This is a genomic window from Rossellomorea aquimaris (assembly GCF_020171925.1).
GTDB lineage: Bacteria > Bacillota > Bacilli > Bacillales > Bacillaceae_B > Rossellomorea > Rossellomorea aquimaris_F.
The window spans coordinates 1-91,054 of record NZ_JAIVAR010000008.1 but is presented as its reverse complement, the minus strand read 5'-3'; the positions used below and the strand labels follow the sequence as shown (position 1 = coordinate 91,054).

Sequence of the window (91,054 nt, the reverse complement as noted above, 5' to 3'; positions counted from 1 at the left end):
CCAGGATCAAACTCTCCGATAAAAGTTTGAATAGCTCTTTTTTGTAACGATATTCGTTACGGTAAATCTAGAATTAACGTTGACGTATTGTCTTGTTTTGTTCAGTTTTCAAGGTTCAATTTGTTAAGTGCTTCGTTTGAAGCGACCTAACCATCATAACAAGAAATGCAGTATGTTGTCAACAACTTTTTTAAAAGTTTTTTAATAGTTGTTTTCAATCTAATTCGTTACCGCGTCTCTCTTGCGACGGTTTTTAAAGTATATCAACCATTTAAACATCCGTCAACACTTTTCGTCAAATTTATTTAATGTTTTTAATAGAGTCTTTCTTACTCAACATAAAACATAACATAAACCCTTTACCAGAGGTTATACGGAACTAACCAAGCACAGGAACGGCCACCCTTCCTTACATCACTATTATTCATTAAAGAATCACGACCACCAAACTTCGCGCAAGACCTCCCTTTTGAGTCTTCATTTCGCCGTTGGCTAACAACATAATAAAAAAGACCCTGCACCGATTGTATCCCGGTGCAGGGTCTTCTCAACTATATTAGTCGATCTTGATGATGTTTTCGTCGTTACGATTTACTTTACCTGACTTCTCGATTGTTACTTGTTGACCTTCTTTAAGGTTTGTGAAGACGATCGGCGTCATGATAGAAGGCGCATTTTCTTTGATGTAGTCTAAGTCCACTTCAAGTAATGGTTGACCCGCTTCTACTTGATCTCCTTCTTTTACAAGAGCTTCGAAGCCTTTACCTTCTAATTTAACTGTATCGATACCGACGTGGATCAGTACCTCACGGCCGCCCTTGGACTCAAGTCCTAATGCGTGCTTTGTTGGGAATACGTTCACTACTTTACCATCTACAGGGGAAACGATTGTTCCTTCCGAAGGTACGATCGCGAACCCGTCACCCATCATTTTACCTGAGAATACTTGGTCCGGTACTTCTGTGATGTCTTTGATCTCACCAGTGATCGGTGCGACAAACTTTTCATTGTGGTGTTCAGTTTGAAGAGCATCCGGATTCACTTCTTCGATTTGCTGTTCTACTTCTTCGTTTGCATTTGTTTCTACTTTACGCGGAGCTTTTCCACGGATAATATCTTGCATTTGTGATTTGATCGTGTCTGATTTAGGTCCAAAGATTGCTTGAATGTTATCTCCCACTTCAAGAACACCTGAAGCACCCAATTTTTTCAGACGGTTTTTATCTACTTGTTTCACATCGTTGACAGATACACGCAGACGAGTGATACATGCGTCTAAGTGCGCGATGTTTTCTTGTCCACCCATTGCTTCAAGGATGTTGTACGGAAGATCACTTGCTGAGCTTGCAGGCGCGTCGTCATCTTCTTCCACATCTTCACGACCAGGAGTCATGAGGTTCCATTTGCGGATAGCGAAACGGAAACCGAAGTAGTAAATAACCGCGAATACAAGACCAACAGGAATGACGATCCAAGCGTTCGTTTGTGGGTTGATCAGTCCGAATAGGACATAGTCGATCAGACCACCGGAGAATGTCATACCGATCTTTACATCCAGCAGGTGCATTGTAAGGAATGATAAACCTGCAAAGATTGTGTGGATACCGAATAGTACAGGAGCTACGAATAAGAATGAGAATTCGATTGGCTCTGTGATACCTGTCAAGAATGAAGTCAAAGCAGCAGATGCCATGATTCCACCAACAACTGCTTTACGTTCTGGCTTCGCTTCATGGTAGATCGCTAATGCCGCTGCCGGAAGTCCGAACATCATGAACGGGAATTTACCAGTCATGAACGTACCTGCCGTCAGGTCTTGTACACCATCTTGAATTTGTTTCATAAAGATTGCCTGGTCCCCACGCACAACTTCACCAGCTGCTGATGTGTAAGAACCGAATTCGAACCAGAATGGAGCATAGAAAATGTGGTGTAATCCGAATGGAATAAGTGAACGTTCAATTACACCGAATACGAATGCTGCAAATGCTCTGTTTTCACCAAGCATAAAGTTTGAGAATGTGTTCAGACCATCTTGAATCGGTGGCCAGATCAGTAACATCAATAATCCTAGTACGACAGAAGATGCTGCTGTTGCAATCGGAACAAATCGTTTACCTGCGAAGAATCCTAAGTATGAAGGAAGTTCGATTTGGAAGAAACGATTGTACATTGACGCCGCCAGGATACCAACGATGATACCGCCGAATACACCTGTCTGTAAGGTTGGGATACCGAGAACCAGTGCGTATGCCGGATCGACACCGTCACCAGTAACATCAGGGATACCTAATCCTTCAACCGTACCCATTGTTACGTTCATGATCAAGAAACCAACGATAGCCGCTAAACCAGCTACCCCTTCCCCACCGGCAAGTCCGATGGCAACACCGACCGCGAAGAGCAGTGCCAGGTTTCCGAAGATAATTCCACCCGCTTGTTCCATTACACCAGCAACGGTTTCAACGCCGCCGTTATTAAGGAATGGGGCAATGTCTAGAAGCGTTGGATTTTGAAGAGCATTACCAAACGCTAGTAAAAGTCCGGCTGCTGGTAAGATCGCAACTGGAAGCATTAATGCTTTACCGACTTTTTGTAGTACACCAAAAGCCTTTTTAAACATGTGAGTTTCCTCCCTTTAATTTTTCTTTTTTCGACTAATTAGATGATTGCGCCAAACAAAAAAGGCATGAGAAAAGAGGATAATGAACGTATAAGGATAGACTACCCCAAATCATACGTTTCAATTATCTTCTTCACTCATGCCTGATCGAATCAGTAACACGTAAGAAAGATAAGTACATTAATTCACTTTATTTTGAATCCGTTGAAGATGCATCGTGAGGTATACTGCCTCGGCATCATACACGGGTTTCTGCAATGTTTGCTGCATCATCTTAATCAGCTTCCAAGATAGATTATAGCAGACAGGGTATTCCTCTTTCAATAGTTTTGCAATCTTTTCTGGCTCTTCGACGCGCTCTCCCCGGAGTACGCGTTCGATTGTATATCGAATATGCCGTACAAGCCTCATGTAGTCTACACTTTCTTTGTTGATTTTCACATCGAGCTGCTCTTCAATGGTAGAAGTCAGCTTTGAAATGAGCTGGGAGTGCTGATTCACTTCCGACAGGTCCTTGTTCATCATCGCGCTGTGGATATGGAGCGCAATGAACCCCACTTCCCCTTCCGGAAGGGTCACATCTGTCATCTCGTTGATCATTTCGACCACTTCCCGTGCGATCTCATACTCGAACGGGTAAAGCGTTCGGGTTTCTACCAGGAATGGGTTCCGGATTTCCATCCCCCTCATCAGTCGATTAATGGCGAAAAGGATGTGGTCGGTCAACGCTATATGGATATGTTCATTCAAAAAGGAGTTCGTACGTTCACGAATCAACTCGATTGCAGAGATAATCACATTGGAAATGTCCTCATTAAGGAATGGGAGCAGGTTTTTGTACTGTTCCTGTTCCTTCTCGCCTTTTAAAACGAACATTTTTTCTGCAATATCATTTTGGATCGGATCCCCTTTTTTACGATTAAATCCGATACCCTTCCCGATCAACACTACTTCACCGTAGCTTTCATGCTCGGCAATCAGGACATTGTTATTTAATACTTTTTTCACATCCAACGTAGACATAAGAATTTCTCCCCATTTATTCGACCATTTTCGACACAGCGTCTGATTTCCTGATTTTAACGAAAATGAGCAACGATTTCAATCAAATTCACTTTCCTTCTATTACTAAATTCTCTACAATGTTCAAACATCCTCTTTCTTTCATTGTAACCTTCCGAGAATCTCTTCTCAATGAATCTCCCCCCAACAACTGTATCTAATGAATCATTCTTCCCTACAAATAAAAAACCGACCCCTAAAGAGGGATCAGTTTTTTGTCTACTTTAAGCAATGAAAATGAAGTAAAGGACGAAAATGACGAACAGCATGTACATGATTGGATGGATCTCTTTAGCACGGCCCTTCATTGCCATGGTAATTGGATAGAAGATGAAGCCGATCGCGATACCTGTCGCAATACTGTAAGTCAATGGCATTGCAACGATTGTAAGGAATGCTGGAACCGCCACTTCGAATTTCTTCCAATCAATTTCCCCAAGGGATGATACCATCAATACCCCTACAATGATCAATGCCGGTGCCGTAACGGGTGCCGTGATAACATCGAGCAATGGGAAGAAGAAGATTGAAAGGACGAAGAGAACCGCCGTTACGACTGATGCGAATCCCGTTCTCGCTCCTGCCGCAACCCCAGCAGAAGACTCGATATAAGAAGTTGTTGTAGACGTACCAAGAATGGCACCTACAACAGTCGCACAAGAGTCAGCGAATAATGCTTTACCTGCGCGAGGAAGCTTATTATCCTTCATCAATCCTGCCTGATTGGCAACCGCTACAAGCGTACCCGCTGTATCAAAGAAGTCAACAAACAAGAATGTCAAAACGACGACGAGCATTTGAATTGTAAAGATACTACCTGCGTCATTGAAAAGTGGATCAAGTGCCGCTCCGAAAGTTGGCTCAAGGCTTGGTGCTGCATCCACCACTTTATGAGGGGTATCGATCAATCCTGTCATCATACCCACGATGGCTGTTGCCACCATACCAATGAAAATTCCACCTTTGACGCCCCTTGTCATCAAGATGACCGTCAGGACGATACCAAAGATCGCAAGTAACGTGTTACCGTGAGTCAAATCTCCAAGTCCGACTAGGACCGCATCATTATTTACAATGATTCCTGCATTTTGAAAACCGATGAACGTAATGAAAAGTCCGATACCCGCTCCAACGGCAAATTTCAATTCTGGCGGTATCGAGTTGATGATCTTTTCACGGATCCCCGTCAAGGTCAATCCGATGAAAATCAATCCTGAAATTAACACGCCTGTCAGAGCAGATTGCCAAGGAACACCCATTGTCAATACAACTGTATAAGCAAAGAATGCGTTAAGTCCCATTCCAGGTGCAAGTGCAATCGGATATTTGGCCAAGAGACCCATGATCAAGGAACCAATCGCCGCTGCTAGGGCAGTAGCCACGAATACGGCGCCGGAATCCATCCTCATGCTGTCCGGAAGATCGGGTACTGATTGAAGCGTTAGCGTCAACGGATTTACAACCAATATATAGGCCATCGAAAGGAATGTAGTCAGCCCCCCGATGATTTCTCTTCTGTAATTGGTTCCCAGTTGGTCAAACTGAAAGAAATTTTTCATAAGTGTAGTCCTCCCTCGTGCCGTCGCAGATTTCAAAATAAAAAGCTCTGAACCACCAGGGTCCAGAGCTTGACTGTAAGATAACAAACAGATAGGACGATAAAGAAAAAAAGAAGAAGTCCACCCATTCGATTACCTCGTAGTCAAGCCATTTACGGTAGCTTGGTAGAAACGCTCGGGCCTTATTCCCGAAATTATACGACGTAACAAACTATATGATTTATTAAGACATGACTATTGTATCAACGAAATTTGGGATGGTCAATAGAAAAACCGAACATTTTATAAAATTAATTATAAAATGTTCGGTTTGAGTTGCGGCTCTATTTATTTACCTTATTCCCACTCGATCGTAGCAGGTGGCTTACTTGTCACGTCATACACGACGCGGTTAATGTGATCGACTTCGTTTACGATGCGGGTAGAAATCTTTTCAAGAACATCCCAAGGGATACGCGCCCAGTCGGAAGTCATCCCGTCGATTGAAGTGACCGCACGGATACCGATTGTATAATCGTACGTTCTTGCATCCCCCATGACACCTACACTGCGGATATCAGGAAGGACGGTGAAGTACTGCCAGATATCGCGGTCAAGACCGGCTTTCTTGATTTCTTCACGAAGGATATAGTCGGATTCGCGCACGATTTCAAGCTTCTCTTCAGAGATTTCACCAAGTACACGGATACCAAGACCCGGACCTGGGAACGGCTGTCTCCATACGATGTCATCAGGAATACCCAATTCAGAGCCCAGCGCACGGACTTCGTCTTTAAATAAAGTATTCAAAGGTTCGATCAGCGTGAACTGCATGTCTTCCGGCAGTCCTCCTACGTTATGGTGAGACTTGATCGTTTGGGCAGTCGCTGTCCCACTCTCGATGATGTCTGTATAAAGCGTCCCTTGTGCAAGGTAATCAATTCCTTCAAGTTTTGCGGCTTCGTCATCGAATACGTAGATGAACTCGTTACCGATGATTTTACGTTTTTGTTCAGGGTCGGAAACGCCTTTAAGCTTTCCAAGGAAGCGATCTTGCGCATCCACTTTGATGACGTTCATGTTGAATCCTTCAGAGAAAGTCTTCATGACGCTGTCCGCTTCCCCTTTACGAAGGAGACCGTGATCGACGAAGATACAAGTCAATTGATCACCGATCGCTTTGTGAATAAGGACTGCAACGACAGAAGAGTCCACTCCGCCACTTAATGCACATAGCACTTTTTTATCTCCGACTACCTTACGGATTTTATCCATTTCCATATCGATGAAGCTTTCCATCGTCCAGTCGCCTTCACAACCACATACTTCGAATACGAAGTTCTTTAGCATTTCATTACCGTGAACTGAGTGGCGTACCTCAGGATGGAATTGAACGGCATAAAGACCTTTTTCCTCATTACTCATTGATGCAATCGGGCATGATGGGTTCGTCGCGTTCACATCAAATCCTTCAGGAGCTTCGACTACAAGATCTCCATGACTCATCCATACAACTTGTTCATCTTCTAGATTCGAGAAGAGCTTCGACGTTTTCTCGATGTTGATGGAAGCTTTCCCGTATTCGCGGTGCTTGGCACGTTCCACTTTACCGCCGAAATGCATAGTCATTAGCTGCATGCCGTAGCAGATACCAAGGATCGGGATATCAAGGTCGAAGATGCGTTCATCACAGCGGAATGAGTTTTCACCATATACGCTGTTCGGTCCACCGGAGAAGATGATCCCGGATGGGTTCATTTCTTGGATTTCTTCAAGTGTGATGGTATGCGGGTGAAGCTCACTGTACACACCGAACTCACGGATTCTTCGTGTGATTAATTGGTTATATTGACTTCCAAAGTCTAAAACGACGATCATTTCCTGATTATGCAATTCTTCTTTACCTAGCATTCAGTTCACCTCATCCATTTATTTATCTCTCTTTTGTGTATGATTCCCTTACCATCCACAAATACATCCTTTTTGTTAGCAATACTTTTTAAAGCAGTAGTCCTCTTAACACCGCTTTCGATTTCCGTGCAAGACTTCGCTTTCCGCGGGTGGCCCGTGAGCCTCCTCGTCGCTTTCGCTCCTGCGGGGTCTCACTTGTCGAGCTGCAGGGCTTAGAGGCACATGGCATAAGCCAAACCGCCTCTGAGCAAAGCCCTTCCGCTTTTCTAATTTGCCATTTCTCCCGCAGGAGTCTTCGTCTTGCACTCCAATCAAAAGCTGGATCCAGCAAAACCAATAAATCATCATAAATGATATACCGAAATCCTTTGTTTTACTGTACACCCAACCCATTTGGCCAGCAATAATAGCAAAAAAACTAGACTCCGCCTATAGTAAAGGCAGGATTCTAGTTTTTGGGCATGCGAGGATGTCTAAATAGAACACTGCCTTCATAGTCCAGTCATTTACGGTGACCGGGTAGAAACTTTCGAACCATATTATCGAGGATATACGAAGGATGCTAACGAACTCTATTATTAATTTGACATCATTTTAAACCTTGTTGATGAAGTGGTCAACCGGTTGTCCTTTTAATTAAATTTTCCCATAATTCTCTCATCTTCACCCAATCTTCCCGATCAGGCTTATGACCATAGAGGGTTCGTTCGTATCGGTTGGTCAGACTCGTCATTTCATACGTTCCGAAGAAGGAATCAACGTATCTGGAGTAGCCCCTGAGGGTTTGCCCGTCCTGCATTTTTAATCCATATCTTCCTAATTGTTTCACCAATGAGAGATAGGCTTCGGAATAGACATCACCCGACCTCTTTCTTCTGTAATAGAAGATGAGGAAATAGGGAAGCCAGCGCCTTCTGAAGATATAGGCCATGACCGCTGCGAACACAAGTAATATGAATCCGATCAGAAGTTTACCCCAATTATCCGCCAAGAAGGATGTAAAATCTTCCCACAGATCTTTGATAGAGAAGCCACCACCGCTGGATCCTTCATCAGAATCCGGTTGCAACGGTTTTTTAGGCGTTTCCTTCTCAGGGACCGGTGCCTGATCTTCTTCTTTATCTGAATCCTCGAGATCCAAATCGTATTCATATGCTACGTTATTATTGAAGCCTACCGTCGGCTCAAATGGGACCCAGCCGACTTCAGGGAAGAATACCTCAACCCAGGAGTGGGCATTATTGTTCGACACTTCATAAAGTTTACTAACAGAATCGAGCTGGCGCTTGTAGTCCCCTTCTGTATAACCCTTTACCCAGCGAGCGGGGATACCGAGGGATCGGACCATGACGACCATCGAGGTCGAGAAGTTATCACAATAACCCCTTTGTGATTCAAATAGGAACTGATCGACATAATCCTGTCCCTCTTCAGGGATCGGGACATCGAATTGATCGTACACATAGGCTTCTTTCTCGAAGTAACCTTCAATGGCACGGACCTTATCATACCAGTCCTTCTTATCCGCCGTAATGCTAACCGCCAACTCCTTTACCCTCTCTGGGACGGAAGCCGGCAATTGGGTGTATCTCTCCACAAATTCAGGAACCTGCATCGCTTCCTGATCAGTGTTCGCCGCCCTCATCCCTTTTTGGGAATAAGATGGGGTACGATAAGTGACGGCATAGTCTTCGAGCTTGACCGGTTCACCCGCTTCATTGAGGCTTCGGATTTTCTCGTTGACCGGCATCAATTCGAAGGAGCCTTTCTCATTCCCTGCCACCTTCTCGATTCCGTATGGGTAGACGACATGCGTATACCCTTCCTCTACCGTGACCTTTTCCGTTTCAAGCTTTCTGTCCTGATCTCCCGGAGCCAACTTATACGGGAGTTCTTCACCGGAGAGGAACGATATGCCGGATTCATCTTCCTGGGACTGCTCCCAGCCTTTTCCGGTATAAAGGTCTTTCGTTTCAATCCTCCAGTAATGCTCCTTCGTCACTTCAGCCGTGAATACCACGGTCGGATCCCCGATGAAGGGACCGCCAAGCTTCGAATCATCAGAATCATACCCGAGCTTACTTACCCCTTCAAGACCGCCTGCCCCTTCAGAGAAAGACTTAAGATACGGTACGGGGTCCGGCCAGATCGGGTCGGCTTTTGGAGCGGCAAATGCCACGATGGAGCTGACTCCAAGCAACACGGTAAGCGGGACGATCCACCTGTGCCTGCTCATCTTTGTACCGAGAAGCTTTTCTCCTTCAATCAGACGCTCCAGTGTCAATAGCCCCATGAGCAGGAACCCGAACACCACGACACGGATGATTGCCCGGTCCCCCTCATAGGCCGTGAACGTATCCATGACGCTGATATATGTCACCGTCATCACATAAAACAAGAGAATTGCCTTTCTGACGGAGAGCCAGTAATAAAGAAGGTACGTCATCAACCACAGCAAGATGAAGAACAACAGACTGCGGTAAGGAAAAGAAAGATCGGACCAATCCCTGCCAAGCGTCAGCCCCAGGTTAAGCCAGAGATCCTCCAAGAACAACCCAAGCCACGATGGATCGAATAAGGAACCATCGAAGTAGAGGGTGTGCATGGATACCGCAATGAAGAGTACTTTCACCGCACCCGACACTGCCATATGCACCCTGAAATGGGACATGGCGAGTGACAATGCCATGAATATCACAAAGAAGGACAAATTACCCGTATCGGTAACGACCTTCAGCGGTTTCAGCCATTCCCACAGCAGAAGAAAACCGAATACATAAATCAGTATGGAATAAAAGCGATTGGTGGATGCTTTTCCCCTCATGCCCGCTTCACCTCCGAAAAGGCTGATGAGAAGTCACCTTCATAACAAACCTTCAGCCAGATACCGCGCGAAGCTGCATAGGCCTTCAATGCTTTTTCATCAGCTGTATACGTTTCACCCTGTGATTTAACAAGGAATATCACGACAGAACTATTGCGTTTCGAGTAGTTATTCACGCTCATGATCATCTTTTTCGAAACCGACGCCGTGATGAAAAACACCGCTGCGGATTGAGAATAGTTGAGCCCTTCCCCTTGAAGGACCTTCCCCAATTCGAACGGACTGTCAGGCTGCACTTTGGCCAAATGATAAAAGAGCTGTCCCTGGTGCTCCTCCCCACCCCTTATCGGGAAAGAATGATGTTCCCTTCCGATTGAAACCAACCCGACCTGCGCTCCTTTTTTGATGATGGAACGGATGACAGAGGCGGTGAAGGTAACCATCGGTTCAAAGGCAGTTGAGTACTCGCGATCAATCACAATCAGAACATCATGTGACTGCCGTTCTTCAAATTCTTTCGTCATCAGCTCATTCGTACGAGCAAATGACTTCCAGTGAATCCAGGAGAATCGGTCCCCCGGCTGATACGAGCGGACGCCCGTCGCCATCGTCGTATCCTTCTGTATCTTCACATTCGAGGATGTCATCCCTTGGTCGTAGCGGTTTTCAAGAGGTCTGTACTGAACCTCGACGAAGGAAGGATATACGAGTAGCTGGTTGTTGCACTCAAGAACAGCTTCCTTCTCGAAAACTCCGAAGAAATCACCGGTTTTCAGGCGTACCGCTGAATAGATGTGCTCGCCACGGGGAAGTTCATCGATGTAATACGAAAGCTTCACTTCCCTCCTGAATCCTGGATAAATCATGGATTTTGCCTTTTGGAAAGAAGACTGCTGAAAAAGGGACTCGGTCACGACGTCTTCAAGCACCATGTAGAAAAGAGGAAAAGGGAATTTCCTTCTCAACGTCAAGGTGACCTTCAGTTCATCCCCTGCTTTGTACTCGGCAGATTCAAACTGCCTTTCAACATAGAAATCCGTAAGCGGATAGATGAACACCATCAGCGAATACAGGGCAAAGGGCAGAAAGCTATAAAATAAGAACCAGCTGACAAACCCTCCCTGAAACATTGCAAACGTAAACGTGAAGGCAATCAGTAGAAGAAGCAAGAGGAACTTCCCAAGTTGTTTAAGGAATTGAAATCTGTTCTTCATACTATCTCACGAGCCTTTGTACAGGGACCGGTATGCGGGCCATCACTCGCTCCACCACTTCTTCAGGTGTGATCCCTTCATAGCGCGCTTCCGATTTCATGATGATCCTGTGAGAAAATACAAACGGGGCAAGGAATTGCACATCATCCGGCACTACATAATCCCTTCCCCTTAAAAATGCATAGGCCTGGCACGCCTTCATCAATGCGATTGAACCACGGGGACTTGCGCCCAAGTAAACATTCGCGTGGATCCTCGTACGTCCCGCGATATCCACGATATATTTCTTAATGGTATCGTCCACCAATACTTCCTTCACCTCTTCCTGAAGATAACGAAGTTCTTCAAGGGTCATGACTGCCTCCAATTCATCGATTGGCGGATTTTTCTGGGCCCTGTGCAGTACCTCCATCTCTTCAGCCGGTTCCGGATACCCCATCTTCATCTTCAAGAGGAAACGATCCAGCTGCGCTTCCGGAAGCGGATAAGTCCCTTCATATTCAATCGGATTCTGTGTCGCCATGACGAAAAACGGCTTATCGAGACGGCGTGTGTTCCCATCGATGGTCACACTTCCCTCTTCCATCCCTTCAAGCAATGCCGACTGCGTCTTCGGAGATGTACGGTTAATTTCGTCCGCCAGTATGATATTCCCCATGATCGGACCTGGTCTGAAGTTGAATTCCATCTCCTTCGGGTTGTAAATCGACACACCGATGACATCGGACGGCAGAAGATCCGGCGTGAACTGAATCCGTTTGAAACTCGCCCCCACCGATTTCGCAAGCGCCCTGACCATCATCGTCTTCCCGACACCCGGGACATCCTCAAGCAGTACATGGCCGCCGGCAAGCAGTGCGACAACGCTCAACTCCGCTACCTGACGCTTCCCGATCATAACTTTCTCTATATTTTCAACAACATCTTTCAGCTTTGGATTTACTAATTCCTGTGTCATTTGACCCCTCCTGAATCCCTTTTAAGTTGATAGATTTTCTCTCTATAACTATTAATAATTTCGTTTCCAATTCCAAAAATCCTCCATTTCACCGTAAAATAAATAGAATTTTTAGGGAATTTGTCATACGGAAGGTGAGCAGGCGGAAGGCGAGTGTGGTTCATGCTTTACAGTGTGTAGGTTATAAGAGAAATTACAAAAGCAAGAAGAGGCTGGGACATAACTAGGAATTCTAAATTTAAAGACAAGTAATATCAGTTCCAGTTTTTAATACCGCTTATGATTTCCGTGCAAGACTTCGCTTTCCGCGGGTAGCCCATGAGCGTCCTCGGCTTCGCCTGCGGGGTCTCACATGTCTAGCTGCAGGACTTAGAGGCAAATGTCATAAGCCAAACCGACCAAGAAGGCAAAGAACGCCTTCGTGGCCCATTCGTCTTTTGCCACACGCCTCTCTTCAAAGCCCTTCCGCTTTTCTTATAAGCTACTCTCCCCGCAGAAGTCTTCGTCTTGCACTCCAATCAACCGCTACATAGAGGTGAAATTCAATCTACAGTTCGTTATACATATTAAAAACCCGAACTAATCTGCCTCTCAACAGACAGATTAGTTCGGGTTTTAATTTGGCTAAGACATTTTTATCCCAAGCTCTTTTATTAGAATCATTTCCAAAAATCATCAAACACCGTAATCGGCAGATGACGCTTATGCTGTGATTTCAAGTAATGGTTTTCGATGATTTTACTTGCTTCCTCCGGTACTTCCTTACCTTCGAGGAAGTCATCGATCTGTTCGTAAGTCACACCGAGCGCTTCTTCATCCGGAAGCTGTGGCTTGTTGTCTTCAAGATCCGCAGTCGGCTTTTTATTGTAAAGATGCTCCGGACAGTCGAGTTCTTTCAGCATCGCTTTCCCCTGACGCTTGTTGAGGCGGAAAAGAGGGACGAGATCAGCCGCTCCATCGCCGAATTTCGTATAAAATCCAGTGACCGCTTCCGCTGAATGATCGGTACCCAGTACGACCCCATTCTTCATGGCGGCAATGGCAAACTGAACCTTCATGCGTTCACGGGCTTTTTCGTTCCCTTTTACGAAGTCGGACATCTCAATGCCCACTTTCTTCAAGGTAGCATAACTCGCATCCACTGCAGCTTGGATGTTGACTGTCAGCGGGTTCGTCGGGTTGATGAACTCCACTGCATCGATCGCATCCTGCGCATCCCCCTGCTCTCCGTACGGAAGACGAACCGCATAAAATGCATACTCATCAGAACCGGTTTCTTCATTCAGTTCTTCCACCGCTGTTTGGGCGAGCTTCCCAAGCAATGTAGAGTCCTGACCACCGGAGATACCGAGCACCAGGCTCTTCAGGAACGAATGCTTCTTCAAGTAGCTCTTCATGAAGTCCACACTGCGGCGAATTTCTTCCTTGGGATCGATTTCGGGTGATACCATCATTTCTTCTACAATCTGTTTTTGAAGAGAATCCATACTTTCACACTCCATGTTAGGATTTATCACATCATAGTATACCTGTTTATCTTGCCCAATCTCAAATCTAATTACCTATCGGAATGAAATCTTTCCTTCACTTCTGCTTTCACTTTCTGGATGAGGTTCATCTTGTTCGTCCAGCACTCATCGCTCAGATCCACCGGATATTCCTCTGGATTCATGGAACGCTTATATTCATCCCAAAGAAGATCGAGATTTTCATTGACAAAATCCCTCATGACTTGAAGGGATGGGGTCTCATACACCAGTTCGCCATCCTTGAAGACATCCACATGCAGCTCCCTCGCCTCAAAGTTCGTCACGAACTTACTGATGTACGTATGCACAGGGTGGAACATCTTCAAGCGGTCTTCGTGTTGGGGATCTTCATGTTCAAGGGTGATATAATCCCCTTCTGATTTATGATTGACCTTGTTGATGATGCGATAAACCTTTTTCAAGCCCGGAGTGGAAACTTTCTCAGCGTTGCTTGAAATCTTGATCGAATCCTCCATCTCACCGTTCTCATTCTCGATTGATGCCAGCTTATAAACTGCACCGAGGGCAGGCTGATCATAAGCAGTGATCAGTTTTGTCCCGACACCCCACACATCAATTTCGGCACCTTGCTGCTTCAAGTTTAAGATCGTATACTCGTCCAAGTCATTGGATGCAATGATCTTCGTCTCGGTAAAACCGGCTTCATCCAGCATCTTGCGGGCTTTCTTGGACAAATACGCCATATCCCCGCTGTCCAGGCGGATCCCTTTGAAGTTGATCTTATCCCCAAGCTCCTTTGCCACCTTGATGGCAGCCGGGACACCGGACTTCAACGTATCGTACGTATCCACAAGGAACACGCAATCCTTATGGCTCTCTGCGTATTTATGGAAGGCCGTGTAATCATCCTGATACGCCTGTACCATGGAATGGGCATGTGTACCCGATACAGGCATCCCGAAAATTTTTCCTGCACGCACGTTACTGGTCGCATCGAAACCACCGATGAACGCAGCACGAGTCCCCCAAATCGCCGCATCCAGCTCATGCGCACGGCGGGTACCGAACTCCATCACCACTTCATCATGGACCACCTGCTTGATCCGGTTCGCCTTCGTCGCAATCAATGTTTGATAGTTAACAATATTCAAGATCGCCGTCTCCAGGAGTTGCGCCTGAGCCAGTGGTGCTTCAATCCGCAAGAGCGGCTCATTGGCAAAAGCAAGCTCCCCTTCCCGCATAGAGCGGATCGTCCCGGTAAAGCGAAGATCCCCTAAATACTCTAGGAACTTCTCTTCATATCCAAGCTCCCGTAGGTATTCAATATCACTCTCACTGAAATGAAAATGTTTCACATACTCCATCACACGTTCCAAACCGGCAAACACCGCATATCCATTGCCAAAAGGCAGCTTTCGAAAGAACACCTCAAAAACAGCCTTTCGATTATGGAAGTCATCATCCCAATAGGCCTTCGTCATATTTATTTGATACAAATCTGTATGCAAAGCTACGCTGTCATCTGTAAAATGTGTCATGATTTCTCTCCTTCTGCTTTCCAACCAATAATCAATAAAAAGCCATTGTTACTATTCTACCCAATTATAGCGGTTTTTCCGAATGTTTTGGTTGCAGAAGTGCTGGAAAGTGCGAATCTTCCTTATACACCGCGAGTCTCTCAGAATACCGCTTTCGATTCCCATGTAAAACTTCACTTTCTGTATCCCTCCACATTTAGGGGTTAACTGTCCAGCTCCAGGATTTATAAGGCTCCTACTAATGAAAAAAGCCTGATAACAGGCTTCAAGATTTAAACAAACGTTTGATTAAATTCTTAATTCTTCTGTTTTTTCCAGGAGTTCCATCAGCTTCACTTTGATGGTTTCTGGGTTCTCAATTTCTTCGTTCGTAAAAGACAGCTTATGGATGCGCTCATCCCGGTCGCTTTCACTTATGGCAGCTCGCTTGAAGTAACCACCAATCTGTTTCGGGATGATAAATTGAAGCTCCACATACAAATCCATGCCCTCTTCACTAATATCATAAACAAACTCAATTTCGCGGTATTTATCCCTGAACTCTTCGGGAGGGAAATATTCGATTTCATGAGCCACCGGCACCTTCCTCCTGGAAAGCATCGGATAAAGGGGATGATTCAGGATCCTTTTATCAATGACCCACTTTGGTTGGAACCCTGGATAGTGGATCACCTCTTCCCTATTTGTTTTAACAAAGCCGAGCTCTTCCGTCACAATTTTATTGACATATGGAAGGAGCGGATGTTCATCGACCTCGATGAAATCCATATCCCTCGGATCCAATTTGTAAGGAAGGTCAATCTCCGTCTGTATCCAGCATTTCCTCTTCACTGCACTCTTCGGCGTAAAATAAGGAATACTCATCTCAAATGGCATCACCAACTCATGAAGTTCTTTCTGTTCTTCTGACAATCTCATTTCGGTCGTAATCAACGAAAGATTGGCCACCGTATCATCCGAAAAGGGGAACTGCTGCATAAGAGAAATACTTACCTTCTCGATCTCTTTAAACCCTTTCTTACGCGACAGCCGCACTTCACCGATAAGCGTATCTCCCGGGGTGACCCGCTCTTCAGTCAGTACAGTGTCCACCTTGACGTGTCCAATGGTCCTCGTGATCAGCTTTTTAAACTTTGCGTTTCGCATGGCTTTTTTGTGTTTGTTGAACATGGGGGATCACTCCTTATATTCAAGATTCATTTATGTTGATGTCTTCTGGTTTTTTAAGGAAAGCTGGCAGTGTCATAAGGAGTAAAATAGATCCGATATAGAGAATGATTCCATAGCCTATACTACTATTCAGATCTTTGGCTTTAATAACGCCAATGGATATTGGAACCAACAGCAAAAAGCTGAATACAACTAGGTGGTAGCCAATGCTAACCTTGCTTTCATAGATTTTTGAAAAAGCCTGAAATAGACCCTCCCTGAAAAAATGCAAGATGATAAAGCCGACGATCCAACAAGACGCAAAATAAATCCAGGCACTATTACCCTCCTGCCAGAAATATTTAATGATTGGCTGAGCAAATAAGTGGGACAAACAGAAGATCAGACAGTAACTCTGAATGGAAAAATACCTCACTTTAAGCTCCACCGTCTTCCAAGACACAACAATCACCATTAATAATATGAAAGAGATCACCGCATTCACTTTAAACTGGGGTGCCGACCATTCTGGTAACGCACTGAATAAAAAAGTAACAATCACAATCGACACAGCCACATGAAAGATCCGGCTATCTTTAAAGGACAGGTCGTTCTTTTCTAACAATCGCGATTCGTCATTCTGTATCATTTCTCCAGCTCCTTAACCCGACTTGGCTTAATCAACAATACTGGTGCAATGAACAAGAATATCAGGGAAAGGATGAATAAGAAAGACGAAAGAGTGATCGCATCAGGATTCTCGGAGTAGTTTATGGTAGCAAAGAAGATGACCCCAAACCCGATAATCAAAGCGGTAACGGTAAAAAAGTATTTGCCAATGGGGTTTTTAGAAGGGTTCACGACCCCGGTTGCTATAGATTCCCGATGAAGGAAAGGCAATAGGATCATGATGATGATCAATATCATTCCCACCCAAGATACCAATTGGCCAGCAAACACCCTGAAAAATGGAATAACAAAGTAGATGGCTAAAGCGATAATCATTACATAAGACAATAAAGAAAAGTATCGTTTACTCTCATGTTTGGTCTTTAACCAAAACACCAAAACAGGATGCCGCATAAGCCAGCCAACCCCATATTCACTGCTAGAAGGGACCAGTTTTCGTCCGGTACAAAGCTAACTAAAAAGCCCATTAAAACCAGCAGAAGCGTCGTTGAGATGATTCTACTTTCTTTAAAGGGGACCGGTTTGTTTGTCATGAAATCACCTCTTTCATACGAATCACGTCAGTTTATGTATCCTCAATCAATTTCGAATATCAGGGACTAAATTGCTCTCAAACCTAAGGTATCCCTCTCTTCTCTTCAGCTCCTTGAAATACCCTATATCTTCATCGGTGTAAGACAATACGGAGACATCTCCTATTTCTTTTCGAACAACTTCCGAATCAAATTTGATCAGCTGCTGCCTTATTTTTTCTTGGTGAAAGTATTTATGGGATTTGCTCAATTTTTTTCCCTTTTGGATGACCACTTAAATCGGCAATATTTTAAGGAGATCTTTGTGATTTTTCAGGTGTTGTTGAACATTTACAGCAACAAATTTACTTATCTCCTTTATTCCTTATAAGTGGCACCAGGTAGGTTTCAAACCTTTGATACCCTTCTTTAATCTTCAATTGCCGAAAAATATTAACGTCTTCTGGAGCGTAGGATAAACGACTAATATCCCCCACCTCATTGTGAATAACGCCGTCTAAAAAATTAACAAACGATTTTTTTCTTTTTTCCGTATGCATATTTCCCAATGTTTTATATAGTTTCTTACCTTTTCCACCCTTGTCCACATGTTGCTGGATTAAAGGTAGATCATAGAAATTCAATAGTTGCATACGTTGCTCTTTATATAGAAGCACATGCCATTCAATAAAAATGTCATGTAACCTTTCAAATGTCTCCGCTTTTAATACTTTGTTTCTATCTTGAGAACCACCAATCTCACAAATCTCTTTAAACATATGGTCAAACTTCGGTTGGTTATCCTGCATCGTTTTACACAAGTCGATTAACAAGGTTAATTCTTTGTGAAGTGGATTTCCCACAGGAATCACTTCACCAAAATATTCTTTGACCTGATTCTCTACCGTTCTCATTGTCTTGATTGGCCGTTTCAAGATATCTTTCATCCCATCTTTAGATTTACCAGCAAATCGCATAATATTGTTATAAGAACTCACCCTGAAAACGACTTGCTTCGCTGTATCTAGATCAGGAATCGAACCATCTACTCTTACGGCAAGCGCACCTTTAGGTATCCCAATTACGTTCAAGAACAGAACATAATGGTAATGCTCACCCTCCACATCTGCTAAATGCCTTGAAACTTCCACTCTTTCATACCAATTTTTCTTGAATGGTTTTGCAACTTTTTTAATTCTTAACTTAGAAAACATCCATCAGACCCTCTCTGTTCTACCACTCATCAATATTAACCGTTATATATGCTTACGACTTCATCCATTTCTTTGTTTCAATCCACTATCAAAAAAGGTAATAAGAACTACATGGGGGGGTGGCTTTTTAACTACAAATTTAAATACCCAATAACCAGAATCAATAACCAATTAAAATACAATTCTTACACAAAATAACATTAAGAAAGCAAAATTTTTTCAAATGCTAGAAGTCATTCGATTGAATTTATACACTCACCATTTTTTCTAATAAGTTCATTTCGTCTAGAACAGGATTCTGATAATCACTGTAAGCTAGTCTCCAAATACGCTTGATTTAGTCCTTTAAGGCTTTGGATTTTGTTTGTTGTTTTTTATCTATAAAGAAAAAGAGCTTGAACATATTTATATTCAAGCTCCCGTATTCTCTTTCATTTGAATCTGGTGTATATGATTCTTTCTCATGTACGGCAACGCAATTCCCACTACAACGGCTGTTATTGGGAGTCCACCATCTCCTGCGAGCCATTCAATTGCTGACACAGGTACGTATATTGCGTAGAAAAAGATCATCAAGAACAAATAAAATCTTCTCCATCGTTTTTCTTTCTTGGACATTGAATTCCCTCCTCTCATCATTAATAATCGAGCGACCTTTCTATTTTCACATCAAAGTTGCTTAATTCAGTCAGGAAATCAATCTTAGGTCCTCCTGCAGTTTGAAAGATATCTTCTTTTAATTCCGTAAAGAACCCTTTATAGGATGTTCCTTCTATAGTGTTTGACGCACGGACAAAGACCTGTCCTTCATCTATAACCAGCTCGGCTCCTATTAGATTTCCATGGTTCTGTACAATCGTTGCTTGGGCTTGTGCTTGCATGTCTTTTAACGTGGATTGATAAAGTTCTTCATTCAACATATCGTGCAGCTTGTCTTTACCAACTCCATGCTGCAACTCCTCTGTAAGTACAATATCCATCGCTTCCAGTTTGATTTCATTGTCAGAATAATCATCATAACTAGAAGATGATCGGAGCTCAATTTCTTTCTTCTGAATCTTCATTTCAATTGATTCAGGAATTTTATCAATTGTTCCTTCAAGAGTTTTCTCATACTCATTGATTACCTCATCAACTTGAGAGTAAAGTACTGATGTAGCAGCTAAACTCGCTTGCTAGGCAGTTGTGTTAGCTTCTTCCTTAACGGCAAATATTTTATTCTTTAATAGTATTGTATTTTTCATCAGTAAAATGGGTAAAGTACCCACTAAATCAAAAATTTAAAGTTGCAAAAAAGAGCTCGAATAAACTATTCAAGCTCCACCACTCTGCTTCACCCTAATTTGTTCAATATGATTCTTCCTCATATAAGGCAACGCAATTCCCACCACAAGCGCTGTTATTCCCCCATCTCCTGCAAACCATTGAATTATTGATACTGGTACATAAATAACATAGAAAAAAATCAATAGGACAAATAAAACCTTCTCCACCGATTCTCTTTTTTGATATGTCCATTCCTCCATTTCCTGCTTTAAATAAACTAGTAAGCAATGTGTTCTGAGTTCTTTTGTTCAATCTCTTGCTTTTTCATCCTGTGATAGGCAAAAGCTCCCTGTACGCCTCGAATGTAAATCGTTAAAATAATTGCCACCATGGTCAAACGTCCGATCCAAAAACCCAATGTTGGATTCTGTACTGCAAATAACATCATAACTTGCGAAATTATATACAAAACGAGCAGACCCACTGCGGCTGTCCGGCTTTTCTTAAACAGCAGCCAAATAACCAGCCCCCCCCGATAACAATGTCCACCAAACTCCAAAGATCCAAGCCAATAAAGTTCGACTGCCTTAGCGTAACCAACGCTAACAAAATGAGCAGCTGAATACCTACTATCACCGCCGCTAAAATCCCCATCCTCTTTACTCTTTTTCTTGCTTCTATTAAATTCATAAGTTAATTCTCCCCCTCTTAAAATTCCTTAAAATGGAATTCGTTGTGTGTAAAAAAAGCTTGAAATAAGCTTTCAAGCTTTTTTATTTTATACTGCAATTCTCCATAATCCGAAGAGAATAACAATCAATAAGATGATTCCAAACTTCTTCCACGAAAAATGTCCGCCTTGTGTCTTAGCTCTGTCAATAAGAATTAGAATAACAGACACTCCAATTACCCCTAACATACTGCCTAAAAACAGAGTATCTTGTTGATTTAATTTTGTTCGTCCTTCCATTTCAAAAAAACCATACACATACATTGATGCAAATGCAGTAAATCCTAATATAAAACCCAATTTCGCAAGCTTTCCTAATTTACTTTTCAATGTTAGTCCTCCTTAGTTGTTGTTTAATGGTTTTAATTCTGTTTTATTAGGGTTAGTTGGTTCTTTTGGAGATTGTTCATTAATATTGTCCTCTAAGAATCCTTTGTAAGGTTCCTCGAATCCTTTATTTAGAACTTCCTCATTAATTTGGTTTATTATTTCATCTGTTTCTGATACCGCAGGTTCTGAGCCATACTTAATTAAATATTTACTAATATTACCAAATATTGTATACATACCAGCTCCCGCAGCATACCCTATAAGAATATTAGTAGTATCCCAACTCCCTTTTAACCCTTCTGTTACAAAATTATCAATGCCTGCATAAGAACTAGTAACGAAACCATATTTTACAATATTATACAAATTCTTCGTTTTCCAGGCATTAGCAATTGGTCCTCCGAGTGGACCCAAAATTCCACCAGCTAACCCACCAAATACAGTATCTACAGTTAAATCATAGAAACTAAATTCACCTGTTAACATCATTTTTACCCCAGAGAACCCACCTGACACTAAAGCACCTACTCCTGAATTAACCAAGAAACGCGATCCACTAAAATACCTAACCGCGGCCCCAGGAAACGCCCTCGCACTACTGCCTGCAAGCCTTAGTAAGAATGGCAGAGTTCCTGTCCCCTGCGCAATTCCACCAGCGATCCCGCCGGCAAATGCCCAGCTTAAAGCACCCCAGAAGCTATATTCAGCACCCGCGTTCGAGGCAGCGGATTGATAAAGGAATCCGCCAGCAAGTGCACCTGCACCTATTACAGCCATCATAATCCAGCCGGGCGGAGTTGCCACAAGAGCAATTGCTCCTATTATGGCGCCTGTCGCTACGACTGCGGCGATTACAGTCTGTGCCCATTCATTTTCTGCAAACCAGTCTCCAACAGCACCAAAGAAGTCGCCAACATCATCAGCCCGGTTACTGAACCAGTCAGAGGTCGCATCCCATGCGTCATGGAACCCTCCCTTTATCGAATCCCACCGTTCCGGCCAATCTTCCTTAAATTGATTCCATTCATTTGTTGCCCAGTCACCGAAATCACTGATTCCGTCACCCACATCATCAATGACGTCCTTCCCAAATTCCAATGCACTTTTCCACCATGGCAAATCTGTCTCTCCATCAATCGTTTCTCCGCTTTCACTGTCACCTTCTTCTGTTTTGCTTACACTGTTCTGATCCATATCTACTTCTCCAACATCTGCAAAAGCCGGTTGAACAAAAAAGAACGATATGACAGAGATTAGTAGAAACAAAAGGAGATAGTTACTTATTTTTTTGCCCTTTAACTGCACATTTCCCCCTCCAATTCATATTTATTCCTTCAATCACTCCAAAGATTTTTTGGAATTTGTGGGTCTGGTTCCTTTCTCTCCATAAATTCATCTTTCAAAGGCTGAGACAATAACGATTGAATATCAACAACATCCGACTCAACATAAACATCATTTGGAAAGACAACGACTATTTTAATAGTCTTTAAATTTTGTTTGCTGATTTCACTTAAAAATGATTTTATTGCTTCTTCGTTTTCAATTAAATAACTATTTGTGTATTCATCTTTTGTTAGAAAGTACAGATGATAAACATTGTCTCTTTATATTCAGCTGCAAACTCATTAAAGTTCATCTTTGCGAACTTCGGATCCTTATAATCCTCATCTGCTGGTTTGAAAATATTATTCCAATTCAGTTCAAGCTGGGGCATGCTATCTTTTTTTGCTTCATTGACAAGATTCTGTAAAGCTGTACGGTAATATTCAGCAATGACACCCCTATGGATATTTTTAATATCATCATCTCTTTTAGAATCCTCGCTAAAAGAACTCTTGTGAACAGCGATACAATCCAGTTCAGGTTTATCCACCACAACTGCATCTATTTCATATTCTTCGGTCATAGGTTCATATTGTATATTTGTTATTTCAAACTCATCTTCATATCGATTCTCAAGTTCCATAATGGCCTTCTGTTTTATCACATCATTGGATATTTCGTTCTTATTGCAAGCTGTGATAATGACAATGAGATAACTATAATAATAATCAATAAAGTTTTTAAACATACTTCAACTCCAGCACTCTTTATACATCTGTTATCTTTTTGATAAACGAATGTTAATAACTCCTTAGTTGAGAAACATAACAGAATATAAGCACTCAATCCTTTGTAAAAGACTTTTCCATTGAAAATTGTTATAGATTGCTAAGGTATAGCAGGATCAGGAACCCCTATTTTATTTAGCGTTTTACTCATCTATCAAAGAGTTTTTCCACTTTTCATAATTCATTCCTGGTATAACTGGCTTTTTATCATCCTCAACCCTAAATTCTTCTTTCAATGGTGCGGATAATAATTTCTCTATATCTTGGGTATCTGAGTAAGCTGCTGTATCGTTCGCGAACACAAAAACCAAATTTATATTTTTTACATGATTGTTCTCTAAATCTCTCATGAAGTCTTTAATCCTCATCTCATTTTCTTGCAGATATTTTTTATGAAAATTCTCGGGAACTAACACTATTGCTTTATATAACAATTCATCTTGATACACTTTTGAAAATTCATCAAAATCCATATCAACAAATTTATCATCTTTAAAATCAATCATCTTTGGTTTTCTATAATCTAAATGAGCAATTTTATAATTTGAAACATTATTTTCTAAAGCATTATTCATAATATTTTTTAAATCTCTACGGTATAACCCACTTACAACCCCACGGTATAAATGAGCCTTACTATCAATTCCAGATTCTCCATTTTTCAATGTATCTCCGCTCAACATCAAATTAAATCTAGCCTCTTTATCTTTTAATAAGTAAGCATCAAATTCATAAGAATCATTCATGGCATTATAACCTACATTTTCTACTCCAAATTCATAATTAAAATGAGCTTCTAATTCTTTTATAACAATTTCCTTCACTTCGTTTTCAGAAAGAGAAGATGTACAACCTGTTAAAAGGAACAAAATCCCCATTGTAACCATGAGACAAAGCCTTTTCATCACTCATTCACCTCACTATTCTTGGGTGTTTCTTACAGTAGTCAAGTTATGATTATCTATAAGTTTATTTAGGAATTTTTCTCCTCTTACTTCTCTTGCCCTTAGATTTCTTTGTTCTAATTCTTTGTAATAAGTGCTTGGTGTAATGGGGGCATTTGTTTTTTTATGATTTACATAGTTACTCTGCTCTCTTTTTAAATCTTCGATAGTAAAAGCAGTCCCATCTTCATTAAAATACATCTGTGAAATTGAGTGCCCGGCTATCGGGGGCCTAAAACCATCAGATAGATACGGTAAGACAATATTTTCACCAGGCAAGTTATTCCTTACATAATCAGTATTGTAAGCATCTACAAAAGGATTGTTTGTAATAAAATCAATCTCGATTGAAGTATTTAAATCATAAGTAGCTACCTCGTCTCCTTCTACATAAAAATGAACCATTTCCTCATATCCATTTTCTAGCCCATCAAGGGTGTGTTTCATTAATCCAGGGGAATTGAATGTAAATGCAGGACGTTGGTAAGCATCTGATAAATGAGTTGCAATAAATCCACCTAACGAATGACCTACAAATGTAGTTTCATAATTTTCATTTTTAAATTCATTTTTGAATTCCAGGTATATGTCTTTTGCGTCCTGGACCTGTCTGGAGTCTTTCCCACCGACTACATCTGTAATATCTGTCCAAATATCCTTCACACCATCATTATTAATAACTTCTTCATGAATAGGGTTGATCAATTTTTCATTAATATTGTGAATGAAATCTTTTGAGAACACGTTAAAGGGAATATGCTCTTTCTGTCTTAAAGCGTCCATAAAATTAATGTTGGCTACTGCATTGCCTTCTGTCCCTCTAATTGCAAAAATGATTTCTTTTTTTCCTCTTAAATCTTCATCTACCCTTTGATATACAACAGCATCTAATCCGGATTCTGTATGATATTCTTTTAAATACTGCCATTTGTCATCCAACCCATAGGCTTCCAGGTTTAGAGTAATATTTCCTTGCCCATCCGTATAAGAAATATTAGCCAAAGCCGCCAATTCCTTATCCGTTGTAAACTCATATACACTCTCAATGGTATCCACTGTCGAAGACGTGTCTGACTTTCTGTGATTCGATCCAAACACTTTCTTAAACTTATTATAGTAATCTGCCAAATAAACAAATGGTGTTTTGAGGGCATTCCAGAGTGGCAGAATTGTTTTTCCTGTCTTTCGCAGGGCGTAGGTGAATGCGTATGCCAGGTTGCGAAGGAAAGGGATTTTTCCTTTTTTAAGTGTATGAAACAACCTCGTTACAACCTTGTTGGCAGACAACAATGATAATAACCTTTGAAAGCTTCCTGGTTGATTGAAAATTGAAGAAAAACGTCCAAGTAGGTTAAAGCGTTTAATGAGAAAACCACCTGTCCCTCCAAATATACTTGAGGCCAATAGTAGCTGCAAAAGCTGAAATGATGCTCCATCGGACATTCCCATTGAATCCGACAATAGAAAACCTGCTACGAGACTTAAGCCGATTACCCCTCCAACGCCGGCCCCGCCGAGCAGAAGGACGGCAAGCAATGCACCTGCGGCGCTTGAACCAAGAAGCAACACCAACAAAGCAGGTGAGATTTCACCTTTTTTAAGCAATTCGAGCAGTGATGCTTTTTCACTTGCACTTGGTTGATCTTCGGGATTGTTGTGGTCATTATTCAGTTTGTTCTCGTCTTCATTAAGATTGAATTGTGACAAAAACCAATCAAAAAAATTTCCGTTTCCATTTTCACCAGAAATCGTTCCAGGATCGGTGCTTCCTACATCATTCTTACCAGGGTCAATACCAACATTCGGCAAGCCACTCGAATCCTTACCTGATTCGTCATCCGTTGAGGTGCGGGAATCACTTTCTTCCGTGCCGCTTATTGATTCCGGGCTCATCTCCACCTCTGATAGACTGGCCACGGCTTCCTCTCCACCAAACCCTAATGTGAGCAGTAAGAGACCCGCCAGAGGGAGCGTTTTAAATTTCATACCTTTCGCTTCCTTTCAAAAAATGTATATCTTAGTTACGTTCCTTACAGAGAAAGGGATTCTAATGCTTTAGACAGATTTTCTATTTTGTGTATATTCTCCTATATTTTCCTGTACTAGTGTAAAAGCGATGGAAAGATCACCATCGCTTTTACACTAGTACCCCTTTTTCTGCTTTCTCGGGGTGTTAAATAGTTTATACATACTAATCCCTGCTATCACCATCACAAACCCTAGCAGCACTCTTCTGATCCATATCAGTACTACCAAGTAGGGCTGAAGTGATTCATGGCCGGCAAAAAAGCTTAAACCAAAGATGACAAGTAATAACATGAACATAACGATGCTTAGTACTCTCATAATCTCATTCCTACTTTTTAGTCACATGTAACCGTGAAGCCTTTCGGACTGCCGATGCGTGCTGAAGCTTCAGACTTAATCGGGCTAAGCAGTTTATCTGACACTGTCACATATTGTCCTTTTCGATCCGTTTCTACATATATACGAAAGTCTTCCGGTATGAACCGAATATCGACAAGACGGTCATTCTGGTTCTCTTTTGCATATCTTTCTGCTGCTTCCCTTGCCCCGCTCAGGTTGTCTCTTACAGATTTACAAGCAATCTCACTTACTTCATCCTCTTCAAAGAAAAACTTCAAGGCAGAGTTGGCATCCACTTCTACATCCGAGTCCTTTAACCATTCTTTTATATCAGAAGGCATCCTTCGACCGAGGTCGGCTTCAACCTGATCGATAAAGTCTTCCAGTAATTCATCAGGAGTCGGCAGATCTTCCGGTTCCCCATCATCACCGGAACCTTCTTTACTTTCTCCTTCGTCTTCAAGAAAATCCTCAAAATCTTTCCTTAAGTCATCTAGCTTTTCTTGAGTTTCGTCTCGAAGATCCTCTCCCAAAGATTTCCCAGACTCCTTAACGGCTGCAAGTGCCGCTGCATCCGCTCCGGTTTGGGTGACACGCTTATTGATGAATACACTTGAAAAATCAAAGAAAATAAAAGCGATGAAAATAGCGGCAATCAGCATGCCGATCATTAATACCAGCATGCCGCTGCCTCTTTCATTGGATATATACTTTTTAACTTTAATCATCAGTATCAGCCTTTTCTTCCATTGGCATGACAGCATCAGCCGTGAAATCAAACTTCATTTCATGAATTAGCGGTAAGGAAATCACTGGAGCTTTTACTTTCACTTCTACTCTGGCTTCCTCATCCCCTGGACCACCGGAAATTTCCGCTACATGAATTCCAAATGCAGAGTTACGGGCGACCTGTTTCCAATTCTCATCGTGAATCGCTGCGGCTCTTGCACCATCCCTTGCAGCACTTTCAGCTACTACAATGGAATATGCTATTAATGCCACCTGCCAAATGATCAACATACCGAGAATCACCAGCGGAAACATGGCTAGGAACTCGATGGCTTGTGATCCCTTTTCATTTTGAACATGTTTCTTAAAAAGCTTTTTCACGATTGTTCACTCCAATTTCAATTAGCTTCCGCCGCCACCGCCGCCAATTTTATTGATCATTTCCTCAAGTTTACTCACAATTGTTCGACCAATGGAGGTGTTATCTCCTACACCTGAAGCAATGGCTCCCATGACGGCCAAAACAACTAGGCCAAGTGCAACCCATTCCAGTGCCTGGGCCCCTCTTTCATTGTTTACATAGCGAGAATAAGTTGCGTTTGCTTTTAACCACATTTTCGTTAACATGTTATTTCCTCCTAATTTTTTGTAAAAGTAATCCTTCTATCGAAGGAAAGATTCCAAACCAAAAGCTTCCGGATTGTAGATGATGTTCAATACCAGCAGCCCAATGATCAACCCGAATACTGCCGGGGCGACAAAGAATGTAGTGACGAGGGTAATCTGAGGACTTGCCTTTGCCGCTTTTTCCTTGGCAATGAACCCTCTGTTCGCCCTTAAATCATCCGCCTGCAGCTTGAATGTCCTTGAAACAGGGACTCCCAATGCGGAACCCTGGATCAGAGCATTCACCAATGTATGCAGTTCTTTTGATGAATTTCGCTCTGTAATATGTTCATAAGCGGAGAGACGGGGAACACCCAGTTCGACTTCTTTATTGAATCGATCGATCTCTTCGCTCAAAGGACCCTCAAACTGTTTCGTAACCTGCTTTAGTGCTCCGTCCAGACTGACTCCGGCGTGAAGTGTCACGCTCACGGTATCGAGAAAATCCGGCATCATCACACTGATGGTCTCCTGCCTGTTTTTTGCTTTGAAATAGAGCCAGGCACTAGGACCCGCGAATCCACCAAGAATGGAGAAGAGCAATACCTGGAGAGCAAAAGGCATTCCTAGGAAGCTGTAAACACTCCCAAACCCCAACCCGATAAGCGCCAATACAAATCGCACCCCATAAAATGATTGAAGATCCATCCCCAGGGGATTTCCTGCTTCTTTCAGCATCTTGTCATGCTTCTCCACATTGGCGAAGAATGGATATTTTATCCCGACAGGACCCGCTTTGATTCCCCATTTAATGATCGGTACCATGATCCGCTGTCTAAATGAGACTTTCTTTCTTTTCTTTTTAGGATTATACCCTTGTGCCAGCAGGAGGTTCTCCCTTTTGGCGATATAAAGGAACAGGTAGACAAATCCCGTGAAAAGCATAATTAATATCAATGCAATCATAACGATTGAAAAAAATCCTACTAGTTTCATTCTCTACACCCTTATATGCGTCAGACGCTTGATTAATATGAAGGCGAACATGACAATCATGGTAAAGACAGCAAAGAGCAGTAAGCCAAATGGAGTGAAGAGAACATTCAGGAACCCTTTAATGAACAGGTTCATCATCAGCGCCATCAGAAACGGCATGACGACGAGTATATAGGCGACCGATTTACTCTCCGCTGTAACAGTTGCGATTTCTTTATGCACCCTGCTTCTTTCTTCAAGTGTCTCTGCCATCGTTGAAAGCACCTCTGCCAAATTCCCTCCGACCTTTTGTTGAATCAAGATCGTGCTGACAAAAATATTGATGTCATTACTTGCTATCCGCTCACGGAATTCATTCATGACCAGCTCGAGGCTGTCCCCCAGCTTCAATTGATGATCCATTTTGCGGAACTCTTCAGCACTTGGTTCTTTAATGTCCCTGCTCACCATTTCAATCGCCTGAGGAATGGTCTGACCTGCCTTTATCCCGTTACTCATCATCCGGCAAATTTCCGGCAGCTGATTATTGAATGTCTCTGTTCTCTTGTTTTTTCTGGAGTTAAGGAGAAGCTTGGAACCAAGCAAAATAATAAGGTAAGCGAATAACAGGGACATCAACCAATATAGACCAAACAGAAAGCGATTCAACAGAGTCAATGCACCAATCGCTAACAGATAAAGGCTCATATATTCAGAAGGTTTTAAGGGAATACTCCCTTGGATAAGCTTCTTCTCCAGTTCTTCAGATAACTCAGAACCATCGAATTTATCCCCAATCAGGAAGACGAAACTCCGCCTCTCATTGAGCTCTTCACTCTCAAACCATGAATCTACTCTTTTCTTGGTATCTTTCATACTTCGATAAGAAATGAAATAAAAGACGGAAACGGCAAAGGTAAACATGCTTGCGGCCAAAATGATCCATGCCGGGTTCATGTGAGAACACCTTCAGTTAAGATTGATTTATCAAAATTGATTCCATAAGAAACAAATCGTTTATAGACATTGGGAATATATCCCGTTGGGACAAACTCTCCTTCAATCGTCCCGTCTGCTTTAGTGGCGGTGCGATTGAATCTGAAAATGTCCTTTGCAAATATTTCTCCGTCTTCCTCCACTAGCTCTGCGATATTGACGATCCTTCTTTTCCCATCTGAGAATCTAGACGTCTGGACAATCAAGTCCAGCGCTCCTACAAAATAGCCGCGGATGACGTCTACCGTTAATGGAAGTCCGGACATGATGACCATCGCTTCCAAACGCCCCAGGGCATCTTTAGGGCTATTGGCGTGAACCGTGGTCAAAGATCCTTCATGGCCGGTATTCATCGCTTGCAGCATATCGATGGCTTCCGAACCGCGGACCTCCCCGACGATGATTCTGTCCGGTCTCATCCGTAAGGCGTTTTTAACCAGATGCCTGATGGTGATTTCTCCTTTCCCCTCCATGTTCGGCGGTCTTGCTTCAAGCCGGACCAAGTTATCATAGGAGAAACGAAGTTCTGCCATATCCTCAATAGTCACGATTCTTTCCCCGTAAGGGATGGAGTCTGACAGCACATTCAATAGAGTTGTCTTACCACTTCCCGTCCCCCCTGATACAAGGATATTGGTCTTGGCTTTCACGGCAGCCTGGAGGAATTCACCCATATCGCTGGAGAAACTTCCGAATGATTGGAGATCCTGCAGCTTGAATGGGTCTTTCTTGAATTTCCTGATAGAAATGGACGCTCCGTCTATACTGACAGGCGGGATGACGGCATTTACACGGCTTCCGTCCTGCAGACGAGCATCCACCATAGGGGAACTTTCATCAATCCTTCTCCCCAGGGGTGCAATGATCCGGTCAATGATGTGACGGACATGTTCATCATCCTTGAACTTTACATTCGTTTCCTCAAGCTTACCGCTTCTTTCAATAAACACTTCGTGTGGACCATTCACCATGATCTCGGTGATGGATTCGTCACGCAGCAATTCCTCAAGCGGGCCGTAACCCACTGATTCGTTGATGATTTGCTGAACGATTTCTTCTGTTTGATCATTCGGAATGATGACTTTTTCTTCATTTATCATCTGTTTTACAAGCCGTTCGATGGTCTTTTTACGTTCAACAGGATTCATGGTCGTGATGTTTTCTAAGTTCGCCTCTTTGATCAACCTGTTTTTATAATGCCTTACCCAGACGTCGACTTGGCTTTGGCCCACATTCCATTGAGTTTTTGTCGGTCGTTGTGACGCAGCTTTTTCAACCCAGGACATGCTATCACCTCATTTCCTGATTTATGGTCTCTTCCACATATTTTTTCATATCTTTTGAGGTTTTCGAGCTTCCTTTATCCTTCTTCTTTTTGAAGAAGCTTACCCCCATATTCATGTAAGGCTGAATTCCAAAGAAATCGGAGGAAATCGTGCCATCTATGTTCTTTGCGATGATTTTCTCGATATCTTTCTTATGCAGCTCCGACTTGGGATGCGTGCGATTTAAAACGATGGAAAGGGTTCCGTTCACCCCCAGCTGAAAACGTTCAAATAATTCATTTGCATATTTAAAGCATCTCATCCCCAGGCTGTCTGGGGTTAGGACATAATGAATTCTGGTGGCTTCACTCAAGCCAGTAAACGTAATCGAATTAATGGTGGATGGCAAATCGAGAATGATATAGTCATAGTGTGACCTTGCCACTCTGATCAACTTTGAGATTAATTCGTCCGATATTTCTTCTGCCTTTGCCGGGTTGGATGGCCCTGTAATAATTGTGACGCCATTTTCCTCATCATCTATGGCGATGTTTTGCAAATGCCTCATTTCCATTTCATCCATAACCGGTATAAGGTCATAATATGAACGTGGAGGCTGCAGACCGAACAAACTGTCTATGGCACCAAACTGAGCGTTTAAGTCCACTATCAGCACTTTTTGTCCATGGTGGACACTAAGTGACTGGCCCATCATGGCAGCCAGAAGGGTTTTTCCGCTCCCCCCTTTGGCACTGTAAAAGGCATGTACTTCTCCACTCCCATATCCAATTTCCGTTTCTCTATGAAATTGAATTTGCTGCTTACTCTCTCGGATTAAATCTTCCAATCTATTTTGTTCTTTAGGAAAAACAACAAGATCCTTCGCTCCAGCGGTCAGCCACTCCCTTGTTTGGTCAAAGTCTGCAGTTCGCGAAAGACCAATTACATAACTCGAGCTTGTAAATTGGAGTTGATTTGGGTACTCAACCGTGTCCACATCTACGAAATAATAATGGTAATGTTGCTGATTTCCTATGGTTTTCTTCCACTCAGGAGTGACAGTCAGATCTAACTGATGCTTTCCCTCAAAATCCTTAAACCGTTCACTCCATTCTTGATCTTTTGTTATTAGTATGGCATTAAATTTACTCACAATGTCGCATCCTTCCAGATCCACATATTTTCCTCATGCTGCACTTTAGCAACAGAGCCAATTAGATTTCAGGTGCATTATTGCCCTTCTTGCTTTTTTTGATCAGCTGGCTGGGCCGGCTTTTTAGATTCATCCTTTTTCTCATCTTGTGTTTGTGTTTCTTTAGGCTGCTGTTTCGGCCGCTCTTCCTTCTTTACCTCTGCTTCCTTTTTTTGCTCTGGTTGAGCTTCCTTCGATTCATCCGCTACTTGGTTGACACGCAAGACCCTGATTTGTTTAGCGAAGTTTTGGTAGTGTATCAGCTGTTCAGCTTCTTCTACCGATAATGAAATTTTGATTCTTTGTCCTGGTCCATCTTCCTGTTCTTCACCAGGGCTTTCGATTTGAACAACCGGTATATTACTTAACAACCTCTTTGTTTCAAGTTTCTTATCGATCTCTCTTGAAACAATGATATCTACCTGATCTCCTTCTACTACGTCCTGATCAATCAGGACAATTTCTGTAGCATTCAACCAGACAACTCGCTCATCAGCAGGGATGTTGACCTTCTCCCTCACCAGGGTCCCTGTCAGGATATCATTCTCATTTATATCAACTAGTGAAATAACATTTTGTAATTCTTTTTCATCCGTTATGAAAGATTCATATGCACTGCTTTTCGGAAGTTCTATCCACTTGATATCTTCTTCCAAATCAATTTCATGATAGGATTTAATATCCTCAGCAGCTGCAGCTACTTTCACTGTTTCTCCAAGACGTTCCTGTGCCTGGCTGATTTGGACAAGAATGACTCCGGCCGCCACAACCGCCAATATAAAGGATAGTGATAAAAATATGATGGCTTTCCTTTTCGAGTCGATCATCGACTGTTCACTCCATTATTCAAAATTTTCTTGTTGAAGAGGATATAAATAAATATTCTGGCTGTTAATCGGAAACGCACTTTCTTCAAGTTTGAAATACTCTCCATTGATCTCATTAGCTTGGAAGTCATGATTAGAGGTTACCAGCCATCTTTCCCCAGGGTGCTTCCGCATAATTTCCTCCACCAGTTCACCGATGGAAGAAGCACTGTTTTCCATTACTCTATTTTTGATCAAGTAATATTTTTTGGGCTTCTTTGTTCCCATTTTCAAATAAAACCTTTCCTCTAAATACTTTGAATTGGAAGTTATGACATATCCCGTTTGACCACTCTCTAACAGAGCAGGAATTTGGTTTCTGTTAGAGAGTAAATGCAGGGCCAAGCCTCTATGGACTGTCCCATTTACAAGATAGAGATGTTGGTTGGGATAGAACCAATTCTGAAATCTCTTTACCCATTCGGCGTTTATCGTGTGTTCATCATAAATATAAAGAACTTCATGGTCCTTCATTGCCCACCCGTGCACTTCCTCAAGAAGCTCTTCAGTCGAGCCAATAGCTAATGGAAGTTTTCTCATCCCCCAACCTTTCTTAGCTTTTGCTATGGCATCTGACAATGAAATATCTTTCTTTAAAGATGTGGGGCGAATTTGAACTTCCGTTAATAGGTTTTTAGGTAAGCCTAACGATTCATCGACTACAATATACATCCTTCACCTCTCCCCTCATCATTCCATCGCCTCAAACAAACTCTCCCTCTCACTCTTCACTTTCTCCCTTGCTTCGATTACAAGATCTTCTGAAAAATCCTCTAACGTTTCAAGTCTTTCATTTGCCAGGTCATCCACTGCCATTGATGTATCTCGGTCGATTTTTTCCTTATCTTGCAGGTATGAGATGGCCTCCTCAAAAATACCCCTTTCAGCTAACGAAAGTTCATCAAACGTCCTGCCAAGGTCATCCACCTGCTGTTGAAGGGCTACGGATCTGTTATTGATCTCGATTCCGCTGGATGCTTTATCAAAGTTTCTTTCGATTTTCTCCACTGCGTTATCAAGTAGCTCCTGGAGTGAATTCTCGAGTTCATCTTTGCTGTTAACGGTAGCGTACTTTCCGTTGCCGGCTTCGGCCGCTGATTTTAGCTGCTGTTGGCCTTCATCGTAGACATCGAATCCTATGATGTTTACTGTTGCCTTCAAATCTGAGTCTGCAAGTTTACCAGCTTCTTCGACAGGATTGCCGTCGCAGGTTTCGACGCCGTCGCTGACGACATACACGATGTTCTCGGTGTCATCACCCGCTTTTTGTTTAAGGTCTTCGTAAGCTGACTTCAGTGATGATCCAAGTGGGGTCCATCCGCTTGGTTTAAACTGTGTCAGTGCTTTATCAAAAGATGACTGATCATATGTATCTGGTTCGTATATAAGCTCATCGCTTGAGCAGGATAGGTTTTTATCTTCGTCAGAACCCGTTCCCTTATGTCCATAGACTCTCAGGGAGATGGTCGCGTCATCAGGAAAGCCTGCAGCAAATTTGCCGACTGCTTCTTTGGCTAATTCCATCTTCTGGCCGCCGCTCACTTCTGCAGCCATGCTCCCGCTTGAATCGATCAGGATGACCACATTCTTTTTCTTTTCTTCTTTTGCTGCGATTTCGTATTCCCCAAAGTCGGGATCATAATTTTTCAAAGCATCGTATGGTTCTGTATAATCGAGTGCGAACCAACTAACAATTCCGTTGAAGATCTCTTCTTCACTCAGCCCTTCGACCGGGAAATCCTTCATGATATCTTCCATCTTATCGATATCTGTTTCTGTCCCGTTTTCAACCTTTTTGACAACTTCCTGCATTTTTCCCCCGTAAGGCTGCTCTACGATTTCTTCTGCTTCTGCCGGGGCCTCAGGGAAATTCGCAGCTGCTTTTTCTTCTGTCTTTTTAGTTTCATTGGGAGCTGGTTCTTTTTTGTCTTTATTTGCGGTTTCTTCTCCTGAACAACCGGCCAGGCCGATCAAGGAACAGCTGATCAAGAGTGCTGCCAATTTCCTCATATGCTTCTCTCCTTTTGTCCTGATGATATTTATGTATCTCTCAATTCCTTTTCATTAGACCCATATACGAATGGGAAATGAACAGGATGTCATTCCCATCCCAAAATGATACAAATGAATCACGTTTCAATATTCTGGAATTAAATCAACTCTTATTTACCACTAATTTCACGTTTAAAAACCTGACTGTCACCTTTTGTTCATGAATTTTTCCTATATATTAATTATCATCAGGTGGAACGAACGTCAATGAGTGCCGGAGAGTGTCGAATCCCGTCTGTTAGTTTGGGACTAGAAGCACATGTTAGGAGATGCGCTTACATAGGTATTAAGTTCTAAACCTAAAGTTATAATGTTAAATTTTCAACCGTTGAAGAAGTTCAATACGTGGTAATTTTTAGGTGGTTTATTACAAATGTTAAATTTAGTAGGTAATTGTAATTATTTGTGTGGTTTTGATTTTTGAAATACCCCACCCCATACAGAAAGCTCCCCGATACGGAACGGGGAGCTTTCTAGGATTCACTATCTATAATTTGGGATATTTTAGTTCGTAATTTGTTCAATTAACATGTTTTCTACCTTATCCAACAAAGCTTGTGGTGAGATAACCGGTTCCCCACCTCCTTGGATGAAGTCTTCTCTTCCTCCACCTTTTCCATTGACGAGGGCGAAAATGGCGGGAGCGAGTGTTTTTAAGTTTTGGTCAGCCTTCTTCCCTTTTGCTCCTACGACCTGGAGTTTGTCAGCGTTATGGACGGCAAAGAATACAACCGCTTCTTCTGTATCCGCCACAATCTCACGTGCTAATTGTTGAAGCTCCTGGACGGGACGGTTTTGATAGGCTCCTTTGATAAAGGTCGCCCCATTTGCAAGCGGCATGGCCATACCTTGGAGTTCTTTCGCTTCATCTTTTAAAAGTTCCTGCTTCAACTCGGCTATCTGCTTTTCCTGGTCCTTGGCTTTAGCAATCAGCTGGGAGGCAGCGTCTTTCATTTTGTCCTGTGGAGATTGAAGAACGGATGTCAGTTCCTTTAAGACTTCGTTCTTCTCGTGAAGTTGCCTCAATACCCGGTCCCCGCACACAAATTGGAGCCGGATGTGCCCTTTATGCTTCTCCCAGTCGAGGATCTTGATGGCACCGACTTCTGATGTGGAGCGTGGGTGCGTGCCGCCGCAGCCGTTGTAGTCAAAATCAGGGATGATGACCAAACGGACTTGATCGGATACGGCAAGATCTTTACGAAGCGGGTACGCAGCCGCTTCTTCTGCCGTCATCCATTTCGTCTCGATCGGTCTTGCCTTCCTGATCACTTCATTGGCTAATTCTTCAGCTTTCTGGGCATCCTCCCACTTCATCCTTTCAACAGCGAGGTCGATGGTCAGGATGTCTTTCCCCAAATGAAAACTGACCGTTTCATAATCGAGCGCTTCCGCGAAGGCAGCGGATAGGATATGCTGCCCGGCATGCTGCTGCATATGGTCGAAACGTCTCGTCCAATCGATTTTTCCGGTAACCGTTTCAGCTCGTCCCGCAATCCGCGTTTCAAGATAATGACGGATCTCCCCGTCCACCTCTTCAACATCCGTCACCGGAGTTCCATTGAGTGTCCCTTCATCAAATGGCTGGCCACCTCCTGTCGGATAGAAAGCCGTTTCTTCCAGGACAATGAACGGACGCCCGTCTTCTTCCTGCCCCTGTCTCGTGATGCTCGTCTCGAATCTTGTTATGTATGCATCATCATAATAAAGCTTCTTTGTCATCGTAAAATCCCTTTCCTTCCTTTTTTCTTACTTTATCATATTAGGCTGCTGTACTTCTCACCAAAACATCCCAGTCCTCATAAAATAACAGGAAAATTCCATGGTTTCAGGATGGGTCAACCCTTCAGGAACCAGCATGAGAAGGTGAGAAAATGAACTTTAGCAAAAACACGATTACAGCAATCACCTCCCTGTTTATTCTCCTTTATTTAGCGACTCTGATCTTCTTCCTTAGGGATGGAAGTCATCGGGTGGGGGGCGATTCCAACATGACTTCATCCTCGGGTCAATCCAATGCAACGATCACGATTCATACCAATGTCCAAAATAATATTTACGGCAATTCTGATGTAGAAACCACTATCACCAATAACATGACCAGTAACACCGATTATGATATCCGAAATGATATTGATAACTTGGCAGAAGGAAACGGAGAGTCAAATTTCTCGAACACCATCGACAATCAATTTGAAGGGAAAGCAGAAGGGACTCTTTCCAACTCCCTTAAAAACTACCTGAACGGAAGCGGTGGCTACGGGTTGGACAACAACGTCCTGAACAATCTCGGGGTCAATGTCGATGTGAAAGTCACGAATGATGTAGGAAACGAAACGAATGGCCGTAAGAATGATGGCGGAGGAGGAAACAATGGAGAAGGAAATGAAGGCGGGCAAAAGCCGACACCGGAGCTCGTCTGGGGCATCGATTCCGCCAGTGAAACAACGGAAGATCTTTATGCGTGCGTAAGGGAGAACTTCGGTGACCCTGAAGTATTCGGACGCTATCTCATAACCCGAGACGGGGTCTCGCGCGGCTTAACCGCTGAACAGGTGGACCTGATCCAATCAAAAGGGGACTATATCCTTCCAATCTATAATAATTTCAGCGATGCGACAGGATTTGAAAATGGCGTGAATCAGGCAAATGCCGCCATCAAGGGGGCAAATGATCTTGGAGTCCCTGAAGGCGTTGCCCTATTCGCGGATATCGAGCCGACGTACCCGGTAGATTCAGAGTTTATCAGAGGCTGGTTTGAAACGATGGCCTCCTCGAAATATGAATCTGGCATCTATGGCATATTCGATCCCGACAGAGCCTTATATAAAGCGTACAACCAGGCAGCGGAGCGAAACGGCAATCTATTGAAAGAAAATTATATCTGGACGGCTTCCCCGAATGTGGGTATCACCACGCAGGCAGAAGCCCCTGATTTCGCACCGGAAGCCCCGGACAATTCACTTGCCCTTGGCTGGCAATACGGCATCGACGCCGAGGCATGTAATATCGATACCAACTTATTTGACGGAGATTTACTAGAAGTCCTTTGGAAACCCTGATTCCCCATGAAAAATGCAGCCGCCCATTTAGGTGCGGCTGCATTTTTTTGTTAATAGCGTTCCAATGTATCGATGAGCATATTCCAAAACTTTGCATGGTCGAGCTTCATGGCAAAATTGACGTTGGGCTCTTTGCCCGTCACTCCATTTACGTCCACCAGTGTCATCCCGTAGGTGAGTTCACCTTTCGTTTCGATGTCGACCCGTAGCTTTTTCGTTTCCACAACGGTCGGATCGATGCAGTAAGCGACACTGCACACATCATGGACAGGCGGATGCTCAAAGCCGAAGAACTCCAGGTATGTTTTCCTGAAATACGTCAGGAGTTCACTGACAAAATTAGCGGGTTGGTTGCCGATCCCCCCTATACGGCGGGAGACGTCATGATCCGCGAGCGCCTGATGAGTGAGATCCAGCCCCATCATCGTAATCGGAACGCCGCTCTCGAAAACCACCTTGGCAGCATCTGCATCGACATAGATGTTGAATTCAGCAGCCGGAGTCCAGTTGCCGAACGTCCCACCGCCCATGAGGACAATTTCCTGTATCTTCGAAAGGATCGACGGCTCACGCCTCATCGCCATCGCAATATTCGTCAGTGGCCCGACAGGCACTAGCGTGATATCTCCGTCTGATTCCATCAATGTACGGATGATGAAATCAACCGCATGCTCTTCTCCTGCCTGTTTAACAGGGGCAGGGAGGACTGGACCGTCCATGCCGGAGTCGCCATGAATATCCGCCGCTGTTTCACGTTTTCGGATAAGGGGCTGACTGTTCCCCTTCAGAACGGGGACATCTATCCCTGCAATCTCACATACTTTCAGCGCATTCAACGTCGTCTTCTCCAACTCTGCATTCCCCGCCACGGTCGTTATGCCGATGAGGTCAATCCCCTCATGGCCTGCCGCCAGCAGGATTGCGATCGCATCATCGTGCCCGGGATCGCAGTCAAGAATCATTTTTCGTTTAGTATGTGTCTTCATAGAAGATACCACCTTTTCTACAAGTCTGGTTGATTTAGTACTCCACCCCATAGCGCGTATGGGTCTTTTCAAATTCAGCCGGATCCGGATCGAAATATTCCTCATTGAAATCCGCCACAAATTGATCATCCTTGATGTAGCCCGATCCCCATGTTGGATCCATCGTCAGCCACTTTCCGTCCACTTTCGCTTCGACCCATGCATGGCGCTGTGGCCACCAGCCGCCACGTGCCATCCCTTCAATGAATCTCGCTTCAATATCGCTGGCCCGTAAGAGAGCAACGGCCAGATACGCATAATCCTGGCACACACCCGTTTTTTCATCAAGCGTCTTGAGCGCGCTGTCATCCCACTCAAATTCTGAGTTATCAAGCTTTTGCACATCATAACTTACGTTTTTGGCTGTATAGTCATAGATTGCCTTCGCTTTTTCACGGTCATTCTTTTTACCTTCCGTCAGCTTCTGTGCCAGCTCCTTGATCTCCGGTGCCTCGGACTCCACTCCCCTCGATGGCAGGAGGTCTCGTTTATCCTCGCCGGTCGACTCGACCTCGAATTGTGCAAAGCCATAGAACCTGAACGAATTACTGAATTCTTCCTTGATTTCGGGAACGCTCAGCGTCACCTCATACGTTCCCGGACCGAATCGCAGATAGAAGGAGTCATCAAATGTAAAGTCCTCAACGGGAATGACATCGAGCGCCTCATCCTCGCCTTTCTTCGTCGTCACATAAATATGGTCGGTTTCCGGTCCGAACTCCGCTTCCGGATCGATCGTCCCTTTTACCGTGTACATCCCGTCCGCTTCGTCCCCGCCGTATTGAGGCGATTCCAACGTGACGCCGCGTTCCCGGTACGTGCTTGAGTAATCGATCGGACTCATCGTCCGGTCGGATTCATTATCAATCAGAAGACTCGTTGCCGTCTGGTAATAGTTCTCCCGTTCTTCATCAGGGACGAGCACTTCAAGTTCATGGACCCCTTTTCCATAAAAAAGCGGAACATCATAAGAGAATGCGCCATCCTCCACCGGAATCACGTGCGTCCAGGTATCACTGTCCTTCCTCAGCTTCAGCATGATCGTATCTTTATCCGTCAATTCATCCGCTTTTCCCTTAAGGGAGAACACTTCATTTCCCTTTTTGAAGCTCGAATCCACGTCCACTTCCACGCCTGCGTTGCGGCCGAACGGCGTAACCGTCACATCCCGCTTCTTCTCGGGATTCACATTATGTACGGTGAAAGAAGCCGTGTCGTAAAAATAATTGTCCCGGTCCTTACTCGGCAGCTGGATCCTTACACTGTATTCGCCTTCGCCATTGAAGAAATGGATCGATTCTTTGAACGCCCCATCCTTAATCGGGGTGTAATACTCAAGCTGATCCCCTGCAGCTCCTTCTTCCTTTGAACGGACCTTGATCCAGGCATAGTCCGATTTCAATACGGAAGCCTTCTCGATTTCCCCTTTAATGACCACTTCCCCATTCGCTGCGAATTCCTTATGGGAGGGTTCATCCAATGTCACACCGATCTCCTCACTGTAGGAAGTCAACTCGATCGGTTCGAGTTCAAGCTCGCTGTTCTTCTCCTTGACGAGCTTTTCGTATTTATCTTCTTCCTTCTTTTCCTCTTTTTTTGCTTCCGAGTCAGCCGAACTGCTGCAGGCCGAAAGGAACATCAAGCTGGCCATGAAGCAAAGCAGCATGATATGAATAGGATTTTTTGTTTTCATCTGGTTCTCCTCCATTACTCTCCATTTGCATCGTTTAATTTATGTACGTGTCAGACAATAATTGGTTTCTGATGCTTTTTTACCATTCTGAAGGTGTTTGTAAACCTGTTCAAGTGGAATTTTTTGGATTTATTTAAAAAAGAAAAGCCCGCCATCTTAATTTGATGGAAGGCTTTGTGCACTAATAATACCGCAATTGATTTCCGTGGAAGACTTCGCTTTCAGCGGGTGACCCGTGAGCCTCCTCGTCATGCGAGAAAATTGTCCAGCTCCAGGGCTTAGAGGCACATGCCACACGCCTCTGAGCAAAGCCCTTCCGCTTTTCTGTTAGGAGTCTTCGTCTTCCACTCCAATCAATTGCTGGAACTGGTTGTTTTAATCTTACACCTTAATGACCACCAACAGAATCCACATGGTTTATGTGGTTTTTGTTTAGGAGGATAAAGACGACCGATAGTAATACAAATCCCGCTCCTACGATGAATGGGAGGCTTGGGTTGTAGTGTTCGGCTAGTTTACCTGCCGTGAATGGTGCGATGGCTCCTCCGATGAAGCGGAGGAAGCTGTAGGCTGCCGATGCCGTTGACCGTTCGACTGGTGCCGCGTTCATGACGGCGGTCGTGATCAATGTGTTGTTGTTACCAAGGAATGCACCCGCGAGGATCACGGAGACGATGACGACCCATTGTGTCGTTGTCCAGAGTCCCATGGCAAGAAGCAGCAAGGCGAATAGTGTAAGCATCGCACACATCGACTTGATCGTTCCGAACCGCTGTTGCAGCTTCGGTGCCATGAACACGGAAGTGACGGCTAGAAGCATCCCCCATCCGAGGAACACATAGCCGAGACCGTGCTCATCCAGCCCCATCACAAATGGCGCATAAGCGAGCAGCGTGAAGAAGCCAAAGTTATAGAGTGCCGCGGCAATCCCGAATACGAATAACGAACGGTGTTTCAATGCACGGAACGGATCCGCCAGTGTCGTCTTCGTTTTGGGTTTCATTGAAGGATCCGCTTTTGGCATCAGCACGCTCAGGCCGATAAAGGCGATAACCATGAGCGTTGCCACCCCAAGGAACGGACCTCTCCATGAAATCGCACCAAGCCAGCCCCCCAGTAAAGGTCCGACTGAAATACCAAGTCCGATGGCAGCTTCATAAAGGATGATTGCTTTGGCCGCTCCGCTATTTGAAAGCGAGACGATTGCCGCTAAGGCCGTCGCCACGAATAGCGCATTCCCAAGTCCCCAGCCCCCTCGGAGTCCGACAAGCGTCCAAATATCGTTGGACAATCCACCAAGTGCTGAGAAGATCGCGATAATGACAATGCCTGAAAGAAGCGTCCCTTTGATGCCAATCCTTGAGGACAGCATCCCGGTGATAAGCATCGCCACTGCCATCACGGCATTATAACTAGTGAATAGCAGCGTGACCTGACTTTGCGTAGCATCAAGCTGAGTAGCGATCGCAGGCAGGATTGGATCCACGAGACCAAGTCCCATAAACGCAATGATACAAGCAAAAAAAACAGCCCAAACCGCTTTTGGCTGATCTAAAATCCCTTTTTTATTCACATCGACCGGATCCAGCATCGGCGCTGATGACGGTACAATTGGTTGAGTAGATGACATACCCATTCCTCATTTCTTCTATTATATGATTTAAACTCCACAATTTAGTTGTATGATGAAAGTTTATATTTGTATTATACAACTAAATGTCATCACGTCAATAACCTTCTTCTTTTTAATGTGGTATCATAAAACATATAACTTGTTATTGCGGGGTTATCATAATGAATCAAAACCATTTAGAAAAGATCGAATTGGAGCTCGCCATCCTTATCCGCCGGGCCACCAATCTCTCTTCCCATAAAAAACTGGGCGGCCTTGACCGCTCGGCCTACCTGTTACTGCGGCGGATCGCCAATAAAGGCGCAGCCGGCGTAAAGGTCCTGGCAGAAGAATTCATGCTCGACATTTCCACCATCAGCCGACAAGCAGGGGCGCTTGAACAGAAAGGCTACCTGTACCGGATACCAGACCCTTTGGACGGCAGATCCTATAAGCTGGACGTTACGGAACTTGGGACCACTGTCTTCAAGGAGCATAAACAGGCTCGTCTGGAACGGATAGCAGAGAAAATTGAGGACTGGCCAGAGGAAGAGCGCGAAGCTTTTGGAAAGTTGTTGAAGAAGTTTAATGAGTCGTTGATCGTGTGAGTTTTTTGGGGGAGCTGAAGCAGCTCCCTTTTTTTGTTATTGCATCATACCGACACTATGATGAGAGTGTATATTATCTTCTACGCGGTTTTACTGGAGTGGGTTAGCAAAAAGGCGATCTATTGTTAACCGGATTACCAGATCTCTTCAACAATGTCCCTTGGCCACTTTTACTTGCATTGAAATACATTTAGGTAAAGAGAATTCATTAAATGCAATAAACATATAATGAACCATTATGAACTCCCGGAACTTGCTTTTCTTTAAGTGGAATTTTGCGCTTACAGATTGAAGTGAAGAGGTGTGAAAAATGAATCATTTTACAGGAACGCAATCCCTTTGTCATACATTTGCAGCGAGCATTGGCGGCTACACAATCCTCCCCATTACGCCACAATCCCCCTTCTGCACAGTTGGCTTATCCCAACGTATTGAGGTAAATATGTTGGGAAGATCTGCAGCTGATTCTACCATGGTAACAGATGCTTATTTTGACTTTGGGAATTTCGATGAACAAGGAAAAGCGCTTATTATTGGACGTATCCCTGTTGAGGAACGGAACATCTCGACAGTTACGGACCTTTTGACAAGACAAGGAATCAGACACAATGTTGTCCATGGTTATTTATTTAGTGAACCAAACCTTCCAATTGTTTATGTAGCCAGTATTGAATCGCCTATCTCTTTTGCCTATCGATTGTTACCTGTTTTAAAAGCATTGCCAATTGGATCAACTCATCGGTCAAATACGCCTACCGCTTTAAATTTCAAAAGTACATGTAAGCAAGTAAGTGACATTATGGGAGGCTTTTTAATACCTTACCCAACTCAGCAGTCCTTCTGTAGTATCGCAATACCTCAACATCATCAATTAAAGATATTAGGTCGATGTGCCTCTCAGTCTCCAACCGTGACAGATGGAATCTTTAGTTTTGTCAGTATGGATTCACAAGGATACGCCCTTAATATTGGCCGCATCCCTGTGCAGCTTAAAGATACAAATGTTGTCATGTCGAAATTAACACAACTCGGAATATATTGTAATTTTGTCGTAGGATTTCCTTGCAGTATGCCTATGCTACCTTATGTTTATGTTCAACAAATTGAGGAACCTGTTGTGTTTGCTAAGAAAATTCGTCAGGTACTTTATGGCTATGGTTAATACTAAACTATCTAGGAATGAATATGACTTTACCTTTATTGATCGTTAATTCTCGCTAAAGGTTCTCTACTCGTGCGGAAGCTGAAACCCAACAGGGCGATGCCCTAGGAGGCTCAACCCACGCCCTACTGAAAATAAGCACCTGCAGCGGAAATCACGTACTTCTCACTTTTTCAAAAGCAACAATCTTTACGAAAACAGTTCAAAAGAATCGGGTATTCAATTGAATGATTACTCAATGAAAAACTCCCATCGTTATAAAACTGATGGGAGTAGATGTTCATTATTATCCATTTACTAATTTAGATCTAAGTTTATTTGAGATAAACTCAATAATTAAAATCAGAACGACTAGTCCAATCAGAATCGACCCAACCAGTTCCCATTTATAACCCTGCATGGCGAAAATAAGTGGTGCACCGATACCACCAGCACCAACCAACCCTAGGATGGCAGCTTCACGCATATTCATGTCAAAACGGTAAATCATGACCGATAGAAAAATCGATAATAATTGAGGGATAATGCCATAGCGAATTTTCTCAAATGTATTACAACCAATCGATGTCATTGATTCAAGGACCTTTACATCCAACTCTTCAATCGCATCAACATATAATTTGGCAAGCATGCCGATAGATGTGATTCCTATCGTCAATACTCCCGCAAATGGTCCAGGGCCGGTTACACGAATGAACATCAATCCATATACTAACGCGGGAATGGTTCTGATAAAAATCAATAATAAACGTGTTAACCATGCGATTGGTTTTGGAACAATATTAGATGCTGCTAAAAACGCCAATGGTACAGCCAAAACCGCACCTACAATCGTTCCTAACAAAGCGATGGCAAGAGTTTCCCATAACAAATATAAAACGCCTCTGTCAGTCATATTAAATAGGAACTCAGTATCTGGATGTAGAAGTCCACCGATAATATTAGAAGCAATTTTCATTCCGTTACTGTCCAATTGAAAGCTTATCCCAGTAATTGACCACCCTAGAAGAAAAAGAATGATTGCTGTTACCGTAAGGATGTAACCATAATTACGCGGGGCAGCCAGGAGCTGCTTTTCTACTGTCGTCATACCACGAATACTCCTTTAAATTAACTTTTTTCTAAAGTGTTCACTAACTGTTTCAATCAAATATACAGTGATAACCAGCATGACGAAAATCATCCCTAAGCTTGAATAATCACGCCATCCGATTGTTTCATTGATAAGCTTACCAATCCCCCCTGCCCCTACATATCCAAGAATCGCAGCATAACGGACATTTCCTTCAAAACTGAATAAGGAAGTAGATAAATAACCAGGTAGTATTTGAGGAATTATGGCATAGCGAAAAGCTTGAACCCTTGTCATCCCGATTGATTCCATTGCTTCGAAAGGACCCATGTCTACATTTTCAATCGCTTCGTACGTTAATTTACCAACATAGGAAATGGTAAAGAGGAAAATGGCTACGGTTCCCGCCATAGCTGGCAGATCGAATACATAAGTGGCAATCAAGGCCGTTACAAGTGTGGGCATCGTTCTTAGAAGGCTAAGAACGGTTTTACAAAATGAAACAATGAGTTTATTTTTTATTATGTTAGAAGACGCAAGAAGAGCTACAGGCAAAGCGATGAGTGCCCCAGCAACCGAACCGAACAAGGACATCTTTAATGTAGTCATCAATTCAGGTAAAATCCCGTCTATATAGCCCCAGTTAGGTTTAAGCATTTCACCGATGATGATAAAAAATTGATTGATACGCTTGATGATCACTTCAAAACTAAATCCTGTTGCCTGTGCAGAATAATAAACTGCAATGAAGACAATCAGGAGAATGAAAGGTACTCGCGATCTTTTTTCCAGAACAACCTTACCGTTCTCTAACTCGATTCTTTTGGGAGGAAAGATTTTATCATACATGTGCATGACTCTCCTCTAAGGCAGCTTGTAATTCTTCTGGATTGCCAGCATAAATATCATTAAGAATCGCATCCGTCACCTTCGAAGATTCACCATCGAAGACGACTTCTCCTTTACGAATTCCAATGATTCGGTCTGCGTATTCCAAGGCTACTTCAACGTGATGGATATTCATGATGACAGAAATATTCATTTCTTTATTGATTCGTTTAAAATCGTCCATTACTAACTTTGATGTTACAGGGTCCAATGACGCAATCGGCTCATCCGCTAATATGATATCCGGATTTTGTGCCAATGTACGAGCTAGTGCTACACGCTGCTGTTGTCCACCTGACAATTGGTCAACCCGAATATATGCTTTATCAAGAATCCCTACTTTATCTAAAGCCTCTAATGCTTTCTGTTTTTGTTTCTTTGTGTATAGACCGGTAATTTTTCTCCACAGCGGATTATCAGGGACAAAAGAAACCAGGACATTCTTAATTACTGTCGTTCTTGTTACGAGATTGAAAGACTGAAAAATCATACCGATTCTTCGACGGAAACGACGAATTTGGTTTCCTTTAAGATCAGTGACATTCGTTTCATCCACTAGTAATTTTCCGTCAGTAATATCATGCATACGGTTGATACAACGAATTAACGTTGATTTACCCGCACCTGATAAACCGATGACCGCAACGAATTCACCTTGATCAATCTTCAAATTAATATCTTGTAAAGCTTTTGTACCATTGGGATACGTTTTTTCTACATTAATAAACTCGATCATGGGTATTACTCCATTCTTTTAAGGTTTCATGAAAATATGCTTTTCAGTATGAATGCGAAAAAAGGAGAACACCTTATTTTGGTGTTCTCTCTTTTATATAAATTGTAAATGTAACTAATGTTCCTGGTTAGTTTTTAAGACCTTTTAAGAATTCCTGTGCATCTCTCTCACCATCATAGTCAGAAGCTTTTGCCTTTTGGTAACCTTCATGACTATAGATACTGATTACTTCTTTACCTTCTTCTTTTTGAGCAATATTAATGAATGCGTCTTGAAGTGCTTTTTTCAGGTCATCAGACATGTTTTCTGAATTTTTACTAACAGAAACTGTATCGTTAAAAATTGGCTGAGTCACACCAATTACATTTGTTTCATCCCAAATAGATGCTGTGCGGCTGAAATCACCAGTCCATTTATCCACATTGTCACGACGTGCATCAGCATATGCAACCATGATGTCTACTTGCTCGGCAGCTAGTTTTGCAAATGAATCACCATATCCATTAGCTTGTACAACGTTGTCTAGGTCAGTAATACTCTTTCCGAATTTATCTTGTAACCATAGTGTCGGATAGATATAACCTGATGAAGAAGATGTTGATTGGACCGCCCAGTTAGCACTGTTTAGGTCTTCCCATGTTAACTCTTCACCATTGTTGATTTTGTCAGCAAGTTCTTTCCCTTTCTTTGAAGGGCCTGCGATGAATAATCCACGGTAGTAAGTAGCTTGCTTATCTTCCAATCCTTCTGTTGGCTTATTGTCATTCCATTCTTTAGGATTATCAGAGTCATTTGATAATGCTGCACGTGTTGCAGTTAAAATAACTTCAGCACCATCTTCATATAATACATATGTTCCACCTGGAATTAATCCTACATCTGCAGTTCCAGCCGAAAGAGCTTCCCCTACAGCTTCATATGTAGTACCCACATTGATTTCTACATTTTCAACATCAAATCCAAGATTGCCAAGTTCGTCTTTTAAAAGACCTTTAAGTGGCTCAGTTGCTGTTACAATTTCTTCTGGATCACGTGATGGGACGAAACTGACATTTAGTGTGTCAATCTTTGTATTTCCATTTTCACTAGTTTCTTTGTTCGCTTCATCTGTACCGCAACCTGAAATGATTCCAATAATGAAAAGAAGTGCAATAATGAAATTAAATTTGTTCTTCACAACTTTTTCCCCCGTATTTAATATTTGATTTCTAAAATGGAATTTCCAGAATAAAGTATAGCATATTATTCCTAGTTTATATTGTAAATATTTCGTAAATTGTAAATTTAATAGTACATTTGATCGATTAAACGATATAATGAAACCAAATTAAGTAGAGGACGGTTATAGCCATGAAAGACATAACAGATACATGTGAGTTGGTCATTCTCGAAACCAGTGATATTCACGGAAATGTTTTCCCAATAAATTACGGGAATAATCAACAATCAAACTCAGGAATTGCAAAGATTTCAAGTCTTATTCACAAAGAGAAAAAGAAATCTGATTATACAATCCTTATTGATAATGGGGATGTCATTCAGGGAACACCACTAACCTATTTCTATGCCAAATTCCTTTCTGATAAACAAAATCCGATGATCAGCATTTTAAATCATTTACAATATGATTCTGCTGTCCTTGGGAATCATGAATTTAATTATGGAATGGAACTGCTAAAAAAATCAGTGGACGAATCTAATTTCCCTTGGATTTCTGCAAACATTCTCAATGAAGATAACAATCAACCAGCGGTTGGTCCTCCATATTTCATTAAAGAGTTTCCGAACGGTTTACGAATAGCGACCCTTGGAATCACGACCCATTATATCCCAAACTGGGAAAACCCCAGTCATATAGAAGGATTAACGTTTAATGATGCCTTTGAAACAGCCAAAAGATGGGTGAAATACATACAAGAAAACGAACAATATGATGTACTAATCGTTTCCTACCATGGAGGGTTTGAAAGAGATTTGACTTCCGGGAAGCCTACTGAATCATTAACAGGTGAGAACCAAGGTTTCCGCATCTGTCATGAAATAGAAGGAATTGATGTGCTACTGACTGGTCATCAACACCGAATGGTCTCCACGACTCTTAATGGGGTAACGATTGTGCAACCAGGGTTCAATGGCCAGGCTTTAGGAAAGGTAACGCTTAAACTAGAGCATCAAAATGGAAGGTGGCAAGTTGTAAGCCGTTCTTCCGAATTAATAGAGGTAGATCATACAATTGAAGCGGATGAAGAGGTTCTAGCATTAGCAAAAGACTTAGAGAAACAAACGCAAGATTGGCTGGATCAACCAATCGGTACGATTATCGGAGACATGTCTATTGTAAATTCCTTCGACGCTAGACTAGGAGATCATCCAATGATTGAATTCATCAATAAGGTGCAAATGGATGCAGCAGGCGTAGACATATCCAATACCGCACTTTTTAATAATGAATCTCCTGGTTTTTCAGAACGTGTGACAATGCGTGAAATTGTTTCCAACTATATATATCCAAATACCTTAAAAGTCATCAGAATCTCAGGACAGGACATTAAAGATGCCTTGGAGAAATGCGCAACATATTTCACCTTGAATGAGAAAAATGAAATTACAGTCAATCCCGAATTCGTTGAACCAAAGCCCCAGCATTATAACTATGATATGTGGGAAGGACTTGAATACGTCCTAAATATTTCGAAAGAGGTCGGTTCACGGGTGGAAAGACTTACGCGAAACGGAAAGCCACTCGATCTTACTGAACATTATGATGTAGTAATGAATAATTACAGGGCCGGTGGCGGTGGTGATTACGAAATGTTTAAAGATAAACCGGTGATAAAAGAAATTCAGACAGATATGACAGAACTACTCGCTGATTATTTTCTAAAAAGAAAAACCGTAGAAGCAACCTGTAACCATAATTGGAAAGTGACGCGTGAAAATTAGGCGGAGGCTATCTGATACCCATTCACTACGGCATATCTATTTGATGTTATTTTCCTATCTGAATCTGTCTTATCCATTCATGAACATGACTCGTCACAGCGACAAAAACAAGTTTCATATTATGTGTATCTACAAGTGATTCAGGAAATGAAAAAAGCTTCTCATAAGTTTGAGAAGCTTTTTTCATTTGCATTGCCTTTAGAATGATATACAGAATTTGCGGCTTTCTTCCGTGAGCGCCATGTACAAAGCCAGATACTGATTTCGTAGAGCAAAAACATGGGGATGAGTACAAATAGTTGGGATACGAAGTCTGGCGGCGTGATGACGGCCGATAACACTACGAGTCCTAAATAAACATATTTCCTATATTTTTTCATAAAACCGGGAGTCAATATTCCTATTTCGGTTAAAAATAATACGATCGCTGGCAATTCAAAGAGTAACCCTAAAGGAAAGACGATCTGAAATAAAAACTTGAAATATTTTTCCGCTGTGAACATCGTTTCAAACATCTCTTCGGACAGCGAAACGATAAAATCAAATACCATCGGGAATACGATAAAGTAACCAAATGCAAGACCACTCAAAAATAATAAGAATAACAATGGAATAAAAAACAAGGTTGCCCTACGTTCTTCTGGTTTCAATGCAGGCTTTACAAAAGCCCATACCTGATAGGTTAACAAAGGGATCAATAGAGTGAACGCACAAATACTGGAAATCGTGAAATATACCCATAGGATATCAGAAGGTCCCAGCACCGTAAGCTCAAGCCCTGCATCATTCAAGATCCATCGATAGATATGCTTTACACTTAAGAAGCCAGCAATCAATAGAACAGCATAAGCCACAGCCACTGTTATAATCCGTTGTCTCAATTCTTTCAAATGAATCTGGATGAACTCCTGCTTATTCATATCTACTCCTCCCTCTTAGAAAAAAGAGGAACCGGCTGCTCAACCAGCCAAGTTCCTCCTATTTCTACTCTTAGGATTCCTTTTGTATAGGAGCTGAGTCCTCTGTCTTGGCTTTTTTTGGTTCCTCATCTGACATTATTTCTTTGGTACCCTTCTTGAATTCACTCAGGGTCACCCCGAAAGATCGCCCTATTTCCGGAAGTTTTGATGGCCCGAATACAATTAATGCAATGATCAAAATTAAAATTAATCCTGGAATGCCAATACTTTGCAACATAAATACCCTCTCCTCCTTTTTTTATAGTAAGCTCCCTTTTAAAACATTAATTTTCACTTCACCATTTGGCACTTCACATTGCCATAAAAGCTTTCTGGTCGCTTGCGGTTTTTCAATATTATCTACCGAATATGCTGTCCATTTTGCTTTTGCCTTGGTAAGCTGCAACATTGCATATCCGTGCGTCGTACTGTCAAATAAGTCAATCCAAGGATTCTCGATTTTGATGATATTTTGAAGCTCTTTAAACAGCAACTCTGCCGTAATTGTTGTTCCTTCACTAAATTTCCCCTTCAAAGCCTTGACCAGTTCATCAGCGGCGTCCAATGGTATTGGACTAGAAACATCAGGTGCTGAATTTAGGGAGTTGCGAAGGGTTTCTCGTAAGTTACTTGACGTGATGGAGCCAACCATTAACTCCACCCCGAATTTTTCACCGTTAGGCACATAGTCGTTTTGCATATAAGACGCTTCAAATGTGTGGAAATCGCCAGTTAACGCAAGAAAGTTTTTTATCCCATTGTTTAACACCGTTTGGGCAATCTCACTTCTTTCATATGCGTAGCCATCCCATGCATCAAGGTTTAAATATTTTCCTAGTGCTTTCAATTGTGTTACCTGTACTTCATTCCCCCAAATCTTCCAGGTTCCCTTGGCATTTTTTAACTCATTTAAAAACCATTCCTTTTGCGTTTTCCCAAGCATTGTTCGACTAGAAAGGTTAATATCCTCACAGCCCTGCGCCAGATAACGGTCTAGCGTTTCTTCTCCGCAAGGGTGCGCACTTCTGTAAAGTCTTTCATCCGTCATGATGATGGATGCAAGATTTCCTAACACTATCGAACGATAAATTTTAACGGAATCCTCAAACGTTCCATTTGGATTGTATGGGACACGAGCCGGAATATACTCAAACCAGACTTGATTAGCAATGAGGCGTCGAGCAGGATCCGACTCAGGATTATCATCAGGTGCGACCGCAGGATAATACGTGTCGTTTGCAAACTCATGATCATCCCAAATTCCGATCATCGCATGGTTTTCATGAAGCTTTTGTAGGTCTTTGTCCGAACGATACGTCTGGTATAGCTTACGATAGTCCTGAATGGTAAATGCCTTTCCTTGTCCACTCGGGAGTGTAATTTGACGTTCTTCCAGGTTCCCTTGGTAGGCAGCGTCTCCTACGGATTCATAAATGTAGTCTCCAAGATGCAGGAAGAAGTCCATTTCCTCATCTGCCATATAACCAAGAGCGTTAAAAAAACCATTGGTATAATCCTGACAGGAAACATACCCGATGGTTGCAGACTGAACATCTGCTCCTTCTGTTGGCAATGTCTTAAATCGGCCTGTCCTACTTACAAGCCCACTTTTTGTAATGAAGCGGTAGTAGTATGTCTGTTGGGAAGCAAGTACACCATCTAAATCGACACGTACTACGTGGTCATGGTCCTTCCAGATTGGCGAGAAGCCTCTCATCTCCACTTCAGAAAAATCCGCTTTTTTACTTATCTCAAACATAATGAATTTACCCTGATTAATTCCTTCTTCTAAAGATGTATCATTAGTTGCTTTATTTTCAAGCCAATAAATGACTTCGCTAGAGAATTCTTTATCCGTTAATCCAGTTTCCATAGAAGGATCCACCCTTGTCCAAAGCATAGCACCAGTTGGCGTAGGATCTCCTGAAGCAATCGACTGCGGGAATCCTTTTCCAGCACCTTGTGTTGCAGCATATGGCTCAACCGTTGTTGCTGCTTCTGCCGTGGAGACCATTGACGTCAATCGAGAGATTCCGGATGTCTCTAATGCCATTACCGCAGATCCTGCTAAGAAGTACTTCAAAAACGTTCTGCGTGATTGATCATAGTTGTTGCTTGTTTGATGAAGCTCCTTTTTCTTATCCAAGGTGATTCCTCCTTTAAGTGAATTCACCATTTATCTTACTATCAGAATTTCAAGTCAATGATAAGGAGTTATTACAAAGTAATTAGAGAAAAGTTAAAGGATAGAAATAAATACGGATTTATTTGTCTCTTTATAAAAGAAATGACTTGAAAAGAAAATAGTGGGTGTAATAAGAAGGGGATTGAATAGAAAATAGACATAAATACAGAAAACAAATAACGCTAGTAGAGCTAGCAGGGAGAAATAATTAACTTAAGGACCTTGAAAAGTCTAGATGGCACAAGTCTCTAGGTTACAAAGAATAGGTATAGATCAATCCTATCCTAATAAAAGAGGTGCGTTTTATGATATCAGATATAAAAAAAGAAGCTTCCCACAAGTGTCAACTCATGAGAAACTCCTTTTTCACCTCATTAGTAGTAAGATGGTTGCATTTCACTCTCACCTTACTCAAAAACCCATTCACATCAAGGGTTTGAGGGCGTTATTACATCATGCCGCCCATGATACAATCCAGTTTTTATAAGTATTTATTATTTTTTTCTGTAGCATATGTCCATATTTCAATTAAATACAGTTCGATAAATCCAGTTCAGTTCTATCACTCAAATAAGTTCGTGGTCACCTTGTGGTCAACCATTAATCACTGAAGTAGTTAAAGAAAGAACTCGATAATAATAACATTAACTCTGCGTTAGTTTCTATTCTTAAATTCCAGTTATTTTAGAATCTCTACAAGTCGCACTCCTTGTTCGACTAGATCTAAATTAAATGGAAGTTGGGTTAGAGTATCGTCTAGTAGAGATTTATGTTCACTAATTGTCGTCCACTTACCTTTTTCAAGCCACAGTATTTTTCCAGAGGTAGTGACAAGCTTACTACGATCAGTTGATTTTGCAAGGCTGCTGTCTTTATTGCAAAGATGTGGCTTTTCATTAATGACCGCTTCATAAATAGGATTGATATGCATAGCTTGAACAGTTTTACCGCTCAGCTTCTCAATCAGAAACTCATCCTCATGTTCAAAAACAAAAGTTAGGTGTGAGGCATTGAATATAACGGGATATTTTACAAAATAGTATGCGTAATGAGTTTTTTCCCATGTATTATTTGTCTCAATTATCTTCTGAAGAGTTTCTTGTACTGATTGTTTTTTTGTTGAAAAATAGTGTTCCAATAATTCATTCCAAACTTTTTGAAGTTTGGGGGATGTCCATATGAATGACTTTCGAAAATTCCCACCATATAAATATCTTTCGCAATTAAAGAAATCCCCAAGCGATGAGTACCCAAGATGATGCTTATAGTCCTCAAAAGTTAGCAATGCTCTTGCAATTAGCCCTTGATCTACCCCTAACATTTCTTTTACAAGAGGGTATAAGTCATCACCATATTTTTTTAACGGCTCGCGTAGAACGGTGAGATTTCCTGAAATCTCCCGTAAATCTTCTAGCTTAAATAAGACTTCCCTTAAACTTGGTTTTTCATTAATTAACTGAGCTTTAAAGCGTTCCTGCTCAAAACTGTCTCGGGTATAACCAGGTAACTTTTTATTTGCTTGCAATGTGGTATATGGATTGTTATGACTTTCAATCAATACATCAACTGCCTTAAAAATTTCTCCAATATCATCATAACGTAAGTTAGAGATATATTCGCCTTGTCTTTCTTGTCGAACACGTTGAACGAGATTTCGAATTATACGTAAGATATCTGGTAGTTCCTCTTTTTTCCCATGAAGCAGAGCTTGTGTAACGGTATAAAAATAAATTCGCTCTGGAAGGGTAACATTTCCGCTTTCGACCAGCTTTTTGAAGATATTGGGTTCTGTAATAAATAATGGCGTCTCCTTTTCAATATTTAGAAATAACTCATTTATGTCAGTAACTTGACACCAGATTTCTAATACATCAAAAAGATACTTCACTGCGATTTCTTCATTATATATTCCGCTGAGCACATCCATATCAATATATCGCTTATTTTGAAATATATCCGAAGGGATATCTTTCTTCATTTGTAGAACAGATGATACAAAAGTAAAAATGTTTAAAAATGGACGATCTATTGTTTTCTCCGGCCCTAAATGTGACCATAATAAATTGGTCCAATCCTGATCAAGCTTAGATGAAAACTCACTTATCTCTTCGTCATATCCAAGAGATTCAAGCAATTGTTCAAATTGTGCTTTAAAATTCTCAAACGAGGTTAAAGCTCTCCCTCTTGCATTCATCTTAATATATAATTCTTCATCTAATTGGTATTCATCAAGGTCCATAAATGCAAATGTGATTGGACAATCATCACTTAAAAGAACTGGTAATGCTTTTGGGGTGAATAATTTCATCTCCAAATGAATCTTATCAAGCATCTCTAGCATTCCTTTAATATTCGGATCAAAATTCCATTGGTGACGAAACCACTTTTCATTACGAATTACCGCAGATAAGAAACCCTGTGAAAATTCTTCTTTCGTAATGCTACTCTCAATTAAATGATCAATAAACTCCTTTGTTGTAAGTCGCGTTTCATACGAAAAACGTTTTAAAAGCCCCCCTAACTTCCCATCCTCCTTTATATTTAAATACCAATGCAATAAAAATAAAGTTGTCAGTCTTTGTTGTCCATCTAAAGGAAAAAGGACCATTTCATCATTTTTCTCCTTAATAGTTCCATATATAAAATCAAAATCTAGCGGCTCACCTTGAAGTGCTTTTTTAAGTGAAGGCACAAGTTTGTCGCGAACATCTTTCGCTTTCTCATCTTTTCTTCCTTGAGCATAATCCCGCTGAATTATCGGGACACATATTCGGTATTCTTCCAATAACTTCAAAAAAGTATATCTCATAAAGATTCCACCTCCTTTACAAATCTGGAAAGCGTACCCTTAATTGCAGCAAGGTAATTTTGACGGTCGCTTTGTGTCCAGACCTCAAAGCTATCAACTTGCGCACTGTAATATTTCATAAATGTGTTACGTGTAGCAAGTGGTACGAAGCAACCCTCTTGGTCATATTTAATTAGACGTTTATATTTTACAGGATAGAAGTGATTGCTTAAGCGACTGTTAGTAGCCTGATCTAGTAATACCAAATTTTCAATCCCATCACTTTCGTAGGCTAGCTCACCTCGTAGTTGTTCAAACACAGTTTGGGATAGTTGTTCAAATTCAATTTCTGTTAGTTTTTCTATATCGACTTTTTTTAGTCGGATCACTAAATCCTTATAATCTTTTTGAATTTCCAAGAAATTAATTGCATCAATAATCCAAACAGACCATTGTGCTTTTGTACGCAGCCCCTCTGTATTTCGAGCATGGATATGCTCTAGACTCCAACTTTTATTGCTATGATACTTATCGAACGGGAACATACTGTTTGATTGTTGCTGATTGAGCATAGTAAGAACATTGAAGAGTAATAAGACTTGTTTAATTTCCTCATAATTATTATAATAATCAAGCTCTTCTAATCGATCTACACGGATGGTTTTAATGATTTCTTGACCAAGCATTTCCTTAAAATGTTTCTTCGAGGCAACTTTATCACTATTAAATAGTGTAATATACTTTGTGATAGGTGCTTTGATTGTTAAATAACCTATATAATGGTATAACTCTCTATCTTCGAACCATTCTTCAAGTATTGCCATTATAGCCAAGATGTCTTTCCAGATTTCTGTTGGTTTATACTCCTGTAATTCATAAAATGTATAGTAGGGATCAGCCTGAGTCATTGTTGTGTTATTAGCAATAATGTCAAATAAGAACTCAATTCGATTTTCATAATGTTTGTTCACACCAAGAAAATACCATAATGAATTTCTATGTAAAGATCGTTCAATATGATCCCACTGCGTCGATAATTCGACCCGCTCTTTATAATCAAGATCGATCATTAACCTGGCCTTCATGAGTTCTGCACTTGTTAATGGGATTTTACCTACATTTAGTCGACTAAATACCTCACGCTCTTTTGTTGTAGAATGGACCTCATACCATATAACTTTCACTTGTTCTCCAAGCATAATAGAAAACTTTTTCTTGACCGTTTGTCTATTAGTTTGAATTCCTTCAAACCAACTTACTACTGTAGAATAGGCTTCTCGCATAAAGTGAAAATCAATATTGTTATGGACTTCTTCTAATTCTTCCTGACTTCCTAAGCCCCGTAAAAAATCCGTACTTCCTTTACGTGTCTGATACTCTAATTCATATGAATCTTCCTTTAGGAAAGATAATATAATTGAAATTGTAGTTAATCGCTGTTGTCCATCAATTACTTCATAGCTACTATCCTTACGTTTCCGTACAACCAACGGCTGTAAGCAATAAAAAGCCTTTGGATCCCCAAAGCTTTTTCCCATAAACTCGTATAAATCGTCTAGTAAATTTTCTACTTGAGTAGCTGTCCAACGATAACCACGTTGATACGAAGGAATGTAAAAATGACCTACATCGATTAATTCGTTAACCGACCTCAACATAATATGCTCCATTTACTGTCCCCCTTTTTGATTATTATACAATATTTAGAAATTTAAATAAGTAAATTAGAAATAGAGATATTAACCTCCCTACTCTTTCTTTCCGTGGCAGCATAACTATATCTTTCTAAACACTATAAAATACTTATGAATAAAGACCTATTATTCAGGAGGATTTTTTAGGAATATTAGTAAAAAGAAGTTAGGGGAATTAGAGAAATGATAATAGGGAAATAAAAAAAAGAAGACTAACCCTAGGTGGTAGAATTAAAAGATTTTGGAGAAAATAATAAATTTCAAGAAAACAACAAAAGGAACCCCCGACTTTGAGCGTTCCCCCTTATAATTTTAGTAATTTCCCTTATTCATCATTTCCTGCTTTACTAAGACTAACCATTTCTTGATAAGCAGAAATGGAAACCTCAAGGTGCTTTGGATTAGGTTTTGAGGTAAAAAGGAACCATTGTAAAGTATAGCTGAAAGCATATACCGGTGTAAGTGCTCTTTTAATCCACATATGATTAATTTTGTAAACTTCATAACCAAAACTGAATGAAAGAAAACCTCCAAGAAACTTGTTATCCAGCAGATAATAAAAGATAGAATAAAAGATTAAAATAAACACCAGAAGGTTCGTACCACATTGCTTATGTACTCTCGAGTACATTTGAACATTCTGTAAAGATATGTCTTGTGAGTCTTCGTAAGCATTATCCACCATATGTTCTGCACTATGGTATTTTCCCACTTCAGTGATTTTTATAAATATTGAAGCACACATTAAAACTCCCAAAAGGAAAATAAAATGATACGGTGGGGTAAAAAAAAGATAAAAAAGGCTGCTTGTATCTCTCTCAGTTGTCTCATGTGTTACATTCTGTAAGATTAACATGGTGAAAAACAGAACTAAAGTTATTAGGTAGAGTCTCCAGTTTAATATCACCAATTCTATCATTAACCACATACCTCTTATGAAAGGAATCTTATCAAATAACTTCCCCACTTTTGTTCCATTACTTCCATTTGTGGAAACTACATTCACCTCGATACATCCGTCTTTCTTTCTACTTGCCTTTACTCTATGACTTCGGTTATAGAATATCACAGAGTTAAAGCCCGCTTGCCCGCCAGATATTAAACTCATCTTCTCCCCCCCTTGAAGAGTTTGTTTTATCCAATCATTTTTATGGTTATAGTTCTGTCTATCCTATAGAATTTTGAAGTAGCTTCTGTATTTTCCTAGCATATTTTGATTCTTCAATAGTTGGGATAACTTGATTATTCGTTTTACCATCAGCTATACTGTTTATCCATATAACCTCAGTCGAAGGTAGATCAATTTTGTTTTTAATGCAGTGATTAAAGAAGTCTAGCTTAGTTTCAATTATTGACATTCCCCTTCTTTTGAGCCTTTTATAAATATTTGTACCATTAAGTAACAAGTCACTCTCTCTGGCAACTTTATAGTCATTTATGGATAAAATTTGACTATAAGATTCAAGCATATACTCAAACGTTGAAAATGCTAGCTGTCTAATTTCATTTTGCTTTTTGATATTTTCTTTATTTAAATGGGTTTGCTCATTGATATTTAGAACTCTTATAATATCTGCCACTCTTGCCCGTTGCTCTTCATTAACCTTATTTTTTATATTTCGGCCAATGTTTTGTTTTACTTTAATTAACCAAAGTATTTCCCTATCGGGAATAAGGATCTGGTTTTGCACACAATAATCAAACAGTTTTAATTTCTCGTCAATAAATTTTATTTTTGAAATACGCTTATTTAGTTCTTGTAGCTTATCATCATATACCTTGGCTTGGATTTCGGCTCTATTCAGAATATACCCAAACTCCCTAAGCATGTATAAAAAGCTTTCCAGTATCTTATCTTCATCCCAGTAACCACGTGGCTTGAATCGTGTTTTCATATTAAATATCTCTGCAAATTCTTCATATGTACTATGTCGACGTATAATTTCAAAATAAATTGATCGATATCCGTTATTGACCAAGGTAGTCGTATTTGGGAGAAACTCCGGATCCTCGCTAATCTCCATAACTTTAGAAAACAACTCTTCATCACTAAGTAGACCAGAGGGGATAAATTTACTTTTCTCTATATATTTGTAAGGAAGGTTATGATATTCAGAAAAGATATCGAATAGTGATTCTTGTATACTTCTATAATTTTGTTTTTCAAAAGTTTCTGGCCCCTCTATGCTAATATACTTACCTTCAAAATAGTCTTCATAAAGCCTTTCCTTTTCAAGCCTAGTCACGTTATATTCAACACCCCGGGTGGATAGGTTATCTTTTTCAAATCCCCATACCTCTACATGTAGTTCTCTTTCTCCTGGGATAGGAATAAGAAAATCACTCCGATAGTCCATATTGGGAAAAGGGGATTGCTCTCTTTTATAAGGAATCTTATTCTCGAATAAGTAGTTTGCTACATACACTTCATACTTACTTGAATTATAAAATCCACTGTTATCCCGCAAGTCCTCTTTATTATCTAGACCAAGCCTTCTTTTTATTTCATATATACCTCCATGATATTCTAATACTCTGTATCCCACTTTCAATTCTTTCATAATTATACTACTTGTTGGGAAAACATTATTATGCTTTGCCATCAGCTTCTTAATTGCTTCATAAAACACAAATTCATCCTGATAAAAATCTGAAGATTTACGAGGTGCCACCAAATTAATATCAAGATTATGCTTAATTGCAATACCAATTGCCATAGTAGAAATACTTTTTGGGCTAGGGTTTCCTCTTTTATTTACTAAATTACTATGTAACTTCTTCCCTTCGGGATTATCTTTCATCCTATAAATGGTTCCGTACTTAAGGATATACTTTTCTAATTCCCTCCTACGATTTTCATCAAAAGTCCAATAACCATTGTCTTCTTTTTTTAACATTCCTCTATGTTGTTTATAGATCAAAACATCACGAAACTTTTTATACTTACATTTATCACAACAATCCTTTTTTACAAACTCCCTTTCTTTTAAATAATGCGAATATTGTTTCCATAGACTATTTTTCTTCCTTACTGTTATACCCTCCTCTAAACAGTAATCACATATTACATCAACTGGTGTATCAGAGTATTGGGCTAAATGCTCAACTCTGACAGGAAACCAAACATTCATTTTTGTGAAAGTATAACCCAGCTCTATAAACCTTTTTTTGTTTCTGGCGTTCCACCTTACAAATGTTCCTTTAGTCATAAGCACAGCTTTGCTCCCTCCCAACGAAAAAAACACTTTACTCTATTCCCTTTGACCCAGGGCTAGATTTGTTCTATATTCATTTTGGACGTCCTGCTTTCTCACAGATAAAGACGTGAGTAGGTACTTTACCAGTTAGCATAATATAGAAAGGTTAGGGAATGATATGGTCAACTGGACTCTTTAAATTGAGGATGCTCGCTCTAAGTATATTAATTTAGTAATCGACCTGATTTTGAATCTTTTTCATCTGATCGTCCAACCTTTTTTATACAGCGGGTTTAAAGATATTGCCAGTTCTTCTCTGTCATCAATTACATTCACAAAACTTCCACTTTCATCAGGTAACTGAGAATAATGAAGATAAAAATTAACCATACCAGAAGGAACTTTAACCTTATTTGACATCCATGAATTCATTTCTTCCCTTGATACAAAAATCCCCTCTATATTACCTTTCTTTTCTGTTACATATTGGGTTTTTTCATCCGCCTTTACTAAAAGAGCATAGTAGTCATAAGACTTAAAGATATTTTGTGACCCTTTATTCCATGCTTTTAACCGATTAGGCTTATAATCCATCCCTTCATCAAAGGTAGAATAATCACGTGAAGAACTAATATATACACTTATCGTTTCTCCTCTGTATCTACATGTAAGTACATTATGTTTTTGGGTAACAAATTCAATTCCCTCATTAGCTTCTATTAATTTTCCGCGAGTAAAATCGATCATTTCCGCTCTAGTAAATGTCCGTTTTTTCCGCTTATTTTCATTGTGAGAATGTACCACTGTGTTATTTTCCTCCTTTTCCCCTCATATTACTCGTTATATGATTCGCCCACTAAATTTTTTTAGTTGAACCTTTACACTATATAAAAATAAGACCTTGCCCCTCAGCCAAGGTCTTATTTTGTTTACCCTTTAACATTCTCTTTTTCAAATACTTTAGAAAGGGATTTTAACAGTTCAGCATCGAGCTCAATGTTATTTTCATAAGCATATTTAATACCATATCCCAAACCAAGAGTCACACTTCCTGCTACTCCAGCTCCAAGAACTGACTTAGCCCCCGGGATTTTATTAAGAGCTTTCTTAAATATACTTTTTCCTATTTTTCCAGTCATAGTTGCTATGACTAGCTCTTTAGCTCTATCTTTTGTTATAGGTTTCTCATACAATGCGGCTAACTTTACCATGAGCCCCACCTGTATCACCGTTAGAGGTTTAGTGTCTGATTCCAAAAGCGGATATGCTCCTATTGCTGCAGCAGAAGTTGAAGCTCCTAATATCCACCTATTAGCTATAGAAGATTTTTCTCTAACATGCTTAGCGAATAAAATATCCTTTTTTTTAAGCATAAGGATATCTAGGATAGTACTTCTTAATAAATCGATATTCTCGCCTGTTTTAGAAGAAATAGGAGTAACTTTATAGTTATTGCCTGTATTATCTCGAATATATTTTACAAGGTTAGGTATATCTTCGGCAGCATCTATTTTATTTAATACAAAAATTATTTCCTTGTTAACCTTACTTATTTTTTCAAAGTACTTTTTTTCACCCTCTGAAAATACAGTTCCAGCCGCGTTCAAGAAAAATAAAATTACATCTGCTTCCTTAAAGAACTTAAAAGTTTCTTCCGAATTTTCTCTATTAATATCATTCAACCCTGGAGTATCAGCAAAGATAATTTTATCCTTATATTTATACTTTTTAACATTAGTAGTCTCTCCCGGCTTAGAACCCACCGATGCTACTTCATCTCCAATTAGTTTGTTGATTGTTGAAGACTTGCCAGAATTGACGTCTCCGATCATAGCAAACAAAATTTCTTTTTTAAGTTGTTCATTGACACTATTTATTTCTTCTTCGTACGCTTTGTCGAATTCTTTATCATCAAATTTAACCAAAAGATTCACTCCCTTTTCTGAATTTTAACAAAAGTAATAGGACTCTCCATTTGTTTTTTTGTCTACAGCAGGCGGTTTTACTTTGAAAAATACATTGCATATCTTAACTAAATTCAAAATTCCTATTGATCAAACAGAATTTTTTGTTATTAAATAAAGGAAAAACTACTTTACCATTCATTCGTGCATATGCAGTGATAAATTAGAATGATATATCTTCTGCGATTGCAATTCCGTTACTGGTGATAATTAAAACGTCTTTCGCCTTTATAGAACCCATTATTCTATCTAGGCGAACGATACATCCCTTTTGACTAAATTTAAAAGGGTTAATCCTTATAGAAGAAAAAGCCTTTATCTTCATTTATTCAGGAGTAATTATTTTATTAGCAGCTGGACTACCAGTTTTCTTTTTATGTTTCTGTGTGTGAGCATCTTGATATGTAATATCTAGCACAAAATCTTTTTGAAATTCATTTCTCATTTTCAATATTGAAATTATAGCTGGGCTTTCTGCATTAATTTTATCATTCGTAGTAATATCAAGTTCATCACAATCATATACATCTAAACCATTAAGCTTAACCTTCAAAAGTATAGCTTCATGACCTTTATTCTTTAAGACAATTTTCCGGCCAGCATTCTTCGTATAGGCAGAGAATTTAGCTTTTAGTTTATTTTCCTTTTGTTCTTTTTTATCTTTTAATTCTTCAATAATTTTCTTTATTGTAAGTACATTCCTAGAAAAAGAAACTACCCCTATAATATAGCCCAAAATTACTGAACCGCTGATAATTTCCCAGTTTTCTTTTAAGAATAAAAAAACACTGTTAAAGTCCAATATTAATTCCCTCTTTCCAATGTATCTATTTAACAAAATTACCTAAAACACTCTTCACTTCTCGTTAAACCTCGAATTTTTAAACATTGATAAATCCCTGATCAACCGTTCACTAATGATCCTTATACCAAATCTTTTATCGTGTTATGTATATAAAGATCAACTGGAAAGTTCAATACGGGTCTGCTCCAAATTATCGGAAATTTCAAACGGCAAATGAATTGTATCAGATTCTGCATTTCTTTTTTCAAGTTCAGAATTAAATAGTCCGTAGTTAATTAAATAATTCTTGTGATCATTTAACTGTGCATAAATCAATAATTTCACAAAATACTTATAATAATTATTGGTTTTCTCCGTTATACCATCAATTTTTTTAAGCGTTTTATTTAGTGAGGCTTCGTCCATGTTTTTAAGGAAAAACCAAGGAATATAATTTTCTTCTCCCAATAATACAATTCTTTCATTTAGAAAATCTAATTTACTTATAAACGCGAGTTTAATAGCTTTAATTAACCGGGGAAAGTTCTCTTCTTTTACAGGAATAGCAAATACTTTTCTTAATTCCACCATGTTTAGTTTCGAGATTTCCTTTATTTCTAATCGGAATTTCAAATCTAAAAATTCCGTAAACTCTTGAGCAGTCCTACAATCCTTTACAAATATTTCAATACAGTCAATTAGCACCTTATTGTAAACATGCTTAAAAATTATGGATAATGCTTCATTAAGGTTCCTACCCTCAAAATGGTCAAAGCGGAAAATGGGTTCAATAGAATCATCAAACCCTATATAAGCCAAAGTACCATTAGCGATAAGTTCAGGTCCCCATACTTTAGCTGTATAACAGGAATTTGCTAAAACAAATTTACTGTTAAAATATTTTGCATGCCTTAACTCTATAGATCTTTTGAATTCTCCTCTTCTGCTTTTTAATATTGCGTCTTCCCAGCCATGTGCAAATATAAAAACTAAATCTAAATTGCTTTGCCTAGTTTCTAAAGTACTTAAAAAATCCTTGTCATCCCAATGATCTATGATCATATCTGTTTGATCGGAAAATTGTCTTTTTAGGTAGCTTGTTGCCGATCTAAAAAACCTTATACCTTTACTTTTGGGAGAATAGTGAATTATGTTCATTTTAAAACCTCTTTTTATGATTCTAGATATTCTAATATTGACATTTCCAGCAAGTTATTTACGAACCGATTACCTGGTTCCTGATAGAGCCTAATAGCCTTAATTAAATCGTTTAACGGATATTTACTTCCATCAATATCTATCTGTAAATCATCAAGTATGTGAGAATATTTCACTAAATATTTTTCAAGAGTGTTACTGATCGGATCTGAGTTGCTGATTGCATCTATAACCGCTTCTATTATTAGCTGGTCTGACTCGTTTCCTACTTTTTCATACTTTAAAGGAAGTGTCTCACCACTCTTTGATAAAAATCTAAATACATCATTGTTAATTAGCTCTATAAGTTCACCTCTACTTATTTGATTTATACCATGCATCGTATAAAATATTATTTTACAGCGCTTATTAATAGTTTCCCTTATTTGTTTTACCAGCGTAATTCCCTTTGTATTCTGATCACCGGTATTAAAATCATAGTCAATTAAGACAACATCAATTACTTCATCTTTTCTGCTTAATCTTTCTATTGCAGATTGAATTGTCGGCTCCCATAAAAATGTGATTTTGTAGTTTAAGTTTTGATTTTCCTGTAAGTCTTCAAAAATACCTTCATATTCCGGAATCGTTTCTTCTGCGGTATTTACGTAATCATCAACTATTAAAAGTCTTCTTTCTAACATGCTTATTCCTACTTTCTTAGCTTCACTTGAAATTCAACGCCTACTTCAGTGTTCATTCCTAAATTTAATTCTCCGCTGTATTCACCAACAATCTCATCAACAATGGACAATCCTATACCAAACCCTTCAGTGGTTGAAAAGAAAGGATCGAAAATCCTATCTCGAAGGTGTTTCGGGATGCCAATTCCATTATCTTTAAACAATAAAATCAAGAACTTTTTGGTTTGGAAGATTTTTATGTGTAGCTCTCTTTTTCTATCAACTTGTTTAAGGGACTTAATTGAGTTGCTTATGAAGTTATTGAATATTGTCTTCAAATCTTCCTTATCAATTTTGTAAAAAATATTTCCTTCAATATCCATCGTTACTGAGATATCATGCGAGTTAAATTGGTCTTGAAAGTTAAATAAATAATTTTCTGTGAAATCCGGTACATTAATTTTCTCAGCTTCTCGCTTCCTGATTATGTGATCTCGTGCCGTTTTTAAATATTCTTTGGCATCATCAGCAAGGAGATTAATCTTGTTTAAATTCTCATTTATTGAACTAAGCAAGTCTGTTGAGCTTTCTCTTTCTTTTCGGATTTTCCGACGGACCGAAGAGGCTACCGTTTTGACTCTCTCAATTCTGATTAATCCTTCATGAATTATTTTATGGAGTAGAATCTCTCTTCCTGCTGCTCGTTGATAAACCTTTAATAACTCTTCTTGATTTTTGACAAATTCTAATTGATCAGATTGACTCTTTTTCACCAGACCTGAAATTTGTCTTAGCATCTTAGCAGTATCAGGGTCTGTTTTTTGCACATTTTTGGCAACTTTATTTAGCTCCAGAACCGCGGTATTAACATTTTCTTTGGCCTTCTTGAAACTTTCATTGTTTCCTTTTTTGAAGAAATACTTTTCAAGCGGCTTAAGAGCATAGTCCTTTAAGAAATCCTTTAGTTCAAAGAAATAATCATTTTCTTTTAAACCCTGACGATTTGTTAAGACTTCAATTTTCGGATTAAACGCCTTACTTATTTGAACAAAGCCTATTAAATCCCTTGTTCCAAAGAACCGAGAACTACCTTGAGCTTTTCTTCTATCTAACTCTAACCAATCATTATTATGCTCTCCATAGGGATGAATTCTAAAATCATCCCTATATAGGCGTACATTGCCAAATTCTCTGACCCTCATATCCATCTTTTTCTGAAAGCTAATTTTTGATCCTCTATCAAAAAAGTAAACTTCACTATAGATTGGACCAAATCCATAAGTATTTTCATACTCTTCATGGTATTCGATTCCATCCCTTGTTACAGTGTAGTTAATTTTAGTGGTATCATCCTTGCTAATCTCTGTTTTTATCCATAGCGGGGACAAATCAGAAAAATCATAAGGTTCAATCTCTATTTTATTAATCCCGAATTCAGGTGCATTCAAAATAATTTTAAAGTTATCATTAACGGGAAAAGGAGATTTGAAATGTTTTAAGTTCTTCTTTAAGGATTCAATCTTTTTGAAACTCCATTTATCTCGAAGTTCGCTAATCTCTAAAGTTACACCATCTTTTTCTTGAGTAGCGGACTGACTGTATGAAAACGGAATGTCTTCTAAGTTTTTAAAATCATCATCAAAAAGTTTCCAATCAAATTCCATTTCCACTTTTTTCTTAGTTCCTCTTTTTACAGAATATAAATTCAGGAAAGATCCCAATCTGTCAACAGAAAAACGTCCAATTCCTTTATCTCCATTTAGCGGCCGGTTAAAGATGTCCGAGCTGCCTTTATCTTTTTTACTATCAGTTCCTATAACCATCCATTTTTCTTCAATTTCTTGGAGACTCATTCCTGTCCCATTATCTGAAATGATAATTTTCCCTGAGCCTTCAAGAATATTATAAAAGTCAATTTCAACTTCGGTAGCATCAGCGTCATATGAGTTTTTAACCAACTCAAAAACTGCCGCTACTTCATCTGTCACAAGATCTTTTCCTACCAAGCTCTTTACATTGGTAGAAGCCTTAAAGTGTAATTTTTGCGCCATTACAACACACCCCAATACTTACAATAAAATAAATACCTACCATAAATATACTATAAATCCATTTTTCATGCGGAAGATAGTTTGGTTACATAGCATGCACACCCTAATTTTAGTGTAATATTTTCTGACTATGGGTATTTGTTATGCAGAGGTGAATATAATGGCTAATTTTTCTCCTGAAGGACGAAAGAGAATCATGAAATCCATTAAATCTAGATCAAAGCTTGAAGATAAAGTATCCAAAGAAATGTGGAAAAGGGGATACAGATTCAGAAAAAATGTAAAGACCTTGAAAGGGAAACCCGACATAGCTATAAAGAAGTATAAAGTTGTAATCTTTATTGACTCTTGCTTCTGGCACTTTTGCCATCTTCATGGCAGATATCCTAAAACAAACCCTGAATTCTGGAGGAAGAAGCTTGACCGGAATAAAGAAAGAGACCAGGAGGTAAATGAATATTTTTCTGAAAAAGGGTGGCATATATTGAGGGTTTGGGAACATGAGATCACTGAAGATTTTATTGGTACTATTAATAAAATCGAAAATTTCATTAAAGCGGCCAAAAGCAAATAGAAGATAAAAGATGGGGCAGAATTTCAAAAGCCCCATCTTTTTGTTTATTTATGGGTGCTTGACCATGTATCTGCTAATGCCTCACTAAAAATATCTGACAACTAATAAAAAGTTCAAAACTTTTAATTTCACAACCAAATATCAGTTGTTATTTTCAACTTTTTTCCTTTACATAAAACATAAGCCCTGATATTATAATAATCATATATCAAAATAATTAATTATCACATATTTTTTACCCACATGACTTTCACAAAAAACACCCAACCAATACCCACAAGGAGGAAAACTCATGCAGTTTATTCCAACTGAAAAAGAAATGGCCATGCTTGAAAAAATCGTGAAGTATCATCCAGAAGAGTATGCAGTTGTTAGGTTAACGGATACCATGCTTCATAAAGCTATCATCGATGCTTCCGCTCCCATTCGTACCGTTCTAACAGGAGTTGTGGACTACGGAAATATGATCCAAGGTTCTGATGGAAAGGTATTAGCAGAATCCATAGTCATTACGGATAAGGTAATTCCTGTCCAATCCAGCTTTTATCGACCTAAAACCAAAAAAGGTGATCCACGCTTGTGGATTTATGGGCTAAAAAAATTCATTGGCAGCGGTGATATGATTTATATTACTGTCCATGAAGGTAGAATGGTTGTAATTCCCTTAACTGATGAGGGATTCACTCCAAACTCTATAAGTGAGTTCTTTGGACATGAAGAGGAAGATGCAATCAAGGCAGAACTCATCTTATTATTATCTGGTATCGCAAAAGAACCCGAAATAAGTGTGGCACCTGACCGCACAAAATCAGCCGCCAAAGATGTTGGGGAAACTTTCGAGAAACTTCTGGGCATCCTTCCTAATTCGGATAAAGTTGCCGACTTTAAATCCAAGATTGAACTAAAATCAAAAAGAGCAGGAGTGAGAACAAGTGATACCTTGTTTTCCATGGTACCTGATTGGAAGAATAGCTATATCCCCTCTTCAAATGAGATGATACGGCAGTATGGTTATCCCTCAAAGAAATACCCCGGTTTTATGGATCTCTTCGTGACGGTTTCTAATAAAACAAATAATCAGGGATTATCCTTAGAAGTAGATGAAGAGAATAATCTGTTGTACCAACTTTACGAAGATTCTTCGGGGAAAAAAATCATTACTTGCTCCTGGAATTTAAGCGAGATAAAGGAGCGGTTACTAAACAAACACCCTGAAACTGTTTGGGTTGTAGCAGAGGAAACCAAAATAGATGGAAAGGTCTATTTCCACTATAACAAGGCAGTATATACTCGGGCTCCGATTTTCAGTTCATTCCTCCTGTTGATATCCCAAGGTATCATTACTTACGATTGGCGCGGCAGAGTCAAAGAAGATGGTACCGGGTATAAAGATAAGGGGCATTGTTTCCGCATTAAACCAAAGTTCCGGCATCTCTTGTTTGCAGAAACTGAAACAATCAATCTAGAAGGTGAAGCAGGGATTTCTGGTCAGTTAGAGATATCTGGAGGATACAGCTCTAGCTTAGGAGAACAAACACAACTAGTTTTTGAATAGTAATCCTGTACTCACAAAAAACAAAAGAAGGATAACAATTGTTATCCTTCTTTTAAATCGTGAGCAGTATGTTTAGGTTGCAAGCTGTTCTTCGCGTGTGTTTTCTTCTTCAGTCGTTTCAATTAATGCTTGTTTGATTTCCCTTGCAATTGCATAAGCAAGTAAAGGTGGTACCGCATTTCCTACTTGAGTATACTGCGGGACTTCATCCTTCCTCTTGTCTCCACCTGTAGTCCTTTTCCCCACAAATTCAAAACTATCATCAAAACCTTGAATTCTTGCCATTTCTCTCACAGTCAATATTCTATTTAAGACAGGGTGTATAAAGTCATCAGGTAGCGTTAGCATGGTTGGCGCAGTGCCTGCACCGTTAATTCTTATCCTTGAATCTTTCCTTGTCAACAATGCATCCAAAAAGAATTCTGTTATTTTTTCTGGTTTATTCATAAATAAGTCATGGATATACTCTTTGGTGTAACTTTTATTCCAACTTTTTTTGCACTGATCATAAAGCAAGGCAAATTCTTCAGGAGAAATGTCAGTATTCGCTAGTACAACTCTCACCTTTTTGTCCTCTAACCCGGTGTCCCAGAACTTAATAATCTTTTTTAACAATGATTTGTATTTTTTGTTTCCCTCTTTTTCGCTTAAGTCCGAATAAAGATCGGGCTTTAACTCATGGATAGCCTGCTTTAATTCACTAAGGTTGTGTGAAGAATTCGAATTAAATATCAGCTCCCTGAAGAGGTTAGGGTATTCATTTAGGTCTAATCCCTCAGAAGTAATTTTTTTTATCACATGCTTAGTTGACTCCCCTTGGGAGAACAAAGAAAACCTTTCCTGTACAGCAGCAGTGTGTGAGGAAGTCTCTTGATTATAAGCACCGAAATAGTTTGGGATGGGCATGCCGTTATCAAAATGCGGTGTCCTTCCATTTTGTAAATCCGCTGCATATCCAGATAGTTCCTGACCGGAGAACAGGTCCCCTATCGCTTCCATAACTGTTACTTTCTCACTGGGTTCCTTCGTGATCGGTACGGGGTACTGGGCTTTAACTGCATCTTTTCTTGAGGCAATTAGGATAGCCCTGTTTCTCCTTTGTGGTACTCCGAAATCAGATGCATTCAAAACTCTAATAGGGTCTACATTATATTTTAGGGCATCAAGCTCTTGGTGCAATACTTCAGTTACTAATGAGTTGTCTGGATACTTTTTACCACTAACACTCTCGAAGTCGGTATTCAACTCCATACTTAAAAGTCCCTCTACGTTCTCCATCACAACATATTTTGGTTTTATTTCGTTAATAATGCGTAAATACTCCCTGAATAGAGTATTTCTAGGATCATCCTTATCCCTTTTGCCAGCAATGCTAAAACCTTGGCAAGGTGGGCCTCCAAAGATTACATCTATTTCTTCTAAACGATTATCCTTAAACATCTCAAGATTATTGATATCCGAAAGGATTTTATTTCCATTAAGATCTCTAATGTCTGAAAGTTCAAAATGTGTATTAATCCCTTGGATTAACCCCAATTGTTTATGCCTTTTTTCATAAGTTTCCTTGACATGTGCACTTCTATCACTAGAGTACACTATATGAAAGCCCGCTTGCATGATTCCTTCGCTGAAACCACCGGCTCCACAAAATAAGTCTATTGCATAAAACACTACGCTTCACCTCATTTATAAATTTACCATAAATCGACCCAACCTACCAGGCGCAATCAGGTAATTTTTTTTGGAAAAAAAAGAGGATCAATTATCAGACATAATTGATCCTGTGTAAATCATAATATTTCATTAAATATAACCTTTTTCCTTTAGGGACACAAACTTCTCGTCTCCAACTACGATATGGTCCAACAACTCAATTCCTAGGATCTTACCTGATTCAGCTAAGCGCTTTGTTACCTCTATATCTTCTTTACTTGGTGTTGGATCTGTACTTGGGTGGTTGTGCGCTACAATGATAGATGCTGAATTAGAAAGAACTGCAGGTTTTAGTACCTCTCTGGGATGAACTATGCTGGCACTTAAACTCCCAATATGACAAACGTTAATTGCTGTAGGCTGATTTTTGGTATCTAAGCATATTACAATAAAATGTTCCCTATCCAAGTCAAGAAAAAATCTTTTAGTTAGAGTATACGCATCTGCCGGGCTAGTAACCCTTCTCTCAGGATAAAGAAAACTCTTCTCCCTAACCATTTTCAGGCTAACTATATCAACTCTTTTTGCTGACTTTGTTTTCAATACGCTCTGTTCTGACACTTTCACTTGGTTCTTTGACTTTGAATATAACATAATATTCCCCTCCATTTGGCACATCTATAACCTAAGATGGCCACTAAGTTTTTATTCAAAGGGATAATATATAGTTATTTTTGCTGACTTTACGTAACATTCCGCTGAATGTTTGTTAATCAGCATAATTTCCAAAGGCTCTTTTAATTTCCTAATAGGCATGAGAAGAAATAAGATGTTTATTTCCAATCCCATTTTTTCCAGTGAATAGCCTCCCCATGGGATTTAGCTATTGTGTCTTTCAACATCCATAATGCATTATCTGCATTCTCAAAATCACCCGTGAAACACCCAGAACAGAATTGATGACAGTTATCCATAAAAACGTGATATTTTCTGCTTTTTCCTACCGCTGCCATAGCTCTGCTTCCTGCTAACGGAAAACCGATTGACCAATAAGGAGCATCCGTAAAATAAGGCACGTAAATATGTTGGTGTACTGTAGTAGGATGACTTGTAAAATCTACAAGTGAGCATTCTGATATTTCTCCATTTCCCTTTAGTGCAACAACTTTGTTATTACCAACGTATATCCCTGAGTGTCCCTCTGTACCAAATCCAAGATCAGTATAAATTGGGGAACCAAAACTAGGTTCAACTTTACTTTTGTTAGCCGTTAAACCGATTGGAGCTATTGTACTCTTATGCTTGTTTAACGAGCCTTCAGAGTCGTCTATAATCTGTATTGCGATCTTTATCGGTTCAGTTACCGCAAAAACTACTAAATCTACAAATTCTCTTAACATGCTTTAACCTCCAGAATAAATATTGTGTTTGTAGTTCTTATTAATTTGATTTGTCGCATTAAAGGTACGTCCTTTTCCTTTTGTTAAGTCATTATCCCCCCTTTAAAACACAAAAAGATGACCCCAACGAAGCACCTAAAAGACAATTAAAATAGGCCTCGCGAGACTTATAATAATTGGTATTTTATCGCTTCCGTTGTTGTCATCTTCAAAATGTATAATTATTATTGATTAATTTCCTTTTAGCATGATAACCATTTTCCAAAAATTCATACCTCTTAGATAAGAGATAAAATCTTTTTTCTCGGTATAACCTTTGGTCAAAGGCTCCTCATTAACTCTCCAAATTTCCGGGAGGCTTCTGTTTTCATTGTTTTTGTAACATGCAGATATACTCGTTTCGTAATATCGTCTTCAACATGCCCTAAACGTTCCATTATTTCGTGTATGCCTACTCCGGCTTCTGCAAGTAGAGATGTATGTGTATGACGGAGTGAGTGAGGGGTCAATGTAGTATTGAGGCCAGACAACTTTAATAGACGGGTCATCCGATTCTGTATAGTCTTAATGAGTTCTGGGTATCCAAGATAGTTACCTGTTTTAGCAAACACAAAATCCTTATCATAATAGGTATTACGGTTTAGCATTTTAAGTTCATTCTGTCTTGCTTTAAGTCTATCCAACTCTTTAAATACAATAGAATCAAGCTCTATGGTCCTTTTAGAGTTTTTAGTTTTTGGTGGTAAAAGTTGATATTCTTTAATAATGTTTCTGGGATTATAATATGTCTTTGTAACACTGATTGTGGATTCCTTATTTGAAAGATCCTTCCACATTAATGCACATAATTCTCCAACCCTTAGCCCTGAATAGGCTAAGGTGAGAAATATCTCGTAATCACGATCTAATCCTTCTTCCTTAGCTGTTCTTAGAAAAAGAGCCAACTCCTCTTTCTCTAAATATTTAACTATCTCTTCTTCACTTTCCAGTTCTTCAACTGTTTTTATTGGCCGCGGGAGCTTTGCAAACTGGGTTGGATCATTTTTTATGATCTCCAGCTCTATCGCTTTTTTAAAAATCATCCGTCCAGTTGAGTGAATACCAGAAATTGTATTAAGAGCATATCCTTTTTCAAACAAATCATAGAGTACTTCTTGATACATTTTTCTGGTTATCTGCTTTACTTTCAAACCTTCAAAATAGTGTAGTAACTTGCCAGATTCATGATCACGGACTCTAACAGTGCTAACTTTTACTGTGCTTGAATATTGCTTTAACCAATCTTTTACAAAATCCTTAAACATAGTCTCTTTCTCATTGATATACGTACCATGGCCAATTTCCTGTTGTAATTTAGCTGCCTCTAATTGTGCCTCTTTTTTAGTTCTAAAGCCAGATCGAGTCTTTTGTTTTCTCTTTCCCGTCTGAGGATCAATCCCAATATCAATAGTGAAAGACCAAGTGGACCCTCTTTTTCGAAAGTAACCTTGCATGTCTTACCTCCTTAAAGTCATTGATAAAGCGAATATCAGGATATTACATTCGCCTTTTAAAAAATCAAGAAATTACCTTCCGCTTGCTATCCAACCAGGCAAAGAAATCATCACGATATACAACTTTACGATTATTAACTTGTAATACGGGAAAATCAGGATCTTGGGATAAAGAGTATACCGTAGACTTAGAGAAACCTAGTATTTTTGTAACATCTTTCATTTGTAGAATAATTGGATAGTCATTACGCGTCATTAATAAATCACTCCCTCAGCACACATTTTAATAATATATATTTCAAGTTGTTAATTTACCGACATAATGAGGCCTTCCTTTCAACAACTATATTTGTAGACATTGTAGACGTACTTTAATAATCCTTATCAACATTATTTATCATTTCAGATTCAATCGTTTTCAAACTTATACCACGAAATCCTCTCAAAGCATTTGATCCATACATTCGTAATTTATCTTCCTTCACACCAAGATTTTTAATTTCGATAAAGAACTCAGATTTACTCAAGGCTTTTACACCATTTTCTTTGCAATATTCAAAATATGATGGGTACAAATGCTTCCTTTGAACTTTTAAATCATAATTATTTGTATCAACAATACACATATCATCTATGAAGTCAGGGACATTGTTTAAATCACCAATGTAATGTTTTTTAAATTCCTTAGCATCATCACTTTCTGTAAAAATGAAGTTCTGCTGCTTCAGTTCTTCTAATCCTTCCAAAGCCCAATGAATAATTTTTGTTCTCTCTTTCTCGCTAAGTAGTTTGTTTAATAGTTCTTTGTCGCGCTTTTCTTCCGGTACAGGATGATTAAACATTAAAAAATGTAAGCGATCAGTAAATGCCGACGTTCCATCTAATTTATTTACAGGAGGCATATAATTACCTGCTGCTACAAGTTTTGTACGTCCATAAAAGTGAAATGGATCTTCTCCTTTTCGTTCGGCTGTTAGTAAGTCTCCTCCAGTTACTGCTTTAATTACAGATGTTCCTTGTATTTTTCCATTTTCATCTAATTCAGCTGTTATATTTAGCTTGGATTTAAAAAATTCAGCAGTCATAAAACGGTTACTACCTATCTGATTTAATGACATTGAAGTAGTGTGGCTGCTCCCAATTAATGCTCTCCAGATTGAAAGCCAAACACTTTTTCCCGTGTGAGGTAAACCAATGAGTAGAAAAAACTTTTTCGCTCTCCATTCATTACTTATAATGTATCCTGTGACTTGCTGTAACGATTTGGCTTTATTAACATCCCCACCTGTACATTCTTGAATAAGTTGATCGAGATGAGAACCATAGAACTTGTACGGGGTATTTGGCTTATATATTTTAATTTGTTTTTTTCTATAGTCTGCATCAATGTAACTAGTAAATAAAAAATCAGAACTATGAGGATAAGTTTTCCCTGTTGTAGTGTCATATACTAAATCACGAAAATTAATTAGATGGGTATTGCAATCAAAGTTATCGTATCTTAACTGCAATTCAGGACTCGTTCTTATACGGTGGGCAACTTCGATAATTTTATTTTTTGGAAGTTTCATATCTAATTCTTTAGGAAGACTTTTTCTAATGGCTATATGGAGTTCTGTTTCAGATAAGTCTTTGAAGTAACCATATTGATGATCATAAATTCTTACTTGTCCTTCAAATGACTTTACGATATTTTCAGCTAAGAACTTGGTTGTTGCTAAATAATCAATAGGTTGCTTACTTCCATTTTTAGTCTTTTTCTCCTCTTGCATTTCAGCTAGGTTAGCTCCTATTAAATGATCCTTGGATTTTCTCTTATCTGCGGATTCACGTTCTTTATAATACGTTACTGGTAAGTCAACTTCTTGTTTGGACAGAACCTTTAACTCTTTGTCTACATTGTTTTTTAAAATGTAATCATAATGTGGAGTGGTATCTACAGAATTTAAAACGGCTGCACTCTTTCTAGCTAAAACGTCACCGTTTGATTGCCCAGGCTTCTTAATTTGCTCTGTTTCAATAATACTTTGAGCTTCATTATATAAATGAGATTGTGAAAGACCTTCTTCTTCTAAGGATATGTTAATAAACATCTTTTTCTCTTTATTCATGATCAATCTCATCCCCACTTTCATAAAGACCTGAGATAGAGTAAGCAATATCAGGAATTGTATTCATTAAATGCCCAAACGCTAAACACCTTGCACTGGCTATAGTAGATGAGGTGTCGGCGAAATATTCACTGAATTTGTTATATTTCAATAATGAGTCGTATACCTGAAGCTGTGCAAAGTTCTGATTCTCCACATATGTGAGAATTATCTCTCTTTCATCATATAAGTCTTTTTCTGAGTGAGTAATAAATTGATCATTAAAATTGATGTGTAAACGTTTTTTATTCTTACTTTGATCAATAATAAGGTATATATTATCTTTACAACTTTTATCACTACTATAGAAAAGTTGTTGCTCACCAATTTGTCCAAAACAAATCTGAAGATCCCCTCTGCTGTATACAACTAATATGCTTTGAAATTTTACTCGTTTTCCCTCAATAACAAATGAGTTAATTCTCTCTTGGTGACAGAACAACGACATCTTCTTCTCATTGTTATCCAGTGCTTCTTTAAAGAACTTTTCAAATTTTTTTTGAGGTATCTTATTCATTTTCTTTAGCCTCCATTAATTGTTTTCTTTCTGCTCCATTAAGATAACATCTCAAAAGGCTGCTTCTAATTAGGATTGAGTAGTCTTTTGTCCAAAACCTAATTAGAACTAGATAAATAAAAGGTTAAAAAAATCATGAATTTATAAATTTTTTAATTGGATTTTATTTGTATGTGTTCTCAAGAAACTAATTAAGTTAAAAAGGAGTTAACCAAAACGTCTACATTGTCTACACCAATTAAAACCCCTTGAAATTGAGGGTTTTAGATAAAAAAGAACGTAGACCATAATGGTCTACGCCTTGTCTTCATGTGTCTACTCGGACACCTAAGAAATCGTTTTATTAATAATTTTATGGGGTTCAACAGTAATAGAACAATTATATTTTGCCGAGATTTCTTTTAATTTATTGACATCAATCCCCAACTGAGCCATCTCTTCTCCAATATTTTTATTCAATTTCTTTTGTTTCATATGTCTATGACCTTCTACTTTAGATCTTATTTTTTGCCGTTCATCATCAATTTTCCCAATGAAATTGAAATCGGACAAATCTATAGTTTCCGAACTGTTATTATTTTTTTCTATGATATTATTTTTATACTCTTGGGTGGTTTTAAATATCCCGGATTCAAGCCAAATCTTAAATGTTTTGGTTAACTCCTCTTGATCATTAGAATCTGAAAGTGACTCGAATTCTCTTATATGATTTAAAAATCCCTGAAATATAATATTATAATTCTTGTTTATTCTTCCACTTGCTTGTTCAATATGCTTCCAAGCTATCTTGAGGCCTTTGGTCACTTTTAATTCAGATTTAATATCAATTCCAAATTCCGAGAGTAAATCTTCTCCCCGATAATAATTTTGAGTTTTCAAAATTTGATAGATATGTAGTTGTTTCTTTAAATTCTCCACTTTCATTTCAGCGTGATCATCTTCAACTCTCCTATAATAGTCAGGTAAATCCTCAGATATAAGTTCCACTAATTTATTCTTTACGTATTCCTTAAAAAACGGAACGATAACCAACGACAATAGGAATAAATCTGAAAGTTTATTTTTATAGTGCGGCAACGATTCACTTTTAAAAAGCTCGTCTATCAATAAGAGCTTAAAACGTATATCCCCAACAAACAAAAATGATGCTAATACTGGAAAATATTTTTCATCCACATCTTCTAAATTTTCGTATAAGCCAATTTTGCGAAGCATTAAATAAAAAGTATTATATTCAAATAACCAAACATCTTGAGAAGTATTATATTCAACTTGTTCTAAGGCTTTTATAAAGCGATTGAAATGTAGCTGCTTATTTATGAGCTCTTGATTAAAATCTGTGATTTTATTAAACGGCTTTACTAGCGATTGAGCTAACCTTGATTTTCTTGGTGCATATTTTACATACAAAGGATAGAATGACCCAACTTTTTTAGAATTCTTCTTCCACTTTTCCCTAGATTCAGGCATTAATGCATTTTCATCAAAGGAGGTCCAATTATACTCGTTTTCTAACTTATGTTCAATTTGACCAGAGGTGAAAAATCCTTCAATATAACTTAGCTGATTAAATAAGTCTCGTGGTGTATTAAAAAAAATCTCATCAATTATATCTTCTATTTTTTGCCCTAAAATCTCTTGTCCCGTTAGTTTCATTAATGTTTTCTTACTGGGATATTTCAAATTGATTATCACATCTTGGATGATAAGGTGGAGTACATATTTCTTAATATATTGAGCTGCTACCTCAGTGTCTAATTCAAGATCATTACAGAGTCGTTTGAATTCTCCCCCTGGATCTATTGCATTGAATATTTTTTCATAATTCAATTCTTGATCCAAAAATGTGCTGTTTGAAAACTTAAAGCCGGCATACTTGTATACTTGCTTTTTAAGAATTTCATCAATTTCAATTTTTAAGTTGTGCAAAGTTTTCCACTTCTTTCTAATACAAATGAGATTTATTTTTTTGTCTTTGTGTATTTTGTATAATAAAATCTTTTATTGCTTCTCTCTCAATTCGGTAGGAATTCGCAACACGAAAAGAAGCTATCTCCCGCGTTCGCACCAGCCTATATGCCGTTGAGAGACCAATTCTCAATATATCGGCTAGTTCCTCCACTGTAACCACTTCATAATAATCTTCATACATGTCTTTTTCCTCCCATATATTTTATCATTTTATCTGTACACCATATAACGTTAACTGTTATTATTCACTGTTATCTTAACGTATTGTTTATAAAGTCAATTATTAAAAATAGGTCAGTCTACATTTAATAATCATTTTTTTACATAAAAAAAGATCTCTCAGATTTTGTTCTGAGAGACCTTTTTTAATTTTGTGGTCAAAATGTGGTCAGACAGCTTTTCCTTTCAGGGAAAGACCTGTAATAAAAGGTTTAAAGCCTCTTATTACATCATGCCGCCCATTCCACCCATGCCGCCCATACCGGACATATCCGGCATGCCGCCGCCTTCTTCAGGAATGTCCGCTACTACTGCTTCTGTAGTCAAGAACATTGCTGCAACGGATGCTGCATTTTGAAGTGCAGAACGAGTAACCTTCGTTGGGTCAACGATCCCTTTTTCAACCATGTTCACCCATTCGCCAGTTGCTGCGTTGAATCCTACACCCACTTCTTCTTTCTTCAGGCGTTCAACGATGATCGAACCTTCAAGTCCTGCGTTGTGAGCGATTTGACGGATTGGCTCTTCAAGTGCGCGAAGCACGATGTTGATACCAGTTGCAACGTCAGCGTCCGCTTCGATTGAAGCGACTTTGTTGTAGACGTTCACAAGGGCAGTACCACCACCGGAAACGATTCCTTCTTCTACTGCTGCGCGAGTAGAGTTCAATGCATCTTCGATGCGTAGTTTGCGCTCTTTAAGCTCAGTTTCAGTTGCAGCTCCAACTTTCACGACTGCTACACCGCCAGCAAGCTTAGCAAGGCGCTCTTGTAATTTTTCTTTATCGAATTCAGAAGTAGACTCTTCGAATTGAGCACGGATTTGGTTCACGCGTGCTGCAATCTTTTCTGGATTTCCAGAACCTTCTACAACTGTTGTGTTTTCTTTTGTTACGACAACTTTCGCTGCGCGACCTAGTTGAGTCACGTTTGCAGATTTAAGGTCTAAGCCTAAATCTTCAGTGATGACTTCACCGCCAGTAAGGATGGCAAGGTCTTCAAGCATTGCTTTACGACGGTCACCGAATCCAGGAGCTTTAACAGCCACTGCATTGAATGTTCCGCGAAGTTTATTCACCACTAATGTTGCAAGTGCTTCACCTTCAACATCTTCAGCAACGATCAACAATGGCTTGCCTTGTTGTACCACTTGCTCAAGGACAGGAAGTACTTCCTGGATGTTTCCGATTTTCTTATCCGTGATCAAGATGTATGGATTCTCAAGAACCGCTTCCATCTTGTCAGAGTCTGTTACCATGTATGGAGATGCATATCCGCGGTCGAATTGCATACCTTCCACGACGTCAAGCTCTGTTGTGAATCCTTTGGATTCTTCGATTGTGATGACACCATCGTTACCGACGCGCTCCATTGCTTCAGCAATCAGTTGACCAACTTCTTCGTCAGCAGCTGAGATCGCAGCAACTTGAGCGATTGAATCTTTGCCTTCGATTGGCTTAGAGATCGCTTTAAGCTCTTCAACAGCTGTTTGAACAGCCGCTTCGATTCCTTTACGTACGCCAACTGGGTTCGCTCCAGCCGTTACGTTTTTAAGACCTTCACGGATCATCGCTTGTGCAAGAACCGTTGCAGTTGTCGTACCGTCACCGGCGATTTCATTTGTTTTGCTTGCTACTTCAGCAACAAGCTTCGCACCCATGTTTTCGAATGCATCTTCAAGCTCGATTTCTTTCGCAATGGTTACACCGTCATTTGTGATAAGTGGTGAACCGTACTTTTTCTCAAGTACCACGTTGCGTCCTTTTGGTCCAAGAGTTACTTTTACTGCGTTTGCTAATTGATCTACCCCGCGAAGCATGGAACGGCGTGCTTCTTCGCTAAATTTAATATCCTTAGCCATATTCAAAGTCCTCCTCTTATTTGTTTAAAGAATTGTTTTATATTCGATTATTTAATTATTCGCCAACAACAGCCAGAATGTCACTGTCACGAAGGATCAGATATTCTGTGCCTTGGTATTTCACTTCTGTACCAGCATATTTACTGAAGATGATTCGTTCGCCGACAGCCACTTCAAGAGCAACGCGCTCACCGCTGTCAAGAACGCGACCTGTACCTACAGCAACAACTTTACCTTCCTGCGGCTTTTCCTTTGCGGAGTCCGGAAGAACGATACCGCTTGCTGTTTTTTCTTCTGATTCGACTAGCTCGATAACGACGCGATCACCTAGTGGTTTTAACAAGTGAAACAACCTCCTTGAAATTATGTAAATAGTTTTTTATTAGCACTCGTTTGTCTTGAGTGCTAACACAATTATTATAATAATTAATTCGATTTCTTTTTGCAAGAGTCCTGCTTAAAATTTTTTTCGTCATTAATCTCCTTTTTTCACACCTCTCTATCCTATGTCCGGGTTTGTCTTTCTATTCCTACTTTGGTTTCTACCCTCATATTCAGATATGGAATTGTCTTTCATACACCGCTGTTGGTTTCCGTGCAAGACTTCGCTTTCCGCGGGTAGCCCCTGAGCCTCCTCGCCGCTTCGCTCCTGTGGTGTCTCACCTGCTTTTCCCTCCGGATTCTTCGTCTTGCACTCCAACCAACAGCTGGAACCAGTCAAATTGTATAAAGTGATTCTAAAGTAGGCTTATCATATTAAGGCTAGAGTCGATTGAAACGCAAAGGAACCACCATTCATTTTTACAAAAACAAATTCGAAAACAACATTAAACCCCTACCATTTGAACACTCCACGATTTCTTAGTAGAATTGAACAAGATGACGATTAAAGGAGACGAAACGTTGAAAAAACATTTTGGATATATATTGATTGCGTATATTGTGATGCAGCTTTCGAGTATCGTCGGGATTCCGCTTCTGATGAAGATCGGGACGGATGTGCTCGGGAATCCTGAAGAGCAGGTCAAACAGCTTGTGCCGGGGTACTGGCTCATCATTAGCTTTACGCTGACACTGCTTGTGGTATGGGGCATCCTCCGGAAGAGTGAAACGAGCACAAGGCTCGAACGCAGTTCTCCACTTAATGTGGGAAGCTCTGTCGGCTGGGCGATTGCTGGGGTGTTCATCGCATTCTTCGCACAGTCCATTGCCATCCAGATTGAATATGCGATTGGAATCGAGATGGGATCTGAGAATACACAGGCGATCATCGGGATCATCGAGAAGGTGCCCGTGACGATGCTTGTGGCTGCCATCATCGGTCCGATCCTTGAAGAGATCGTGTTCAGGAAGATTATCTTCGGCGTGCTGTATGAGAAGATGAATTTCTTCTTTGCGGCCTTGATCAGTTCGGTCATATTCGCACTTGCCCACTTCGAACCGGAGCATGTGATCCTGTACTCTGCGATGGGCTTCACGTTTGCTTTCCTATATGTAAGAACGAAGAGAATACTCGTGCCAATTTTTGCTCATGTGGCGATGAATACATCCGTCGTTCTGATCCAATCTATTTATAAGGATGAAATTCAGAAGATCATGAATGAAGCTGAAAAAATACAAGGATTTATTGGAGGACACTTTTTATGAGAAGATCACCGCTTTTCTCCGGAGTGATCTATCTCCTGCTCGGAATACTTTTCACATACTTTGCGATACAGAATGTAAGAGATGATGGTTGGGGATTTTTCACTTATATGCTGGTCTTTCTGGCCACCCTTGATTTCGGATCCGGGCTCAGGATGGTCATGATCCATTTCAAGATCAGGAAACAACTTCATAATAAAAAATAAGGATTGATCCTCTTCGGATCAATCCTTATTTATATTCTCTTCAAATTGTTCCATCTCTAGCTTTTGTTCCGCTTCCAGTACTTTTTTATATCCGATCTTCGAAATCCAAAGACTGATTTCGTAGAGGATGAATAAAGGAACGGTCACCATCAAATGCGAAATGATGTCAGGCGGTGTGATGAAGGCGGCGATAATGAAGAGCACAAAGTAGGCTACCTTCCTTCCGCGCGCCATAACCATCGGGGTGACGATCCCCAAACGTGTCAGGAACAACATCGCGACGGGAAGCTGGAATAAAAATCCAAATGGAATCGTGATTTGAAATAAGAAATGAAAGTACTCATTGATGCCGATGACCTGCTGGATCTCAAGGTTCTCAGACAGTCCCATCATGAACTTCACGACATATGGAAACAGGATGAAGTATGAAAAGGACAATCCGGCAAGAAAGAGAAGGACTGATACTGGTATGTAGCTGAGCGTAACCTTTCTTTCCCTCTCATAAAGACCAGGGGAAACGAACGACCATAATTGATACAGGATGACCGGCGATGTGATGATCACAGCGACGAAGATGATCATCTCCATGTATATTTTAAGCGGATCCGTCACCTTGAAGGCATTCATGGTCATATCCTTCGCTTCATCGGCGTGCTGTAAATACGTAATCAACGGACCTGCAAGGAAGAAACCCGCAATGACCGCCAACAAGAAGAAAACGACTACAATCATGAGTCGTTTTTGCAATTCTCCTATATGCTCATACAATGTCATGTCTCTCTGACTTTGACTCATGGCGTTCATCCTACTCTATTACTTAGCATCTTTTGATTTATCGTCATCATCTGCTAAGCCTTTTGTTGCGTTTTTGAATTCACGTAACGTATTTCCGAATGCTTTCCCGAGTTCCGGCAATTTCTTGGGACCGAAGATCAGTAAAGCAACAATTGCGATTAATACGAGGCTACCTGGACCTGGCATAATGACACCTCCTCTTTTTCATCTCTATCATAACTCAATTTCAATGAATTGGCTATTCCGTGACAATTCCATCTTGTGACATTTCCGTGTCATCTTCTGAATAATGCTTCAAAAAGTAAACCAGTGATTGCAGTTCCACCGCTAAATCGATATGGTGGACGCGGATATGGTCGGGCACCGTCAATCTGGCCGGCGTGAAATTAAGGATTCCCTTGATCTTCGATGAAACCAGTCTGTCTGTGATGTTCTGAGCAGAAGAAGCCGGCACAGTCAAGATCGCCACTTCGATGTTCTGATCCTCTAGTTTCTCTTCCAGGTCATCAAGATGGTAGACGGGAACATCACCGACCTGCGTACCCACTTTTGACTCATCGACCTCGAACGCCATTTCAATCTTTGTATTATTATTTTTTATGAAATTATAGTTTAAGAAGGCGGTTCCGAGATTTCCGACACCGATCAATACCACTTTGGTCAGGGCATCCTGATCGAGCGTCTTCCTGAAGAAAGAAAGAAGATAGTTTACATTATAGCCATAACCTTTTTTCCCTAATGCACCGAAGTAGGAAAAGTCCCTGCGGATTGTGGCCGAATCGACCTTCACTGCTTCACTTAATTCCTTTGATGAAACCCTCTGCTTCCCGGATGAGTATAAATTCTTGATAAAACGATAATACAGCGGCAGCCGTTTAGCCGTTGCCTGTGGAATTTTTGTTGTATCCTGATTCATCTAGTATTCCCCCACATCTATTCAAAGCCCGTTACTTCCGTCTCCCATAAACCTGTGAACGCTTCCAAAAATAACGGATAACCTTTTTTTCTCGTCTCATACCCATCATACACTATATTCTATCCTATATGTGTGAAGATTAATAGTCATTCCTGGACATGCAGGATTGCCGTTCTCCTCACAAATACGGTACACTAGCACTATGAAATAGAGGTGAAACGTCATGATTCTACTACAAGTGAATCAACTTAGCAAAAACTTTGGTGCAGATACAATTCTTTCAAACATAAAACTTGAAATACAGACAAGGGACAGAGTCGCGCTTGTCGGCCGTAACGGCGCGGGCAAATCGACCCTTTTAAAAATAATTGCCGGTCAACTATCCCATGACGCCGGTGAAATCACAAAGCCCAAAGGGGTGTCGATCGGCTACCTCGCACAAAACACGGGACTTGAATCCGACCTTTCCATCTGGGATGAAATGCTGACGGTTTTCGAAGGGCTACGTGCTCAGGAAAAGCAGCTCCGTGTCCTTGAAAAACAGATGGCAGATCCTTCTGTCTATGAAAAGCCCGATGTGTATGAACGCGTTCTGAAAGAATATGATCAGCTTCAGGTCAGTTTCAAAGAATCGGGTGGCTATCAATACGAAGCAGACATCCGTTCCGTCCTCCACGGGTTGAACTTTGCGGATTTCGACTACGAAACGAAAATATCCACATTGAGCGGCGGGCAGAAGACCCGCCTGGCACTCGGTAAACTGCTCCTGACGAAGCCCGATATCCTGATTCTCGATGAGCCGACCAACCACCTTGATATCGAAACCTTGTCCTGGCTTGAGACCTACTTGCAAAGCTATGAAGGAGCCGTACTGATTGTGTCCCATGACCGCTACTTCCTGGACAGCGTCGTCAATCAGGTCTATGAAATCTCCCGTAAACGAAGCAAGAAGTTCATCGGGAACTACAGTAAACATCTTCAACAGAAAGCGGAAGACTATGAAAAAGATATCAAAATGTATGAGCGTCAGCAGCAGGAAGTCGCAAAGCTCGAAGACTTCATCCAACGGAACATCGCCCGTGCTTCCACGACGAAGATGGCTCAGAGTCGCCGTAAGAAGCTGGAGCGCATGGACTTGATGGATCGGCCACTCGGTGATGAGAAATCCGCCACGTTTTCGTTCGGGATCGATCGTCAAAGCGGAAATGATGTCTTGAAGGTGAATGATCTCTCGATTGGATATGGTTCTCAGGAAATCATATCAAGCCATATCGACTTTTCCGTCAAAAAAGGGGACAGCATTGCGCTCGTCGGACCGAACGGAATCGGGAAATCGACCCTCTTGAAGACGCTTGTGGATAAACTACGTCCATTAGCCGGCGATTTCAAATTCGGCTCGAATGTATCAATTAGCTATTACGATCAGGAACAAGCAGATCTTTCATCAAATAAAACCGTCCTCAATGAACTATGGGATGAATACCCGATAAAGAACGAGAAGGAAATCAGGACCGTCCTCGGAAATTTCCTGTTTTCAGGTGAAGACGTACTGAAGCCGGTATCTACATTAAGTGGAGGCGAAAAGGCGAGACTCGCCCTTTCAAAGCTGATGATGGAGCAAGGCAATGTCCTCATCCTCGATGAGCCGACCAACCATCTTGATCTCGACAGTAAGGAAGTGCTCGAAAGCGCGCTGATCGATTACCCTGGTACAATTCTATTTGTGTCTCACGACCGTTACTTCATCAACAGGATCGCAACCAAGGTGCTTGAACTCTCAAAGAACGGTTCAACCGAATACCTCGGTGATTATAATTACTATGTGGAAAAGCTTCGCCAGCAAGAAGAGCTCGCTGCTCTTGAACTCGCTGAAAAAGGACAGCCCGCATCCGGTACGGCTACCCAGCAAAAGCAAAACCATAAAATCGATAAAGAAGCAAAAAAGCTGGAACGTCAGCGCCGAAGAAGGATCGAAGAAATTGAAACCCGGATGGAAGAACTCGAAACGGTCATCGCGGAACAGGAAGAACTGCTCTGTGATCCGGATATCTTCCAGGACCATGAAAAGGTCCAGGAAATCAATGATAAACTGAATACCTCCCAAGAAGAGCTCGACGAACTTTTGGAAGAATGGACAGAGCTGGAGGAACTTCTCCAAGAAGAACAGTAATCCACAGGTTTGAGTAATATCACATTACTCAAACCTTTTTTATTCCACATCGATATCCACATGTCGAATGTTGTCAAACCGTTATTCACATGAGTTTTCCACATTATCCACAACGTTACTAACAGTTATGCACATTTTACGCTTGGATAGCCCCCATCTTTTTCACAATGTGTTCACATCTTATCCTAAGTTACTCACAACTTATCCACAATCTGTTGATAAAACATATGTTCGTTTCTGCTCATTGTCTTTATATTGCAACTTTTCACGTTTTTCCACAAAAAAGCGTCCACTTTTCCACAAACAGCGATTCGACAGTATTCACCCTTACACTTATTCACATGTTATGCACTTTGCTGAAGGCTCTGTTCCGGTGGACTTCTTCTTTTACACAGAGGGACGCGTTTAACGATCTTCAATATGCAAACTAAAAAGCTTAGAAAAGGAAATGATCCTCTTCTAAGCCTTTTACAATCGTTAAAAATTCTCGATATCCAATCCGGGATTGGCATTCATGGCCAAGTCGCCTCTTTTACCTTGTTCGAATAAAACGGTTCCTGCTGCTGCGATCATCGCTGCATTATCAGTACATAGGGACAGAGGAGGAATGATCAGTTCCGTATCAAGATCCTTGAACGCTTCTTCCAAAGCCGCCCTCAGCCCTTTATTGGCTGCCACTCCACCTGCCACTAACAATTGTTCCACTTTATATTCCTGCACAGCTCTTACCGTTTTCGTCACAAGCACATCAATCACACTAGCCTGAAAGCTTGCTGCAAGATCCTGCGGCTCAATTGTTTTTCCTTTTTGCTTCGCGTTATGCAGCGTGTTGATCACCGCTGACTTCAAACCGCTGAAGCTGAAGTCATAAGAGCCTTCTTCGAGCCATGCCCTCGGCAAATCCAGGTTCGGCTCCCCTTCATGTGCGAGACGGTCGATATGAGGACCGCCTGGATATGGGAGACTCAATGTCCGTGCAACTTTATCATACGCTTCCCCTGCTGCGTCGTCCCTGGTTTCCCCGATAACTTCAAAGGAACCATGCTCCTTCATCAAAACAAGCTCCGTATGTCCCCCCGAAACGACAAGGGATAAGAGAGGGAACTTCATTTCCTTCACCAGACGGTTCGCATAAATATGCCCCGCAATATGATGGACCCCGACGAGCGGCTTATTATGAGCAAATGCAAGGGCCTTGGCCGCATTCACCCCGATCAGGAGCGCCCCGACCAATCCAGGTCCTTCCGTGACTGCCACACAATCGATCTCTTCCATTGTCATGCCAGCCTGATCCAGTGCTTCTTCCAGCACAAGCGTCACTTGCTCGACATGGTGACGTGAAGCAATTTCCGGCACCACTCCACCAAACCTCTTATGACTTTCGATTTGGGAAGAAACAATATTCGTCACAATCTCCGTACCATTCTTAATGATGGCTACCGCTGTTTCATCACAGCTCGTTTCAATTCCTAATACAAATACATCTTTTTTCATAAATTCACCCACATCACTAAAGCGTCTTCTTGATTATCTGAATAATACCTTTTCCGGATTCCTCCACCCTGGAATCCAAGCTTCCTATATAATCCCTGTGCAGCCTTATTGCTGACCCGGACTTCAAGCGTCATCACATTTGCGCCGACTTCCCTTGCGATCTCCATGATCCTTTTCATGAGCGCTTCTCCGATGCCTTTTCCCCTGTAATCGGGAAGCACCGCGACATTCGTGATGTGCGCCTCATCCACAACGAGCCATACACCACAATAGCCAGCCACGCAACCACCTTCTTCAGCGACGACATAGGTGGACAAGTGATTCTGCTCTATTTCATTGTAAAAAGCTTCACGACTCCAAGGTATTGCGAACGAACGATGCTCGATCTCAAGGACGGCATCCAAATCATCAATGGTCATAAACCGTATATCCATATCTTCTGAACGATCCTTTTTTCTCATTTAAGAGTTTTTTTGCGACTCCAGCCACTTCACCTCAGCTTCGGCGAGACGAATATAATTCGGTACGACCTCGTGAGCCGTTCTCTCCTCAAGCTGGGCCCCTATGAAAGCAAGCTCCGATGGACGCGGGTTGTTGCTCACAAACGGAGCAATCACCGCTTGATCCCCCAACACTTCCTTGATTTTTTCCTCATGGATAGTGACATCATTACCGATGAATAAGATGTCCCCATCATAATCTTTCAACTTTTCCACCCAGTCAGCCAACAGCATATTCCGGTCATCTTCGACCTGACTTATTTTGTCACCCTCGAACCGATATAGTCCTGTATACACCTGACCTCTTCTAGCATCAAAGATCGGAGCGATATATCCGTTAAAATAACGGCCCGATGACGCGAGAACCGCAAGACTCGATACCGGAATCAGCGGGATATTCAGTGACCACGCAAGCGTCTTCGCCAATGTCACCCCAATCCGCACACCTGTATAAGAACCCGGTCCATTCGCGACCACGATCCTGTCCAGGTCTTTCGCCTCCGTATCACAATCCTTCAAAAGCTGCTCAATCGCAGGCATTGCCCGCACCGAATGATTCTTCTTCTTATTCGTGATATACTCACCGATCACCTGATCTTCTTCAATCAACGCCACCCCTAAAGGAAAGTTCGACGTATCAACCGACAATATCTTCATGAAACAATCTCCTTACATAACTCATTATACCTTTCACCGTAAGGCTTTAATACAATCCTACGTGCCGTATCGCCCTCTCTGTAAATCGACAGGCTCAATAACTCCCGTGGAAGCTGATCCTCTATCAGATGGGCCCACTCCACAACCGTCACGCCTTCCCCTTCAAAGTACTCATCGAATCCCAAGTCTTCAAAGGAATCATCCAGCCGGTACACATCCATATGATAAAAAGGCAGTCGTCCCTTGTACTCTTTTATAATTGTAAACGTTGGACTGTTCACCGTCCTCTTCACTCCAAGCCCCTTCGCAAGTCCCTTCGTGAAGGTCGTCTTCCCGGCCCCAAGATCACCTTCTAATGTTATCACATCTCCCGCTACAAGGTACTGTGCCAATCTCTCGGCAAACGCCCCCGTCTCCTCAGGAGTATTTGTCATTATTTCAACCTGATCCATAACTATCTCCTCAACTTCAAGTAGAGTATAAAAAACCCTTAGGACAGCACCTAAGGGACAATGTATATATGTAGTTTACCCTTTTTGGGGTATTTGAGTAAAGTGATGTTGATGGGTTGGGGTGATTTTTGAGAGGGATGTTGGAGGATTGGTTTTTTGTGCGCGTGTTATTGGTAGGTGATTGGGTGGTTTTTGTGGATTGTGTGGGGATTGTGGATGTAGTTGGTTGAAGGGAAATGGTTTTTGTGGAATGTTTGTGGATTGTGGATTATGGATTTCGCTAGTTGGAGCGAAATGTTTTTTGTGGATTGTTTGTGGATCGTGGATGTAGCTCGTTGAAGGAAAATGGTTCCTTGTAGATAGTGGTGGGATTGTTTTTGATGAGCGGAGTTGGAAAATTAGTATAGGATGTGGGCGTATTAATGGATTTTTGAATTTTTTAGTTAGTTGTGAGGTGTTTTTGGCGTTTAAGCGTATTTGTGAGCTGGTTTTGAGGTTGATTTTAGGTTTTTAGGTTTGTTGGGAGAGCAAACTGGTGGTTCTGATTTAATTTTAAGTTTAAATTTGATGTCGTATCCGGGTTTATGCTCCATTTTGGAGATTTATGCTCCTAATTGAGATTTTATGCTCTTATCTAGATTTTTATGCTCTATTAACAATCATTCTAAATAAAACCTTCAAGCTGCACAAAACAGATCTTCAACCAAATTTCTTCTCATAAAAACGAAAACCAAAACTACTCATCACACCAAAAAACTTTCTACAAAATAAAAAAAAACGAAACCAAAAGTTTCGTTTACGTGTAAAGTAATGGCGGTCTGGACGGGACTCGAACCCGCGACCTCCTGCGTGACAGGCAGGCATTCTAACCAACTGAACTACCAGACCAATGTTTTTTGCGCTAGCAAAAGAACTGTCCATTTGCGCCAGCAAAATATCTTTCAATATAATGTTTTGCAAAAATGGTATTGCGGGGACAGGATTTGAACCTGCGACCTTCGGGTTATGAGCCCGACGAGCTACCGAACTGCTCCACCCCGCGACGATAAGATTGGTAATATATAGATTATATCATACTATATGCTACCTGTGTTAGATTGTGTGAAAAAAATTTAATACTCGCCTGGCGACGTCCTACTCTCACAGGGGGAGAGCCCCCAACTACCATCGGCGCTGAAGAGCTTAACTTCCGTGTTCGGCATGGGAACGGGTGTGACCTCTTCGCCATTATCACCAGACGAATATTCAATTGAAGGTTTGTTCCTTCAAAACTAGATAAAGGATTGATGTCAAGATTACCGGTATTGCCGTTTGTTCATTTAAAAATGACTCTTTGTGGTTAAGTCCTCGATCGATTAGTATCAGTCAGCTCCACATGTCACCATGCTTCCACCTCTGACCTATCTACCTAGTCATCTTCTAGGGATCTT

General features: G+C 40.4%; 82 protein-coding genes, 2 tRNA genes, 2 rRNA genes and 2 riboswitches. Of the genes, 9 read left to right on the top strand and 77 right to left on the bottom strand.

Translation table 11 applies throughout. The annotated features are described in order from the left end of the window. Positions 1–556: 556 nt before the first annotated feature. The 35 genes from ptsG to LCM10_RS18680 form a co-directional block, all read right to left on the bottom strand. On the bottom strand, positions 557–2,623 hold the full coding sequence (gene ptsG / locus LCM10_RS18850) for a glucose-specific PTS transporter subunit IIBC (RefSeq protein WP_224877878.1): 2,067 nt from the start codon (positions 2,621–2,623) through the stop codon (positions 557–559). 180 nt (positions 2,624–2,803) lie between these two features. After that, positions 2,804–3,646, bottom strand: coding sequence for a glucose PTS transporter transcription antiterminator GlcT (glcT, locus tag LCM10_RS18845; protein WP_224877876.1), 843 nt, complete (start codon positions 3,644–3,646; stop codon positions 2,804–2,806). Positions 3,647–3,909: 263 nt separating this feature from the next. After that, positions 3,910–5,244 (bottom strand): NCS2 family permease, encoded by a 1,335-nt coding sequence (locus tag LCM10_RS18840; protein ID WP_224877874.1) that lies wholly within the window; start codon positions 5,242–5,244, stop codon positions 3,910–3,912. A gap of 120 nt (positions 5,245–5,364) precedes the next feature. Further along, positions 5,365–5,466: riboswitch (purine riboswitch) on the bottom strand. A gap of 114 nt (positions 5,467–5,580) precedes the next feature. Further along, positions 5,581–7,134, bottom strand: coding sequence for a glutamine-hydrolyzing GMP synthase (gene guaA, locus LCM10_RS18835; protein ID WP_224877872.1), 1,554 nt, complete (start codon positions 7,132–7,134; stop codon positions 5,581–5,583). A gap of 474 nt (positions 7,135–7,608) precedes the next feature. After that, positions 7,609–7,710, bottom strand: a riboswitch (purine riboswitch). A 40-nt stretch (positions 7,711–7,750) separates the two neighbouring features. After that, a complete protein-coding gene (locus tag LCM10_RS18830; protein WP_224877870.1) occupies positions 7,751–9,958 on the bottom strand; it encodes a DUF3488 and DUF4129 domain-containing transglutaminase family protein in 2,208 nt (735 codons plus the stop codon). Then, positions 9,955–11,172 carry a DUF58 domain-containing protein gene (locus LCM10_RS18825; protein WP_224877868.1) on the bottom strand — a complete coding sequence of 406 codons (1,218 nt, stop codon included), beginning with the start codon at positions 11,170–11,172 and terminating at the stop codon, positions 9,955–9,957. Before LCM10_RS18825 ends, LCM10_RS18830 begins: the two co-directional genes overlap by 4 nt. 1 nt (position 11,173) lies before the next feature. After that, positions 11,174–12,130 (bottom strand): AAA family ATPase, encoded by a 957-nt coding sequence (locus tag LCM10_RS18820; protein ID WP_224877866.1) that lies wholly within the window; start codon positions 12,128–12,130, stop codon positions 11,174–11,176. 659 nt (positions 12,131–12,789) lie between these two features. Beyond that, the gene (gene nadE, locus LCM10_RS18815; protein WP_224877864.1) at positions 12,790–13,617 is read right to left on the bottom strand and encodes an ammonia-dependent NAD(+) synthetase; all 828 of its coding nucleotides are present in this window, start codon (positions 13,615–13,617) and stop codon (positions 12,790–12,792) included. 71 nt (positions 13,618–13,688) lie between these two features. Continuing rightward, positions 13,689–15,158, bottom strand: coding sequence for a nicotinate phosphoribosyltransferase (locus LCM10_RS18810; RefSeq protein WP_224877854.1), 1,470 nt, complete (start codon positions 15,156–15,158; stop codon positions 13,689–13,691). 288 nt (positions 15,159–15,446) lie between these two features. After that, positions 15,447–16,328, bottom strand: coding sequence for a sporulation protein (locus tag LCM10_RS18805; protein WP_224877852.1), 882 nt, complete (start codon positions 16,326–16,328; stop codon positions 15,447–15,449). Positions 16,329–16,347: 19 nt separating this feature from the next. Next, on the bottom strand, positions 16,348–16,956 hold the full coding sequence (locus LCM10_RS18800) for a hypothetical protein (protein ID WP_224877850.1): 609 nt from the start codon (positions 16,954–16,956) through the stop codon (positions 16,348–16,350). Continuing rightward, positions 16,953–17,228, bottom strand: coding sequence for a hypothetical protein (locus LCM10_RS18795; protein ID WP_224877848.1), 276 nt, complete (start codon positions 17,226–17,228; stop codon positions 16,953–16,955). The genes LCM10_RS18800 and LCM10_RS18795 overlap by 4 nt, the downstream gene beginning before the upstream one ends. A gap of 131 nt (positions 17,229–17,359) precedes the next feature. After that, positions 17,360–17,530, bottom strand: coding sequence for a hypothetical protein (locus LCM10_RS18790; protein ID WP_224877846.1), 171 nt, complete (start codon positions 17,528–17,530; stop codon positions 17,360–17,362). A 344-nt stretch (positions 17,531–17,874) separates the two neighbouring features. Next, positions 17,875–18,723 carry a hypothetical protein gene (locus LCM10_RS18785; protein ID WP_224877844.1) on the bottom strand — a complete coding sequence of 283 codons (849 nt, stop codon included), beginning with the start codon at positions 18,721–18,723 and terminating at the stop codon, positions 17,875–17,877. Between the two features lie 411 nt (positions 18,724–19,134). After that, positions 19,135–19,341 (bottom strand): hypothetical protein, encoded by a 207-nt coding sequence (locus LCM10_RS18780; protein WP_224877842.1) that lies wholly within the window; start codon positions 19,339–19,341, stop codon positions 19,135–19,137. Positions 19,342–19,361: 20 nt separating this feature from the next. Beyond that, positions 19,362–19,787: a hypothetical protein gene (locus LCM10_RS18775; protein WP_224877840.1), complete on the bottom strand. Its 426-nt coding sequence runs from the start codon at positions 19,785–19,787 to the stop codon at positions 19,362–19,364. A 249-nt stretch (positions 19,788–20,036) separates the two neighbouring features. Then, positions 20,037–20,249 (bottom strand): hypothetical protein, encoded by a 213-nt coding sequence (locus LCM10_RS18770; protein WP_224877838.1) that lies wholly within the window; start codon positions 20,247–20,249, stop codon positions 20,037–20,039. 199 nt (positions 20,250–20,448) lie between these two features. After that, complete coding sequence (locus LCM10_RS18765) at positions 20,449–20,679, bottom strand: hypothetical protein (protein ID WP_224877836.1); 231 nt, start codon at positions 20,677–20,679, stop codon at positions 20,449–20,451. Between the two features lie 88 nt (positions 20,680–20,767). Continuing rightward, on the bottom strand, positions 20,768–21,049 hold the full coding sequence (locus LCM10_RS18760; RefSeq protein ID WP_064563623.1) for a hypothetical protein: 282 nt from the start codon (positions 21,047–21,049) through the stop codon (positions 20,768–20,770). A 12-nt stretch (positions 21,050–21,061) separates the two neighbouring features. Beyond that, positions 21,062–22,354, bottom strand: coding sequence for a hypothetical protein (locus LCM10_RS18755; RefSeq protein ID WP_224877834.1), 1,293 nt, complete (start codon positions 22,352–22,354; stop codon positions 21,062–21,064). Between the two features lie 271 nt (positions 22,355–22,625). Further along, on the bottom strand, positions 22,626–23,123 hold the full coding sequence (locus LCM10_RS18750; RefSeq protein WP_224877831.1) for a hypothetical protein: 498 nt from the start codon (positions 23,121–23,123) through the stop codon (positions 22,626–22,628). Positions 23,124–23,306: 183 nt separating this feature from the next. Next, positions 23,307–24,071 carry a hypothetical protein gene (locus tag LCM10_RS18745; RefSeq protein WP_224877829.1) on the bottom strand — a complete coding sequence of 255 codons (765 nt, stop codon included), beginning with the start codon at positions 24,069–24,071 and terminating at the stop codon, positions 23,307–23,309. Positions 24,072–24,083: 12 nt separating this feature from the next. After that, the gene (locus LCM10_RS18740; RefSeq protein WP_224877827.1) at positions 24,084–26,093 is read right to left on the bottom strand and encodes a hypothetical protein; all 2,010 of its coding nucleotides are present in this window, start codon (positions 26,091–26,093) and stop codon (positions 24,084–24,086) included. 156 nt (positions 26,094–26,249) lie between these two features. Further along, positions 26,250–26,453, bottom strand: a complete 204-nt coding sequence (locus tag LCM10_RS18735; protein WP_224877825.1) for a hypothetical protein — start codon at positions 26,451–26,453, stop codon at positions 26,250–26,252. A gap of 17 nt (positions 26,454–26,470) precedes the next feature. Beyond that, positions 26,471–27,202, bottom strand: a complete 732-nt coding sequence (locus LCM10_RS18730; protein WP_224877823.1) for a pilus assembly protein TadG-related protein — start codon at positions 27,200–27,202, stop codon at positions 26,471–26,473. Further along, complete coding sequence (locus tag LCM10_RS18725; RefSeq protein ID WP_224877820.1) at positions 27,195–27,584, bottom strand: TadE/TadG family type IV pilus assembly protein; 390 nt, start codon at positions 27,582–27,584, stop codon at positions 27,195–27,197. The genes LCM10_RS18730 and LCM10_RS18725 overlap by 8 nt, the downstream gene beginning before the upstream one ends. A 21-nt stretch (positions 27,585–27,605) precedes the next feature. Next, entirely contained in the window at positions 27,606–27,830 is a 225-nt protein-coding gene (locus LCM10_RS18720) for a hypothetical protein (protein WP_224877818.1), read from the bottom strand. A 36-nt stretch (positions 27,831–27,866) separates the two neighbouring features. Then, the gene (locus tag LCM10_RS18715) at positions 27,867–28,805 is read right to left on the bottom strand and encodes a type II secretion system F family protein (RefSeq protein WP_224877816.1); all 939 of its coding nucleotides are present in this window, start codon (positions 28,803–28,805) and stop codon (positions 27,867–27,869) included. 3 nt (positions 28,806–28,808) lie between these two features. Further along, positions 28,809–29,741, bottom strand: coding sequence for a type II secretion system F family protein (locus tag LCM10_RS18710; RefSeq protein ID WP_224877814.1), 933 nt, complete (start codon positions 29,739–29,741; stop codon positions 28,809–28,811). Further along, the gene (locus LCM10_RS18705; RefSeq protein ID WP_224877812.1) at positions 29,738–31,066 is read right to left on the bottom strand and encodes a CpaF family protein; all 1,329 of its coding nucleotides are present in this window, start codon (positions 31,064–31,066) and stop codon (positions 29,738–29,740) included. Before LCM10_RS18705 ends, LCM10_RS18710 begins: the two co-directional genes overlap by 4 nt. Before the next feature lie 4 nt (positions 31,067–31,070). Then, positions 31,071–32,198 (bottom strand): AAA family ATPase, encoded by a 1,128-nt coding sequence (locus tag LCM10_RS18700; protein ID WP_224877810.1) that lies wholly within the window; start codon positions 32,196–32,198, stop codon positions 31,071–31,073. A gap of 77 nt (positions 32,199–32,275) precedes the next feature. Continuing rightward, entirely contained in the window at positions 32,276–33,064 is a 789-nt protein-coding gene (locus LCM10_RS18695) for a Flp pilus assembly protein CpaB (protein WP_224877809.1), read from the bottom strand. A gap of 15 nt (positions 33,065–33,079) precedes the next feature. Then, positions 33,080–33,775, bottom strand: a complete 696-nt coding sequence (locus LCM10_RS18690; RefSeq protein ID WP_224877807.1) for a hypothetical protein — start codon at positions 33,773–33,775, stop codon at positions 33,080–33,082. Between the two features lie 18 nt (positions 33,776–33,793). Beyond that, on the bottom strand, positions 33,794–35,113 hold the full coding sequence (locus tag LCM10_RS18685; RefSeq protein WP_224877806.1) for a VWA domain-containing protein: 1,320 nt from the start codon (positions 35,111–35,113) through the stop codon (positions 33,794–33,796). A 546-nt stretch (positions 35,114–35,659) separates the two neighbouring features. Continuing rightward, complete coding sequence (locus tag LCM10_RS18680; RefSeq protein WP_224877804.1) at positions 35,660–36,877, bottom strand: alanyl-tRNA editing protein; 1,218 nt, start codon at positions 36,875–36,877, stop codon at positions 35,660–35,662. A 152-nt stretch (positions 36,878–37,029) separates the two neighbouring features. Between LCM10_RS18680 and LCM10_RS18675 the strand changes: the two genes are divergently transcribed. Next, complete coding sequence (locus LCM10_RS18675) at positions 37,030–38,217, top strand: glycoside hydrolase domain-containing protein (protein ID WP_224877802.1); 1,188 nt, start codon at positions 37,030–37,032, stop codon at positions 38,215–38,217. Positions 38,218–38,267: 50 nt separating this feature from the next. Here the strand turns inward: LCM10_RS18675 and LCM10_RS18670 are convergent, their stop codons facing one another. From LCM10_RS18670 to LCM10_RS18660, 3 genes are all read right to left on the bottom strand, one after another. Continuing rightward, positions 38,268–39,203 (bottom strand): nucleoside hydrolase, encoded by a 936-nt coding sequence (locus tag LCM10_RS18670; protein WP_224877800.1) that lies wholly within the window; start codon positions 39,201–39,203, stop codon positions 38,268–38,270. Between the two features lie 34 nt (positions 39,204–39,237). After that, complete coding sequence (locus tag LCM10_RS18665) at positions 39,238–40,935, bottom strand: transglutaminase domain-containing protein (RefSeq protein WP_224877798.1); 1,698 nt, start codon at positions 40,933–40,935, stop codon at positions 39,238–39,240. A gap of 388 nt (positions 40,936–41,323) precedes the next feature. Then, positions 41,324–42,526 carry an MFS transporter gene (locus LCM10_RS18660; RefSeq protein ID WP_224877884.1) on the bottom strand — a complete coding sequence of 401 codons (1,203 nt, stop codon included), beginning with the start codon at positions 42,524–42,526 and terminating at the stop codon, positions 41,324–41,326. A 200-nt stretch (positions 42,527–42,726) separates the two neighbouring features. Here LCM10_RS18660 and LCM10_RS18655 point away from each other — a divergent pair, with 200 nt between their 5' ends. Then, entirely contained in the window at positions 42,727–43,155 is a 429-nt protein-coding gene (locus LCM10_RS18655; RefSeq protein WP_318247512.1) for a MarR family winged helix-turn-helix transcriptional regulator, read from the top strand. A 310-nt stretch (positions 43,156–43,465) separates the two neighbouring features. Next, on the top strand, positions 43,466–44,317 hold the full coding sequence (locus tag LCM10_RS18650) for a DUF1259 domain-containing protein (protein WP_224877794.1): 852 nt from the start codon (positions 43,466–43,468) through the stop codon (positions 44,315–44,317). 286 nt (positions 44,318–44,603) lie between these two features. Here LCM10_RS18650 and phnE (LCM10_RS18645) read toward each other — a convergent pair whose 3' ends face one another. The 4 genes from phnE (LCM10_RS18645) to LCM10_RS18630 all read right to left on the bottom strand — a co-directional run bounded on the left by phnE (LCM10_RS18645) (position 44,604) and on the right by LCM10_RS18630 (position 48,190). Beyond that, positions 44,604–45,407: a phosphonate ABC transporter, permease protein PhnE gene (gene phnE / locus LCM10_RS18645; RefSeq protein WP_224877792.1), complete on the bottom strand. Its 804-nt coding sequence runs from the start codon at positions 45,405–45,407 to the stop codon at positions 44,604–44,606. A 15-nt stretch (positions 45,408–45,422) separates the two neighbouring features. Further along, positions 45,423–46,238 (bottom strand): phosphonate ABC transporter, permease protein PhnE, encoded by an 816-nt coding sequence (gene phnE, locus LCM10_RS18640; protein ID WP_224877790.1) that lies wholly within the window; start codon positions 46,236–46,238, stop codon positions 45,423–45,425. Then, positions 46,231–47,013 (bottom strand): phosphonate ABC transporter ATP-binding protein, encoded by a 783-nt coding sequence (phnC, locus tag LCM10_RS18635; RefSeq protein ID WP_224877788.1) that lies wholly within the window; start codon positions 47,011–47,013, stop codon positions 46,231–46,233. The genes phnE (LCM10_RS18640) and phnC overlap by 8 nt, the downstream gene beginning before the upstream one ends. Before the next feature lie 127 nt (positions 47,014–47,140). After that, positions 47,141–48,190, bottom strand: a complete 1,050-nt coding sequence (locus LCM10_RS18630; protein WP_224877787.1) for a phosphate/phosphite/phosphonate ABC transporter substrate-binding protein — start codon at positions 48,188–48,190, stop codon at positions 47,141–47,143. Positions 48,191–48,363: 173 nt separating this feature from the next. Between LCM10_RS18630 and LCM10_RS18625 the strand changes: the two genes are divergently transcribed. Then, the gene (locus LCM10_RS18625; protein ID WP_224877785.1) at positions 48,364–49,956 is read left to right on the top strand and encodes a bifunctional metallophosphatase/5'-nucleotidase; all 1,593 of its coding nucleotides are present in this window, start codon (positions 48,364–48,366) and stop codon (positions 49,954–49,956) included. 161 nt (positions 49,957–50,117) lie between these two features. On the opposite strand, the gene tatC (LCM10_RS18620) is transcribed toward LCM10_RS18625, so the two are convergent. The 13 genes from tatC (LCM10_RS18620) to LCM10_RS18560 form a co-directional block, all read right to left on the bottom strand. Further along, positions 50,118–50,876 carry a twin-arginine translocase subunit TatC gene (gene tatC, locus LCM10_RS18620; protein WP_224877783.1) on the bottom strand — a complete coding sequence of 253 codons (759 nt, stop codon included), beginning with the start codon at positions 50,874–50,876 and terminating at the stop codon, positions 50,118–50,120. A 70-nt stretch (positions 50,877–50,946) separates the two neighbouring features. Continuing rightward, a complete protein-coding gene (gene tatA / locus LCM10_RS18615; RefSeq protein ID WP_224877781.1) occupies positions 50,947–51,153 on the bottom strand; it encodes a twin-arginine translocase TatA/TatE family subunit in 207 nt (68 codons plus the stop codon). 21 nt (positions 51,154–51,174) lie between these two features. Beyond that, a complete protein-coding gene (locus tag LCM10_RS18610; RefSeq protein WP_224877779.1) occupies positions 51,175–53,061 on the bottom strand; it encodes an alkaline phosphatase D family protein in 1,887 nt (628 codons plus the stop codon). 718 nt (positions 53,062–53,779) lie between these two features. Next, entirely contained in the window at positions 53,780–55,909 is a 2,130-nt protein-coding gene (locus LCM10_RS18605) for a DUF262 domain-containing protein (protein ID WP_224877777.1), read from the bottom strand. Continuing rightward, complete coding sequence (locus tag LCM10_RS18600) at positions 55,906–57,558, bottom strand: DUF262 domain-containing protein (protein WP_224877775.1); 1,653 nt, start codon at positions 57,556–57,558, stop codon at positions 55,906–55,908. The genes LCM10_RS18605 and LCM10_RS18600 overlap by 4 nt, the downstream gene beginning before the upstream one ends. 349 nt (positions 57,559–57,907) lie before the next feature. Further along, positions 57,908–58,690: a DUF1385 domain-containing protein gene (locus LCM10_RS18595; RefSeq protein WP_224877773.1), complete on the bottom strand. Its 783-nt coding sequence runs from the start codon at positions 58,688–58,690 to the stop codon at positions 57,908–57,910. A 58-nt stretch (positions 58,691–58,748) separates the two neighbouring features. Next, positions 58,749–60,797 carry a hypothetical protein gene (locus tag LCM10_RS18590; RefSeq protein ID WP_224877771.1) on the bottom strand — a complete coding sequence of 683 codons (2,049 nt, stop codon included), beginning with the start codon at positions 60,795–60,797 and terminating at the stop codon, positions 58,749–58,751. Between the two features lie 240 nt (positions 60,798–61,037). Next, positions 61,038–61,583 (bottom strand): hypothetical protein, encoded by a 546-nt coding sequence (locus LCM10_RS18585; RefSeq protein WP_224877769.1) that lies wholly within the window; start codon positions 61,581–61,583, stop codon positions 61,038–61,040. 125 nt (positions 61,584–61,708) lie between these two features. Beyond that, positions 61,709–62,704 (bottom strand): GTPase, encoded by a 996-nt coding sequence (locus tag LCM10_RS18580; protein ID WP_224877767.1) that lies wholly within the window; start codon positions 62,702–62,704, stop codon positions 61,709–61,711. A gap of 364 nt (positions 62,705–63,068) precedes the next feature. Next, positions 63,069–63,545 carry a hypothetical protein gene (locus LCM10_RS18575; RefSeq protein WP_224877765.1) on the bottom strand — a complete coding sequence of 159 codons (477 nt, stop codon included), beginning with the start codon at positions 63,543–63,545 and terminating at the stop codon, positions 63,069–63,071. 159 nt (positions 63,546–63,704) lie between these two features. Further along, on the bottom strand, positions 63,705–64,685 hold the full coding sequence (locus LCM10_RS18570) for a hypothetical protein (protein ID WP_224877764.1): 981 nt from the start codon (positions 64,683–64,685) through the stop codon (positions 63,705–63,707). Between the two features lie 14 nt (positions 64,686–64,699). Further along, the gene (locus LCM10_RS18565; protein WP_224877763.1) at positions 64,700–65,368 is read right to left on the bottom strand and encodes a hypothetical protein; all 669 of its coding nucleotides are present in this window, start codon (positions 65,366–65,368) and stop codon (positions 64,700–64,702) included. 8 nt (positions 65,369–65,376) lie between these two features. Beyond that, positions 65,377–67,398, bottom strand: a complete 2,022-nt coding sequence (locus tag LCM10_RS18560; protein WP_224877762.1) for a sensor histidine kinase — start codon at positions 67,396–67,398, stop codon at positions 65,377–65,379. Between the two features lie 160 nt (positions 67,399–67,558). Here LCM10_RS18560 and LCM10_RS18555 point away from each other — a divergent pair, with 160 nt between their 5' ends. Both LCM10_RS18555 and LCM10_RS18550 read left to right on the top strand, forming a co-directional pair. Further along, the gene (locus LCM10_RS18555) at positions 67,559–67,972 is read left to right on the top strand and encodes a very short patch repair endonuclease (protein WP_224877761.1); all 414 of its coding nucleotides are present in this window, start codon (positions 67,559–67,561) and stop codon (positions 67,970–67,972) included. A 292-nt stretch (positions 67,973–68,264) separates the two neighbouring features. Beyond that, a complete protein-coding gene (locus LCM10_RS18550; RefSeq protein WP_224877760.1) occupies positions 68,265–69,527 on the top strand; it encodes an MvaI/BcnI family restriction endonuclease in 1,263 nt (420 codons plus the stop codon). A 72-nt stretch (positions 69,528–69,599) separates the two neighbouring features. Here LCM10_RS18550 and LCM10_RS18545 read toward each other — a convergent pair whose 3' ends face one another. The 11 genes from LCM10_RS18545 to groES form a co-directional block, all read right to left on the bottom strand. Then, positions 69,600–71,198, bottom strand: coding sequence for a DNA cytosine methyltransferase (locus LCM10_RS18545; protein ID WP_224877759.1), 1,599 nt, complete (start codon positions 71,196–71,198; stop codon positions 69,600–69,602). A gap of 132 nt (positions 71,199–71,330) precedes the next feature. Next, the gene (locus LCM10_RS18540; protein ID WP_224877758.1) at positions 71,331–71,834 is read right to left on the bottom strand and encodes a JAB domain-containing protein; all 504 of its coding nucleotides are present in this window, start codon (positions 71,832–71,834) and stop codon (positions 71,331–71,333) included. Between the two features lie 179 nt (positions 71,835–72,013). After that, the gene (locus LCM10_RS18535; RefSeq protein WP_224877757.1) at positions 72,014–72,580 is read right to left on the bottom strand and encodes a lecithin retinol acyltransferase family protein; all 567 of its coding nucleotides are present in this window, start codon (positions 72,578–72,580) and stop codon (positions 72,014–72,016) included. A gap of 320 nt (positions 72,581–72,900) precedes the next feature. Beyond that, positions 72,901–74,073: a site-specific integrase gene (locus LCM10_RS18530; protein ID WP_224877756.1), complete on the bottom strand. Its 1,173-nt coding sequence runs from the start codon at positions 74,071–74,073 to the stop codon at positions 72,901–72,903. Between the two features lie 64 nt (positions 74,074–74,137). Beyond that, the gene (locus LCM10_RS18525; protein ID WP_224877882.1) at positions 74,138–74,296 is read right to left on the bottom strand and encodes a helix-turn-helix transcriptional regulator; all 159 of its coding nucleotides are present in this window, start codon (positions 74,294–74,296) and stop codon (positions 74,138–74,140) included. Between the two features lie 148 nt (positions 74,297–74,444). Beyond that, the gene (locus LCM10_RS18520) at positions 74,445–76,184 is read right to left on the bottom strand and encodes a phage/plasmid primase, P4 family (protein ID WP_224877755.1); all 1,740 of its coding nucleotides are present in this window, start codon (positions 76,182–76,184) and stop codon (positions 74,445–74,447) included. After that, positions 76,177–76,740 carry a hypothetical protein gene (locus tag LCM10_RS18515; protein WP_224877754.1) on the bottom strand — a complete coding sequence of 188 codons (564 nt, stop codon included), beginning with the start codon at positions 76,738–76,740 and terminating at the stop codon, positions 76,177–76,179. Before LCM10_RS18515 ends, LCM10_RS18520 begins: the two co-directional genes overlap by 8 nt. Before the next feature lie 327 nt (positions 76,741–77,067). Continuing rightward, the gene (locus LCM10_RS18510; protein ID WP_224877753.1) at positions 77,068–78,669 is read right to left on the bottom strand and encodes a hypothetical protein; all 1,602 of its coding nucleotides are present in this window, start codon (positions 78,667–78,669) and stop codon (positions 77,068–77,070) included. Positions 78,670–78,685: 16 nt separating this feature from the next. Beyond that, positions 78,686–78,892 carry a helix-turn-helix domain-containing protein gene (locus tag LCM10_RS18505; protein ID WP_224877752.1) on the bottom strand — a complete coding sequence of 69 codons (207 nt, stop codon included), beginning with the start codon at positions 78,890–78,892 and terminating at the stop codon, positions 78,686–78,688. Between the two features lie 263 nt (positions 78,893–79,155). After that, positions 79,156–80,790, bottom strand: coding sequence for a chaperonin GroEL (gene groL / locus LCM10_RS18500; protein WP_224877751.1), 1,635 nt, complete (start codon positions 80,788–80,790; stop codon positions 79,156–79,158). Positions 80,791–80,845: 55 nt separating this feature from the next. Continuing rightward, positions 80,846–81,133 carry a co-chaperone GroES gene (gene groES, locus LCM10_RS18495; protein ID WP_224877880.1) on the bottom strand — a complete coding sequence of 96 codons (288 nt, stop codon included), beginning with the start codon at positions 81,131–81,133 and terminating at the stop codon, positions 80,846–80,848. A 560-nt stretch (positions 81,134–81,693) separates the two neighbouring features. Between groES and LCM10_RS18490 the strand changes: the two genes are divergently transcribed. Both LCM10_RS18490 and LCM10_RS18485 read left to right on the top strand, forming a co-directional pair. Beyond that, the gene (locus tag LCM10_RS18490) at positions 81,694–82,437 is read left to right on the top strand and encodes a CPBP family intramembrane glutamic endopeptidase (RefSeq protein WP_224877750.1); all 744 of its coding nucleotides are present in this window, start codon (positions 81,694–81,696) and stop codon (positions 82,435–82,437) included. Beyond that, on the top strand, positions 82,434–82,640 hold the full coding sequence (locus LCM10_RS18485) for a YdiK family protein (protein WP_224877749.1): 207 nt from the start codon (positions 82,434–82,436) through the stop codon (positions 82,638–82,640). The genes LCM10_RS18490 and LCM10_RS18485 overlap by 4 nt, the downstream gene beginning before the upstream one ends. A gap of 18 nt (positions 82,641–82,658) precedes the next feature. On the opposite strand, the gene tatC (LCM10_RS18480) is transcribed toward LCM10_RS18485, so the two are convergent. Genes tatC (LCM10_RS18480) through LCM10_RS18470 form a run of 3 tightly spaced genes read right to left on the bottom strand, consistent with a single transcriptional unit; the run spans position 82,659 to position 84,351 of the window. Further along, positions 82,659–83,435, bottom strand: coding sequence for a twin-arginine translocase subunit TatC (gene tatC, locus LCM10_RS18480; RefSeq protein ID WP_224877748.1), 777 nt, complete (start codon positions 83,433–83,435; stop codon positions 82,659–82,661). 18 nt (positions 83,436–83,453) lie between these two features. Next, positions 83,454–83,621 (bottom strand): twin-arginine translocase TatA/TatE family subunit, encoded by a 168-nt coding sequence (locus LCM10_RS18475; RefSeq protein ID WP_032085426.1) that lies wholly within the window; start codon positions 83,619–83,621, stop codon positions 83,454–83,456. 52 nt (positions 83,622–83,673) lie between these two features. Beyond that, complete coding sequence (locus LCM10_RS18470) at positions 83,674–84,351, bottom strand: redox-sensing transcriptional repressor Rex (protein WP_224877747.1); 678 nt, start codon at positions 84,349–84,351, stop codon at positions 83,674–83,676. A gap of 223 nt (positions 84,352–84,574) precedes the next feature. On the opposite strand from LCM10_RS18470, the gene LCM10_RS18465 reads away from it, so the two are divergent. Beyond that, positions 84,575–86,521, top strand: coding sequence for an ABC-F family ATP-binding cassette domain-containing protein (locus LCM10_RS18465; RefSeq protein ID WP_224877746.1), 1,947 nt, complete (start codon positions 84,575–84,577; stop codon positions 86,519–86,521). 477 nt (positions 86,522–86,998) lie between these two features. On the opposite strand, the gene tsaD is transcribed toward LCM10_RS18465, so the two are convergent. The 8 genes from tsaD to LCM10_RS18425 all read right to left on the bottom strand — a co-directional run. Then, the gene (tsaD, locus tag LCM10_RS18460) at positions 86,999–88,015 is read right to left on the bottom strand and encodes a tRNA (adenosine(37)-N6)-threonylcarbamoyltransferase complex transferase subunit TsaD (RefSeq protein WP_224877745.1); all 1,017 of its coding nucleotides are present in this window, start codon (positions 88,013–88,015) and stop codon (positions 86,999–87,001) included. After that, complete coding sequence (gene rimI, locus LCM10_RS18455; protein WP_263621562.1) at positions 88,012–88,434, bottom strand: ribosomal protein S18-alanine N-acetyltransferase; 423 nt, start codon at positions 88,432–88,434, stop codon at positions 88,012–88,014. Before rimI ends, tsaD begins: the two co-directional genes overlap by 4 nt. A 42-nt stretch (positions 88,435–88,476) precedes the next feature. Continuing rightward, positions 88,477–89,172, bottom strand: a complete 696-nt coding sequence (tsaB, locus tag LCM10_RS18450; RefSeq protein WP_224877743.1) for a tRNA (adenosine(37)-N6)-threonylcarbamoyltransferase complex dimerization subunit type 1 TsaB — start codon at positions 89,170–89,172, stop codon at positions 88,477–88,479. Next, complete coding sequence (gene tsaE, locus LCM10_RS18445; RefSeq protein WP_224877742.1) at positions 89,169–89,624, bottom strand: tRNA (adenosine(37)-N6)-threonylcarbamoyltransferase complex ATPase subunit type 1 TsaE; 456 nt, start codon at positions 89,622–89,624, stop codon at positions 89,169–89,171. The genes tsaB and tsaE overlap by 4 nt, the downstream gene beginning before the upstream one ends. 811 nt (positions 89,625–90,435) lie before the next feature. Beyond that, a tRNA-Asp gene (locus LCM10_RS18440) sits at positions 90,436–90,512 on the bottom strand. 80 nt (positions 90,513–90,592) lie between these two features. Next, a tRNA-Met gene (locus LCM10_RS18435) sits at positions 90,593–90,666 on the bottom strand. Positions 90,667–90,745: 79 nt separating this feature from the next. After that, positions 90,746–90,862 (bottom strand): 5S ribosomal RNA (gene rrf / locus LCM10_RS18430). 97 nt (positions 90,863–90,959) lie between these two features. After that, positions 90,960–91,054: ribosomal RNA gene (locus LCM10_RS18425) — 23S ribosomal RNA — on the bottom strand; the annotation flags it as partial.

What these genes read in the sequence shown, in the direction of transcription:
- ptsG (WP_224877878.1), bottom strand. Translation starts at nt 2,623, where the DNA reads ATGTTTAAAAAGGCTTTTGGTGTACTACAAAAAGTCGGTAAAGCATTA.
- glcT (WP_224877876.1), bottom strand. Translation starts at nt 3,646, where the DNA reads ATGTCTACGTTGGATGTGAAAAAAGTATTAAATAACAATGTCCTGATT.
- LCM10_RS18840 (WP_224877874.1), bottom strand. Translation starts at nt 5,244, where the DNA reads ATGAAAAATTTCTTTCAGTTTGACCAACTGGGAACCAATTACAGAAGA.
- guaA (WP_224877872.1), bottom strand. Translation starts at nt 7,134, where the DNA reads ATGCTAGGTAAAGAAGAATTGCATAATCAGGAAATGATCGTCGTTTTA.
- LCM10_RS18830 (WP_224877870.1), bottom strand. Translation starts at nt 9,958, where the DNA reads ATGAGGGGAAAAGCATCCACCAATCGCTTTTATTCCATACTGATTTAT.
- LCM10_RS18825 (WP_224877868.1), bottom strand. Translation starts at nt 11,172, where the DNA reads ATGAAGAACAGATTTCAATTCCTTAAACAACTTGGGAAGTTCCTCTTG.
- LCM10_RS18820 (WP_224877866.1), bottom strand. Translation starts at nt 12,130, where the DNA reads ATGACACAGGAATTAGTAAATCCAAAGCTGAAAGATGTTGTTGAAAAT.
- nadE (WP_224877864.1), bottom strand. Translation starts at nt 13,617, where the DNA reads ATGGATTCTCTTCAAAAACAGATTGTAGAAGAAATGATGGTATCACCC.
- LCM10_RS18810 (WP_224877854.1), bottom strand. Translation starts at nt 15,158, where the DNA reads ATGACACATTTTACAGATGACAGCGTAGCTTTGCATACAGATTTGTAT.
- LCM10_RS18805 (WP_224877852.1), bottom strand. Translation starts at nt 16,328, where the DNA reads ATGTTCAACAAACACAAAAAAGCCATGCGAAACGCAAAGTTTAAAAAG.
- LCM10_RS18800 (WP_224877850.1), bottom strand. Translation starts at nt 16,956, where the DNA reads ATGATACAGAATGACGAATCGCGATTGTTAGAAAAGAACGACCTGTCC.
- LCM10_RS18790 (WP_224877846.1), bottom strand. Translation starts at nt 17,530, where the DNA reads ATGACAAACAAACCGGTCCCCTTTAAAGAAAGTAGAATCATCTCAACG.
- LCM10_RS18785 (WP_224877844.1), bottom strand. Translation starts at nt 18,723, where the DNA reads ATGTTTTCTAAGTTAAGAATTAAAAAAGTTGCAAAACCATTCAAGAAA.
- LCM10_RS18780 (WP_224877842.1), bottom strand. Translation starts at nt 19,341, where the DNA reads ATGTCCAAGAAAGAAAAACGATGGAGAAGATTTTATTTGTTCTTGATG.
- LCM10_RS18775 (WP_224877840.1), bottom strand. Translation starts at nt 19,787, where the DNA reads ATGAAGATTCAGAAGAAAGAAATTGAGCTCCGATCATCTTCTAGTTAT.
- LCM10_RS18770 (WP_224877838.1), bottom strand. Translation starts at nt 20,249, where the DNA reads ATGGAGGAATGGACATATCAAAAAAGAGAATCGGTGGAGAAGGTTTTA.
- LCM10_RS18765 (WP_224877836.1), bottom strand. Translation starts at nt 20,679, where the DNA reads ATGAATTTAATAGAAGCAAGAAAAAGAGTAAAGAGGATGGGGATTTTA.
- LCM10_RS18750 (WP_224877831.1), bottom strand. Translation starts at nt 23,123, where the DNA reads ATGTTTAAAAACTTTATTGATTATTATTATAGTTATCTCATTGTCATT.
- LCM10_RS18740 (WP_224877827.1), bottom strand. Translation starts at nt 26,093, where the DNA reads ATGAAATTTAAAACGCTCCCTCTGGCGGGTCTCTTACTGCTCACATTA.
- LCM10_RS18735 (WP_224877825.1), bottom strand. Translation starts at nt 26,453, where the DNA reads ATGAGAGTACTAAGCATCGTTATGTTCATGTTATTACTTGTCATCTTT.
- LCM10_RS18730 (WP_224877823.1), bottom strand. Translation starts at nt 27,202, where the DNA reads ATGATTAAAGTTAAAAAGTATATATCCAATGAAAGAGGCAGCGGCATG.
- LCM10_RS18720 (WP_224877818.1), bottom strand. Translation starts at nt 27,830, where the DNA reads ATGTTAACGAAAATGTGGTTAAAAGCAAACGCAACTTATTCTCGCTAT.
- LCM10_RS18715 (WP_224877816.1), bottom strand. Translation starts at nt 28,805, where the DNA reads ATGAAACTAGTAGGATTTTTTTCAATCGTTATGATTGCATTGATATTA.
- LCM10_RS18710 (WP_224877814.1), bottom strand. Translation starts at nt 29,741, where the DNA reads ATGAACCCGGCATGGATCATTTTGGCCGCAAGCATGTTTACCTTTGCC.
- LCM10_RS18705 (WP_224877812.1), bottom strand. Translation starts at nt 31,066, where the DNA reads ATGTCCTGGGTTGAAAAAGCTGCGTCACAACGACCGACAAAAACTCAA.
- LCM10_RS18695 (WP_224877809.1), bottom strand. Translation starts at nt 33,064, where the DNA reads ATGATCGACTCGAAAAGGAAAGCCATCATATTTTTATCACTATCCTTT.
- LCM10_RS18690 (WP_224877807.1), bottom strand. Translation starts at nt 33,775, where the DNA reads ATGTATATTGTAGTCGATGAATCGTTAGGCTTACCTAAAAACCTATTA.
- LCM10_RS18685 (WP_224877806.1), bottom strand. Translation starts at nt 35,113, where the DNA reads ATGAGGAAATTGGCAGCACTCTTGATCAGCTGTTCCTTGATCGGCCTG.
- LCM10_RS18680 (WP_224877804.1), bottom strand. Translation starts at nt 36,877, where the DNA reads ATGACAAAGAAGCTTTATTATGATGATGCATACATAACAAGATTCGAG.
- LCM10_RS18675 (WP_224877802.1), top strand. Translation starts at nt 37,030, where the DNA reads ATGAACTTTAGCAAAAACACGATTACAGCAATCACCTCCCTGTTTATT.
- LCM10_RS18670 (WP_224877800.1), bottom strand. Translation starts at nt 39,203, where the DNA reads ATGAAGACACATACTAAACGAAAAATGATTCTTGACTGCGATCCCGGG.
- LCM10_RS18665 (WP_224877798.1), bottom strand. Translation starts at nt 40,935, where the DNA reads ATGAAAACAAAAAATCCTATTCATATCATGCTGCTTTGCTTCATGGCC.
- LCM10_RS18660 (WP_224877884.1), bottom strand. Translation starts at nt 42,526, where the DNA reads ATGCTGGATCCGGTCGATGTGAATAAAAAAGGGATTTTAGATCAGCCA.
- LCM10_RS18650 (WP_224877794.1), top strand. Translation starts at nt 43,466, where the DNA reads ATGAATCATTTTACAGGAACGCAATCCCTTTGTCATACATTTGCAGCG.
- phnE (WP_224877792.1), bottom strand. Translation starts at nt 45,407, where the DNA reads ATGACGACAGTAGAAAAGCAGCTCCTGGCTGCCCCGCGTAATTATGGT.
- phnE (WP_224877790.1), bottom strand. Translation starts at nt 46,238, where the DNA reads ATGTATGATAAAATCTTTCCTCCCAAAAGAATCGAGTTAGAGAACGGT.
- phnC (WP_224877788.1), bottom strand. Translation starts at nt 47,013, where the DNA reads ATGATCGAGTTTATTAATGTAGAAAAAACGTATCCCAATGGTACAAAA.
- LCM10_RS18625 (WP_224877785.1), top strand. Translation starts at nt 48,364, where the DNA reads ATGAAAGACATAACAGATACATGTGAGTTGGTCATTCTCGAAACCAGT.
- tatC (WP_224877783.1), bottom strand. Translation starts at nt 50,876, where the DNA reads ATGAATAAGCAGGAGTTCATCCAGATTCATTTGAAAGAATTGAGACAA.
- tatA (WP_224877781.1), bottom strand. Translation starts at nt 51,153, where the DNA reads ATGTTGCAAAGTATTGGCATTCCAGGATTAATTTTAATTTTGATCATT.
- LCM10_RS18605 (WP_224877777.1), bottom strand. Translation starts at nt 55,909, where the DNA reads ATGAGATATACTTTTTTGAAGTTATTGGAAGAATACCGAATATGTGTC.
- LCM10_RS18600 (WP_224877775.1), bottom strand. Translation starts at nt 57,558, where the DNA reads ATGGAGCATATTATGTTGAGGTCGGTTAACGAATTAATCGATGTAGGT.
- LCM10_RS18595 (WP_224877773.1), bottom strand. Translation starts at nt 58,690, where the DNA reads ATGAGTTTAATATCTGGCGGGCAAGCGGGCTTTAACTCTGTGATATTC.
- LCM10_RS18570 (WP_224877764.1), bottom strand. Translation starts at nt 64,685, where the DNA reads ATGAACATAATTCACTATTCTCCCAAAAGTAAAGGTATAAGGTTTTTT.
- LCM10_RS18565 (WP_224877763.1), bottom strand. Translation starts at nt 65,368, where the DNA reads ATGTTAGAAAGAAGACTTTTAATAGTTGATGATTACGTAAATACCGCA.
- LCM10_RS18560 (WP_224877762.1), bottom strand. Translation starts at nt 67,398, where the DNA reads ATGGCGCAAAAATTACACTTTAAGGCTTCTACCAATGTAAAGAGCTTG.
- LCM10_RS18555 (WP_224877761.1), top strand. Translation starts at nt 67,559, where the DNA reads ATGGCTAATTTTTCTCCTGAAGGACGAAAGAGAATCATGAAATCCATT.
- LCM10_RS18550 (WP_224877760.1), top strand. Translation starts at nt 68,265, where the DNA reads ATGCAGTTTATTCCAACTGAAAAAGAAATGGCCATGCTTGAAAAAATC.
- LCM10_RS18540 (WP_224877758.1), bottom strand. Translation starts at nt 71,834, where the DNA reads ATGTTATATTCAAAGTCAAAGAACCAAGTGAAAGTGTCAGAACAGAGC.
- LCM10_RS18535 (WP_224877757.1), bottom strand. Translation starts at nt 72,580, where the DNA reads ATGTTAAGAGAATTTGTAGATTTAGTAGTTTTTGCGGTAACTGAACCG.
- LCM10_RS18530 (WP_224877756.1), bottom strand. Translation starts at nt 74,073, where the DNA reads ATGCAAGGTTACTTTCGAAAAAGAGGGTCCACTTGGTCTTTCACTATT.
- LCM10_RS18525 (WP_224877882.1), bottom strand. Translation starts at nt 74,296, where the DNA reads ATGAAAGATGTTACAAAAATACTAGGTTTCTCTAAGTCTACGGTATAC.
- LCM10_RS18520 (WP_224877755.1), bottom strand. Translation starts at nt 76,184, where the DNA reads ATGAATAAAGAGAAAAAGATGTTTATTAACATATCCTTAGAAGAAGAA.
- LCM10_RS18515 (WP_224877754.1), bottom strand. Translation starts at nt 76,740, where the DNA reads ATGAATAAGATACCTCAAAAAAAATTTGAAAAGTTCTTTAAAGAAGCA.
- LCM10_RS18505 (WP_224877752.1), bottom strand. Translation starts at nt 78,892, where the DNA reads ATGTATGAAGATTATTATGAAGTGGTTACAGTGGAGGAACTAGCCGAT.
- groL (WP_224877751.1), bottom strand. Translation starts at nt 80,790, where the DNA reads ATGGCTAAGGATATTAAATTTAGCGAAGAAGCACGCCGTTCCATGCTT.
- LCM10_RS18485 (WP_224877749.1), top strand. Translation starts at nt 82,434, where the DNA reads ATGAGAAGATCACCGCTTTTCTCCGGAGTGATCTATCTCCTGCTCGGA.
- tatC (WP_224877748.1), bottom strand. Translation starts at nt 83,435, where the DNA reads ATGAGTCAAAGTCAGAGAGACATGACATTGTATGAGCATATAGGAGAA.
- LCM10_RS18475 (WP_032085426.1), bottom strand. Translation starts at nt 83,621, where the DNA reads ATGCCAGGTCCAGGTAGCCTCGTATTAATCGCAATTGTTGCTTTACTG.
- LCM10_RS18470 (WP_224877747.1), bottom strand. Translation starts at nt 84,351, where the DNA reads ATGAATCAGGATACAACAAAAATTCCACAGGCAACGGCTAAACGGCTG.
- LCM10_RS18465 (WP_224877746.1), top strand. Translation starts at nt 84,575, where the DNA reads ATGATTCTACTACAAGTGAATCAACTTAGCAAAAACTTTGGTGCAGAT.
- tsaD (WP_224877745.1), bottom strand. Translation starts at nt 88,015, where the DNA reads ATGAAAAAAGATGTATTTGTATTAGGAATTGAAACGAGCTGTGATGAA.
- rimI (WP_263621562.1), bottom strand. Translation starts at nt 88,434, where the DNA reads ATGACCATTGATGATTTGGATGCCGTCCTTGAGATCGAGCATCGTTCG.
- tsaB (WP_224877743.1), bottom strand. Translation starts at nt 89,172, where the DNA reads ATGAAGATATTGTCGGTTGATACGTCGAACTTTCCTTTAGGGGTGGCG.
- tsaE (WP_224877742.1), bottom strand. Translation starts at nt 89,624, where the DNA reads ATGGATCAGGTTGAAATAATGACAAATACTCCTGAGGAGACGGGGGCG.